General features: G+C 70.7%; 111 protein-coding genes, 1 other RNA gene and 1 pseudogene (1 of these 113 cut by a window edge). 54 read left to right on the top strand and 59 right to left on the bottom strand.

Features of this window, described 5'->3' with window-relative positions:
- The 14 genes from AB0J88_RS30720 to AB0J88_RS30785 all read right to left on the bottom strand — a co-directional run.
- On the bottom strand, nucleotides 1–661 hold the 5' portion of the coding sequence (locus AB0J88_RS30720; RefSeq protein WP_364347899.1) for a tyrosine-type recombinase/integrase. Its footprint begins 746 nt before the window's first position; the window shows 661 of its 1,407 coding nt (coding positions 1–661); it begins with the start codon at nucleotides 659–661; its stop codon lies beyond the left edge, outside the window.
- Between the two features lie 61 nt (nucleotides 662–722).
- Nucleotides 723–2,513: a replication initiator gene (locus tag AB0J88_RS30725; RefSeq protein WP_364347902.1), complete on the bottom strand. Its 1,791-nt coding sequence runs from the start codon at nucleotides 2,511–2,513 to the stop codon at nucleotides 723–725.
- Entirely contained in the window at nucleotides 2,510–2,800 is a 291-nt protein-coding gene (locus tag AB0J88_RS30730; RefSeq protein ID WP_364347905.1) for a hypothetical protein, read from the bottom strand. The genes AB0J88_RS30725 and AB0J88_RS30730 overlap by 4 nt, the downstream gene beginning before the upstream one ends.
- A gap of 97 nt (nucleotides 2,801–2,897) precedes the next feature.
- Nucleotides 2,898–3,155 (bottom strand): hypothetical protein, encoded by a 258-nt coding sequence (locus AB0J88_RS30735; protein ID WP_364347908.1) that lies wholly within the window; start codon nucleotides 3,153–3,155, stop codon nucleotides 2,898–2,900.
- Nucleotides 3,152–3,841 carry a hypothetical protein gene (locus AB0J88_RS30740; RefSeq protein WP_364347911.1) on the bottom strand — a complete coding sequence of 230 codons (690 nt, stop codon included), beginning with the start codon at nucleotides 3,839–3,841 and terminating at the stop codon, nucleotides 3,152–3,154. The genes AB0J88_RS30735 and AB0J88_RS30740 overlap by 4 nt, the downstream gene beginning before the upstream one ends.
- 2 nt (nucleotides 3,842–3,843) lie before the next feature.
- Nucleotides 3,844–4,161, bottom strand: a complete 318-nt coding sequence (locus tag AB0J88_RS30745) for a hypothetical protein (RefSeq protein WP_364347914.1) — start codon at nucleotides 4,159–4,161, stop codon at nucleotides 3,844–3,846.
- Nucleotides 4,162–4,236: 75 nt separating this feature from the next.
- Nucleotides 4,237–4,623, bottom strand: coding sequence for an RRQRL motif-containing zinc-binding protein (locus AB0J88_RS30750; RefSeq protein ID WP_364347917.1), 387 nt, complete (start codon nucleotides 4,621–4,623; stop codon nucleotides 4,237–4,239).
- Nucleotides 4,620–4,835 (bottom strand): hypothetical protein, encoded by a 216-nt coding sequence (locus tag AB0J88_RS30755; RefSeq protein WP_364347919.1) that lies wholly within the window; start codon nucleotides 4,833–4,835, stop codon nucleotides 4,620–4,622. Before AB0J88_RS30755 ends, AB0J88_RS30750 begins: the two co-directional genes overlap by 4 nt.
- The gene (locus AB0J88_RS30760) at nucleotides 4,832–5,131 is read right to left on the bottom strand and encodes a hypothetical protein (protein ID WP_364349328.1); all 300 of its coding nucleotides are present in this window, start codon (nucleotides 5,129–5,131) and stop codon (nucleotides 4,832–4,834) included. The genes AB0J88_RS30755 and AB0J88_RS30760 overlap by 4 nt, the downstream gene beginning before the upstream one ends.
- A 5-nt stretch (nucleotides 5,132–5,136) precedes the next feature.
- Nucleotides 5,137–5,574 (bottom strand): hypothetical protein, encoded by a 438-nt coding sequence (locus AB0J88_RS30765; RefSeq protein ID WP_364347920.1) that lies wholly within the window; start codon nucleotides 5,572–5,574, stop codon nucleotides 5,137–5,139.
- A 104-nt stretch (nucleotides 5,575–5,678) separates the two neighbouring features.
- The gene (locus AB0J88_RS30770) at nucleotides 5,679–6,095 is read right to left on the bottom strand and encodes a hypothetical protein (RefSeq protein ID WP_364347922.1); all 417 of its coding nucleotides are present in this window, start codon (nucleotides 6,093–6,095) and stop codon (nucleotides 5,679–5,681) included.
- Nucleotides 6,092–6,994, bottom strand: coding sequence for an FtsK/SpoIIIE domain-containing protein (locus AB0J88_RS30775; protein WP_364349331.1), 903 nt, complete (start codon nucleotides 6,992–6,994; stop codon nucleotides 6,092–6,094). Before AB0J88_RS30775 ends, AB0J88_RS30770 begins: the two co-directional genes overlap by 4 nt.
- Before the next feature lie 109 nt (nucleotides 6,995–7,103).
- Entirely contained in the window at nucleotides 7,104–8,000 is an 897-nt protein-coding gene (locus tag AB0J88_RS30780) for a hypothetical protein (RefSeq protein WP_364347924.1), read from the bottom strand.
- A 357-nt stretch (nucleotides 8,001–8,357) separates the two neighbouring features.
- A complete protein-coding gene (locus tag AB0J88_RS30785; RefSeq protein WP_364347926.1) occupies nucleotides 8,358–8,675 on the bottom strand; it encodes a hypothetical protein in 318 nt (105 codons plus the stop codon).
- A gap of 170 nt (nucleotides 8,676–8,845) precedes the next feature.
- On the opposite strand from AB0J88_RS30785, the gene AB0J88_RS30790 reads away from it, so the two are divergent.
- Together AB0J88_RS30790 and AB0J88_RS30795 are read left to right on the top strand one after the other, a co-directional pair.
- Nucleotides 8,846–9,604 carry a DUF5919 domain-containing protein gene (locus AB0J88_RS30790; RefSeq protein ID WP_364347929.1) on the top strand — a complete coding sequence of 253 codons (759 nt, stop codon included), beginning with the start codon at nucleotides 8,846–8,848 and terminating at the stop codon, nucleotides 9,602–9,604.
- Nucleotides 9,531–10,061: an NUDIX domain-containing protein gene (locus tag AB0J88_RS30795; protein ID WP_364347932.1), complete on the top strand. Its 531-nt coding sequence runs from the start codon at nucleotides 9,531–9,533 to the stop codon at nucleotides 10,059–10,061. Before AB0J88_RS30790 ends, AB0J88_RS30795 begins: the two co-directional genes overlap by 74 nt.
- Here the strand turns inward: AB0J88_RS30795 and AB0J88_RS30800 are convergent.
- A complete protein-coding gene (locus tag AB0J88_RS30800) occupies nucleotides 10,011–10,610 on the bottom strand; it encodes an HD domain-containing protein (protein WP_364347935.1) in 600 nt (199 codons plus the stop codon). The two genes, AB0J88_RS30795 and AB0J88_RS30800, sit on opposite strands and share 51 nt — an antisense overlap.
- Before the next feature lie 861 nt (nucleotides 10,611–11,471).
- Nucleotides 11,472–11,966, bottom strand: coding sequence for a hypothetical protein (locus AB0J88_RS30805; RefSeq protein WP_364347938.1), 495 nt, complete (start codon nucleotides 11,964–11,966; stop codon nucleotides 11,472–11,474).
- A gap of 489 nt (nucleotides 11,967–12,455) precedes the next feature.
- On the opposite strand from AB0J88_RS30805, the gene AB0J88_RS30810 reads away from it, so the two are divergent.
- Nucleotides 12,456–13,286 carry a restriction endonuclease gene (locus AB0J88_RS30810; protein WP_364347941.1) on the top strand — a complete coding sequence of 277 codons (831 nt, stop codon included), beginning with the start codon at nucleotides 12,456–12,458 and terminating at the stop codon, nucleotides 13,284–13,286.
- A gap of 523 nt (nucleotides 13,287–13,809) precedes the next feature.
- Here AB0J88_RS30810 and AB0J88_RS30815 read toward each other — a convergent pair.
- Nucleotides 13,810–14,904 carry a chloride channel protein gene (locus AB0J88_RS30815; protein ID WP_364347944.1) on the bottom strand — a complete coding sequence of 365 codons (1,095 nt, stop codon included), beginning with the start codon at nucleotides 14,902–14,904 and terminating at the stop codon, nucleotides 13,810–13,812.
- 550 nt (nucleotides 14,905–15,454) lie between these two features.
- Between AB0J88_RS30815 and AB0J88_RS30820 the strand changes: the two genes are divergently transcribed.
- The 3 genes from AB0J88_RS30820 (at nucleotide 15,455) to AB0J88_RS30830 (ending at nucleotide 19,027) form a co-directional block, all read left to right on the top strand.
- On the top strand, nucleotides 15,455–16,246 hold the full coding sequence (locus AB0J88_RS30820; RefSeq protein ID WP_364347947.1) for an isocitrate lyase/phosphoenolpyruvate mutase family protein: 792 nt from the start codon (nucleotides 15,455–15,457) through the stop codon (nucleotides 16,244–16,246).
- Nucleotides 16,247–16,308: 62 nt separating this feature from the next.
- On the top strand, nucleotides 16,309–16,848 hold the full coding sequence (locus tag AB0J88_RS30825) for a TetR/AcrR family transcriptional regulator (protein ID WP_364347950.1): 540 nt from the start codon (nucleotides 16,309–16,311) through the stop codon (nucleotides 16,846–16,848).
- Between the two features lies 1 nt (nucleotide 16,849).
- Nucleotides 16,850–19,027, top strand: a complete 2,178-nt coding sequence (locus tag AB0J88_RS30830; protein ID WP_364347953.1) for an MMPL family transporter — start codon at nucleotides 16,850–16,852, stop codon at nucleotides 19,025–19,027.
- Between the two features lie 24 nt (nucleotides 19,028–19,051).
- Here AB0J88_RS30830 and AB0J88_RS30835 read toward each other — a convergent pair whose 3' ends face one another.
- Together AB0J88_RS30835 and AB0J88_RS30840 are read right to left on the bottom strand one after the other, a co-directional pair.
- Nucleotides 19,052–19,321, bottom strand: a complete 270-nt coding sequence (locus AB0J88_RS30835) for a DUF1905 domain-containing protein (protein WP_364347956.1) — start codon at nucleotides 19,319–19,321, stop codon at nucleotides 19,052–19,054.
- Nucleotides 19,318–19,911: a TetR/AcrR family transcriptional regulator gene (locus AB0J88_RS30840; RefSeq protein ID WP_364347959.1), complete on the bottom strand. Its 594-nt coding sequence runs from the start codon at nucleotides 19,909–19,911 to the stop codon at nucleotides 19,318–19,320. The genes AB0J88_RS30835 and AB0J88_RS30840 overlap by 4 nt, the downstream gene beginning before the upstream one ends.
- A gap of 339 nt (nucleotides 19,912–20,250) precedes the next feature.
- Between AB0J88_RS30840 and AB0J88_RS30845 the strand changes: the two genes are divergently transcribed.
- Nucleotides 20,251–24,546 (top strand): discoidin domain-containing protein, encoded by a 4,296-nt coding sequence (locus tag AB0J88_RS30845; RefSeq protein WP_364347962.1) that lies wholly within the window; start codon nucleotides 20,251–20,253, stop codon nucleotides 24,544–24,546.
- Nucleotides 24,547–24,598: 52 nt separating this feature from the next.
- Here the strand turns inward: AB0J88_RS30845 and AB0J88_RS30850 are convergent, their stop codons facing one another.
- The 3 genes from AB0J88_RS30850 to AB0J88_RS30860 form a co-directional block, all read right to left on the bottom strand.
- On the bottom strand, nucleotides 24,599–25,354 hold the full coding sequence (locus tag AB0J88_RS30850) for a nuclease-related domain-containing protein (RefSeq protein WP_364347965.1): 756 nt from the start codon (nucleotides 25,352–25,354) through the stop codon (nucleotides 24,599–24,601).
- A gap of 102 nt (nucleotides 25,355–25,456) precedes the next feature.
- The gene (locus AB0J88_RS30855) at nucleotides 25,457–26,143 is read right to left on the bottom strand and encodes a DUF305 domain-containing protein (protein ID WP_364347968.1); all 687 of its coding nucleotides are present in this window, start codon (nucleotides 26,141–26,143) and stop codon (nucleotides 25,457–25,459) included.
- 441 nt (nucleotides 26,144–26,584) lie between these two features.
- Nucleotides 26,585–28,570, bottom strand: coding sequence for a hypothetical protein (locus tag AB0J88_RS30860; protein ID WP_364347970.1), 1,986 nt, complete (start codon nucleotides 28,568–28,570; stop codon nucleotides 26,585–26,587).
- 260 nt (nucleotides 28,571–28,830) lie between these two features.
- Here AB0J88_RS30860 and AB0J88_RS30865 point away from each other — a divergent pair, with 260 nt between their 5' ends.
- Nucleotides 28,831–29,379, top strand: a complete 549-nt coding sequence (locus tag AB0J88_RS30865) for an Lrp/AsnC family transcriptional regulator (protein WP_364347973.1) — start codon at nucleotides 28,831–28,833, stop codon at nucleotides 29,377–29,379.
- Here AB0J88_RS30865 and AB0J88_RS30870 read toward each other — a convergent pair.
- From AB0J88_RS30870 to AB0J88_RS30880, 3 genes are read right to left on the bottom strand one after another with little or no spacing between them, the layout of a single operon-like run.
- Entirely contained in the window at nucleotides 29,376–30,161 is a 786-nt protein-coding gene (locus tag AB0J88_RS30870) for an SDR family oxidoreductase (RefSeq protein ID WP_364347976.1), read from the bottom strand. The genes AB0J88_RS30865 and AB0J88_RS30870 overlap by 4 nt on opposite strands.
- Entirely contained in the window at nucleotides 30,158–30,571 is a 414-nt protein-coding gene (locus AB0J88_RS30875; RefSeq protein ID WP_364347979.1) for a cupin domain-containing protein, read from the bottom strand. The genes AB0J88_RS30870 and AB0J88_RS30875 overlap by 4 nt, the downstream gene beginning before the upstream one ends.
- Entirely contained in the window at nucleotides 30,568–31,749 is a 1,182-nt protein-coding gene (locus AB0J88_RS30880) for a PLP-dependent aminotransferase family protein (protein WP_364347982.1), read from the bottom strand. The genes AB0J88_RS30875 and AB0J88_RS30880 overlap by 4 nt, the downstream gene beginning before the upstream one ends.
- A gap of 126 nt (nucleotides 31,750–31,875) precedes the next feature.
- On the opposite strand from AB0J88_RS30880, the gene AB0J88_RS30885 reads away from it, so the two are divergent.
- On the top strand, nucleotides 31,876–32,973 hold the full coding sequence (locus AB0J88_RS30885; RefSeq protein WP_364347985.1) for an L-dopachrome tautomerase-related protein: 1,098 nt from the start codon (nucleotides 31,876–31,878) through the stop codon (nucleotides 32,971–32,973).
- Here the strand turns inward: AB0J88_RS30885 and AB0J88_RS30890 are convergent.
- Nucleotides 32,959–33,795: an alpha/beta fold hydrolase gene (locus AB0J88_RS30890; RefSeq protein WP_364347988.1), complete on the bottom strand. Its 837-nt coding sequence runs from the start codon at nucleotides 33,793–33,795 to the stop codon at nucleotides 32,959–32,961. The two genes, AB0J88_RS30885 and AB0J88_RS30890, sit on opposite strands and share 15 nt — an antisense overlap.
- 51 nt (nucleotides 33,796–33,846) lie before the next feature.
- The gene (locus tag AB0J88_RS30895; RefSeq protein WP_364349334.1) at nucleotides 33,847–34,176 is read right to left on the bottom strand and encodes a YciI family protein; all 330 of its coding nucleotides are present in this window, start codon (nucleotides 34,174–34,176) and stop codon (nucleotides 33,847–33,849) included.
- A 98-nt stretch (nucleotides 34,177–34,274) separates the two neighbouring features.
- Here AB0J88_RS30895 and AB0J88_RS30900 point away from each other — a divergent pair, with 98 nt between their 5' ends.
- Nucleotides 34,275–35,147: an LLM class F420-dependent oxidoreductase gene (locus AB0J88_RS30900; RefSeq protein ID WP_364347991.1), complete on the top strand. Its 873-nt coding sequence runs from the start codon at nucleotides 34,275–34,277 to the stop codon at nucleotides 35,145–35,147.
- On the opposite strand, the gene AB0J88_RS30905 is transcribed toward AB0J88_RS30900, so the two are convergent.
- Entirely contained in the window at nucleotides 35,144–36,181 is a 1,038-nt protein-coding gene (locus tag AB0J88_RS30905) for an SAM-dependent methyltransferase (RefSeq protein ID WP_364347994.1), read from the bottom strand. The genes AB0J88_RS30900 and AB0J88_RS30905 overlap by 4 nt on opposite strands.
- An 86-nt stretch (nucleotides 36,182–36,267) precedes the next feature.
- On the opposite strand from AB0J88_RS30905, the gene AB0J88_RS30910 reads away from it, so the two are divergent.
- The 3 genes from AB0J88_RS30910 to AB0J88_RS30920 are packed head-to-tail and all read left to right on the top strand — an operon-like array spanning nucleotide 36,268 to nucleotide 38,906.
- Entirely contained in the window at nucleotides 36,268–37,002 is a 735-nt protein-coding gene (locus AB0J88_RS30910) for a methyltransferase domain-containing protein (protein WP_364347996.1), read from the top strand.
- A 26-nt stretch (nucleotides 37,003–37,028) separates the two neighbouring features.
- On the top strand, nucleotides 37,029–37,730 hold the full coding sequence (locus AB0J88_RS30915) for a permease prefix domain 1-containing protein (protein WP_364347999.1): 702 nt from the start codon (nucleotides 37,029–37,031) through the stop codon (nucleotides 37,728–37,730).
- A 12-nt stretch (nucleotides 37,731–37,742) separates the two neighbouring features.
- Complete coding sequence (locus AB0J88_RS30920) at nucleotides 37,743–38,906, top strand: CaiB/BaiF CoA-transferase family protein (RefSeq protein ID WP_364348002.1); 1,164 nt, start codon at nucleotides 37,743–37,745, stop codon at nucleotides 38,904–38,906.
- Here the strand turns inward: AB0J88_RS30920 and aroQ are convergent.
- The 6 genes from aroQ to AB0J88_RS30950 all read right to left on the bottom strand — a co-directional run bounded on the left by aroQ (nucleotide 38,899) and on the right by AB0J88_RS30950 (nucleotide 43,957).
- A complete protein-coding gene (gene aroQ, locus AB0J88_RS30925) occupies nucleotides 38,899–39,348 on the bottom strand; it encodes a type II 3-dehydroquinate dehydratase (protein ID WP_364348005.1) in 450 nt (149 codons plus the stop codon). The genes AB0J88_RS30920 and aroQ overlap by 8 nt on opposite strands.
- Nucleotides 39,345–40,877, bottom strand: coding sequence for a glucose-6-phosphate dehydrogenase (zwf, locus tag AB0J88_RS30930; protein WP_364348007.1), 1,533 nt, complete (start codon nucleotides 40,875–40,877; stop codon nucleotides 39,345–39,347). Before zwf ends, aroQ begins: the two co-directional genes overlap by 4 nt.
- A gap of 172 nt (nucleotides 40,878–41,049) precedes the next feature.
- Entirely contained in the window at nucleotides 41,050–41,511 is a 462-nt protein-coding gene (locus tag AB0J88_RS30935) for a YbaK/EbsC family protein (RefSeq protein WP_089255646.1), read from the bottom strand.
- A gap of 10 nt (nucleotides 41,512–41,521) precedes the next feature.
- Nucleotides 41,522–42,274 carry a MerR family transcriptional regulator gene (locus AB0J88_RS30940; protein WP_364348011.1) on the bottom strand — a complete coding sequence of 251 codons (753 nt, stop codon included), beginning with the start codon at nucleotides 42,272–42,274 and terminating at the stop codon, nucleotides 41,522–41,524.
- Nucleotides 42,275–42,280: 6 nt separating this feature from the next.
- A complete protein-coding gene (locus AB0J88_RS30945) occupies nucleotides 42,281–43,174 on the bottom strand; it encodes a DMT family transporter (RefSeq protein ID WP_364348014.1) in 894 nt (297 codons plus the stop codon).
- Between the two features lie 9 nt (nucleotides 43,175–43,183).
- Nucleotides 43,184–43,957, bottom strand: coding sequence for a GNAT family N-acetyltransferase (locus AB0J88_RS30950; RefSeq protein WP_364348017.1), 774 nt, complete (start codon nucleotides 43,955–43,957; stop codon nucleotides 43,184–43,186).
- Between the two features lie 62 nt (nucleotides 43,958–44,019).
- On the opposite strand from AB0J88_RS30950, the gene AB0J88_RS30955 reads away from it, so the two are divergent.
- On the top strand, nucleotides 44,020–44,511 hold the full coding sequence (locus tag AB0J88_RS30955) for a septum formation family protein (protein ID WP_364349337.1): 492 nt from the start codon (nucleotides 44,020–44,022) through the stop codon (nucleotides 44,509–44,511).
- Here AB0J88_RS30955 and AB0J88_RS30960 read toward each other — a convergent pair.
- Both AB0J88_RS30960 and AB0J88_RS30965 read right to left on the bottom strand, forming a co-directional pair.
- Entirely contained in the window at nucleotides 44,501–45,145 is a 645-nt protein-coding gene (locus tag AB0J88_RS30960; RefSeq protein ID WP_364348019.1) for a hypothetical protein, read from the bottom strand. The genes AB0J88_RS30955 and AB0J88_RS30960 overlap by 11 nt on opposite strands.
- Complete coding sequence (locus tag AB0J88_RS30965; RefSeq protein ID WP_364348022.1) at nucleotides 45,142–46,548, bottom strand: selenium-binding protein SBP56-related protein; 1,407 nt, start codon at nucleotides 46,546–46,548, stop codon at nucleotides 45,142–45,144. Before AB0J88_RS30965 ends, AB0J88_RS30960 begins: the two co-directional genes overlap by 4 nt.
- Before the next feature lie 71 nt (nucleotides 46,549–46,619).
- Here AB0J88_RS30965 and AB0J88_RS30970 point away from each other — a divergent pair, with 71 nt between their 5' ends.
- Both AB0J88_RS30970 and AB0J88_RS30975 read left to right on the top strand, forming a co-directional pair.
- Nucleotides 46,620–47,888, top strand: a complete 1,269-nt coding sequence (locus AB0J88_RS30970; protein WP_364348025.1) for an FAD/NAD(P)-binding protein — start codon at nucleotides 46,620–46,622, stop codon at nucleotides 47,886–47,888.
- 143 nt (nucleotides 47,889–48,031) lie between these two features.
- Entirely contained in the window at nucleotides 48,032–49,162 is a 1,131-nt protein-coding gene (locus AB0J88_RS30975) for a putative sulfate exporter family transporter (RefSeq protein WP_364348028.1), read from the top strand.
- Here AB0J88_RS30975 and AB0J88_RS30980 read toward each other — a convergent pair.
- From AB0J88_RS30980 to AB0J88_RS31005, 6 genes are all read right to left on the bottom strand, one after another.
- On the bottom strand, nucleotides 49,152–50,111 hold the full coding sequence (locus AB0J88_RS30980) for a hypothetical protein (RefSeq protein ID WP_364348031.1): 960 nt from the start codon (nucleotides 50,109–50,111) through the stop codon (nucleotides 49,152–49,154). The two genes, AB0J88_RS30975 and AB0J88_RS30980, sit on opposite strands and share 11 nt — an antisense overlap.
- 11 nt (nucleotides 50,112–50,122) lie before the next feature.
- Nucleotides 50,123–50,623, bottom strand: coding sequence for a SigE family RNA polymerase sigma factor (locus tag AB0J88_RS30985; protein ID WP_364348034.1), 501 nt, complete (start codon nucleotides 50,621–50,623; stop codon nucleotides 50,123–50,125).
- A gap of 98 nt (nucleotides 50,624–50,721) precedes the next feature.
- Nucleotides 50,722–51,249, bottom strand: a complete 528-nt coding sequence (locus AB0J88_RS30990) for an Rrf2 family transcriptional regulator (protein ID WP_364348037.1) — start codon at nucleotides 51,247–51,249, stop codon at nucleotides 50,722–50,724.
- Between the two features lie 6 nt (nucleotides 51,250–51,255).
- Nucleotides 51,256–52,122 (bottom strand): ABC transporter permease, encoded by an 867-nt coding sequence (locus tag AB0J88_RS30995; RefSeq protein ID WP_364348040.1) that lies wholly within the window; start codon nucleotides 52,120–52,122, stop codon nucleotides 51,256–51,258.
- Complete coding sequence (locus AB0J88_RS31000; RefSeq protein ID WP_364348043.1) at nucleotides 52,112–52,906, bottom strand: ABC transporter ATP-binding protein; 795 nt, start codon at nucleotides 52,904–52,906, stop codon at nucleotides 52,112–52,114. The genes AB0J88_RS30995 and AB0J88_RS31000 overlap by 11 nt, the downstream gene beginning before the upstream one ends.
- Nucleotides 52,903–53,970, bottom strand: a complete 1,068-nt coding sequence (locus AB0J88_RS31005; protein ID WP_364348046.1) for an ABC transporter substrate-binding protein — start codon at nucleotides 53,968–53,970, stop codon at nucleotides 52,903–52,905. Before AB0J88_RS31005 ends, AB0J88_RS31000 begins: the two co-directional genes overlap by 4 nt.
- A 418-nt stretch (nucleotides 53,971–54,388) precedes the next feature.
- On the opposite strand from AB0J88_RS31005, the gene AB0J88_RS31010 reads away from it, so the two are divergent.
- The 5 genes from AB0J88_RS31010 (at nucleotide 54,389) to AB0J88_RS31030 (ending at nucleotide 60,473) form a co-directional block, all read left to right on the top strand.
- On the top strand, nucleotides 54,389–56,374 hold the full coding sequence (locus AB0J88_RS31010) for a DUF1800 domain-containing protein (protein ID WP_364348049.1): 1,986 nt from the start codon (nucleotides 54,389–54,391) through the stop codon (nucleotides 56,372–56,374).
- A 17-nt stretch (nucleotides 56,375–56,391) separates the two neighbouring features.
- Nucleotides 56,392–57,759 (top strand): DUF1501 domain-containing protein, encoded by a 1,368-nt coding sequence (locus AB0J88_RS31015; RefSeq protein ID WP_364348052.1) that lies wholly within the window; start codon nucleotides 56,392–56,394, stop codon nucleotides 57,757–57,759.
- A 79-nt stretch (nucleotides 57,760–57,838) separates the two neighbouring features.
- A complete protein-coding gene (locus AB0J88_RS31020) occupies nucleotides 57,839–59,179 on the top strand; it encodes a ferric reductase-like transmembrane domain-containing protein (RefSeq protein WP_364348055.1) in 1,341 nt (446 codons plus the stop codon).
- Nucleotides 59,180–59,188: 9 nt separating this feature from the next.
- Nucleotides 59,189–59,743: an FMN-binding protein gene (locus AB0J88_RS31025; protein ID WP_364348058.1), complete on the top strand. Its 555-nt coding sequence runs from the start codon at nucleotides 59,189–59,191 to the stop codon at nucleotides 59,741–59,743.
- A gap of 19 nt (nucleotides 59,744–59,762) precedes the next feature.
- Nucleotides 59,763–60,473 (top strand): FAD:protein FMN transferase, encoded by a 711-nt coding sequence (locus tag AB0J88_RS31030; protein WP_364349340.1) that lies wholly within the window; start codon nucleotides 59,763–59,765, stop codon nucleotides 60,471–60,473.
- A gap of 536 nt (nucleotides 60,474–61,009) precedes the next feature.
- Here the strand turns inward: AB0J88_RS31030 and AB0J88_RS31035 are convergent.
- Nucleotides 61,010–61,672, bottom strand: a complete 663-nt coding sequence (locus AB0J88_RS31035) for a bifunctional DNA primase/polymerase (RefSeq protein ID WP_364348061.1) — start codon at nucleotides 61,670–61,672, stop codon at nucleotides 61,010–61,012.
- Nucleotides 61,673–61,917: 245 nt separating this feature from the next.
- Here AB0J88_RS31035 and AB0J88_RS31040 point away from each other — a divergent pair, with 245 nt between their 5' ends.
- From AB0J88_RS31040 to AB0J88_RS31070, 7 genes are all read left to right on the top strand, one after another.
- A complete protein-coding gene (locus AB0J88_RS31040) occupies nucleotides 61,918–63,147 on the top strand; it encodes a helix-turn-helix domain-containing protein (protein ID WP_364348064.1) in 1,230 nt (409 codons plus the stop codon).
- 7 nt (nucleotides 63,148–63,154) lie between these two features.
- Complete coding sequence (locus tag AB0J88_RS31045) at nucleotides 63,155–63,724, top strand: flavoprotein (protein WP_364348067.1); 570 nt, start codon at nucleotides 63,155–63,157, stop codon at nucleotides 63,722–63,724.
- Between the two features lie 128 nt (nucleotides 63,725–63,852).
- Complete coding sequence (locus AB0J88_RS31050) at nucleotides 63,853–64,692, top strand: Nif3-like dinuclear metal center hexameric protein (RefSeq protein ID WP_364348070.1); 840 nt, start codon at nucleotides 63,853–63,855, stop codon at nucleotides 64,690–64,692.
- Nucleotides 64,689–65,429 (top strand): C4-type zinc ribbon domain-containing protein, encoded by a 741-nt coding sequence (locus tag AB0J88_RS31055; protein WP_364348072.1) that lies wholly within the window; start codon nucleotides 64,689–64,691, stop codon nucleotides 65,427–65,429. Before AB0J88_RS31050 ends, AB0J88_RS31055 begins: the two co-directional genes overlap by 4 nt.
- Nucleotides 65,426–66,532, top strand: a complete 1,107-nt coding sequence (locus AB0J88_RS31060; protein ID WP_364348075.1) for a bifunctional RNase H/acid phosphatase — start codon at nucleotides 65,426–65,428, stop codon at nucleotides 66,530–66,532. The genes AB0J88_RS31055 and AB0J88_RS31060 overlap by 4 nt, the downstream gene beginning before the upstream one ends.
- A 68-nt stretch (nucleotides 66,533–66,600) precedes the next feature.
- Entirely contained in the window at nucleotides 66,601–67,143 is a 543-nt protein-coding gene (locus AB0J88_RS31065) for a hypothetical protein (RefSeq protein WP_364348078.1), read from the top strand.
- A gap of 2 nt (nucleotides 67,144–67,145) precedes the next feature.
- Complete coding sequence (locus tag AB0J88_RS31070) at nucleotides 67,146–67,613, top strand: hypothetical protein (protein WP_364348081.1); 468 nt, start codon at nucleotides 67,146–67,148, stop codon at nucleotides 67,611–67,613.
- Here the strand turns inward: AB0J88_RS31070 and fxsT are convergent.
- Nucleotides 67,600–70,011, bottom strand: coding sequence for an FxSxx-COOH system tetratricopeptide repeat protein (fxsT, locus tag AB0J88_RS31075; RefSeq protein WP_364348084.1), 2,412 nt, complete (start codon nucleotides 70,009–70,011; stop codon nucleotides 67,600–67,602). The two genes, AB0J88_RS31070 and fxsT, sit on opposite strands and share 14 nt — an antisense overlap.
- 145 nt (nucleotides 70,012–70,156) lie before the next feature.
- On the opposite strand from fxsT, the gene AB0J88_RS31080 reads away from it, so the two are divergent.
- The 4 genes from AB0J88_RS31080 (at nucleotide 70,157) to AB0J88_RS31095 (ending at nucleotide 74,869) form a co-directional block, all read left to right on the top strand.
- Entirely contained in the window at nucleotides 70,157–71,482 is a 1,326-nt protein-coding gene (locus tag AB0J88_RS31080; protein WP_364348087.1) for a glycoside hydrolase family 18 protein, read from the top strand.
- Between the two features lie 117 nt (nucleotides 71,483–71,599).
- A complete protein-coding gene (locus AB0J88_RS31085) occupies nucleotides 71,600–71,836 on the top strand; it encodes a DUF3311 domain-containing protein (protein WP_364348090.1) in 237 nt (78 codons plus the stop codon).
- A gap of 5 nt (nucleotides 71,837–71,841) precedes the next feature.
- Entirely contained in the window at nucleotides 71,842–73,509 is a 1,668-nt protein-coding gene (gene mctP, locus AB0J88_RS31090) for a monocarboxylate uptake permease MctP (protein WP_364349343.1), read from the top strand.
- A 145-nt stretch (nucleotides 73,510–73,654) separates the two neighbouring features.
- Nucleotides 73,655–74,869, top strand: a complete 1,215-nt coding sequence (locus tag AB0J88_RS31095) for an MFS transporter (RefSeq protein ID WP_364348093.1) — start codon at nucleotides 73,655–73,657, stop codon at nucleotides 74,867–74,869.
- Nucleotides 74,870–75,006: 137 nt separating this feature from the next.
- Here the strand turns inward: AB0J88_RS31095 and AB0J88_RS31100 are convergent, their stop codons facing one another.
- Nucleotides 75,007–75,771 carry a sulfite exporter TauE/SafE family protein gene (locus AB0J88_RS31100; protein ID WP_364348096.1) on the bottom strand — a complete coding sequence of 255 codons (765 nt, stop codon included), beginning with the start codon at nucleotides 75,769–75,771 and terminating at the stop codon, nucleotides 75,007–75,009.
- 43 nt (nucleotides 75,772–75,814) lie between these two features.
- On the opposite strand from AB0J88_RS31100, the gene rnpB reads away from it, so the two are divergent.
- Nucleotides 75,815–76,212, top strand: an RNA gene (gene rnpB / locus AB0J88_RS31105) — RNase P RNA component class A.
- A 99-nt stretch (nucleotides 76,213–76,311) separates the two neighbouring features.
- Nucleotides 76,312–77,208, top strand: a complete 897-nt coding sequence (locus tag AB0J88_RS31110; RefSeq protein ID WP_364348099.1) for a DUF1963 domain-containing protein — start codon at nucleotides 76,312–76,314, stop codon at nucleotides 77,206–77,208.
- A 45-nt stretch (nucleotides 77,209–77,253) separates the two neighbouring features.
- Here AB0J88_RS31110 and AB0J88_RS31115 read toward each other — a convergent pair whose 3' ends face one another.
- From AB0J88_RS31115 to AB0J88_RS31135, 5 genes are read right to left on the bottom strand one after another with little or no spacing between them, the layout of a single operon-like run.
- The gene (locus AB0J88_RS31115) at nucleotides 77,254–78,036 is read right to left on the bottom strand and encodes a HEAT repeat domain-containing protein (protein WP_364348102.1); all 783 of its coding nucleotides are present in this window, start codon (nucleotides 78,034–78,036) and stop codon (nucleotides 77,254–77,256) included.
- Nucleotides 78,037–78,081: 45 nt separating this feature from the next.
- On the bottom strand, nucleotides 78,082–78,735 hold the full coding sequence (locus tag AB0J88_RS31120) for a DNA alkylation repair protein (protein ID WP_364348105.1): 654 nt from the start codon (nucleotides 78,733–78,735) through the stop codon (nucleotides 78,082–78,084).
- Nucleotides 78,728–79,477, bottom strand: a complete 750-nt coding sequence (locus AB0J88_RS31125) for a CPBP family intramembrane glutamic endopeptidase (protein WP_364348108.1) — start codon at nucleotides 79,475–79,477, stop codon at nucleotides 78,728–78,730. The genes AB0J88_RS31120 and AB0J88_RS31125 overlap by 8 nt, the downstream gene beginning before the upstream one ends.
- Nucleotides 79,477–79,791, bottom strand: coding sequence for a hypothetical protein (locus AB0J88_RS31130; protein ID WP_364348111.1), 315 nt, complete (start codon nucleotides 79,789–79,791; stop codon nucleotides 79,477–79,479). Before AB0J88_RS31130 ends, AB0J88_RS31125 begins: the two co-directional genes overlap by 1 nt.
- A gap of 31 nt (nucleotides 79,792–79,822) precedes the next feature.
- Nucleotides 79,823–80,287, bottom strand: a complete 465-nt coding sequence (locus tag AB0J88_RS31135) for a MarR family transcriptional regulator (RefSeq protein WP_364348114.1) — start codon at nucleotides 80,285–80,287, stop codon at nucleotides 79,823–79,825.
- A gap of 170 nt (nucleotides 80,288–80,457) precedes the next feature.
- On the opposite strand from AB0J88_RS31135, the gene AB0J88_RS31140 reads away from it, so the two are divergent.
- From AB0J88_RS31140 to AB0J88_RS31160, 5 genes are all read left to right on the top strand, one after another.
- A complete protein-coding gene (locus tag AB0J88_RS31140) occupies nucleotides 80,458–80,661 on the top strand; it encodes a hypothetical protein (RefSeq protein WP_364348117.1) in 204 nt (67 codons plus the stop codon).
- An 88-nt stretch (nucleotides 80,662–80,749) separates the two neighbouring features.
- The gene (locus AB0J88_RS31145) at nucleotides 80,750–81,484 is read left to right on the top strand and encodes a hypothetical protein (RefSeq protein WP_364348120.1); all 735 of its coding nucleotides are present in this window, start codon (nucleotides 80,750–80,752) and stop codon (nucleotides 81,482–81,484) included.
- A 53-nt stretch (nucleotides 81,485–81,537) separates the two neighbouring features.
- Nucleotides 81,538–82,980: an RNB domain-containing ribonuclease gene (locus AB0J88_RS31150; RefSeq protein WP_364348123.1), complete on the top strand. Its 1,443-nt coding sequence runs from the start codon at nucleotides 81,538–81,540 to the stop codon at nucleotides 82,978–82,980.
- A gap of 20 nt (nucleotides 82,981–83,000) precedes the next feature.
- Nucleotides 83,001–83,693, top strand: coding sequence for an NADPH-dependent F420 reductase (gene npdG, locus AB0J88_RS31155; RefSeq protein ID WP_364348126.1), 693 nt, complete (start codon nucleotides 83,001–83,003; stop codon nucleotides 83,691–83,693).
- 26 nt (nucleotides 83,694–83,719) lie between these two features.
- Entirely contained in the window at nucleotides 83,720–84,433 is a 714-nt protein-coding gene (locus AB0J88_RS31160; RefSeq protein WP_364349346.1) for a helical backbone metal receptor, read from the top strand.
- Here AB0J88_RS31160 and panB read toward each other — a convergent pair.
- Together panB and AB0J88_RS31170 are read right to left on the bottom strand one after the other, a co-directional pair.
- A complete protein-coding gene (gene panB / locus AB0J88_RS31165; RefSeq protein WP_364348129.1) occupies nucleotides 84,416–85,246 on the bottom strand; it encodes a 3-methyl-2-oxobutanoate hydroxymethyltransferase in 831 nt (276 codons plus the stop codon). The genes AB0J88_RS31160 and panB overlap by 18 nt on opposite strands.
- A 117-nt stretch (nucleotides 85,247–85,363) precedes the next feature.
- Nucleotides 85,364–86,704, bottom strand: a complete 1,341-nt coding sequence (locus AB0J88_RS31170; protein ID WP_364348132.1) for a helix-turn-helix transcriptional regulator — start codon at nucleotides 86,702–86,704, stop codon at nucleotides 85,364–85,366.
- 139 nt (nucleotides 86,705–86,843) lie between these two features.
- On the opposite strand from AB0J88_RS31170, the gene AB0J88_RS31175 reads away from it, so the two are divergent.
- Nucleotides 86,844–87,056 carry a hypothetical protein gene (locus tag AB0J88_RS31175; RefSeq protein ID WP_364348135.1) on the top strand — a complete coding sequence of 71 codons (213 nt, stop codon included), beginning with the start codon at nucleotides 86,844–86,846 and terminating at the stop codon, nucleotides 87,054–87,056.
- On the opposite strand, the gene AB0J88_RS31180 is transcribed toward AB0J88_RS31175, so the two are convergent.
- Complete coding sequence (locus AB0J88_RS31180; RefSeq protein WP_364348138.1) at nucleotides 87,053–88,855, bottom strand: NAD+ synthase; 1,803 nt, start codon at nucleotides 88,853–88,855, stop codon at nucleotides 87,053–87,055. The two genes, AB0J88_RS31175 and AB0J88_RS31180, sit on opposite strands and share 4 nt — an antisense overlap.
- 141 nt (nucleotides 88,856–88,996) lie before the next feature.
- Between AB0J88_RS31180 and glnA (AB0J88_RS31185) the strand changes: the two genes are divergently transcribed.
- The 6 genes from glnA (AB0J88_RS31185) to AB0J88_RS31210 all read left to right on the top strand — a co-directional run bounded on the left by glnA (AB0J88_RS31185) (nucleotide 88,997) and on the right by AB0J88_RS31210 (nucleotide 94,514).
- Complete coding sequence (gene glnA, locus AB0J88_RS31185) at nucleotides 88,997–90,349, top strand: type I glutamate--ammonia ligase (protein ID WP_364348141.1); 1,353 nt, start codon at nucleotides 88,997–88,999, stop codon at nucleotides 90,347–90,349.
- A 77-nt stretch (nucleotides 90,350–90,426) separates the two neighbouring features.
- Entirely contained in the window at nucleotides 90,427–91,377 is a 951-nt protein-coding gene (locus AB0J88_RS31190) for an ABC transporter ATP-binding protein (protein WP_364348144.1), read from the top strand.
- Entirely contained in the window at nucleotides 91,374–92,165 is a 792-nt protein-coding gene (locus tag AB0J88_RS31195; RefSeq protein WP_364348147.1) for an ABC transporter permease, read from the top strand. The genes AB0J88_RS31190 and AB0J88_RS31195 overlap by 4 nt, the downstream gene beginning before the upstream one ends.
- Before the next feature lie 20 nt (nucleotides 92,166–92,185).
- Complete coding sequence (locus AB0J88_RS31200) at nucleotides 92,186–93,385, top strand: histidine kinase (RefSeq protein WP_364348150.1); 1,200 nt, start codon at nucleotides 92,186–92,188, stop codon at nucleotides 93,383–93,385.
- Entirely contained in the window at nucleotides 93,382–93,990 is a 609-nt protein-coding gene (locus tag AB0J88_RS31205; protein WP_364348153.1) for a response regulator transcription factor, read from the top strand. Before AB0J88_RS31200 ends, AB0J88_RS31205 begins: the two co-directional genes overlap by 4 nt.
- Before the next feature lie 98 nt (nucleotides 93,991–94,088).
- Complete coding sequence (locus AB0J88_RS31210) at nucleotides 94,089–94,514, top strand: DUF350 domain-containing protein (RefSeq protein ID WP_364348156.1); 426 nt, start codon at nucleotides 94,089–94,091, stop codon at nucleotides 94,512–94,514.
- 510 nt (nucleotides 94,515–95,024) lie between these two features.
- Here the strand turns inward: AB0J88_RS31210 and AB0J88_RS31215 are convergent.
- Nucleotides 95,025–95,900, bottom strand: coding sequence for an LD-carboxypeptidase (locus AB0J88_RS31215; protein WP_364349349.1), 876 nt, complete (start codon nucleotides 95,898–95,900; stop codon nucleotides 95,025–95,027).
- A gap of 78 nt (nucleotides 95,901–95,978) precedes the next feature.
- Between AB0J88_RS31215 and AB0J88_RS31220 the strand changes: the two genes are divergently transcribed.
- Genes AB0J88_RS31220 through AB0J88_RS31230 form a run of 3 tightly spaced genes read left to right on the top strand, consistent with a single transcriptional unit; the run spans nucleotide 95,979 to nucleotide 101,089 of the window.
- Nucleotides 95,979–96,740: a type 1 glutamine amidotransferase gene (locus AB0J88_RS31220; RefSeq protein ID WP_364348159.1), complete on the top strand. Its 762-nt coding sequence runs from the start codon at nucleotides 95,979–95,981 to the stop codon at nucleotides 96,738–96,740.
- Nucleotides 96,741–96,743: 3 nt separating this feature from the next.
- Entirely contained in the window at nucleotides 96,744–99,686 is a 2,943-nt protein-coding gene (locus tag AB0J88_RS31225) for a bifunctional [glutamine synthetase] adenylyltransferase/[glutamine synthetase]-adenylyl-L-tyrosine phosphorylase (protein ID WP_364348162.1), read from the top strand.
- Nucleotides 99,686–101,089 (top strand): pyridoxal-dependent decarboxylase, encoded by a 1,404-nt coding sequence (locus AB0J88_RS31230; protein WP_364348165.1) that lies wholly within the window; start codon nucleotides 99,686–99,688, stop codon nucleotides 101,087–101,089. Before AB0J88_RS31225 ends, AB0J88_RS31230 begins: the two co-directional genes overlap by 1 nt.
- Here AB0J88_RS31230 and AB0J88_RS31235 read toward each other — a convergent pair.
- From AB0J88_RS31235 to AB0J88_RS31245, 3 genes are all read right to left on the bottom strand, one after another.
- A complete protein-coding gene (locus AB0J88_RS31235) occupies nucleotides 101,058–101,591 on the bottom strand; it encodes a hypothetical protein (RefSeq protein ID WP_364348168.1) in 534 nt (177 codons plus the stop codon). The genes AB0J88_RS31230 and AB0J88_RS31235 overlap by 32 nt on opposite strands.
- Nucleotides 101,592–101,735: 144 nt before the next feature.
- Nucleotides 101,736–102,989: an MFS transporter gene (locus tag AB0J88_RS31240; protein ID WP_364348171.1), complete on the bottom strand. Its 1,254-nt coding sequence runs from the start codon at nucleotides 102,987–102,989 to the stop codon at nucleotides 101,736–101,738.
- 89 nt (nucleotides 102,990–103,078) lie between these two features.
- A complete protein-coding gene (locus AB0J88_RS31245) occupies nucleotides 103,079–103,642 on the bottom strand; it encodes a hypothetical protein (protein WP_364348174.1) in 564 nt (187 codons plus the stop codon).
- Nucleotides 103,643–103,798: 156 nt separating this feature from the next.
- Here AB0J88_RS31245 and AB0J88_RS31250 point away from each other — a divergent pair, with 156 nt between their 5' ends.
- The 4 genes from AB0J88_RS31250 to glnA (AB0J88_RS31265) all read left to right on the top strand — a co-directional run bounded on the left by AB0J88_RS31250 (nucleotide 103,799) and on the right by glnA (AB0J88_RS31265) (nucleotide 109,511).
- Nucleotides 103,799–103,972, top strand: coding sequence for a hypothetical protein (locus AB0J88_RS31250; RefSeq protein ID WP_364348177.1), 174 nt, complete (start codon nucleotides 103,799–103,801; stop codon nucleotides 103,970–103,972).
- A gap of 53 nt (nucleotides 103,973–104,025) precedes the next feature.
- Nucleotides 104,026–107,088 (top strand): AAA family ATPase, encoded by a 3,063-nt coding sequence (locus AB0J88_RS31255; protein ID WP_364348180.1) that lies wholly within the window; start codon nucleotides 104,026–104,028, stop codon nucleotides 107,086–107,088.
- 10 nt (nucleotides 107,089–107,098) lie between these two features.
- A complete protein-coding gene (locus AB0J88_RS31260; protein ID WP_364348183.1) occupies nucleotides 107,099–107,794 on the top strand; it encodes a DUF4191 domain-containing protein in 696 nt (231 codons plus the stop codon).
- A gap of 292 nt (nucleotides 107,795–108,086) precedes the next feature.
- Complete coding sequence (glnA, locus tag AB0J88_RS31265; protein ID WP_364348186.1) at nucleotides 108,087–109,511, top strand: type I glutamate--ammonia ligase; 1,425 nt, start codon at nucleotides 108,087–108,089, stop codon at nucleotides 109,509–109,511.
- Nucleotides 109,512–109,534: 23 nt separating this feature from the next.
- On the opposite strand, the gene AB0J88_RS31270 is transcribed toward glnA (AB0J88_RS31265), so the two are convergent.
- Together AB0J88_RS31270 and AB0J88_RS31275 are read right to left on the bottom strand one after the other, a co-directional pair.
- Nucleotides 109,535–109,741 (bottom strand): hypothetical protein, encoded by a 207-nt coding sequence (locus AB0J88_RS31270; RefSeq protein WP_364348189.1) that lies wholly within the window; start codon nucleotides 109,739–109,741, stop codon nucleotides 109,535–109,537.
- A gap of 35 nt (nucleotides 109,742–109,776) precedes the next feature.
- Nucleotides 109,777–110,019 (bottom strand): annotated as a pseudogene (locus AB0J88_RS31275) (leucine zipper domain-containing protein); the annotation flags it as partial.
- Nucleotides 110,020–110,308: 289 nt separating this feature from the next.
- Between AB0J88_RS31275 and AB0J88_RS31280 the strand changes: the two are divergent.
- The gene (locus tag AB0J88_RS31280; protein ID WP_364348192.1) at nucleotides 110,309–110,608 is read left to right on the top strand and encodes a hypothetical protein; all 300 of its coding nucleotides are present in this window, start codon (nucleotides 110,309–110,311) and stop codon (nucleotides 110,606–110,608) included.
- Nucleotides 110,609–111,279: the final 671 nt, after the last annotated feature.

A 111,279-nucleotide genomic window follows, 5' to 3' on the forward strand; every position in this document is an offset into this window, starting at 1 on the left:
GCCGACAGCACTTGCGTGCCGAGCAGCATTGACGGCTAAGCGGCCGATCCTTGTCCAGCTCGGCGGCACAACAGAGGCATTTACGCCGGAACTCGTCGAGAAAGACCTTGACGTGTTGGACCTGGAGACGATCGACCCGCTTCGTTCCCAGAGCAGGGATGAGATGCAGCCGGACGGCGCTTTCGTAGCCACGTGCCGTGGTCGGCTTGAGATCGATGACGTAGGCGGCGAGCCAGTACGGCAGGTAGTCGGCCAACTTCCAAGCGCGGTCAGGGATGGGGATCCCACGTTGTGATTGGGACTTCAGCTCGACGAGCTTGGCGTGGGCCTCTTCCCACGTGGCGCCGTATACGGACCTGCGTTTGCGGGTGCCGTTGGTTGTCAGGACGTATGCCTGCCCAACCCAGCGACCGTCGCTGGAGCGTTGGTAGATGGAGCCCTCGCCGCTGGGATTCCGGACGGCGGTTGATTGGGATCGCTTCGGTTGCTTCGGCATCAGGCGGCTTCCTCTGTGAGAGTGGCGATGACTTCGTCGATCGCGGCGGCAGGGATGAGGCCGGCTGCCCACCTTGAAGGAACGGAGCTGGCCAGAGCGGATGAGGTCATAAACGAGCGACCGGCCGATGCCGAGCGCTTGGGCGGCTTCCTCGACGCGCAACACGCGAGGAGTGATCGGTGCGGGGGTGTGCAACGGTTGGCCTTCCTCGTGTGGCGAGAGGGGGTCACGCGGCGGCGGACGCCACGCCGACTGTGGTGGTGCCGAGTTCGTGTGCGAGTTCTTCGCGTCCGGCTTGCCGTCGGGACCGGGCGAGGTCTGCGGCGGTGTTAGCGAGGAGGGCGTCTCCGGTGGTGTGCCAGCCGGCGCCGGCGAAGGTGAGGGTGCCGACGATGAGGGTGGTTTCCTCGTCGATGTGGTCGGCAAGCCGGATGACGGTGGCGGCCTGGTCCTCGTGGTCGGTGGCGCGCCGATAGGTGATCCGGCTTTCCCGCAGCAGCCGGAAGGCGATGACGCGGCGGCGGGTTTTGGTGAGGAAGTGGCCGCCGAAGCCGAGCATGTGGGCGGCGCGGCGTAGCCGGGTGTAGTCGGTGGCCGCGACGCGTTTGGCCGGTTGGCTGTCAAGGATGGCTTGACACTCGGCGATGCAGACCGGGCAGGCGGGATAGCGGGTGTGGGTGCCGCAGTCGGGGCATTCCCAGCGGGCTATGAAGCCGGGTTCGGGTCGGTCGATTCGGGGCCGGTCGGCGAGTGGGGCCGGGGTGTGGGTTGGTCGGCCGATGCGCCAGCAGGCGTCGATGAGGCGGGCGATGTGGTCGCCGTCGGGGTCGGCGTGGTCGTCGACGTTGTCCGGCGTGATGCGGGTAGAGGTGTGCCCGGTGGCCTCGGTGCTTTTGGTGGCGTATTTGGCAAGGTACCCGGCGGCCATGCCGTCGGTGATGTCGCCGTCACCGGCGAGGGTGATGGGTCGGAAGTCCAAGCCTTTGTCGGGGTCTCCCCAGGTGATCGGCCAACCTTCGGGCCGGTCGGGGTGCGGCGGGGTGGTCAGGGCGGTGTGCCGGGCGGCGGTGTCGAGCGCGTCGACCAGGTCGCCGACATCGATACCGGCCGGTGGCGGAATCACGGCGTCCGGGTCGTAGGGGTCAACGCCGTCGATCCGCAGCAGAGCGTGGAAGTGGACGGCGCCACGGGCTTGTAGTTCGGCGGCTTTGCCGTGGGATAGCTTGACCGGGGGAACGCGGCGGGTGCGGCCGGTCTCGGTGAAGACGACGTGGAACGGGATACGGCGGCGGCGGCACAGTGCGACGAGGTAGCGTTCCGCGGCTTGCTTGGTGCGATGCCACAGAGCGCCGGTCGAGATGTTCCACACGACCTGGTGGTCGTGGTCGTAGCAGTCCAAACACAGCGGCCGGCCCAGGATGGCGTCAGTGCGTTCGTGGCGTGCCCAGCAGACCGCCGGTCGGCCGTGCTCGCACAGGCCCGTGTCGCGGCGGGCATGGCACGGTTCAGGCCGGCAGTCACACCGCTTCCGGTTGACGCAGGTGTGCTTGCCCACGACCCGGGTGTGGACGGTCCCGAAGCTTGGCGCGGTGAGGGTGGCGAACACGGCCGGGTGCCGGGCGACTGTGGCGGGGATGCCTTTGCCGCCGACGAGGAAGGTGTGCAGGATCTGGTACGCGTCGCCCTGGTAGACCCGCGAGCAGGCCGGGCACACCGAGCCGCGCCGGTTCCCGCAGCCCTTGTAGATCGCGCCGTCTGGCATGGCTGCGGTGGAGCGTTCGTCGAGGATGCGGCCGGTGCCTGGTTCGAGGGTGTAGAGGTTGCCGGTCAGGCGGATGGGTCGGGTGCAGCCGGCGGCGGCGCGGACGTGGTCGAGCCAGTCGCCGTAGTTGGGTTGGGTGGCGCGGTGGAAGGCTTGCCCGGCGGCGGTGTAGCCGAGTTGGGCGGGTGTCTCGGCGTTCGAGGCCACACCCCAGGCCGGGGCTTGGGGTGTGGTGTCCAGCGTCGAGAGGGTCACTTGGCCTCAACCGGGGTGGCTTCGGCCGTACCGATGAGCTGCTCGTGGGCCGCGAGAAGCGGCACGATGAAGCTCACGTTGACGCAGATGTGGCAGTCTTCGGCCAGGTCGCAGTCGGCTGGCTTGTGCTGGTGCCAGATCTCGTCGAATGCGCGGCGCAGCCTCTGGACCATCCAGGGCTGATAGCTGCCGCCATCGCGCTCGGCAATTTCGCTGAGAGCGTTTTTCCAGACGTCAACCTCGCGGTCGTCGACAGGGGCTTGGACGTTGACGGGGTCGAGGGACATGGTCGGTTCCTTTCGGTAGCGGTCGCCGCCGAGCAGTTCAGCGGCGTTCCCGTGCCCGCAACCGGGTTGGCTGCGGGCGCGAGAGCTTCGACGTGGGTCACGCGGCCACTTGGTGGGTGGCGATGGTGCGTTCGGTGACGATGACCCGGCAGGCGCCACACCGGGCGTCAGCAGGCCGAGCACGTCCACAAGGGACTGTGGCAATGGTGGTGCCGCAGCGGATGGTGACCGGTGCGCGGCAGGGTCCGCCGTCGATGACGGCGATCAGGGTCCGTTGGGTGTCGTAGACGTGCGCGTCCGGAGATGCCGGGCACTGGTGGGTGCGTTGGTGGACGTCAACGACGTGGATGGTCACCGGACACCGTCCAAGACCGGGGTGCCGTTGATGGTGCGTGCCGGCAGGGTGGTGGGCCGGATCTGGTCGAGGAGCTGCCCGGCGACGTCGGGTGTGACCGCGATGCGGGCGGCGAGCTCGTCGGCGGTGATGGGCCGGCCGGTGTGCTGTTCGTGATTGACGACCGCGAACCGAGCGGAGCCGACCAGGTGGGTCGGAACAGGCTCGACAACCTCGGACACGGCCGGTGTGGCCTCGGGAGCGGCTGTCGGTGCGGGTGCGGTGTCGTCGACCGGGTGGGCCTCTGTGGTCGCCTCAGTGGCCGTCTGGACGGGTGCGAGGACGAGTTTGACCAGGGCCATGAACGCGATAGCGGGGACGGCTGAGAGCAGCCAGCCGGACGGGCCAGCCTTGGCGACCGCGAGCTGTGCGGCCAGGGACAGACCGGCGGCGGCGATAAGCAGGAACATCGGATAGCCGATCGGGCCGCCGGTGCGGCGGCGTTGCCGGATGGTGAGTAGGGCGGCGATGGGGACGAGTTCGCTTATGACGGCGTTGGCCCACCCGAACCAGCCCGGCGTGTGTTCCGGTGAGTTGTCCATCGTCCAGTCGTGGACGTGGGTGAACGACGCGGCGCCGGCAGCGGCACCGACGGTGATGAGGATGAGGACCAGGACCAGGCCCTCAAGACCGCGAGAGCGTGACATGGTCAGACACCGCCTTTCCGGTGCGGAGCGCGGGTGTGGTTGGCGCGTCGGCGGCAGATGGGGCAGCGGCGTGAGGCCCCGCCCTGGTTCTTGAGGGCGCGTTCGCGGGTGCGGGTGCCGGTCCAGGTGCGGGCCAGGGTCCAGCCGATCCCTTCGGCTTGGATGACAGCGAGCAGCCGAGCACCGCGGCCGGAGGCGTGTTCGGACAGGCGTTGGGTCAGGTTGGAGGCCCAGCCGGTGTAGTGGGCCGCGTGCTGGTAGGGCCGGTCGAAGTGCAGCAGGTACACGGTGCCGTGGGTGCTGATCGCGCGGTGTGTCATCGCAGAGTCCCTGCCATCCACGCGAAGAGGATGCCGGCCAAGATGATGACGCCGATGGTGACGAGGGGAGCCATGTCAGTGACCTCCGTAGCAGTCAAGGCATTCGCCGTAGCGGCGTGGGATGTAGTAGGGCTTGACCTGGTGGCAGGTGCCGCAGGTGCGCCGGGCCAGGAGGGCCTTGGCAACGGCGGCGAGTTGGGCCGGTGTCGCGGGCCGTTTGGGTTTGGCCAGGTCGAGGCGGTAGAGGAACGCGACTCGTTTGCCGCGTCGCCACAGGATTTGCGCGGCGATGTCCTGCCCGCCGGGACGCAGGCCGAGGCTGCGGAGTTGGCGGCGGGTGACGTACTCCTGCGGAGCCCACCGGTACGGGTAGGTGGGGATCGGGAACCGTTGCGCGGTCGGGTCGTAGAACTCCACGAAGGTGCCCCGCGCGATGGCCTGGTTGAGGAACGGAACCGTCATCGCCTTTCCTCCTTTGTGGAGGACGCGTCGTTGGCGTCGTGGCGGTAGAGGAGAAGCCGGACCTGTTCCATGGCGTCGGCCGCAGTGAAGTACTGCGGGTATTCGTCGAGGGTTTCGACCCAGACCCGGATACCGGCGATGAGTTCGCCGAGTCGGCACGCGTCGGGGAAGTAGTCCGCATCGGTGCGGACGGGTGTGGGTGTGGTGGTCATGACTGGCCACCTCCGCCCCAGCGTTGGTGGGCGGCCTGGCGGGTGACGCCGAGCCGGTCGGCGATGTCCTGCCAGGAGTAGCCGTGACCGCGCAGGCCTTTGACGGCTGTGGTGATCGAGTCGTCGAGGATGGTGGATAGGGCGGTCAGGTCGCGGAGTGCTTCGACGTCGCCGGTGGCGACTCGTTTGCCGTGGGCGCGGATGATCCGGCGGGCGAAGGCGGCGAAGTCGTCGTTCTCGACGACATCTCGGCGGCGTGGCTTGGCCGGGCGGTTGGCCGGGTTCACGGGGTTCATGGGGTTCATGGGGTCACCGCCGGGTGGACGTGGTCCCATTGGGCGGCGGCGTCTTCGAGGGCCGCTTTGACTTCGGTGAAGGTGCGTTCGGCTTCGTCGTTCCAGTCGGCGACGATGTCGCTGGCCGCGTCTCGGACGTAGTCGAAGTCCCAGGCGTAGTCGACGATGTAGCCGGCGAAGGCGACCAGGGCGCGTAGCGCGTTGGTGCCGTCTGGTCCGGAAGGCAGGTCGCCGGGTGTGAACGGGTGGCCGATGGCGGCGGTGCAGATTGCGCTGCCAGTGCAGGCCGGCGGGAACGCCGGGCCGGGGTTCATGGACAGGTCGAAGAAGTAACCTTTGATCCAGCCGTTGAGCTGGAGGTAGGCGGCTGCGCCGCGCAGGATGTCTGCGGGTGTCACCTGGACGTCAGAGGCGGGTTGGGCCGGTTTTTGGGTAGCCTTCATGGCACCCACGTCCTTTCGTGAGAAGACGGGATTGGTGGTGTGTGTGGTCGGCAGGACCCGTCAATGCCGGGAAGCGAATGCCGGGTCCTGTCGGCCGTGCCGTGTCAGTGGCGGTGTTCGATGACGGTGATGCACTTGTGGCCACCGGCGACGATGCCGGAGAGGACAACTGCGCCGAGGGCGATGCCGAGCAGCCAGGAGCCGTCGAAGGTGGCGGCGGTGGTGATGGCCCGGTAGGTCAGCCAGCAGGCGGTGACGATGACGGCGATGACGGTGGTGCCGATGCCGGCGAATGCCCAGAGCAGGGCGCGGCGGGTGCGGCGGTCGCGTTCGGCGATGACGGCCTGGCGCTGGACCCAGCGGGCGTAGAGAACGTCGTCGCGCCGGCGGCGGGCTTGCAGCTCGGCAACGGTGTGGCGGACGAGTGCCGCGTGCGGGTCGGTGGTTGCTGTGGGGTCGGGGTAGTAGACGATGCGGGTCGCGGGAACGTCGGTTGTTCCGCGGCGGGTTCGGGTAGTCATGCTGCTTCCTCCGTACGGGTGTGGCCCGGTTGGGCCGTGGTCGGGGTGATGCCGGTAGGCCGGCGGATGCACGCGGCGTAGTCCGCGAGTTGGTAGATCTCTTTGTCGGACAGGTAGGCGACTTTGATCCGCCGGGGGATGCCGCCGTCGGCGAGGAGGAAGGCCTCGCCCGGGTTTTCGGGGCTGATGTCGAGGGCGTTGTAGCCCTGCTCGGCCCAGCCCTGGCCGAGGATGACGTTCGAGCTGCCCACGGTGGTGGAACGGAACGCGGCCCGGTAGCCGAAGACGTCCCGCAGGGTGGTCGGGATGATGTCAAAGGCGGGTCGCTGGGTTGCGGCGACGACAGGCATGCCGCACGCGCGGCCGAGTGCCACTACGGCCAACAGCAGTTCGTCGAACTGCTCCTGTTGCTGTTTGGTCCCCAGCACTTTGGAGAACATGAACAGCTCGTCGATGATGGTGAGGATCACCGACAGGCCGTCGTTGCGGCTGATCTTTCGGCGACGGTTGGCACGTAGCCAGGCGTAGCGGTTGAGGGCCACCGTGAGTAGGCGGCGCAGTACGGACAGGGCTTTGTCGATGTCCGCGTCGACGAACTCGTCGGCGATGTCTTCCCACGGGCCAAGCTCGACGACTTTGGCGTCGAACAGCACGAGGCGGGTGTTCTCGGCTAGTGCGCCGGTCGCGGTGACGTTGTTCAGTAGTACGGATTTGCCTCCGCCGGGCTCACCGGCAACGAGGAGGTTGTGGTAGACGACGTCGAGGTAGACGGGTTCACCGAACTCGTCGATGCCGATAAACATCGGGTCGAACATCGACAGCATCGGGCCGACCGGAACGGACCGAGGCGGCCCGATAGGAGCTTGTGGCCCGACCGGAACCCGATCACCCGACGTCATGTCGGCATGGGTGGACATGGGGTCCTCTCTTCGAGGTGATGTGAAGTGGTGCAGGGTCAGCACGCGCCGACCCTGCGATCGGGCCTCTAGCGCGAGACACGGACCGGCGTCAGATCCAGTCCTCGAGGTTCTCGACCGGGACGCCGTTGGCCGGAACACTCTGCGGTGCCGGCTTGCCGTTGCCGTTCTTCACCGATGTCAAGTTCGCCTTGACGGCAGGCGCTGGTTTGGGCGTGGCTGAGGGGTCCGCCACGTCAGGCAGATCCAGCGCCGTAGGGACGTCCACAGTGGCCCGCTCGGCGGGCTCGAAGTCGTCGGGGACGACCACGGTGAGGTTTGACTTCACCTTGGCGTTGAGAACCGTGCGACGTTTGATGTCCACGCGCAGCAGCGCAGCGGTGCGAGTCGAGGCACGCTCGACCACGACGGCGGAGGCGTGGCAGGCCACGGCCATCTTGTCCAGCCGCGATGTCAGATCGGCGTGGGACAGACCGGGACGTAGGTAGATCCAGACCCGTTCCCCGACCGGGGTCGGTCGGGCTGGGCCGATCAGCGGCAGAGAGCCGGCTTGGTTGGCGATGATGAACTGGGCGAAGCACACCCGCAGCCGGTGGCGGACGATGACGCACCACAGCCAGGCCATCACGTACCGGCGAGCCGGGCCGATGGCAATCGGTGCGGCGATCGTGGCGAGCACGACCAGGCGCACGAGGAGGTTGGTGTGTGTCGCCAGCTGCACCCAGCCGTAGGTCAGGCCGACGACGGCGACGATCTCGAAGGACCACCACCACAGCAGTCGAAGCACCGGCCAGATGCGGACCAGCGACCAGACGACGCCGGCGACCAGCAGGCCAGTCGGGACGCCGAGGAGCATCGCCAGGATCGGGTCCAGATACGAGGAGGCCACCGCGGCCGTCAACGCCCAGACGGTGACCAGAGCCAGCCAGAACGCCACCTTGGCGTTACGGGCCGACGCGCGGTGAACCTTGGCCTCAAGGACCGTCACCGTGCCGCCTCTACGCTTGAGAGGCCGAACAGAGCTAGACTTGGACATGACGAGTCCACCCCTTCCAGGGTTGGGATTTGTCGGCAGACGCGCGGGTCGGGTGATACGGAGTCAGACCGACCCCGCGTTTTTGCTTTGCGGATCAAGCGGCTTAGCCGCGATCGGCAGCGAGGCCGGCAGGCACTAGCACCAGTACCGGCCCCACGCCCTCAGGTGGAACTGCCACACAGGTGGCACAGGCCAGGAACGTACGGAGTCAGAACCGTTCCCGGACCGTCTACGGATCAGCGGGCCATTGGCCGCTGAGGCTCAGCCCAGACACCAGACGGGCTGACACAGCACGATGTGCGAGGAGAACTACTTGCTCGAAGCGCCAGCCAGCGGCTTCAGCGACACGGCACGGAACGCCACGCCGTTACGCCCGTTGGTCGCCCACGGGATGGCCTCCAACATCTCGACCGTGACCAGATCCCCCACCTTCACGTTCGGCACTTCACCAGCCGTCGTGATGGTGATGACCTCGCCACCGTTCTCGTCGAGAACGAAGACCTGGGTGGACCACATGAGCCGGCCCGTTCCCTTGTCCGAGCGCTGATTGCCGTTCTGGTCCTTCTTCGGCTCTGGCTCCTTCGACACCTGAACCTGCTTGGCCTTGGTGTCCACGTACAACTTCACAACAGACCTCCTGAGATCTTGAGCGCGTCCCCAGTGGACGACTGCTCGTTGCGCGACTTGGTCGCATCTCAAGAAGACCGCGCTCAGAGTGACGCTGGTAGGTCTTTCCGGTGACGCTTGGGACGTTTATAGTGGACTAAACGTCCCATCCGATCGATTGGACAGCGCCAATGGCGAACGAACGGCTCCGAGCCGCCATGAACCGTGCCGGCGTTACGATCCCTGAACTAGCGACGTTCACTGAGCACGATTCCAAGACGGTTAGTCGTTGGCTTGGGGGAAGAGTTCCTCACCCGCGAACGCGTTTTAAGATCGCAAAGCGGCTGAAGGAGGATGAGAGCTTTCTCTGGCCCGGCGCAGATCACGCTCGGGTCGAGACGGCAGATTCTGAGGGGCTCGTTCAGTTCTACCCACATCGGTCGAACGTGCCATCGAATCTCTGGGATCGACTTCTGTCCCAGGCAAGTCGCGAAGTATCTGTCTTGGTCTACGTCGGGATGTTCTTGACTGAGAGGCCGCACATGATCAGCGACCTCCGCACGAAGGCGAGAGCGGGAACGAAGATCAGGCTTGCCTTCGGTGACCGCGACAGCTCAGCGGTAATTCAGCGAAGCATCGACGAAGGAATCGGCAAAAACACGATATCAGCGAAAATCGACCAATCTCTCTCGTTCTTTCACATGCTCGCCGATGAGCCAGGGGTAAGTATCCGAATCCACGACACCACCCTATATAACTCGATCTACATCTTCGATAATGACATGATCGTTAATCCGCACGTGTACGGAAAAACCGCCCCTCATGCGCCAGCACTCCACCTCCGACGAGTCACTTCCGACGACGCCTTTACCAGCTATGCCGAGAGCTTCGAGACTGTCTGGACAAGCGCATCACCCGCATTCAAGAAGGACGACCGTGCCAAAGACTGACTACCTGGACGATCCCAGTGCGCCTCGCGCAAACAGCCTCGTCGTTGCCGTGACGGCAGCGGTGCGAGATGACCTCAACCGAATCTTGTTGCTCCGGCGCTCAGATAATGGACTGTGGGCTCTTCCTGGTGGAGCGCAAGAAATTGGAGAGTCGACGGCGGAGGCCGCCGTTCGGGAGGTCCAGGAGGAGACGGGGCTGACTGTAGAGATCCAGGGAATTTCCGGGATCTACTCCAACCCGAACCACGTCATTGCCTACGACAATGGTGAAGTCCGGCAAGAATTCTCTATCTGCTTCCATGCCGTGCCAGTTGGCGGTTCCCTAACGACCAGCCCGGAATCCACGGAATTTGCTTGGGTGTCTCTGGACTCCCTCGACGCATTACCAATGCAGGACTCCATGCGCCTACGAGCCGTCCATGGCATCCAACGGCGAACGGAGCCCTACATCGGGTAGGTGACGCGGAGCGGCAGAAACTCTGCGTTCCGTACGAGATATCGCACTGACCAACTGAGGTTCGGCTTCAACGATGAAGCGGCCGACGATGCTATCCAGGCCGTACCGTGCCTTGATCTCTTCGATCCGGTCCGTATGACGTGTCGGCTCCCCGGCGGGTGTCGTTGTGAGGTCGCAGGTCCATAATGCGTCACGTACCGGCGTCGCCTCATCCACGTAGGCGGACAGGTCGGTTTCCAGGTTCCTCAAGCGCGCCTCGATAACCGCGCACGAATGATGCGCGACCAGATGAACGAGACGCTCTGGAGCATCAATCGATTGCAGGAACCTTGCACCATCGAGTGGATGAAATCCGGTAGTCGCTAGGTCAGGTGCATAACCTACGTCGTGTAGAACCGCCGCAGCCTCAAGCAATCCAGCGTCAGACCCCACAATTGACGCGAAGGACTTCGCCTTTCGAGCTACCCCCTGAACATGCAACCACCGAACCGGCAGCGTATCTGCCAGCCTCTCCTCGGAGACGGCGTAAGCCCACTCAACAAGCGACACAGCTAAGACCCTAGCGGTCTGACGCGGAAACCCGCTATCGCGTACTGGACGCGCAATCCAAGGCAACGTCACCTGGGCGTGAGCTCTCGCCAGGGGTCGTCGACGGCGGCCATGAGCTGCTCGGCAAGTCGGACGGCGGATTCCTCGTCGTCGGCGGGGTAGAACCGACTGGTTCCCTCCGGGCCTCCAACTCGTGCCTCCACCTGGCAAGGCAAGGTGTGCACGAAGACGTCTCGACGGAGCCCCGTCGCGCTCCAAGTCCCGTTCCACCAGTGTCGCCCCATGGACCGATCGTAGAACGTATGTTCGACGGACGCAGGCGGATCGACCGACCGGCTGCCGACGTGTGCAAACTTTCTGTACATCTTCAAGGCGGCCCGAAACGGGCCGCTCGCGCCGCCGCCAGGGCGCGCACCCGCCGCTTAGCTGTCGCACGCGGCGGGCACGCCAACGCCCGCGGCTGGCGCGATGGTGCGGAGTCGGGACCGCCGAAAAGACAGTGCTGGTGTCGGCTTCGAGCTAGGGGCCGGCAGCCGTCCGTGGCGCGCGGCCTGGTCGCCGCGCGCCGTGCGTCGGCGAGCTGCGGGGCCGCGTGGGGTCGCGGTTACTGCGCCTCCGGCGGGGGCCTCGGGCTCCGGGGCGGGAGGTCCATTGGGGGCGATGGGCCGTGGGTGGTTGCTCAGCCGCCCGCCTGCCGTCGACCCGGGCAAACCGAGCAGACCCCCGCCCGGCGCGCCAGCCGCCGCCCGAATGTCAAGGTCCGCTTGACGTGGCCCGCCGGGCGGCGCCCCGCTCCACCAGAGGTGCGGGTCGACGGCAGACGGGAGGGCCAACGAAATGGGTACGTGATCCAGCAAAGCGCTACCTGGTCGCCAGAATGATTAGGACGACAGCCGCCAGGAAGACGAGCGCTAGGACCTGACAAACCCATCCTGCGCGCAAGTAACGTTCCTTGGCTTTGTTGCTTTTCCTGAGACTTTCAATCATTCGGATTCGGGCATCTGCTACTTCTTTTAAAGCTAATGCCTCGTCATCCGACCAGCGGTCATTCAGCATAAGTCTCAAGGGTGCGATATCCGGAACGCCATACAGCCTATTCCAACCCGCGTTTATGCCTGCAAGAGCCGCGAAGGAGAAAGCGCCCAACGCAAGAATCAGCAGCGGAAGCGCTTGCCGGGGAAGCGAAGAGTCAATTCCCTTCCCCACAAACGCCCCCACGGCCGCAAGAATCGTGACGAGGCTCCCCGAGGTGGTGACCAAAGACGCTGCACGTGTGTCGATGGCCGACTTGCGCTCTCGTTCAGCCTTTAGTTCGACTTCGATAAAATCCGCGTAAACGTCAGTCTGCGCCGCCACAGTCGGAATCCGTCAATCAGGCTTCGGGCCAGTTCGCCGGCGCGGCCCCTTGCTGTTTCTCACGTCGACCGTAGTTATGAAGCCAGTCGGCGTGGTCGAGACCGGAGGGGGCGCAGGAGGTGGCGGCGGCGGTGGCGGTGGCGGGGCCGAGCTCGCCGGCGGGGTGTCGGCCATAGGTTTTACCTCCTAATATGATCTTCACATTCCGGCGAGAACTCTAGCCTCAGTCGGGAGCGGTCGAAACCGCAGGGTGGGAACCGACGAGTACCACTCGATTGCAGCAACCACCGAGCGGCGTGATCTTTCACCGCCGGCCTCCGGGTCGAAGCCAACTAGCAAGATCCCGAGCCGTCGCCACAACGCCAGGAAGGCAAGCGGTGCGGGGGACTACCCGCAAACTGATCATTAGCCTCCGCAAAATTCGCAGGTCGGGCGCGTGACGGGCATGGATGAGTAGACCGAGGCGCTCGATTCAGTACCGTGACATCCATGTCAGAAGCGAGTGGGCGAGTCCCAGACGACGTCCCGATTGTGCGGCCGGTCCCTGACGAGGTCTCGATTGCGCGGCCGGCGCCCAAGAACATTTCGTTCGACAACCTTGATCCGACAGACTTCGAGGAGTTCTGCCACGACCTCTTGATCGATCTTGGTTTTGTGAACGTCGACTGGCGCAAAGGAACTCCTAAGCGGGCAAGCCCGTCAGACCGTGGTCGTGATCTCGTCGCCCAGCGCGAGTTGGCAGACGTTGACGGTCACAGTCGGCTCGAAACCTGGTTCGTTGACTGCAAGCACTACAAGACCGGAGTTTCCCTGGAGCCGCTTCAGAACCTGCTGGCCTGGGCCGAGGCGGAACGACCTGACGTCGCGCTCGTGATCGCCTCGGGCTATTTGTCCAACGGGGCCAAGGATGGACTCGGTGACTACGAGCGCAACCGCAGGCCACCGTTTCGTATCCGTCATTGGGAGCGCCCGACGCTGGCGAGGATGCTCAGCGACCACCCCGGGCTCATGGACAGCCATGAGATCTTCATCCAAGGAATGCGTACATCAGCGGAGATCCTCGAAGCAGAACAAGAATTCTTCGATAAAATTTGGTACGTCCGGAGCCTGATCCGTGATGAGAAGATCGAAGACAGTCGACGCGACGACGTGTCGCCCGAATTACGCGCGACGATCATGACCGCTCGCACGCGTATCGAGACGAAGTATGGCAAGGACAAGGTCGGCCCATGGGACGACTGGCATTGGGGCTACGTCCATGGTCACCTCTCGGCCCTTCGATGGGTCCTCGGTGAAGACTTCGACTTCCTCGATACATAGCCGTAGCTTTGGCAGCTAGCGTCGCCTTGGTTCTCTAGATCCTCCTACGTGGTGGGCGAGCTGCTGAGTGACTAACTGAGTGAGCATTGACCGCTGGCGCTGGTCGGTCGGTAGCTGCTGACAGCAACCGTGACAGCAACCGCCCCAGATGATCACGGCCGCAGCGCCACGCTGCCGGACGAGATCCCGAGGTCGCAACCACGTACAGACGCCGCCGGACTGACCGCCCAGAACTTACAAGCGAGGGGTCGCAGGTTCGAACCCTGCCGCGCCCACAAAAGGCCACCTAGATCCTGTCCGCTTCGCGGTCAGGATCTAGGTGGCCTTTTGTCATTCCGATACCGGGGGCGACCCCCGGACGCCCCACGGCTCGGCGTCGTAGTCGTGCAGAAACCACGATGCTGCCACGGCGGCCCGAGTCTGAGGGTTGGCGATCCGCCGCAACGGGTGCGCTGGTTGGAATCCTGCCCTCGGTTCGAGCCTGTCCGGAACTCGAGTGCTGGCGCAGCTGAGTGCGGACCGCTCAGGCGGCTGACCTCGTGCTGTCTGTACGCGCCCTCTTCCGGCTGGCCAGGAAGTATTTCGCACTCTCCATTGTGAGGTACGCGGTGATCACGGCGATGAGAACGGGCGCGGTTTGCAGCGCACCTACCTCGGTGAGGAACGCGGCGGTGAGGACCATCGCGAACGGGGCCGCCGCCAGCGCACCCGGAACGGCTGCGAGCAGGCAGGCGAACGCCAGCCCCAGCGGCACACCGGGGATGACCTGATGGACGATGACCCCCGCCGTCCCGCCGATGAACAGGGACGGAAAGATCGGACCGCCCACGAAACCGCTGCCTTGGCTGACGCCAAAGGTGAGCATCTTCGCGATGAGCGTGGCGCTGATGACGCCGATGCCGAGAGTCGCCTCGTGGCTCAGCACCGTCTTGAGTTGGTCGGCACCGCTGAACATGGACAGCGGTAGGGCCACGCCGACGACCCCGAAGATCACTCCGCCGATCACCGACTTGGCGATGTCCGGGACCTTCAGCCGGTCGAACACCCGTGCGGCCCCCAGCGTGAAAGCCACCAGCACGATCACTACCAGGGCCCCGAACAGGCCGAGCGGGATCCCGGCGAGCAGTTGCCAGCTCTTGAAGTCGAACTGCGGCACCTCGTAGTTGCCCAGGAAGACGGCACTGGCGATGGCGAAGTAGATTCCGAAAGAGACGCTCGCCGCCACGATCTGTGCGGCCAGGGCCGTGGTGAACCGCTTGCCTCCGGGGCGGGCGACCTCCATGATCAGCATGACGACGATCACTGGGCTCGAGAACAGTCCGCCGTACGCGCCCGCGAAGCCCGCCAGGGTGTTCACTTGCCCGTCCTCTGCCTTGAACTTTCTCCGAACAGCGACCCAGCTGCCCAAGCCGCCACCCATCGCACCCAGCGCCTTCTCCGGTCCGAGGCTGGCCCCGCCGACCAGCGACACCGCGGAGACGGCTGCGATCCCGGGCACCAGCCGCGCGTCCACGTGCTCGGTCTGCAGGTCCGCGAACAAACCGGGGGTCTTCCAGGGCAGGCCGGTCAGGCGGCGTGCCAAGCCGACCGCCGCACCCGCTGCCGCGCCGACCGCCACCCACCACCAACGTCCTCCGAGCCAGCCGGGGTCGGAGTCGCTGTACCACCTACCTCCGAGCGTGATGATCCCGACGAAGCCAAGGGCGGTGAACGCGCCGGACACCCCTAGGAGGATGGCCCAGGCCAGCAGAGCCCAGAACTCCCGTTTGCGGGTGACCGGCGGTGAATCGCTCTGCTCGGGGCTTCTCGTCACAATGGAGACCGCGCATGAGCGAAACCTGAGTCCAGGCATCCGCCGCCCGGTCGCGGCGACCGGCCCGGACAACACTCATTCACGGCCACCAGCTCCCACGCAAACAGGTAGAAATAGGCCTTTATCCTACCGATCATTCAGAAGCGACGCCGGTCTCCCGGCGACAGCGGATCCGCCGCCTGCGAGCGGTAGTTGGGCGCTCAGCCTGCGCGACTCACCACCCGAATCGACCGTCTCACCCACGGCATCCGGGCCCGATCCGTCCCGTGACCGCCGGTTCGAGAGCAGCCGGCTCGAGCGATTCGCGTCTGATTTCCGCCAGACCAGGGCCGCCCGTGGCGGGTTCGCTGGGCGCATGACGAACTCGCACGATGAACTGGTCCGCTTCTTCGACTCCCTGCACCGCGGCGCGAAGCCGTTGGTGTTGCCGAACGCCTGGGATGCCGGTAGCGCTCGGTTGATCGAGGACGCAGGTGCCGAGGCCATCGCCACCACCAGCGCCGGCGTTGCCTGGGCGGCCGTCGCGGCCGCTGACGACGGATCCATCGGTCGGCAGCGGGTCGTCGAGCTTGTCGCTCGCGTGGTCGCTGCCGTTCGTGTCCCGGTGACTGCTGACATCGAGGACGGCTACGACGATCTCGCGAGCACGATCCGGGGCGTGATGGACGCCGGCGCCGTCGGGGTCAACCTGGAGGACGGCGAGCTGTCGCACCCCGAGCGGATCGAGACAGCGCGCCGCGCGGCCGGGCGCGGGCTGTTCCTCAACGCGCGCATCGACACCTATCTCCGCCAGCTCGGCGATCCCGCCACCCGACTTCAGGAGACGCTCGACCGCGCCGCCGCCTACGTCGCCGCCGGGGCGGACGGCGTCTTCGTGCCCGGTGTGACCGACCCCGAGACCATCGCCGCCCTGGCGAAGGAGCTCGACGCACCGCTCAACGTCATGGCCGGGCCCGGCGCGCCCTCCGTCGACGAGCTCCGAGGCCTGGGCGTCGCTCGGGTCAGTGTCGGTCCCGCGATCACCCTCGCCGCGTACGCCGCGGTGCAGAAGGCCGCCCGCGAGCTGCTCACCGACGGCACCTACCACTCCCTCGGCACCGGCTTCGCGGAGATCGACCAGCTGATGGGCCGTCACTCACACGTGTGACCTGAGCCACCAACCTGACCGCTCGGTCAGAACCTGACCGAGCGGTCAGGGAGAATGCGTCTGTGGTTCGCATCCGGACGCGTGACGAGATCCTGCGGGTCGCCGCGGAGCTGTTTACCCGGTACGGCTTCAAGGGCACTTCGCTGCACGACATCGCCGCTGAGGTGGGGTGTTCCAAGGCGACCCTGCTCTACCACTTCGCGCACAAGGACGCGATTCTGCTCGCTCTTGTCGAGCCTGCGCGGCAGTCCCTGATCGATCTTGTCGCCCGCCTGGCCGGCATCGACGACAAGGGAGTGAGAGACGCCGCCATCGGGGGGTTCATCGACCTCGTGCTGCGCTACCGCCGCGAGGTCGCGCTCATCTACGACGTCACTCCGCAATTTCTCCAGGAGCCGGCGTTCGTACGCGTGCGCGAGCTGACCGACGCCCTCGTGGCCGGGTTCGCCGGTCGCTCGGCCGACCCCGACGACCAGACCGCGGCCAAGGTCCTGCTGGCCGGCATCGCCGCCGTGGTCATCGACGACAAGCGCGACGAGGTGGAGCTCCGGCCGGCGTTGGTCGCGGTCGCCCGTCGTGCGCTCATCCCCGGGAAGGACTGACATGGCTACCTTGCTCTACCGGCTGGGTCGCGCCTCGTACCGCCGCCGCAGGCTGGTCGTCGTGCTCTGGCTTGTGCTGCTGGCGGCACTCGGCGGTGCCGCGCTCGCCTTCAAGGGGCCGACGTCGAGCAACTTCACCATGCCGGGCACCGAGTCGCAGCGCGCGATCGACTCGCTGCGGCAGGAGTTCCCGGAGGGGGCCGGGGCGGTCGGGTTGATCGTCGTCGCCGCGCCGGAGGGGCGCACGCTGACCGACGGGCCGCTCACCCAGGCCGTCCACGAGGTGGTGGAGGAAGCCGAAGCGCTGCCCGGCGTGGTCGGGGCGGTCGACCCCTTCCAGAGCAAGGCCATTTCCGAGGACACGCGGTACGCGCTCATCCAGGTCCAGTTCGCGGGCCGCGCCGACGAGCTCACCGAGGCACAGCGCAGCGCGTACGAGGAGACCGGCGCGGCCGCCGAGCAGGCCGGGCTGCGGGTCGGGCACGGCGGCGAGGTGATGAACTCTCCGCCTGAGGTCGGTGGCACCGAGGCGATCGGTGTGGCCATCGCCCTGGTCGTACTCCTGGTGACCTTCGGCTCGCTCGTCGCCGCCGGCATGACGATGCTCAACGCGCTCATCGGGGTCGGTGCCGGCATGGCCGGGCTCTTCGCCCTGAGCAGCGTGGTCGAGCTGACCAGTGTCACCCCCGTGCTGGCGCTGATGCTCGGGCTCGCGGTCGGCATCGACTACTCGTTGTTCATCACCTCCCGGCACCGCCAGCACCTCAGTGAGGGGGTCGATCCTGAGGAGGCGGCGGCCCGCGCGGTCGGCACCGCCGGGTCGGCGGTCGTCTTCGCCGGCATCACCGTGGTCATCGCGCTGGCCGGCCTGGCCATCGTCGGCATTCCGTTCCTGAGCGCGATGGGTCTGGCCGCGGCCGGCACCGTCGCGGTGGCCGTGCTGGTCGCGATCACCCTGCTGCCCGCGCTGCTCGGGTTCGCCGGCCTGAAGGTCCTGCCGCGCAAGCAGCGGGGCGCGGCGCCGCAGCAGCACAAGGAGGGCTTCGGCTTCCGGTGGGCGCGGCTGGTGCGGCGTGGCCGCATTCCGGTGATCCTGGTCGGCATCCTCGGCCTCGGGGCGCTGACCCTGCCCGCCGCCGACATGCGGCTCGCCCTGCCGGACGCCGGCGCCGGACCGGAGGGCACCCCGGCCCGCGTCGCGGCCGACCTGGTCTCCGAGGGCTTCGGGCCGGGCTTCAACGGCCGGATCACGCTCGTCGTCTCCAGCGACTCGCCGGAGCAGACCGCCGCGGCGGTGCAGCAGGTCGGTCCGGCGCTGGAGGGTACGCCCAACCTGGTCGCCGTCACCCCGCCCACGACGAGCGGTGACCAGCGGACGGCGCTGCTCGGCATCATCCCGAAGGAAGGGCCGACCGCGGCGAGCACCGAGACGCTGGTGCACGACGTGCGGGCCAAGACCCACGGCCTCGGCGGCGCCGACGTCGCGGTGACCGGGCAGACGGCGGTGGGCGTCGACGTGTCGGAGAAGCTGGCCGACGCGCTGCCGATCTACCTGCTGATCGTCGTCGGCCTGTCGGTGCTGCTGCTGATGCTGGTCTTCCGGTCGATCCTGGTGCCGGTCAAGGCCGCGCTCGGCTTCCTGCTCACGGTCGGCGCCACGTTCGGCATCACGGTCTGGACCTTCCAGGAGGGGCACCTGGCCGACCTGCTCGGCATCGGTACGCCAGGCCCGCTGATCAGCTTCCTGCCGATCCTGCTGGTGGGCATTCTCTTCGGACTCGCGATGGACTACGAGGTCTTCCTGGTGTCCCGGATGCGCGAGGACCACGTGCACGGCGCCGACGCGCAGCACGCGACGATCTCGGGCATGGGCCACGGCGCCCGGGTCGTGACGGCGGCCGCCCTGATCATGATCAGTGTGTTCGCCGGCTTCGTGCTGATCGACGACCCGATCATCAAGTCGATCGGGTTCGCGCTGGCGCTCGGTGTCGCCATCGACGCGTTCGTCGTCCGGATGACCATCGTCCCGGCCGTGATGTCACTGCTGGGCCGGGCGGCGTGGTGGCTGCCGCGCTGGCTCGACCGGGCGCTACCGAACGTCGACATCGAGGGCGAGAAGCTCCGCGCGGAGCTTGCCCCGTCCGAGGAGCGCGAGCCGGTGGGCGCCGGCCACCGCTGACCGATCGGACAGCTCGGGCGGGGGTCAGCGGCGCGCCGTCAGGTGCACCGTGACCTCCGCTCCGGCGTCCTTGCCGACCGTCTTCTTCAGGGCCGCCCGCACCGGCAGCCAGTGCGGGCCCTGGCCCGACGGCATCAGGGTCGCGTCGAACGGGTGGCCGTCGATCGTGCCGCTGACCTTCACGGCCTTGCGGGTGCCGAGGAGCTCGTGCGAGCCCGGCAGCTCGATGTAGGTCGGGAAGGCGCCGTCGACCCGGATCGGGGCCGTGAACGTCGCGTCGAGCCGATCGGTCATGTGGTTCCTCCAGAGGTCAGGCCTTCGATGACGGTGTCGACCACATAGGACGCCAGGGCGTCCACCGTGGCCGCGTCGTGGTGGCGCATCGGGCCGCGGGTGGTCAGGTCCGCGAAGCCGTGCACGGTCGACCAGCACGCCCACTCGGCGTGGGTGCGGCGCGACGCCGGCAGCCCGCCCGAGGCCACCAGCGCGTCGAGGGCGTCGAGCAACAGCTGGAACGGCGCGGGGAACGAGCCGTTCGCCACGGGTGGGCCGTCGTCGCGCGTCAGGATGGCCAGCTCGAACCAGCCGCGTTCCGTGCGCGCGAAACGGATGTAGCCGAGGCCGACCGCGCGCAGCCGGTCCAGAGCCGACGCGGACGGCGCGATCCGCGCCCGCATCGCGTCGGCCAGCAGGTCCTGTGCCTCCAGCGCCACGGCGAGCACCAACGCCCGGCGGTCGGCGAAGTGCCGGTACGCGGCGTTGGGCGAGACGCCGACGGCCCGGGTCAGGTCCCGCATCGCCAACGCGGCAGCCCCTCCGGTCCGTGCCACCCGCAGGCCCTCCGCGATCAGCGCGGCCCGGAGGTCACCGTGGTGGTAAGACACCCTGGAAGGGTCCACGACTGTGGTGTACGGTGTCAACATTGCTCGTGTGGACATCGTCCACACCGGAGCGGCGGAGCGGCCGCGCGGATCGGGGCGACCGGGGAGACCGGCCAGGCCGGTTAGGAACGCCCGCACGGGGGCGGTCCGCGCGACTCCGCCCACCGTCTTTTGCCTCAGGCCAAGCATCGATTGCCATCCACGTGTTGACGGTTTCCGTAGCACGTCGGTAACCTGACGCCCAACTTGCCGCAAGATTGCGACAGAGTCATGAAAACTCCGTCGTGCACCTCTGGAATTTTCGCGCAGCGCACCCCCGTCCCCACTGCGAAAAGGACAGCGATGAGACGCACCCGAATCCTGGCCGCCGCGCTCGCGGCGGCCCTCGTCACCGTGGGTTGGCAGGTGCCGGCCGCCGCGGTCGGCGGCCCCAACCTCGCGCTCGGCAAGACCGCCTCGGCCAGCTCGACCAACGGCGGCTTCGGCGCCGGCAACCTCAACGACGGCAACGCCGGCAGCTACTGGGAGAGCTCCGGCGCCCTGCCGCAGTGGGCCCAGATCGACCTCGGCGCCAGCACCAGCATCGACCAGGTCGTGCTCAAGCTGCCCAGCGGCTGGGGCGCGCGCAACCAGACGGTGACCCTGCAGGGCAGCACCAACGGCACCTCGTTCAGCACCCTCGCCGGCGCGCAGAGCTACGCGTTCAACGGCAACCCCGTGACGATCACCTTCGCCGCGACCAGCACGCGGTACGTGCGCGCGAGCATCTCCGCCAACACCGGCTGGGGCGCGGCGCAACTGTCCGAGCTGGAGGTGTACGGAGCCGGCGGCACCGGCACGGGCAACCTCGCGCAGGGCAGGGCGACTGCCGAGAGCGGGCACGCCGACGTCTACGGCTCCGGCAACGTCGTCGACGGCAACCAGGGCACCTACTGGGAGAGCACCAACAACTCCTTCCCCGAGTGGGTGCAGGTCGACCTCGGCTCGGCCCAGACCGTCAACCGGGTCGTGCTCAAGCTCCCGACGAGCGGCTGGGGCACCCGCACCCAGACGCTGAGCGTGCAGGGCAGCACCAACGGCACGTCGTTCAGCGACCTGGCCGGCTCGCAGACCTACACGTTCAACCCGGCGGTGGCCGGCAACTCGGTCACCGTCACCTTCAACCAAGCCACCACGCGGTACGTGCGGATCAACGTCACCGCGAACAGCGCGTGGCCGGCCGGCCAGCTCTCCGAGGTCGAGGTCTACGGCCCGGGCGGCACCACGCCGGACACGACCGCGCCGAGCGTGCCGGGCACGCTCTCGTACACCGTGTCGGGCACGACCATCACCCTGAACTGGGGCGCCTCCACCGACACCGGCGGCAGCGGACTGGCGGGCTACAACGTCTACCGCGACGGCACCCAGATCGCGACGACCGGCACAGGCACGTCGTACCAGGACAGCCAGCCGGCGACGGCCACGGTGTCCTACTACGTGCGGGCGCGGGACAACGCCGGCAACCTGTCCGGCAACAGCAACACGGTCACCCGCACGGGCACGCAGCCCGGCGACACGACCCCGCCGAGTGTGCCGGGCACGCTCTCCCACAGCACGAACGGGACCACGATCACCCTGAGCTGGGGCGCCTCCACCGACACCGGCGGCAGCGGCCTGGCCGGCTACAACGTCTACCGCAACGGCACCCAGATCGCGACGGCCGGCACCGCGACGTCCTACCAGGACAGCCAGCCGGCCACCGCGACGGTGTCCTACTACGTGCGGGCGCGGGACAACGCCGGCAACCTGTCGGGCAACAGCAACACCGTGACACGCACCGGCACCCAGCCGCCCGGCTGCACCAACGTGGCCGCCGGAAAGTCGATGACCGCGACCGGCTCGACCTTCACGTTCACCCCGGAGAAGGCCAACGACGGTCAGCTCGGCACCTACTGGGAGGGTGGCGGCGGCTACCCGCAGGACCTGACCGTGGCCCTCGGCGCCAACCACGGCATCACCGGCGTCAACGTCAAGCTCAACCCGGACGCAGCCTGGGGCACCCGTACCCAGACGATCCAGGTCCTCGGTCGTGACCAGGGCGGCTCGACGTTCACCAGCCTGGTGCCGGCGACCGCGTACCAGTTCGTCCAGGGCAACAACGTCGTCGCGATCCCCGTCTCGGCGACCGCCGCGGACGTGCGGCTGCGGTTCACCTCCAACACCGGCGCCCCGTCGGGCCAGGTGGCGGAGCTCGAGGTCTGCGGCACCCCGGCACCCAACCCGGACCTGGTGGTCGACTCGGTGAGCTGGAGTCCGGCGTCGCCGAACGAGAGCAGCGCGATCACCCTGTCGGCGACGGTGCGCAACGCGGGCACCGCGGCGGCCGGCGCGACCACCCTCAACTTCAGCCTCGGCGGCCTGGTCGTCGGCTCGGCCACCGTCGGCGGGCTCGCTGCCGGCGCGTCCCAGACCGTCACCTTCAACGCGGGCACCCGCTCACAGGGCAGCTACGCGGTGACAGCGGTGGTCGACCCGAGCAACACGATCATCGAGCAGAACGACGCCAACAACAGCGCCACGGCGTCGTCGCAGCTCGTCGTCGCCCAGGCGCCGGGGCCGGACCTCCAGGTCACCGGCATCACCACCAACCCGTCGAACCCGGCGGTCGGCGCGGCCGTGTCGTTCACCGTCAGCGTCAACAACCGCGGCACGACCACCGCGGCCGCGTCGGTGACCCGGCTGACCGTGGGGTCGACGACGCTCAACACCAACACCGGCACGATCGCCTCCGGCGCGACCGCGACCGTGGCCGTCAGCGGCACCTGGACCGCGACCAGCGGCGGAGCGACCATCACGGCCACCGCCGACGCGACCAACGTCGTGGCGGAGACCAACGAGAGCAACAACACCCGCACGCAGGCCATCGTGGTCGGTCGCGGCGCCGCGGTGCCGTTCACCTCGTACGAGGCCGAGAGCGGGCAGTACACCGGCACGCTGGTCGAGGCCGACGCGCTGCGGACGTTCGGGCACACCAACTTCGGCACCGAGTCGTCGGGGCGCAAGTCGGTGCGGCTGTCCGGCCAGGGCCAGTACGTGCAGTTCACCTCGACCGTGCCGACCAACTCGATCGTGGTGCGCAACTCGATCCCGGACTCCGCGAGCGGCGGCGGGACAACCGCGACGATCAGCCTCTACGCCAACGACCAGTTCGTGCAGAAGCTGACGCTCTCGTCGCGCAACAGCTGGCTCTACGGGCTGACCGACGACACCGAGGGCCTGTCGAACACGCCGCAGTCCAATGCTCGCCGGCTCTTCGACGAGTCGCAGGCGCTGCTGGCGTCCTCGTACCCGGCGGGCACGCGTTTCAAGTTGCAGCGGGACTCCGGTGACGACGCGGCCTTCTACTACATCGACCTGATCGACCTCGAACAGGTCGCGCCGCCGCTCAGCCAGCCGGCCGGGTGCACGTCGATCACCTCCTACGGCGCGGTGCCGAACGACAACGTCGACGACTCGGCCGCGATCCAGCGGGCGGTCACCGACGACGAGAACGGCGTCATCTCCTGCGTCTGGATCCCGGCCGGCCAGTGGCGGCAGGAGCAGAAGATCCTGTCGCCGGATCCGACCCGCAACGGCTACAACCAGAAGGGCATCCGCAACGCCGTCATCCGCGGCGCCGGCATGTGGCACACGAAGCTCTACACGAACACCGAGCCGCAGAACGTGCAGGGCAACATCAACCACCCGCACGAGGGCAACGTCGGCTTCGACATCGACGACAACACGCAGATCTCCGACCTGGCCATCTTCGGGATGACCACCAACCGGAACACCCGCGGGCACGGCATCAACGGCCGGCTGGGCAAGAACACGAAGATCAGCAACGTGTGGATCGAGCACGTCAACGTCGGTGCCTGGGTCGGCCGCGACTACTCGGACACGCCGGCGTACTGGAACCCGGGCGACGGTCTGCAGTTCTCCGGGATGCGCATTCGCGACACCTACGCCGACGGCATCAACTTCGCCAACAGCACCCGCAACTCGACGGTGTTCAACTCCTCGTTCCGCACCACGGGAGACGACTCGCTGGCCGTCTGGTCGAGCACCTACGTCAAGGACCAGTCGGTCGACGTCGGACACGACAACCACTTCACGAACAACACGATCGCCCTGCCGTGGCGCGCGAACGGCATCGCGGTCTACGGAGGCTACGGCAACACCATCGAGAACAACCTGGTGTACGACACGATGAACTATCCCGGCATCATGCTGGCGACCGACCACTCGCCGATCCCGTTCAGCGGCACGACGACGATCGCCAACAACGGCCTCTACCGCACGGGCGGGGCGTTCTGGGGCGAGGCGCAGGAGTTCGGCGCGATCACGCTCTTCGCACCGAGCACCGGCATACCGGGGGTGGTCATCCGGGACACGGAGATCGTGGACTCGACGTACGACGGCATCCAGTTCAAGACGGGCGGTGGTCGGATCACGGCCACGATCACCAACGTACGCATCGACAAGTCCAACAACGGCGCGGGCATCCTCGCGATGAGCGGCGCCCAGGGCAGCGCGACGCTGTCCAACGTGACGATCACCAACTCGGCGGACGGCGACATCGTCCGGCAACCGGGCACCCAGTTCGTCATCACGCAGTAGCAAGGGGCACGGTGCTCCCCGGTGGTTCCACTACCGGGGAGCACCGCCGTGTTCAGGCTCGGCGGTGGCGGCGGCGCTGATGGAAGTGGTGGTCCCGGCGGACGAGGTCGGCGACCTCGCAGGCGGCCAGTGGCGCCGCGTAGCGCGCGAGTGCGTCGAGCAGGTGGTGCGGGTGGGTGCCGACGAGGCTGACCGTCGGGTCCTGGCAGTGGCCGAGCCGGGCCTGCTCGTGGGTGAGCACGACGGCCGTGCGCACCGGCACGTCGTGGCGATTGCGGCGCAGCCAGGCCGCGAGGTCGTCGGCGATGTCGTTGACGCGGCGCGGCATCGCGCGCCCGGCGCGGTCGACCGCCCGCCCGGTCTCGACGCTGTGCCCGCGGGCGTCGAGCTTCTCCCACCACCACTGGTCGCCGACGGCGTGCAGGCGGATCCGGCGCCGCTCGACCTCCACCGTCCAGATGCCCTGCGGCCCGACCAGCACGTGGTCGGTCCCGCCGCGGCGGTTGCGGTAGCCGCGCAGCATCACCCAGTCGTCGGGCAGCACGCCGAGGGCGGCGGTCAGCGGGTCTTCGCCCAGCACGCCGGTCGCGCGGGCCGGGGGGCGATCGCCGGTCAGCAGCACCTCCTGCCAGTCGGCGCGGGCCTCGGCGGGGGGAGCCGGGTCGCGGGCCGGCGGTGCGTCGAGCAGCCGGCGCCACAGCGACCGCGCGGTCCGGACCCGTGCCCACAACTGCCGCGCGGCCATCGAGGTGCTGGGCAGCCAGGGCTCGCACGGCGCGGTGTGGTCGGAGAGCATCTCGACCCGCATGGCCCCCGCGCCCCTTCCGCATCGACGAATCGACCTACTCCTATCACGTTGGGTACTCAGATCGCTACCCAAAGCGACGAAGTGATGAGGAAGTGGGACGTTTCAGCCCGCGCGGGCGGCCAGCATGTCGCGCATCCGGCGTACCTCGATGGACTGGTCGGCGTTGACCTCGCGGGCGACCCGGTCGGCTGCGGACTCGACACCGCCACCGTCGCGGTAGAGCTGACCGACCATCGTGATCGCACCCTCGTGGTGGCGGATCATCAGCTCGAGGAACCGCTTGTCGAAGGCCGGGCCGTTGGTCGCGGCGAGCGCGGTCAGGTCCGTGGCGTCGAGCATGCCGGGCATCAGGCCGCCGTGGCCGACGTGGTTCGCGTGCGGCTCGGGCAGCGGCTCGCCGCGATCGACCAGCCACTGCTGGAGCTGGGCGATCTCGTCCTTCTGCGACACCTCGATCCGCTTGGCGAGCTGCGGGACGTCGGTGCTCGGGCTACGTCCGGCGACCAACGCGGTCAGCTCCAGCGCCTGCAGGTGGTGCGTGACCATCTTGCGCATGAATTCGGCGTCGGCCGGCGAGTGCGGCGGCGCGGACAGGCGCGTGAGCTCGTCGGGGGAGAGGGTGCGGGAGTCCTGACCGGGCGCGCCTGGCTGGACCACCCGACCGGGCGACGGCGGGGTGTGCGCGGCGGGCGACCCGTCGCGGTTGGCCGCCACCGAGATCCCGACAGCGCCCGCGATCAGCGCGGCGGCGACCAGCGACACGATTACAGCACGGCGGTTGACCTGCATGGACCTTCGTCATCTCCGATTCGCGCGAGCGGTCGCGGCTGCGCCGGACCGCCCGCGACGTGTGTTTCCGCTGCGCCTACCGAAAGCGAGCGTTCGTTCTTTGACGTTCGTGACCGGCGGGGCGGGCCGGAAAGCGAGCGTTCGTTCTTTGACGTTCGTGACCGGCGGGGGCGCGCCGGAAAGCGAGCGTTCGTTCTCTGGCGCCCGCGTCCGGCACGCCGCGCAGAAAAGCGAGCGTTCGTTCATTCCAGACAGGGAACCAGATGCACGGTGTGGCGTCGACAGTGTGGTGTCGACAGGGCGCTCACCCCTGCGGGGGGAGCAGGGATGAGCGCCCTGATTCGGCACGCGTTGCCGGGCCGGTGGACCGGCGCCGGCGGCGTGCCACCGGCGTGGCGCCCGGTCAGCGGGGGGAGCTGAGGCGGGCGCCACGCGCGGCGTTCAGTCCAGCGCGGCGCACTGGCCGACGGCCAGTCCGCGCACCTTGTTCTTCGAGCCGACGTTGATCGGCGCCGGGGTGTTGTCGGTGCAGGACAGCACACCGGCCACATCGTTGCCGGCGATGACCGACGCGATGTCCGACGTGCGGGCACCGCTGAGCGAGACCGCGCCCCGGATCGTCGAGTCGACGACCGCGAGGCTGCCGGTCGTGCCGCTGACCGCCATCGCGCCGTTGACCGTGGTGTCGTACAGGTGCACCGCGGACGCCGAGGACGACGACAGCGCGCCGTTGATCGTCGAGTTGATCGCCAGCAGCGAGGCACCCGGCCGGACCGTGATCGCGCCCCGGACGGTGGCGCCGTCGAGGCAGGTCACGCCGTCGGCCACCACGACGCCGTTGCGGTTGCCCGTGATCGTCGTGGTGCAGGTGCGGACGAGCTGGTCGAACCGCGCCCGCGTGTTCTCCAGGCTCGGCGTCCACGTGAACTTCTGCTGGTGCTGCGGGTTGGTCTGCGGCACCTGGACCTCGCGGGCCGCCTCGATCTCGGCGGCGGAGAGGAACTCGCTCGGCTTGAGCCCGAAGGTGTCGAAGCCGCGCGCGATCTCACTGCCGTAGACCTGGCCGTTGTGCCAGTAGGCCGACCAGAAGCCACCGAGGGACAGGGCGTTCGGGTTGACCGGGCCGCGGTCGAAGAAGGCGATCTCCTTCGGGTTGGCCGAGTCGGTGAAGTCCAGCACCGACAGGCCGCCCTGGTACCAGGCCTGGACCATGATGTCGCGGCCGGGCACGGGGAGCAACGAGCCGTTGTGGGCCACGCAGTTCTCGACGACCGTCTGCGGCACCGGCAGCTTGTAGTAGCTGCGGAACTCCATCTTGCCGTCGACGATGTCGAAGATCGCGTTCGCACCCCACGACGGCAGGTCGGTGTCGCGGCACCGGGCACCGGTGCCACCGCCCCACTCGTCAGTGAAGATGACCTTGGTGCCGTCGTTGTTGATCGTCGCCGAGTGCCAGTACGCGAAGTTCGGGTCGGAGACCTCGTCGAGCCGCTTCGGGTTGGCCGGGTCGGAGATGTCGATCAGGATGCCGTTGCCCTCGCAGGCACCGGCGGCCAGGCCGATCGCCGGGTACGACGTGATGTCGTGGCAGGCGTCGGTGACCGGCGACGGGCTCCAGTTGCTGCCCGACGGGTGACGCGGAGTCTGCGGCGCGTTCTGCAGACCGTCGACGGCGCCCGTCTCCTCGTTCGCGAACAGCCGGGGGTTGTTGACGACAGCAGCCGTCGACGGCGCCGCGAGCGGAACCTTGATGACGTCGATCCGCCAGCGCGACGGGTCGACACCGGAGGCCGGGTTGTTGTTGCAGCCGGCCAGGCCGTCGCCGCGGACGCCGGCGGTGCCCGACACGTAGACGTACACGTTGTCGGTGTCGCCGGGCTTCGTGACCAGCGAGTGCGTGTGCGAGCCACGGCAGAGCTGGACCGCGGCCACCTGCTGCGGGTTGGTCACGTCGCTGATGTCGAAGACGCGGACGCCCTGGAACCGGGTGCCGACGGCGGGGTTGGTGCCGCAGTCGACCCGGCCGCGGGTCTCCTCGACGGACATGAAGAGCAGGTTGCCGAAGACGGAGACGTCGCCCTGGCCGCCCGGGCAGACCACAGTGGTCAGGATGGACGGTGCCGACGGGTTCGCCACGTCGTAGACGGTGAAGCCGTTGTAGCCGCCCATGAACGCGACGTTGCCCTTGAAGGCGAGGTCGGAGGCGACGTAGGAGAAGTTCGACGGGTTGGCCGGGTCGAACGAGCCGGCGGGCTTGTCGACGTGCGCCAGCCGCTCGATGTTGCTGGCGGCCTCTTGCGCGTCGAGCCAGCCACCGGTGAGCCCGATCCGGGGATCCGGATCGGCGGCGGCGGCACCGGGGGTGAATGCCAGGACGAGGAGCGCCGCCGCGGTGGCGGCGAAGCCCTTTCTGATGGTGATGGCCATGCGGTGCCTCTCGGGGCAGGGGGACCAAAAAGCGGCCGGGTAACGACCGCCTCGCACCGCACACGTTATATCGAACAGTGGACATCAGATAATGCCTTACGGCCAACTTTTCGCTGGCCGCTTGTCGCGATCACTTGCCAAGTCGACAGGGCGTTCTGGCGCACGTGGGGAGATGCAACGGATAAGTCGGGCTCGGCCGGTTATAGCCGGGCCCCTTACGGGATGTTTGGCCGGATCGCCCGCACCGTTATAGTTCCCGCGTGACGGAAGATCTGCCGAAGAAGCGCAGCCCACTGGCGGCGATCGCTGATGTGGTGAGCACTCCGGCGGCGCCGGCCGCGCTCGACGCGATCGACCTCCGCCTACTCGAGTTGCTCGTCCAGGATGCCCGGACGAGCCAACGCGGGCTCGCGCGTGAGCTACAGATGTCGCCGCCCGCGGTCGGCGACCGGATCGCACGGTTGGAACGGCTCGGCGTCATTCGCGGTTATCGCGCGGACATCGACTGGGCCGCGTTGGGCTTTCCGATGCAGGTATTCCTGTCGGTCATCGCCGCGACCGACCAGGCGTCGATTATCCGTGCGCTGCACGCGATCCCCGAGGTCGAGGAAGTCAGCGTCGTCACCGGGTCGATCGACCTGCTGGCCCGGCTGCGCGTGCGCGATCAGGCGCACCTGCGCGCCATCCTGCTCGAGGGCATCTGGCAGATCCCGGGTGTCTCCCGCACCGAGACGTTGCTGAGCCTCGCGGAGACCCCGCGCAAGGACTTCGTGCACGGCCTGATCGCGGAGCTCCGCGAGGAGCGCTAAGAGAACTTGCCCATCCCGCCCGCCACGTCGATCGAGGCGCCGGTGATGTAGCTCGCCCGGTCGCCGGCCAGGAACGCCACCAGGCCGGACACCTCGTCGACCGTGCCGAATCGGCCGAGCGGCACCTCCTGCGCGGCGAGCTTGGCGAAGAACTCCTCCTCGCTGAGCTCCGGCGCCCGGCGAGCGCGGATGTTCGCCCACTGCGGCGTCACCACGAAGCCGATGTTCACGCTGTTGACCAGGATCCCCTCCGGCCCGTACTGCTGGGCCAGCACCTTGGTCAGGTTGTGGCACGCGGCCCGGTTGACGGACGTGGCGAAGAACGTGGGGTCGGGATAGCGGGCGTAGACCGCGTTGACGTTGACGACCCGAGGTGCGGCGCTGCGGCGCAGCTGCGGCAGGGCCGCCCGGGTGCAGCGGATCTGCGAGAACAGCTTGACGTCGAGGTCGGCCTTCCAGTCCTCGTCGGTGAGGTCCTCGAAGCCACCCGGGTGGGCACCACCGGCGTTGTTGACCAGCACGTCGATGCCACCGTGCTCGGCCGCGACGGCGTCGACCAGGGCCTGCACCGCATCCGCGTCGGTCACGTCGCAGACGTGCCCCGAGACGACCGCGCCGTCCACTTCGGACAAGGACTTCGCGGCCGCGGCCACCTCGTCCGGGGTACGCGCGCAGATCGCCACCGTGGCGCCCTCGGCCAGCAGTTCGGCGGCGATGGCGTACCCGATGCCCTTGCTGCCCCCGGTGACCAGGGCGTGCCGGCCGGTCAGCCCGAGCTTCACGCGTCACCCTTTTCCAGGGCGGCGCGCGCCTGGTCGAGCAGCGTGGCCCGCGGCGGCGTGAAGAAGTCGACCTCGAGGCAGGGCGTGCCGGTGGTACGCGCACCGTGCGGCACCCACGGCGGGATCACCGCGACGTCGCCGGGCTTGAGCATCCGCACGTCGCCGTCGACCTCGAACTCGATCTCGCCCTCGAGGACCAGCACGACCTGCTCCTCCTCGTGCGTGTGCAGCGGCGCCTCGGCGTGCGCGTCGAACCGCACGAAGTTGAGCAGGCTCTTCTCGCCCAGCACGGGCTGGAAGTGCAGCCCCGGCAGGATCTCGTGCGGGTCGATCTTCGCGCGGTCGACGAACCGGCCGGGCGTGGTGGGCGTGCCGCCGCTGCTGCCGAAGTGCGAGTCCGCGTTGGTCATGCGCCTGCTCCTAACAGAAGGCCGAGCCGCCGGGTTCCTTCGGCGATCTCGTCGGGGGTGGTCGCGCTGAACGCCAGCCGCAACGTGTTGTGCGTGTCGCGGCGGGGGTGGAACGGTGCGCCCGGCACGTAGGCGATGCCAGCCGCGCGGGCCTTCGGCAGCAGGGCGGCGGTGTCCAGAGTGGGCGGGCCGGTGACCCACGTGAAGAAGCCGCCGCCCGGCTCGCTCCACGAGTACTCCGGACCGAGGTGCTTGGCCAGACCGGCCGACATCGCCGCCCAGCGCTCGGCGTAGGCCGCCCGCGCCCGGGCGAGTTGCGCGTCGAGCCGGCCGTCGCGGAGGAACGACTCGGCCAGCCACTGGCCGAAGCCGCCGGCGCACTGGTCGGAGTTCTGCTTGGCGCGCACCAGGTGCGGGACGAGCGCCGGCGGGCCGGCCGCCCAGCCGAGCCGGATGCCCGGGAACAGGATCTTCGAGAAGGTGCCGACCTGGACCACCACGTCGGGGGCGAGCGACCAGAGCGACGGCCGCTGCTCGCCCGTGAAGCCGAGCTCCCGGTACGCGACGTCCTCGACCACCAGCAGCCCGTGGCGCCGGGCCAGCGCGACGAGCTCGTGCCGGCGCGGCGTCGACAGCCAGGCGCCGGTCGGGTTCTGGAAGTCGGGGATGACGTAGAGCAGCTTCGGCGCCGGTCCCGTCGCCAGCGCCTCCTCGAGCGACGCGGGGTCGAGCCCGTCGCCGTCTGCCACCACCGGGTCGATGCGCGCTTCGAAGCCGCTGAACGCCGTGATCGCGCCGAGGTAGGTGGGTGACTCGACCAGCACCCGGTCGCCCGGGTCGAGCAAGGTGCGGCAGATCAGCTGGAGCGCCTCGATGCCTCCGCTGGTCACCATGAGCCCGTCCGGCGTGACGCCCTGGGACGAGGTCAGCCACGACGCCAGCGCGTCGCGGAACGAGGCGAGCCCTTCGGTCGGCGTGTACTGGAGGGCCACCGGCGCGGCGGCGCCGAGTCCAGCGGACGCGGCGTCGCGGACGAAGTCGACGGGAAAGATCTCGTGCGCCGGGAAGCCGCCGGAGAAGGTGATCAACCCAGGCGTGTTGACGAGCGAGAGGATCGCGCTCAGCTCGTCGCCGCTGCCGGCCGCCCGGCGGGCGAGGCGTAGGTCAAAATCGCTCACGGCGGCCTCCGATGAAACCAAGCGTTCGGTCGGTGACCCTAACATCGGGTCATACGGAAGACCAAGGACCGTTGCGGCCTTACATCTACCGCGATAAAACGGGCGGATCGCGGGTACCTGATCCCAATGACGAGTACTGACCAACCGACCGGCAACCTGGAGCTGGTGGCGACCGTCGACCCGCCGATGCCGACGGGTGTCGCAGTCTCCCACTCTGGCCGGATCTTCCTCAACCATCCGAAGTGGGGCGACGACGTCGCCGCCTCCGTCGTCGAGCTCCGCGACGGCAGACGGATCCCGTTTCCCGACGAGCCCTGGAACCAGCCCGACTCCGACGACGACGCGCACGCGTTCGTCTCTGTGCAGTGCGTGGTGGTCGACCCCCTCGACCGGCTGTGGGCGGTCGACACCGGCTCGCCGATGCTGAGACCGACCCGGCACGGCGGGCCCAAGCTCGTCCGCGTCGACCTCGACAGCGGCGCGGTCTGCCAGGTCATCACGTTCCCGGCGGACGTCGCCCTGCCGTCGACGTATCTCAACGACGTGCGCTTCGACCTGCGCCGCGGCGACCAGGGGACCGCCTTCGTCACCGACTCGGCCTACCAGGGTCCCAACGGGATCATCGTCGTCGACCTGGCCACCGGCCGTTCGTGGCGGCGGCTGCACGACCACCCGTCCACGAAGGCGCCGGCGGTACGCGCCACCCGGCCGGTGGTCGAGGGTCGCTACTTCCTCAACCGGCCGGGTGACACGGAGCCGTCCCAGCTCACCTTCGGCAGCGACGGGATCGCCATCTCCGCCGACGGCAGCCGGCTCTACTACTGCCCGCTGATGTCCCGCCGGCTCTACAGCGTCTCGGTCGACGCGCTCTGCGACCGGTCGCTGGACGACGACGCCGTCGCCGCCACGGTGGTCGACGAGGGTGACAAGGGCAGTTGCTCCGACGGACTGGAGAGCGACGACGCGGGCCGGATCTACCTCACCGCGTACGAGCAGAACGCGATCTTCCGGATCGACCCCGACGGCGGGTTCGACACGCTGGTGCACGACCCGCGGCTGCTCTGGCCGGACACCATGGCGGTGGCGACCGACGGCCACCTCTACGTGACCGCCAACCAGCTGCACCGGCAGGCGGCGTACAACGACGGCAAGGACCTGCGCCAGCCGCCGTACGCCGTCTTCCGGGTGCCGATCGACGCCGGACCGGTGCTACTGCGGCCCTAGCAGCCCTTCGAGCCGGGCCGCGAACTCCGGCACCCGCTGGCCGAAGCCGCCGTGGTCGCCGGGCATCGGCGCCGTGGGTGCGTCCAGCCGCTCGCCCAGCGCCTGCGCGGCCCGGTGCGGCGGCTGGCCCACGGACGCCTCGCCGGCCGCCGGCACGATCCGCACCGGTCCTGAGCGCAGGGTCGCGTAGTCCGGGACGTACCGGGCGAACGGCGGGACCTCGTACCCGATGAAGAAGGCGAAGTTCTTCTCCAGGCGGCCGAACATGGCGAGGGTTTCGGCGTCGGGTGTCTCGGCGGGGCCGCCACCCGGTGCCCGGTTCTCCTCCTCGACCGGCCCCATGTCGAGACCGCGGCCCAGCACGGCGTTGGCGGCCTCGGGACCGTCGGCGGCGAACGTCTGCTCCACCTCGTCGATCACGGCCCGGAAGTGGTCGCGCTCGGGCAGCAGGTCGAACAGCGGCGGCTCGTGCGCGACCAGCGTGCGCACCCTGTCCGGGTAGCGGGCGGCCAGGTCGAGCCCGATGATCGCGCCGGAGCTGTTGCCGAACACGTGGGCCGGGCCGCCGCCGACCGCGTCGAGCAGCGCGGCCGCGTCGTCGGCGTGCTCCGGCAGCGACTGCGGCCCGTCGAGGCCGTCCAACGGACTGCGCGAGTTGCCGCGCCGGTCGTAGGTGACCACCGTGAACCGGTCGGCCAGCGCCCGGGCCAGCCCGGCGTAGCCGGCGGCGTCGTAGACACCGCCGCAGACCAGCAGGAGAGTGGGTCCGGTGCCGCGCACCTCGTGGTGGAGCGTGGCACCGGGAACCTTCAGCGTCGTCATGTCGAACCTCCTCACCGACACGTCGGAGCCGGCGCGACCGGTTCGACAGCGTCAGCCCAGGATCTGCCGGACCTCCATCGCGCCCCATTCGGAGTCCGGCCAGCGGGCGGCGATCTCGATGGCCCGCTCCTCGCTGGCGACGTCGACCGCGATGTAGCCCGCGAACTGCTCCTTGGCCTCGATGAACGGGCCGTCGGTGGTGACGGGTGCACCGCCGCGCAGGCGCACGGTCTTGGCCGCCCCGGCCAGGGCCTCGCCGCGGATCAGCTCACCGGACGCGGTGAGCTCCGCCATGATCGTGTCGACCTCGCTGAACAGCCGGTTGCGCTCCTGCTCGGGCAGTGCGTCGATGGCGGCCGGGTTGTTGTAGATCAGCAGCATGTACTTCACGGGCGCCAACGATAGACGCCAGCGCTCGCCGAGTGGTCCATACGGGGGATAGCGTCGGTTTACCGACCCCCCAGGAGGATGATCCCCCAATGCTCGCTGGAGTCCATTTCATCAACTTCACCCTGCCCGGCGGAGCCGCCGCGATCGCCCCGACACTCGCCGCCACGGCCCGGGCCGCAGAGGACGGCAGCTGCGCGACGTTCACGCTGATGGACCACTGGTTCCAGATGGAGCACGTCGCCGACGCGCGTGACCCCATGCTCGAGGGCTACACCGCGCTCGGCTTCCTCGCCGGCCGGACCAGCCGGATCAACCTCGGGCTGATGGTGACCGGGGTGACCTATCGCCACCCGGGCCTGCTGGCCAAGACCGTCAGCACGCTCGACGTGCTGTCCGGCGGCCGCGCGACGCTCGGTCTCGGCGCCGCCTGGTACGAGCGCGAGCACCACGCGATGGGCGTGCCGTTCCCGCCGATCGCGGAGCGCTTCGAACGTCTCGAGGAGACGCTGCGGATCTGCCAGCAGATGTGGTCGCCGGAGGACGGGCCGTTCGAGGGCCGGCACTACCGGCTCGCCGAGACGATCTGCGAGCCGCAGCCGCTCTCCGAGCCCCGGCCCCGGGTGCTGATCGGCGGCATGGGTGAGAAGAAGACGCTCCGGCTGGTCGCCCAGTACGCGGACGCGTGCAACCTGTTCGCCGAGAACCACGACCAGGTCGCGCACAAGCTGCGCGTGCTGGCCGACCACTGCGCGGCGGTCGGCCGCGACCCGCTCGAGATCCAGAAGACGATCCTCGGCCACGGCGACCCGATCAACGCGCCGGACCAGTTCCTGTTCGACATGGAGGGGTACGCCAAGCTCGGCGTCGAGCTCGTCGAGATGGTGCCGCGGGGCAACGACCCGGTGGGTTGGACGACGACGTTCTGCGAGAAGGTCGTGCCGCGTCTGGCCGAGATCGGCTAGCCCGGCTTCCTTGCCACCAGAATGTCGCGGCGGATGGCCTGGTCGACGCGGTGCACCAGCCGGCGGTGAGCGTCCGAGTCCACCACGTGCAGGCCCGCGTCCTCCAGGACCGCCGCGGCGTCGGCGCGGTCGGCCACGTTCGTGTTCCACGACAGGCCGAGCGCGCCGCCGGGGCGCAGCACGCCGGCCCAGACGGGAGCCGCGGCCCGCAGCAGGTCCAGCGGGTCGCGGGTCAGGCCGCGGTCGGCGGTGCGGCTGCCGTGCTGCACGCCGTAGGGCGCGTCGGCCACCACCAGGTCGACCGACCGGGGCTTCCAGAACTCCAGCGTCCGCGTGGTGTCCGCGTTGACCATGTCGATCCGCTGGGTGTCGTTGGCCCGGTACTCCTCCTTGGTGGGGGCCAGCGTGATCGACAGCCGCCGGCCGACCACCTTCCCGTTGCGCCGCACCGGCCCGCTCTCGGTGCGGTGCTTGATCCGCTTCTCCTTGAGCCAGCGCTGGATGAACGCGCCGTACGCCTCGTAGTCCTTCTGGTCGCGGTCCACGCCGTACGCGTCGAAGCCGTACATCATCGCCTGGTGCAGGGTGGTGCCGCGGCCGGCGAGCGGGTCGAGCACGGTCAACCGCTTCTCGAGCATCGTGCCGGCGAACGCCGAGCCCATCACGGTGGCGTTGAGCAGCAGCTTGGTGAACTGCTCGTTGGTCTTGCCGGCGTACTTCGGAATGGTGATGAGGTCGTCGTCGAAGCGGTCGAGCCGGACCAGCGGCACGGGCCGCAGCAGCCCGCCACCCTCGACGGCGAACAGCGCGTAGACCGAGGAGAGGTTGGCCAGGTAGCGGGTCGCCCGCTCGTCGAGCTCCGGTGACTCGAACGTCACGTACGGCACACCGGCGATCTCGTCGGAGGTGATGTCGCCGAGGTCACCGCCGAGCACCGCGTCGGCGAAGATCTCCAGCTCGGCGCCGGTCAGTCCGACGGAGGACTCGGCGTAGACCCGGTTGGCGGACGGCAGGATCAGCATCGCGTATCGCATGGTGCGCTGATTTTAGGCAGCACCGGATGGCCCAGCTGTCGGATGCCGGGGTGCGCGGCATGCGGTCGGGATGATAGGTACGACGGGTGACAGAAGTGCCAGAGCGGCTCCGCCGCACCGGCCAGCGCGACCGGCTACGGCTCGGCTACCCGGACGAGCTCGTCGCCGACGTCTTGGCGTACGCGCGGCTGGGCGGTCTGCCGGCACTGGAGGTCGGTGCCGGCAGCGGCCGGGCGACGATGAAGTTCGTGGCCCGCGGCATCCCGATCACCGCCGTCGAGCCGAACGCGCGACTGGCGGCGGTGCTCACCCGCCGGGTCGCGGGCGCGCCGGTCACGGTGGCCGTCAGCACCTTCGAGGACTACGTGCCCGACCGCCGCTACGGCCTGCTGTTCAGCGCCCAGGCCTGGCACCGCGTCGACCCCGCGGTGCGGTGGCGCAAGGCGGCCGAGGCGGTCGTCCAGGGCGGCGTGGTCGCGCTCTTCTGGAACCGCGAGCGCCCCGCCGACCGCGCGGTCAACGACGAGATCAGGGCCGCCCACCAGGTGCACGCGCCGCGGATCCCGTTCGACCGCGAGATGCTGCCGGACCCGCCGCCGTGGCCCGGCATCCACGGGCTGGCCCACCGTGACTCCCACGTCTACCGCTGGCAGGTCACGATGCCCACGGTGGACTTCGTCGCCACCCTCGCCACCCGTTCGGCCTACGGGGCGCTCGAGCCCGAGGCCCGTTCGACGCTGTTCGCCGACGTCCTCGGGCGCCTCGACAACGAGGTCCGGGTCGCCGTCGACACGGAGCTCTACCAAGCACGTATGCGCTGAGAGGCCGGACCGGCACAATGGACCACGTGACCGCGATCGACAGCTACGTCCGCGAGCTCGACCGCCGGCTGCACGGTCCGCGCCGGCGCAAGGCCGACATGATCGTCGAGGTACGCGACGGGCTGCGCGACGCGGCCGAGGCGGTGCGGGCGGACGCGCCCGGGGTCAGCCCGGCCGAGGCCGAGCGGCAGGCCGTCGAGGAGTTCGGCCCGGTGCCCGACATCGCGCCGGAGTTCCAGGCCGAGCTGGCCGTCACGCAGGCCTGGCGCACCGCGTGGGTGTTCGCGATCGCCCTGCCGCTGGTGATGGCGCTGACCACGCTGATGTGGCGGGGCGGCAGCGGCGGCGTCACGCCCGGCCCCGCCTACCTCGACCTCGCGCGCGCCACCGACCTGTTCCTGATCGTCGCGAGCGTCAGCTTCGCGGTCGCGCTGCTGGCGCTGCACGTGCTGGCGCGGCGCGCCGCCCCGCCGGTCGGCCTGGTGCGGACCGTCGGCGTCGCCGCGCTCTGCACCGTGCTGGCGATGATGGTCAGCGGCCTCTTCCTCACGATGGGCGCACCGGGCGCGAACATCTCGCTGTGGGGCGCGCTCGTCGGTGGCCTGCCCACCCTGCCGGGCTATGGCCTGCTGTTCTATCTCGGCGTCCGCTGCCTGCGGTTGACCCGGCCGCGCGGGCCTGGGGCCGGACGCCCGTCCCGACGCCCGGCCCCAGTCCCTTCAGCTTAAGGCCAACCGCACATGTCCAGTGGCCCGCTATCCGGCCTGACTGTCGTGGAACTCGCGGGCATCGGTCCCGCCCCCTACGCCGCGATGCTCCTCGCCGACATGGGCGCCGACGTCATCCGGGTCGACCGGCCCGACGGCCCGGCGCCGGAGTACCCGCCCAACCCGGTGCTCGACCGGGGCCGCCGGTCGATCGCCCTCGACCTGAAGGCGCCCGAGGGGGTCGACCTGTTCATGCGCCTGGTCGCCCGGGCCGACGTGCTGGTGGAGAGCTACCGGCCGGGTGTCGCCGAGCGGCTCGGCATCGGTCCGGTGCCCTGCCTCGCGGTGCGTCCCGAGCTGGTCTACGCGCGGATGAGCGGGTGGGGGCAGACCGGTCCGCTGGCGGGGGACGCGGGCCACGACATCAACTACATCAGCCTGACCGGCGCGCTGGCCGCGCTCGGCCGGGCGGACGGCCCGCCGCAGCCGCCGATGAACCTCGTCGGCGACTTCGGCGGCGGTGCGCTGTTCCTCGTCTACGGGATCATGTGCGCGCTCTGGGCCGGCGGCGGCCGGGTCGTCGACGCCAACGTGCACGACGGCACCACGTCGTTGCTCGCGATGGTGCAGGGCTTCCGCGCGGCCGGGCTCTGGTCCGACCGGCGGGGCACCAACCTGATCGACACGGGCTGCCCGTACTACGACGTCTACCGGTGCGCGGACGGCGGCTACGTGGCTGTCGGCGCGATCGAGCGGCGGTTCTTCGTCAACCTGCTGACCGGGCTCGGGCTGGCCGACGACGCCGACCTGGTGGCCGCGCACCGCGACCCGTCGTCCTGGCCGGCGTTGCGCGCGGCGCTGACGGCCGCGTTCGCCGGCGCGACCCGCGACGAGTGGGCCGAGCGGTTCGCCGGCCGCGACGCGTGCGTGACGCCGGTGCTCGAGCTGGCCGAGGCGGCCGGCGCACCCCAGGCGGTGGCTCGTGACCTCTACGCGCCGGTGCCCGGGCACGACGGCGCGGTGCAGGTCACGCCGACGCCGCGGTTCACCACCGATCCGGGAGGCGACCCGGTCGCACCCCCGCTGCCGGTCCCGGCGCCGCAGCCGGGCGAGCACACCGCGGCCATCCTGGCCGAGCTCGGCGTGTCCGACGACGAGAGCGTCGAGCTGTTCGGCGCCGGCGTGGTGGCTAGCTAGCGAGCTGGTGCAGGCCCTGGAGGGCCAGCACGTAGCCGTGCACGCCGAAGCCCACCACGATGCCGCGGGCCACCGGCGAGATGAAGGAGCGGTGCCGGAACTCCTCGCGCGCGTGCACGTTGGAGATGTGCACCTCGATCACCGGCAGGCTGGCGCCCTCGATCGCGTCGTGCAGGGCGACCGAGGTGTGCGTGTACGCGCCCGCGTTGAGCACCGCGCCGATGGACTCGCCGGCCGCCACCCGGGCGCCCGCCTCCTGCACCCAGTCGACCAGCTGGCCCTCGTGGTTGGACTGGAGGAACTCGAGCTCCAGCCCGAGCTTGCCGGCCTCCTGGCGGCACAGGTCCTCGACGTCGGCGAGCGTGGTGCTGCCGTAGACCTCGGGACGCCGCGTGCCCAGCAGGTTGAGGTTGGGCCCGTTGAGCACGTAGACCGAGGTCATCGACGGCCGCCGGGGTTGTGCCAAGAACGGCCGTCCCGGGCCAGGAGCTGGTCGGCCTCGTCCGGACCCCAGGACGCCGCCTCGTACAGCGGGATCCGGCCCTTGCTGTTGGCCCAGTGCTCGATGATCGGGTCGACGATCCGCCAGCTCTGGAGCACCTCGTCGGAGCGGATGAACAGCGTCGGGTCGCCGATCAGCGCGTCGAGCAGCAGCCGCTCGTAGGCCTCGGGCGACTCCTCGCGGAACGTCGACTCGTAGGAGAACTCCATGGTCGCCGTGCGGACGCGGAACGAGTGGCCCGGCACCTTGGCGCCGAACCGCAGCGTGATGCCCTCGTCGGGCTGGATGCGCAGGATCAGCGCGTCGGGCTGGAGCCCGGTCACCTGGGCGGCGCTGATCGGCAGGTGCGGCGGCCGGGTGAACTGGAGCACCACCTCGGTGACCCGGCGCGGCAGCCGCTTGCCGGTCCGCACGTAGAACGGCACGCCGGCCCAGCGCCAGTTGTCGACGTCGAGCCGCATCGCCGCGTATGTCTCGGTGCGGGACAGCGGGTCGACGCCCTGCTCGTCGCGGTAGCCGGCCATCAGGTCGCCGCTCGTGCCGCCGCGCGTGTACTGCCCGCGGACCGCGATCCGGTCGATGTCGCCGTCGGCCGGGTGCCGGATCGACTGGAGCAGCTTGACCTTCTCGTTGCGCAGCGCCTCGGGCGCGAACGAGGCCGGCGGCTCCATCAGCGCGAGCGCGAGCACCTGGAGCACGTGGTTCTGCACGATGTCGCGCATCGCGCCGGCGTGCTCGTAGAACCCGCCGCGGGTGCCGACGCCGAGCGTCTCGGCCACCGTGATCTGCACCTGGTCGATCCACGTGCGGTTCCAGATCGGCTGGAAGATCGTGTTGGCGAACCGCAGCGCCATCACGTTCTGCACGGTGTCCTTGCCGAGGTAGTGGTCGATCCGGAAGACCTGGTCCTCCTCGAACCCCGCGTGGATGCGGCGGTCGAGGTCGCGGGCGCTGGCCTCGTCGTGGCCGTACGGCTTCTCGATCACCAGGCGGGACGAGCCGCCCGGCGCGCCGGGCTGGTTGAGGCCCGCGGCGGCCAGGTTCTCGATGATCGGCACGAACGCCTGCGGCGGTGTGGCGAGGTAGAACAGCCGGTTGCCGGCGGTGCCCGCGTCGCGGTCGAAGCTGTCGAGCAGCTCGCGCAGGTGGGCGTAGGTCTGCGGGTCGTCGTAGGCGCCGCTGACGTAGCGCATCGTCTCCACGAGGCCCGGGGCCTCGGCGGCCGGACCGGCGGGGAAGCGCTGGCGGAACTCGTCGTCGCTCAGGTGGCTGCGGGCCACGCCGACCAGCCGGAACTCGTCGGGGAGGCGCTTGTATTGCGCGAGTCGGGCCAGCGCCGGCATCAGCTTGCGCTCGGTCAGGTCGCCGGACGCGCCGAAGATCACCACGACACCGGGCGGCGCCTTGCGGTCGTCGCCGCCGTCGCCGTTGATCCGGATCTCGTTGGCCGGGCCAAGGTCGCCGTTCATGCGTACCCCTCGTGTCGCGCGGTCGTCGGGTCTCGCCGCCGTTGGCGCCCCGCAGAACGCTACCGGCCCTCGCGCCCCAATCGGAGCGGCGCGCGCCGATGTGGGACGGACGCCTCTTCCGACCGTATCGCTTCCGCCGGAACTTGCCGGAAACGGTGGGTTATCGGCCGGTTTACTCCGGATCCGAGACATCGGCGACCGTCGCGCCGAGCGCGCGCACGGCCGTGTCGGCGTCGACGGCCACCGCGACGCCGTGCTCGCCGGCTCCGAGCGTGATCTCCCGCCCGGCCATCCGCTCGTCGGCGACCACCGGCCACGGCACCAGCGATCCGAACGGGGTGATGGTGCCGCGCTCGTAGCCGGTGGCGTCGAACGCGGTCGCGGCGTCGGGCATCGACAGTCGACTGACCCCGAGCAGCGTGCGCAGCTTGGGCCAGGAGATCACCCGGTCGCCGGGCACGAGGACGAACAGGTAGTCACCCTCGCCCCGCCGGACCACGATCGTCTTCACCACGTCCGGGATCTCCACGCCGCGGGCCGCGGCGGCCTCGGCGAGGCTGCGCACCGGGCCGTGGTTGACGACCCGGTGCGCCACTCCGGCGTTTTCGAGCGCTTCGACCGCGCGACCACTCATGTGGCCAAGGTTATGACCTTGCCACCGCGTTGGCGTGGATCGCCTCGTTGAGGAACCGTGCCATTCCCGGCTTGAGCTTCTCGAAGTACGCCGTGAACCGGGGATCCCCGACGTACATGTCGGCCAGGCCGGTGTGGATCTCATACGTGCACTCGTAGAACCATTGGCTGATCTGCTGCCGGTGCTCCTCGGCAAGGTCCATCGCCGCCTGGCTCTCGGCCGGCTGCCCGCTGTCCATCACCGCGGCGAACCGGCGGCCCCAGTCCTCGCTCTCGGTGCGGAACCGCAGCCAGTCGTCCTTGCCGTAGCGGCTGGTCCGCCGCTGCGACTGCGCGTACGCTTCCGTGCCACCCCACCGTTCCTCGGCCTCGTCGGCGTAACGCTCGGGCTCGAAGTCGCCGAACACCTCGAAGCGCTCCTCCGGGGTCAGGTTCACACCCACCTTCTGTGCCTCCATCGCGAACTCGATGGCGGTAGCCATCTCCGTCAGTTTCTTGATCCGCTCCAGCAGCAGCCGGTGCTGGCGGCGGAAGTGCTCCCGCGGGTCGGCCGTGTCCAGCAGCACCGCGATCTCGTCGAGGCCGAAGCCCAGCTCGCGGTAGAACCGGATCTGCTGCAGCCGCTCCAGGTCGGCGTCGGTGTAGACGCGGTAGCCGGCCGAGGTCCGCTCGCCGGGCACCAGCAGCCCGATGTCGTCGTAGTGGTGCAGCGTGCGCACCGTGACACCGGCCAACGCCGCGACCCGGCTCACCGGGTAACCCATCCGGGCTCACCCCCTTTCGACCTCCCACGAAACACCCTGCCGTCGCGTGAGGGTCAAGCTTTTAGCCCGGGTCGCGGCGACACCGGCCAGGCAGAGCAGCCCGCCGCCGAGCGCGAGCGCCGCCGGCACCTCGCCCAGCAGGGCCCAGGCCAGGATCACCACCAGCGGGGGTACGAGGTACGTGGTGGCACCGAGCTTGCCGGCGCCGGTGTGGGCCAGCGCGTACGCCCAGGTGGTGAACGCGAGCGCGGTCGGCCCGGCGCCGAGGTAGACGAGCCAGCCGACAGTCGCCGGCTCGGTGGCGTCGGCGACGAGCTGGCCGGCGAACGGCAGGCAGGCGGCGGCTCCGACGACGGTGGCCAGGAACGTGACGGCGAGCGGGTCGGAGCCGGCCAGCAGCGGCTTCTGCGCGACCACCCCGACCGCGTAGCCGACGGCGGCGACCAGGCAGAGCACGACGCCCCACGGGTCGGCGCGCGCGTCGCCGGCGGCCGCGACGCCGATCAGGACTGTGCCGGCGAACGCCGTGCCCAGGCCGAGCAACAAGGTGCGCGGGAAGCCCTCGCCGAGGAACAGCCCGGCCAGGACGGCGATCAGCACCGGTCCCAGGTTCACCACCATCGCGGCGGTGCCGGCGTCGACCCGGCGCTCCGCGGCGTTCAGGGCCACGTTGTAGACGCCGAGCCAGGCGACGCCGCACAGTACGAGGCGCGGCCAGGCGGCGCGGTCCGGCCAGCGCGGCCGGCGGACCGCGACGAGGGCGCCGAGCACGACCGCGGCGACCAGCAGGCGGCCGAGGGCGAGCGCGCCGGGGCGCACGTCGGCGCCGAGGTGCCGGATGGCGACGAACGCGGAGGCCCAGAGGAGGACGGTGGTGGCGACGGCGGCAGCGATTCTCACGCCGTCACGCTATGTGCGGGACCCTTCGGCTCCGGCCGAAACGTAGGTGGCCTCCTCGTACCCGCCGATGATCTGGAAACCGATCCGGCGGTACGCCGCGACGGCGGGTGCGTTGTCGGCATGGACGTTGAGGGTGACCACGTCCGTGGTCTCGCGCAGCAGGTGGCAGAGCGCGGCGGTGACCCGCTGGGCGAGCCCCTGGCCGCGATGGGCCGGGTCCGTGGTGACGTTGCCGATCGCGCTGACCCGGTAGACGGGCGACCAGACGTGCACGCCGGCCACCGCGACGAGCCTTCCCGCGCGACGGAGGCCGACGTACTGGCCGGTCTCCAGCATGCGGCTGTCGAACCAGTTGCCCGGGTACGCGTCCGCGTAGAGCTCCTCGAGCTCGTCCAGGTCGGCGGGCCCGAGCGGCTCTCCCTCCGCGGGACCTTCGGGTGCGCCGCGCAGCGCCATCTTGTGGTGGGGGCCGCCGTCGTGCGTCCGGGTGTACGCCGGTGCCAGTGCGGTGCCGGCGCCGGGGGAGAGGTGCGCGTAGACCCTGCGCGGCAACAGCGGCACGAGCCGGCTGAGCAGGTCGCGCAGTGGATCGTCCGGGCCGAACGCGAGCAGCGTCGGAGTCGGCTGGCCGTGGTAGATCAGGGCCACCGTCTCGCCGTGCGCGTACCAGGTCGTGAACGGCCAGAAGAAGTCGTCGAGATCGCCGAGCTGGTACGCGTGCAGAGCAGGGTCCTTGCGGAGCAACGCGGCAAGCTCGGCGCGGTCGTGGACGCTGCGCAACATGGCCGCGATCGTGTCACAAGGTTCGCCCGCGGCCCGCTCACGGTGCTAGTTTCCCGCGCGTGATGTCGGCAGAGGCACCCACGAAAGCGCCGGCGCGCGGCCTGCTCGTGTTCGGCGTGCTGTTCGCGGTGGTCATCGTCGTGGCGGCGGTGGTCGGCGCCGCGGTCGCGCTCGCCGGTGCCGGCGCGTCCTCGTCCGGCGGCGAGGTCTCGGCGGGCAAGCTGGCGGTGGGCCACTGCGTCGACGGGCTGCGCGAGAGCGACGACGTCGCCGCGCTGCCGGTGCTGCCGTGCGAGCAACCGCACGAGGGCGAGGTCTTCGCGATCGTCGAGCTGCCGGCCGGACCGTATCCGGGTGACGAGTCGCTGGGTCTGCGCGCTCGGCAGGAGTGCCTCGACCGGTTCGAGAGCTACGCGCCGTCGTCGGTCGCCGACGACAAGGTCGAGCTGTTCTACCTGCACCCGACCGAGCTCTCGTGGACGGCCGGCGACCGCGGGGTCACCTGCGTCGCCACCGATCCGACGACCAGGCGCACGGGCTCGCTCAAAGGGTGAGCGCGACGGCCGCCGCTCCTGAGCCGATGAGGGCGACCGCCCACACCAGGTCCAGGTTGACCCACGCCTTGCGCAGCACCTCGAGCCCGAGCACCCGGTAGACCAGCAGGCCGATCACCCCGGCCACGGTCACCATCGCGACGGTGTGGACGGTGGTCGCCGCGAGGCCCTGCCACAGCAGGGCGCTCGGGTCCGACGGCGCGTGCAGGGCGTGGTCCTGGTGCACGCCGGGCGGCGGGTTGGCCACGAGCACCGGGACCAGCATCAGCCCGGCGCCGTGCACCGACGACATCAGGAACGACCAGCCGGTGAGCTGCCACGGTGTGAGCCGCATGCCGGCCCAGGTGAAGTGGCGGCGGGACAGCGCGCGCCACAGCCCGAAGCCGACCATGACGAGGCCGCCGGCGATGGCGACCACCCGGGTCGCCAGCACCGACCGCAGACCCTCGACCAGCCCGGCCACGGCGAACACCGACAGCGCGTGCCCGGCCGCGATCGGCACCAGCGACCGGAGCACCGCCAGGGCCGACCGTTCCTGCAGGCCGATGGCGACGGCGAAGAGCCAACCCATGCCGGGGTTGAGGCCGTGGAACGCGCCGAGCCCGGCGAGGGTCAGGATCTCCAGCCAACTCACGGAAAGCAGTATGAGTCCGAGGAGGCGTCGCCGCCCTGCAGTCTTGTCTGGTGAACTCGGCGGCCGCGGAACTCGTCGCCGTGCGGGAAGAAGCGCGGATCGGGGGAGAGGCCGCCGTTGTCGAGGTCGACGTCGAGCCGGGCCGCCCAGGCGCCGACACCGTCCGGATAGAACTGGTCGTCCCAGGCGCCGTAGAGCGAGTTGGTCACGTAGACCCGGCGCCCGTCGCGGGACACCTCGACCATCTGCGGGCCGCCGGCCAGCGCGAGGTCCGGCGCGGCCGGGTGGGCGGCCCGCGTGACGATGCCGCCGAGCCGCACCTCGCCGGTCAGCCGGGGTGCGAACGGGTCGGACACGTCGTACTGCAGGAGCTTGCCGATGCCCCACGCGGACACGTAGAGGTAGCGGTCGTCGACCGACAGGTCGATGTCGGTGACCAGCGGCGGCACGGCCCCGAACGGCGCCAGGATCGGCGGCAGGTCGGCCGCGTCGGCCGGCTCCGCGGGAATCTCGATCACCTTGCGGACGGCGAACTCCCCGGACTCGTCGCGGTGCCAGAGCCAGACCGAGGCCGACAGGTCCTCGACGCTGACGACCACGCCGACGAAGCCGTATTCCTTCGTGGGGTCGTGCGCGGGCCGCAGTTCCAGCGCCATCTGGTGCTGGTCGCCCAGATCCAGCGTCTGCAGGTGGCGGCGCTTGCGCAGGTCGAAGAAGTGGATCGAGTGGCCGTACTTCCGGCCCAGCAGCAGCTCGCCGACCAGGCCGTCCTCGATCATCGAGGGCGTGCCCCACTCGCTGGTGACCACCACGTCGCGGGTCAGGTGCCACCAGAAGTCGTAGCCGAAGTACTGCGGGCCGCGGTCGATCTCCCAGGCGCCGAGCACGTCGAACGAGTCGTGGTCGAGCAGCGCGATGCCGCCCGGCCCGTCGGCCCCGTCCGCACCGCCCAGGTTGGAGACGTAGATCCCCTCGGGACCGCAGTGCACGGTGTGCGGCCGGGAATAGCCCGCCTTGGCCAGCTCCGCGGGCTCGATGGTGCGCACGATCGTCGGGGCCGTCGGGTTGTCCCTGGTGTCCAGCACGTAGATCCGCGACGACCGCAGCCCCGGCACGATCAGGTAGCGGCGCTCGACGTGCGGGTGCGGCGACGACGGGCAGAGCGCGCTGCTGCACGCGTTCCAGCCGAAGTGGTGCAGCTCGTCGCCGCGGTGGGGGAGGTCGGTCCAGCCGACCACGCGGCCGTAGCTGTCGGAGGTCTCGTCGACGTCGAGCACCGCGATCGCGTCGGGCTGCTCGGCCGAGCGGTCGAACGCGGCGACGTAGGCCAGCTTCTCGGCCGGGGCGGACACCGCCTGTCGGGGGGAGGGGTAGAAGGTCGGGTCGGGCTTCCACAACGGCATCGCGGGACTCCTTTGCCTGGTTCCGACGTTAACCTACAATACCTATAGGATTTGAGGGGCGGCGATGGCGCATGGATACCCTGATCATCGGTGGTGGCCCCGCCGGGGCACTGGCCGCGCTGGCCATCACCCGACACAGTGGACGCGCGGTGACCGTCGTCGAACCGGCTCCCGAACTGGGACCGGGCTCAGCGTATGCCACCCGCGAACCTAAGCATCTGCTCAACTCACGGGCCGGGACGATGTCGGTCGATCCGGACGACCCGGGCGACTTCGCCGCGTGGGCCCGATGTCGCCCGGACGCGTTCCTGCCGCGAGAGGTCTACGGCCGGTATCTCGCGGACCGGCTCGGCGCGGTGCCGCACGTCGCGCGTCGCGCTCTGCGGATCCGGGCCGCCGCGGACGGCTGGGCGGTCGACCTCAGCGACGGCACGACCCGTGTGGCGTCCGACGTCGTCGTGGCGGTCGGTCCGCCGCCGCCGGTCTTCCCGGCGGGAGCGTCGGTCGCGGTGCGCCGGGCGCCCGGCTACGTCGCGGTGCCCTGGTCGCCGGGCGCGCTGGACGCCGTCACCCCCACCGACCGGGTGCTGCTGCTGGGCACGGGGCTGACCGCCGTCGACGCGGTGCTCACCCTGCTGGCCCGAGGTCACCGGGGCCGGATCGTCGCCGTCTCCCGGCACGGGCTGCTGCCCCAGGCGCACGCCGACCTGCCGGCCGCGCCCACGGGCTCCGGCGTCGACGCGACCGGGTTGCGCGAGCTTCTGCGGGTGCTGCGCGGCAGCCCCGACTGGCGGGCCAGTGTGGACGCGTTGCGCCCGCGGGTCGACCGGGTCTGGTCCGGGTTGAGCCTCGACGAGCAGCAGCGGTTCCTGCGCCACCTGGCGCGGTACTGGGAGGTGCATCGGCACCGCTGCGCGCCGGAGGTGGCGGCCGCGGTCGCGGGTGCCCGCGCGGCCGGCGCCCTGGACGTGATCGCGACGAGGGTGACGACGATCCGCACCGCCCCGCGGGGCTTCGAGGTGACCCTGGCGGGCTCGGGCACGCGAACCTTCGACGCGGTGGTCAACTGCACCGGCCCCGGCCACCCGGCGGGCATCCCGCTGGTGCGCTCGCTGGTCGCCGACGGCCTGGCCCGGGCGGACCCGCTGGCGCTGGGCATCGACGTGGACGACACTGGCCGCCCGGTCGGCCGCGACGGCCGACCGACCGAGCGCCTGCACGTCCTCGGCAGCCTGCGCCGCGGCCGCTGGTGGGAGACCACGGCGATCCCCGAGATCCGCGCCCAGGCGTACGCCGTCGCATCGCGGAATCTGAGGATTGCCCAGGGGCATCGATCCTAGTTAACCTATCAATCCGATAGGATAAGAAGGAGAGATGCGATGAGTGGACCCACGCGGATCAGTGAGGACTGGGCGGCCACCGTGGTCGGGCTGGTGCTGCTGGTCCTGATCCTGACCGGTGCGATCAGCCAGGGAATCCTGCAATGACCACGGTCAACGAGACCGAGGCCCTGGTCCCGGCCGAGCAGGCCGAGCGCAAGGTCGACTGGGCGTGGGTGGGTGCCGGTGTCGTGCTGGTGCTCGCCCTTGCCTGGCTGACGAGATACCTCGACAAGAACGTGCCCGGCTGGCTCGCCGACACCAGCCTCAACCGGGTCGCGAAGTCGGTCGAGTACCCGGTCTACGCGATCGTCGTCGGCCTGGCCGGCAACGCCGTGCTGACCGCGACCGGAGTCCGCGACCGGCTCGCGCCGGCCTTCCGCACCGAGTTCTTCATCAAGACCGGCCTGGTCCTGCTCGGCGTCTCCATCAACCTGTCGCTGCTGGTCACGGCGGCCGGCCCCGCGATCGTCCAGGCGCTGCTGCTGATCTCCGGTGTCTTCCTGTTCACCTGGTGGCTCGGCGGCAAGCTCGGCCTCGACGACAAGCTCCGCGCGCTGCTCGCCTCGGCGGTCTCGATCTGCGGTGTCAGCGCGGCGATCGCCGCTGCGGGCGCCGTGCGGGCCAAGCGTGAGCAACTGGCGTACGCGGCCAGCCTGGTCATCCTGTTCGCGCTCCCGTCGATCTTCCTGTTGCCCTGGCTGGCGGGCGTGTTCGGGCTCTCCGACGCGGTGGCCGGCGCCTGGATCGGCGGCAACATCGACACCACCGCGGCCGTCACCGCCGCCGGCACGCTGGCCGGTGAGGACGCGCTGAAGATCGCGACGATCGTGAAGGTCACCCAGAACGCGCTGATCGGCATCGTGGCCGTCGCGCTGACCGCCTGGTTCGCCTTCAAGGTCGAGCGCACGGCCGACTCCGCGCGGCCCGGCGCGGGTGAGCTCTGGCGGCGGTTCCCGAAGTTCGTGCTCGGCTTCGTGGCCGCGTCGGTGATCGGCACCTGGTTCGCCAACACGGTCAGCGCCGCCGACAACAGCGCGGCGCAGGCCGTCGCGACCAACTTCCGCACCTGGTTTCTGATCCTGGCGTTCGTCAGCATCGGCCTGGAGTTCCGGTTGACCGCGCTGCGCGAGGCGGGTTGGCGGCCGATCGCGGTGTTCGCCAGCGCGACGGTCGTCAACATCGGCCTGGCCCTCGCCCTGGCCGCGTTGCTGTTCGCCGACTTCACCGTGTGATGCTTGTCGGCCAGGTCGCGATGCGCTCCACCTGGCCGGTCACCGTGAGGTCGGCGAGCACCGCGTCGGCGTCGGGGACGGCGTAGCCCGCGTACGCCTTCCCGATCCGCACGCTGACCTCCAGGTGCGGCACCCCGCGCAGGGCCACCTCGTCCTGCCCGGGGTAGAGGAACGCGGGTCGCCCGCCGACCGTGTGGTTGCCGTCGCGGTCGGTGCGGCCCCGCGAATATTGCGCCTGCACCTCCATCCGGGCGTCGTCGACGCCCCGCAGGATGACGCCGCCTTGGGCGTAGCGGCCGTCTACGAAGCCCACGTAGGCCGTCACCGGCCTGCTGCCGGCCGGCCGGCTCCCGAGCTGGAACGGCAGGATGAGCCGCTGCGCGTGGTGCAGGTCGACGGCGGCCGCGGCCCGCGCCGCGCGGCCGGCGTCGGAGCCCTCGACGCGTAGCCACAGCCCGGGCACCGGCTCGGACCCCAGGACAGCGCCGCTGTCGATCCGGCGGTCCGCACCCTCGACCGCGGCCCGCCCGGGCCCGAGGGTGACGATGACGAGACCGTCGTCGACCTCGGCCTCCAGCTGCTCGTAGCCCTCGGTGCTGGTCCAGGTGTGGAACCGGGCGGCGGCCTCGATCGCGGGCGCGCCGAAGTGGACCAACCGGGGGTCCGTGCCGACCGCGGTCGGATCGGCGGCGGCGCCCGGCACGCTCGCGGTCGGCAGCGCGACCGCGCCGGACTGCCCGCCGCCGTCCCGGGGCGTGGTGCCGAGCGCGACCGTGCCGCCGACCGCGACCACCAGCGTGACCGCCGCCGCGCCCCACAGCCTGGCCCGGCGCCGGCGCCGATATGCCCGCCCCCGCCCCACGGCCTGCGCGATCAGCCGGTCGCGGTCGACCTCGCCGGCCGCGTGCCGGTCGAGGGTGGTTCGGATGAGCTCGTCCAGGTCCGGCATCGGCTCGCCTCTCATTCCGTCGCCGTGTTCTGCAGCGCGTGGCGGAGGGTCTGCGTCGCCCGCAGGGCATGGGTCCGCACGGTCGACGCCGAGCAGCCCAGGATCGACGCGATGGTCGCGTCGTCGAGGTCCTCGTAGTAGCGCAGCGCGAGGACCGCGCGCTGCTGCCGGGGCAGGTCGAGCAGCAGCCGCCACAGCGCGTCCCATTCGGCGAGCGCGGTGCCGGCGTCGTGCGCCGGCCCGTGCAGGTCGAGGGCGTCGACGATCGCCTCGTGCGGAGTCGGCCGCTCGTGGTTGGCGCTCCGGCGCCACCACGAGGCGTTCGCGTTGACCAGCATGCGCCGCAGGTAGACCTCGGGCCGCTCCATCCGGCTGATCGACCGCCACCGCGCGAACGCCTGGCCCAGCACCTCCTGCACCAGGTCGTCGGCCCGGTCGCGGTCGCCAGTCAGCAGCCGGGCCAGCCGCACGAGCGCGGGACCGCGCGTGCCGACGTACTCCTCGAACGTCATCCACAACCTCCTGAAGGACCAGACGCTGTCAGCGGCGTCCGGCGTCCACAAGGCGGTCGGGGATTTACCAAATCGCTACTTAGCCGACAGGATTCCGGTCATGCGTGCCCAGCGCCGAACCTGTGGGCCGGCGTCGGCCTGGTCCGCGAGGGCGCCGGCACCGCGCTCGTCGACGAGCGATGCTGCGGCCGTGGGTGAGTTCCTGCTGCCCCGGCTGGCCTCCGTGACGGTGGCGGCCTGAGCAGGTCGGCCAGCGTGGTCCGGTCGACGATGTCCGCGATCCGCTCGTGCACGGCCAGCCAGACCTCGCGCAGCCCGGCCGCGGCCGGGGGATAGGCCGCGCTCTCGGTCGGCAGGCCGCGCACGGTGGTCAGCGCGCCGTTCACCGCGCGCACCACGTCGCCGACGGTGATCTCGGCGGCGGGACGGGTCAGCGTGTACCCGCCCTCGCCGCCGCGCTGGCCGTGCAAGAGCCCGGCCCGGCGCAGGTCACCGAGGATCCCCTGGAGGAACGCCGGCGGCATCTGCTGCGACCGGGCCAACGCCGCCGCCGTGACCCGGCCGGGTGCGTCCGCCACCGCGAGCATCGCGCGCAGCGCGTAGTCGGTGCGTGCCGAGACCTGCATCCCGGCTCAGCTCCGGTCCAGCAGACCCCACCGGCGGCGGATCGCCCGGTCGGCCTTGGTGAACAGCAGGTCGACGGCGAGACCGAGCACGAGGATCACGATCATCACGCTGATCACCCGAGGGGCGTCGGACAGCTCGCGCGCGTACGTGAGCTGCACGCCGATCGAGGTCGACTTGGCGATGACCACGAGCAGCTCGCCGGCCATCAGGCTGCGCCAGGCGAACGCCCAGCCCTGCTTGAGCCCGGCCACGATGGCCGGCAGCGCGGCCGGCGCGATGACGTAGCGGTAGAGGTTGAGCCCCCGCGCACCGAGGTTGCGGCCGGCGCGCAACAGCAGCGGCGGCACGTAGTCCACACCGTGGATCACCCCGTTGGCGATCGACGGCGCGGCGCCGAGCACCACGACGAAGAAGATCGCCTGCTCGCTGAGCTGGAAGAGCAGGATGGCCAGCGGGAACCACGCGATCGACGGCATCGTCTGCAGGGCGGTGATCATCGAGCCGAGCGCGGCCCGCAGCACCTTGACCCGGGCGACCGCGAGGCCGAGCAGCAGCCCGACCGCGACCGCGGCGCCGAAGCCGATGGCCGCGCGCTGTGCCGTGATGAGCAGGCCGTCCCACAGGGCGCCGCTGGTCGCGTACGCACCCAGGTCCTTCCCGACGGTGACCGGGCCGGGCAGGGCGTACTCGGGCTTCCAACCGGTCCAGACCACGACCTGCCAGACGGCCAGGGCCAGCGCCAACGCGGTCAGCTTGGGCCAGGTCGCCGCCCAGAGCCGGTACGCCCGGCCGGGAACCTTCTGCTGGCTGGCGATCTCGAGCGCGTCGAGGCCCGACAGGGTCTCGTGATCAGATACCACGTCAGTGGCCATGGCGTCCCACCTCCGCGCGGAGTCGGTCGGTGACGTCGGCGGCCACCGCGGCCACCTCGGGGGAGTCGATCCGGCGCGGGCGGGTCACGTCGACCCAGGTCTCGTAGATGACCCGGCCGGGCCGGCTGGAGAGCAGGACGATGCGGTCGGCGAGCCGGGCCGCCTCGCGCACGTTGTGCGTCACGAACAGCACGGTCAACGGCGTGCCGGCGGCGTTGCGCCCGGTCCACAGCCGCTCGAGCTCGTCGTGCAGGCTGTCGCGGGTCATCGCGTCGAGCGCGCCGAACGGCTCGTCCATCAGCAGCACCGGGGTGTCCAGCGCGAGCGTGCGGGCCAGCGCCACCCGCTGCCGCATGCCACCCGAGAGCTCGTGCGGCCGGCGCCGGGCGAAGTCGCCCAGGTGCACGGTGTCGAGCAGCTCGGCAACCCGGCGCTTGCGATCGGCCGCGGGCAGGCCGCGCAGCTTGAGCGGCACCTCGACGTTGGCGCCGACCGTCAGCCACGGGAACAGCGCCGGCTCCTGGAACATCAGGCCGGGCCGCGCGTCGTCGCCGACGTGGATCCCGCCGCCGCTGACGGTGTCGAGCCCGGCGACCAGGTTGAGCAGCGTGCTCTTGCCGCAGCCGGAGGCCCCGACGAGACAGACGAACTCGCCGGGTGCCACGTCGAGCGAGACCCGGTCGAGGGCGACGACCGCGTCCGCGCCCCGTCCGTACACCTTGGTCACGCCGGAGAGCGCGACCGCGGCGGTCGCGCTCCCCGGGGTGGTGGTCGTCGTGCTCACGGGAGCGGGACCTCGGTCTCGCCCTGCTCCTTGAGCGCCTTGTTGAGGTAGCTCAGGTCGTACAGCCCGTTCAGGTCGACCGGCTGCGTGAGACCCACGGCCACCGCGTGGTCGAGGCCGGTCTTGAGCGACGACGCGATCGGGTCGTCGAGGAACTGGAGCGTCGGCCAGGCCTGCTTGATCAGCTTGAGGTCCAGCGGCTTGCCGGTGATCTTGCCGATGTGGTCGGAGATCGCCTGCTGCGCCTGGTCGGGCTGCTCGTTGACGAGGTCGTTGGCGGCCACCTGGCCGTTGACCAGGCTCTGCACCACGTCGGGGTGGGCCTTGAGGAACTTGGTGCTGACGATCAGGTTCGTGATCACGAACTTGCCGTCCGGCCACAGGTCGCGCTCGTCGACCAGCACCTTGCCGCCGGCGTTGACGAGCTGCGAGACGAACGGCTCCGGCACCCAGGCGCCGTCGATCGCGCCGCTGCGGAACGTCTCGATCGTCTGGGAGTTGGCCTGCGGGACGATGCTGACGTCGCCCCCGCCCTCCTTGGTCGTCGTGAGGCCCTTCTCCTTGAGCCAGTAGCGGATCGCCACGTCCTGCGTGTTGCCGAGCTGCGGCGTCGCGATCTTCTTGCCGCGCAGGCCCTCGACCGAGGTGATCTCGGGCTTGACCACCAGCGCGACGCCGCCGGACGCGGCACCGGAGACCACCCGGACCGCCTCGCCCTTCGACTTCGAGTGCGCGTTGACGGTCGGGTTCGGGCCGATGTACGTGGCGTCGAGCGCGCCGGAGAAGACGGCCTCGATCGCCTCGGGGCCGGCGTTGAAGGTCTTGGGCTCCAGCGTCACGTTGCTGCCGAGCTTCTCGGCGAAGATGCCCTTCTCCACGCCGACGATCGCCGGCGCGTGGGTGATGTTGGGGAAGTAGCCGAGCCGCAGCGTCACCGGCTTGCCGGCCTCACCGCCGCCGCTCTCGTCGTCGCCACCGCACGCGGCGGCGGCCCCGAGCGTCGCGGCGGCCACGATCGCGACGGTGGCCAGGTTGCCGAGCCTGCGCAAGGGGAGACGTCTCATCGCCCATCCAATCCATTGTTTTCCTACTTGATTGATAGGAAGAGTGGGTTGGGAGCGACGGCGGCGTCAAGGTGATGTCCACCATCTGGGAGTCGGGGATCGACACCGGACAGTTGCTTGCCGACGGGCATTGGTCGGGCTTAGCCGGTCCTTAAGTTTTCCTGTGCCGATTGATTAGGCCCACTGCCAGGCATGTTGTGCGGCCGGGCACGGTGGGTGACGCCGGCAGACATCGAAGCAGCGTGTTGCGCTGACCACGGCGCCGGACGCGCTCCCAAGCGCCTTAAGTCGCCGGTTCGTGGGTCGCGAAACAGCCCTTGAGCAGGCCATCCGGGTGGCTTAGCTTCCGTGACGACCCTTCGACACCCCATCGCGCCGTGGACGACCGCGGCGCACTCGCGAGAAGCGGGAACCGCACATGGCCAACCGGAACACGCCGCCCGACTGGCCGGGCGACGACGGCCGTTGGGACAGCCGGCCGCACCCCACGACCGACAGGTACCGGTCGCGGCCCGCGACGACGCAGCAGCGAGGGCCGCGCTGGGTGGGGCCGGACGGCGGTGTCGACATCGACTCGGTCGCCGGGCTGCCGGAGATCTACGACGAGGACGAGGACGACGCCGGCCCCGACAAGGGGCGGCGGCGTGCGCTGCTGGCCCTCGGCGGCGCGCTCGCGGTGGCCGGCGGCGGCGCCGCGCTGAGCTTCACCTCGCAGGGCCGGGACCTGATCGACAAGCTGCTCGGCGACGGCGGGGTGGACACCACGGCCGAGCAGCTCAACAACGCGATCTCGAACTCGCCGGCCCAGCAGCAGCCGAGCCAGGTGCGCACCTACACCGAGCAGAACGAGTCCTACATGGGCTCGCGGGCCGGCAACGAGCTCCGCAGGAACGCACCGGCCACCGGGCGCGCGTACTCGTCGCCGAGCGAGGCCGCGGCCAACACGAAGGTGACCGTCAAGACGGTCCTGGCCAAGGACCCGATCCGGCACCTGGCCAGCCGGGCCACGTTCGGGCCGACGCCCAAGGTGCTCAGCGACATCCGGCGGCTCGGCATCGACGCCTGGCTCCGCGCCCAGCTCGCACCTGAGAAGATCGCGCCGACCCCGGGCGAGCTCAAGCTCGCGGAGCTGCGCACGTTGACCATGTCGATCCCGCAGCTGCGGGCCGACCGCGAGGCGCTCAACCAGAAGGGCACCCAGGCCGACCAGGAGGTCGTCGACGCCGCGGTCGGTCGGATGATCTTCTCGGAGCGGCAGCTCTTCGAGGTCATGGTCGACTTCTGGAACGACTTCCTCCACGTCGGGCCGTTCTTCGACGGTTCCGACATGGTGCGGTCGAGCTTCGACCGGGACGTGATCCGCAAGCACGCGCTCGGCAACTACTCGGACATGCTGGTCGCGGCCAACCGCCACCCGGCGCTGCTGATCTACCTCAACCAGAACCAGTCCTCGAAGGACAACGTCAACGAGAACCTGGCCCGGGAGAACCTGGAGCTCTACTCGGTCGGCGTCGACGGCGGCTACACGGAGAAGGACGTCAAGCAGGCCGCGCTTCTGCAGACCGGCCGCGGCGTCCGCGACGACCAGTACGTCTACCAGCCCGAGCGGCACCACGTCGGGCCGGTCAAGATCATGGGCTTCAGTCACCCGAACTCCACCGCGGAGGGCGGCGAGGCGGCCAGCGACCAGTACTTCCGCTTCCTCAGCCTCCACCCTTCGACGGCGCGCTACGTCGCCATGAACCTGGCCACCCGGTTCGTCTCCGACGCTCCGCCGAAGTCGCTGGTCGACCGGCTGGCCAAGACCTACCTGGCACACAGCGGCGCGATCAAGCCCGTGCTGATGACCATGTTCAGCTCGTCGGAGTTCTGGGCCGCGGTCGGCCAGAAGGTGCGCCGGCCGATGGAGTACCTGGTCGCCACGTACCGCACGCTAGGTGTCTCGCCCGTGCCCAGTCCCGGCTTCCAGCAGGGCAACAGCAACCGCACCCCGTTCGCGGACGGGCTGCGGCAGATCCGCAACAAGATGGACGAGCTCGGACAGTTCCCGACGGGCCAGGCGACGCCCAACGGCTATCCCGACGTCTTCGTCGCCTGGACCTCGGCCGGCACGATGATCAACGGCTGGAACGAGGCGCACGACATCGTCAACGGCAACCGCCGGATGTTCTCGTACCTGAAGCCGGAGCGCTTCGCCGGCGCGACACCGCCGGACACCGCCGGCGCCTACGTCGACGCGCTGGCCAAGCGGCTGGTGCACCAGAAGCTCAGCGCCAAGGAGCGGGCGGCGATCCTCGGCATCGCCGGTGTCACCGCGAGCACCAAGGTCGACGCGTCGTTCAACGGCGCGCTGACGTCCGTCGTGCGGGCGCTGCTCGCATCCCCGCAGCACCACCTCCGGTGATTCCCTTGGAGAGCAGCGTGTCCAGATTCCCCATCCACCCGGACTGCCCCGACCTGGCGCGGCTGGCGGACAACCGGTTCGACGCCGTGCTGCGCGCGGAGGCGGCGGCCGTCACGGCCGAGGACAGCGCCGAGCGCGACCGGCTCAGGGACCTCAACGAGATCGAGGAGGCGCAGCAGGACGGCCGTGGCGTGACCCGGCGGACGTTCGTCACGGGCGCGGCGGCGACCGCGACGGCGCTGGCCACGACGCAGTTCGTCTCGACCCGGGCCTCGTTCGCGGCGACCAAGACCGGCACGCTGATCCACGTCTTCCTCTACGGCGGGCTCGACGGCCTGGCCATGATCGCGCCGGCCGACGACCCGGTGCTGGCCAAGGTCCGCCCCGATCAGCTGATCCCCGAGAACGGCGGCATCGCCCTCCAGCGCGGGTTCCGGCTCAGTGGCTCGTTCGCACCGCTCAAGAAATACCTCGACGCCGGCCAGCTCGGCTTCGTGCCCGCTGTGACCGACCCACGGCTGTCGCTGAGCCACTTCCAGGCCGCCGACGCCTGCAACCTCGGTGGCCTGCCGGGGGAGACCGGCGGTCGCGGCTGGCTGGACAGCCTGGTCGACGCGCTCGGGCCGGGCACCGCGTTCCGCAGCGTCGGCATCGGCAGCACGCTGCCGCGCTCGCTGGTCGGCAACAACGGCGCGATCGCGATGAACAGCGTCGGATCGTTCAACCTCAACGGCGACCAGCGGTTCAAGGACGCCACCGCCAAGGCGATCAAGACGCTGTTCACCGGCATCAACCACCCGGTGCAGGACTCGGTGCAGGAGGGCCTCGCGGCGCTGCGCCTGGCGCAGCAGCTCGCCGCGGACGGCTACGAGCCGCGCGACGGCGTGGAGTACCAGGGCATCGGCAACGCCTTCCGGCAGCTCGCCCAGCTCATCAAGGGCGGCGCCAACGTCCGGGTGGCCACCATCGGGATGGGCGGCTGGGACACCCACGAGAACCAGGGCACCCAGGGCGGTTACGTCTTCAACCACATGGGCGAGCTCGCGAGCGCCCTGGCCGCGTTCTTCGACGACCTGGGTCCGGCGGCGGCCGACGTGACCGTGATGGTGTCGAGCGAGTTCGGCCGCCGGGTCAGCCAGAACGGCACCGGCACCGACCACGGGCACGGCGGCGTGATCGCGGTGCTGTCGGGCAAGAAGCTGGCCGGCAACCTGCTGGGCCGGTGGGACGGTCTGGAGAAGCTGGACGGAGGCAACGTCCCGGAATACAACAACATGTTCAACGTCTACGGTGCCGTCGCGCAGGGCCGGTTCGGTCTGACCAACGCCGAGGTGGACAAGATCTTCCCCCGACAGAAGTACGCCCCGGTGAAGCTCTTTGCGTGACCTCCCTTCGGGCACCGTAGTAGCGGGCCGCCGTCGGACCGGGGACCCCCCGCCCCGGTCCGACGGTCGCCCCGCCCCCATGCCCGCAAACGTCCCGGCGCGGCGCGGCGGCACCGGCCGCCGCGTGCTCGTGCTGTTCTTCTGGGTGGGCCTGGTGCTCGCCGTGCTGCCCTGGTGGCTGGACACCCCGGCCGGCTCGCTCTCCGACACCGGCGCGGTGACGCTGGCCGCCGGGCGGATCGTCGGCCTGGTCGCCGGCTACGTGATGCTCGTCCAGGTGCTGCTCATGAGCCGGCTGCGGCTGCTCGACCGGCTCGCCGGCGAGGAGCTGATGACCCGCTGGCACCGGGACATCGGCGGCGCGCTGATCGTCGCGGTGCTCGGCCACATGGCGTTGATCCTGGTCGGCTACGGCGCGCTCGACGGGTTCAACCCGCTGGTCGAGGCCAGGGTCCTCGCCACCGGCGTCCCCGACATGCTGACCGCGTTCCTGGCCGCCGGAATCCTCACCGCGGTCGGGCTCTTCTCGATCCGGGCCGTCCGCAACGCCATGCCGTACGAGCTGTGGCGCTGGCTGCACATGTCCACCTACCTGGTGCTCTACCTGTCCTTCGGGCACCAGTTCTCGCTGGGCAACCAGCTGTTCAAGCCCGGTGTCGTACGCACGGGCTGGCTGGCCGCGTACGTCGGCGTCGTGGTCGTCCTCGCGTACGGCCGGGTGATCGCGCCGTTGTTCTTCAACCTGCGGTACGCCCTGCGGGTGGCCGACGTGGTCCCAGAGGGTCCCGACACCATCTCCATCTACCTGACCGGCCGCCGGCTCGACCGGCTCAAGCTCCTGGGTGGACAGTGGTTCCGCTTCCGGTTCATGGGCCGCGGGCTCTGGTGGCAGTCGCACCCGTTCTCCGTGTCGGCGGCCAAGAACGGCCGGTGGCTGCGGCTGACCGTCAAGGTGGTCGGCGCCTACACGCGCGAGCTGCGTGAGCTCGGATCCGGCGCCCGCGTCTGGGCGATCGGACCGCGCGGCTCGTTCACGGCCGCGCAGCGCACCGCCCAGCGCTCGCTGCTGATCGCCGGCGGCATCGGCATCACCCCGATCCGGGCGATGATGGAGGAGCTGCCGCCCGGCGCGACGCTGATCTACCGGGCCAGCACCCCGGCCGACGTGGTGCTGCAGAGGGAGATCGACTGGCTGGCCCGGGCGCGCGACCTCGACGTCTGGTACGTGATCGGCGCTCGCACCGACCCCGGTCCGCGCCAGGTGATGAGCCCCAACGGCCTGCGCCGGCTGGTGCCCGACCTGGCCGCCCGGGACGTCTGGCTGTGTGGCCCGCCGGGCTTCGTTGAGTCGGCTCACAAGATCGTGCGGCGGTCCGGCGTGCCACGCAAGAAGATCCATCTCGCCGCCTTCGAACTCTAGGAGCTTCTCGTGCGCCGTGCTGTGCTGGCGGTCGCCGGTCTTGCCGCCGGCACCTCGCTGCTGGTCGTGGTCAAGGGGGGTGCGGGCGCCGCGCCGGACACGGTGGCGGCGGCCAACGCCGGCCCGACGCCGTCGCCGTCCGCGGCCGGTGCTCCCGACGCGGCCGACCCTTCCGCGCCGGCCAGCAAGGCGCCCGACGCCAAGAAGACCACGACCGCGAAGCCGAAGTCCGGCAGGAAGAACACGGCCGCCGCGCCGCCCCCGGCCGCGCCGAAGTCCAACAAGGTGGTCGGGCCGCGGGTGGAGAACCCGTACGGTGCCGTCCAGGTCGTCCTCGAGCTCGACGGCAACCGGATCGTCAACGTGCGCACGCTGGAGATGCCCGACCAGGAGGCGCGCTCGGACCAGCTCAGCGCGCAGGTCGAGAGCCAGCTCGGTGACGAGGCGGTGCGGGAGCAGGGCGCCGACCTCGACACCGTCTCCGGCGCGACGGAGACCAGCGAGTCCTACAAGGAGTCGCTGCGGGTCGCCATCGACCGGATGAAGAAGGGCGAGCGTGACTGAGTTCCGCGTCCGGGAGTGCATGGGCACGGTGATCAGCGTCGAGCTCGCGTCCGGGGGCTCGGCCGCGCTGCTCGACGAGGTCTTCGCCTGGTTCGACGAGGTCGACGCGCGGTTCAGCACGTTCAAGGCCGACAGCGAGGTCTGCCGGCTCGACCGGGGTGAGCTCGCGCTGGCGGACGCGTCCGCCGACCTGCGCCTGGTGCTCGACCGCTGCGCCGACCTGTGGCGGGAGACCGACGGCTTCTTCGACGGGTACGCCACCGGCCGGCTCGACCCCTCGGGCTTCGTGAAGGGCTGGTCGGTGCAGGTCGCCTCGGACCGCCTGCTCGCGGCGGGCGCGGCCGACCACTGTGTCAACGCCGGTGGGGACGTGCGGGTGCGTGGGCAGTCGCCCGCCGGGCGTCCGTGGCGGGTCGGCATCCGGCATCCGTGGAACGCCTCGGCGTCCTGCCACGTGGTCTCCGGGACGGACCTGGCGATCGCCACGTCCGGCGTCTACGAGCGCGGCCACCATGTCGTCGACCCGCACACCGGGCGCCCGGCGACGGGGCTGCGGTCGGTCACGGTGGTCGGCCCGGACCTCGGCACGGCCGACGCGTACGCGACCGCCGCGCTCGCGATGGGCTCGGCCGGTGTGCGGTGGCTGAGCGGGATCGCCGGTTATGCCTGTGTTGTCGTCACCGACGAAGGACGCAAGCTCAGTTCTTCCGCCCTGTCGTCGGTACCTTAGGACGACTACCATGGTAACTCGTGTATGGTCAGCGCCTGATCGGACGGTGGGTGCCGGCGGGTCGTGACCCGTTCGGGCGGGAACCGCTGGGCCGCGACCCGGAGGGTCGCGTGCCGGCCCATCGTTGGCATCGATGTCCGCCGTTCAGGGGGTCGACCTCGGCGGACACCACCGTTACCTTGTCACCTAGCATGAGCGCCCCTCCCCGCCGCGCCTCGATGTGCGCCGCCACCTGCATCAACGACCGGTCGTCAGACCGGACGTGCGAGTTAGCGCGTCCTGTTGACGGGATCTTCGCCGGTCTCGCCGACGGGATCCGAGATTCGCGGATCCCGGGATGGCGGTCACGCGGTCGACAGCAGGCGGGGCAGATGCGGCATCGAGCCGACCCGAGTGGGCTGCGGGTGTCCGGTCATCCGCTCCTGGGATGGCGGTCAGGCGGCGCGGCGTGCGGTCGAGAGTTGGCGCGCCACATGGTGCGTCGAGCGGAGCCGGTTGGGCTGCGGGTCGCCGGTGATCTGCTCCTGGGGTGGCGGTCAGGCGGCGCGGCGCGCGGTCGACAGTTGGCGGGGCAGGGGCGGCATGGAGCCCAGCCGGGTGAACAGCGAGTCCACGATCATCCGCTGGACCGCGTAGGAATCCGGCAGGGTCCAGGCGACCTCTTCCGGAGCGACCACCCAGCGCACGGCACCCTCGGGCAGTCGCGTCGGCGGGGCCGGCACCCACGAGCCGTGGCCGTGCCGCACCACGTCGAGCGACGTCTCGAGCTCGGGCCGCAGCGGGTCACCCGGGCGGACGAGGAACATCCACCGGCCGAGTGGCGTCGCGGCCACGGGTCCGCGCACCTGGAGGCGTCCGGGGCCGAGCACGCCGGCGTGCAGGCGCGCCGCGGCCAGCACCCGGCCGCCCAGCGTGTTGGGCACTTCGAGCACGTCGAAGGCCCGTCCGGTGGCCAGCAGCACCGCGTGCGCCCGCTGGCTCCACCACTGCTCCACCCTGGACGGATCCGCGCTGGCACTGCGCTCCCAGCCGTCGACCGCAGGGTGGCAGCTCGACGTCGGGCAGCCCGGCCGCTCGCACGCGAACCGGCCGCCGTCGAGCCACGCGCCGGGCACCACATCCCAGTGATGATCGGCGTATCGCACGGCCGATCGGCGCAGCGCGACTCGGGCGAATGGTGGTCGGATATTCCACCGCATGGTCAGAAACTCCCTACGTGTGGGGTCGACTCGCCTTAGCAGGCGATCGGCGCCGTTACTCGGATCAACACGCGGTCGTTGCGTTTGACAGATAGCTGAATGCAACTTGCAATCGAAAACTACGAGTGCAGCTGTGACGGGGAACGCACTCGATGTGCGATCGGCACAAACGGGTGATATCCGCAGCACCGCCCAGCAAGCCCCTAATCAGACAGCCCCTGAACGAGCGAGGGGGGAGGACGGACATGGATGAGCTTCCCATCGGCCGCCGCGTCGCTTACTGGCGCGCGCGTCGCCGCATGTCACAGCAGGTTTTCGCCGACCGGCTGGGCAAGTCGAAGAGCTGGGTCGACAAGGTCGAGCGAGGTGTCCGCCGGCTAGACAAGTTCTCGGTGGTCTACGAGATCGCCGACGTGCTCCAGTTGGACGTGCAGCTCCTGCTGGGCAAGGATCCGGAACGCCGGCCCGACGCGATCAACTGCATCGACCAGGTCGAGGTCGAGGAGATCCGCGCGGCGCTCGAGCGCTACGACTCGATCAGCGCGTTCTTCGACACCACACCCAACCCGCAGCCGCTGACCGAGATGAAGAAGGCGGTCAGCCACGCGTGGCTGACGTTCCAGCACGCGAAGTACGGCGTGCTCGCCCGGGCGCTGCCCAAGCTGTTGCGGGACGCACAGGCGGCCGACACGGCGTACGCCGGAAGCGACGGCGCGCAGGAGGCCGCGAACCTGCTCGGGCAGATCTACCAGATCGCCTCCTCGTCCCTGCGCAAGCTGGGCGAGCACGAGCTGGCCTGGCTCGCCGCGGACCGCTCGATCGCCGTCTCGCAACGGGCCGGTGACCCGCTCCTGGCGGGGATCGCCACCGTCCGGGTGGGCAACGCGCTGCTCGCCCTCGGCCGCGCCCGGCCGGCCCTCGAGGTCAACGTCAACATCGCGAACCGGCTCGCGCCCGGCGGTGGCAACGAGAGCACGCCGGCCCGGCTGTCGGTCTACGGCATGCTGCTGCTCCAGGGCGCCATGGCCTCCGCCCGGATCGGCGACGGCGCCACCGTGCGGGACCTGCTCAACGGTGCCGAGGAGGCCGCCGCGGAGATGGGCGGCGACCACAACCACTACTGGACCTGCTTCGGGCCGACCAACGTCAAGCTCCACCGGGCGGCCGCCGCCGTCGAGCTCGGCGAGGGCCGCGCCGCGGTCGAGGTGCACGAGGGCATCGACCCGACGGGGTTCAACAGCCTGCTCCCCGAACGCCGGGCGCACCACATGCTCGACATCGCCCGGGGCTTCGCCCAGATGGGTGACGTCGAGAAGGCCAGCGAGATGCTGCTCGAGGGCGACCGGCTCGCCCCGTCGGAGATCCGCTGCCGTCCGATCGCCCACGAGGTCATGTCCGACGTCCTGCGCCGCACCCGAGGCACGCCACCACCGGCGGTCGCCGAACTGGCGGAGCATATGGGCGTCGGAGTTTAGTGGTGGTATGAGAGGGGTCCTCTACGCGATCTGCTGCGGCTCGCCCGTTTCCCGCGGCGTCGGCCGACTCGTCGACCTGGCGAAACAGCGCGGTTGGGACGTCTGCGTCGTCACCACGCCCGACGGCCGCAAGTTCGTCGACGTGGCGGCCCTGGCCGGGCTGACCGGCCACCCGGTGCGGTCGTTCTACAAGAACCCCGGCGACCCCGACGTGCTGCCGGCGGCGGACGCCATCGTGGTGGCGCCCGCCACGGTCAACACGATCAACAAGTGGGCGGTCGGCATCGCCGACACGCTCGCGCTCGGTCTGGTGGTCGAGGGCCAGGGCAAGGACCTGCCGATCGTGGCGATGCCGTTCACGAACGTGGCGATGGGCGCGCACCCGGCGTTCCGCGAGTCGATGGACCGGCTCCGCTCGTGGGGCATCACGGTGCTCTTCGGCGACGAGGTCCTACCCCTGCACCCGCCGGGCACCGGAGGCGACCTGGTCGACGTGTTCCCCTGGCACCTGGCCCTGGACGCGCTCGACGCCCGGCTCGGCGGCGACCACCGCGCGGGGTCGTTACGGTTCTCCTGAGCGACCGGGCGCGGACGCCGAAGCGGAGCGCAGCGGAGCGGACCCTGGCGGGAGCGACGGTCGTGCCCACGACGGACCCGAGTCATCCTGTCCTTGACCTTCGATCGCCCCCGGTAAGCTCTGCGCCGATGAGCACGACACTGGCGACGGCGGTCGCGGCCCTTGACGACCGTTATCCGCCCGCATGGGCGGAAGAGTGGGACCGGGTCGGTCTGGTCGTCGGTGATCCCTCCGCCTCGGTGACCCGCGTGCTGTGCGTGGTCGACGCCGTTCCGGAGACCGTCGCCGAGGCCATCTCCGCCGGCGCCGACCTGATCGTCGCCCACCATCCGCTGCTGATGCGCGGGGTCTCGTCGGTCGCCACGACCACCTACAAAGGACGGATCGTCAGCGATCTCGTCAAGAACGACGTGGCGCTGTTCACCGCGCACACCAACGCCGACGTGGCCTCGCCCGGCGTCTCGGACGCCCTCGCCGGCCGCCTCGGGCTGGTCGACCTTCGCCCGCTGGTGCCGTCGGCCGCCGATCCGGGCCGGGGCACCGGTCGGATCGGGCGCCTGCCGGTGCCGCGCCCGCTGTCGGCGCTCACCGAGCAGGCTGCCGCCGTCCTCCCACCGACGGCCTGGGGTGTGCGGGCCGCCGGCGACCCCGACCGGGTGATCGAGACGGTGGCCGTCTGCGGCGGCGCCGGTGACTCGTTCCTTGCCGCGGCCGCCGCGGCGGGCGTCGACGCCTACCTCACCGCCGACCTCCGCCACCACCCGGCCAGCGAGGCGGTCGCCGGAGGTGGCCCCGCGCTGCTGGACGCGGCACACTGGGCGACCGAGCGCCCGTGGCTCGACGACCTGGCCGCGTTCCTGCGTGCCACGCTTGAGGTCGACGTGCTGGTCTCGGACCTCGACACCGATCCGTGGACGCTGCACGCGACGTCCGCCCGTTTCTCCCCGCCGAAGGAGCCGCTTCCGTGAAGGCCGAACCAAAGGCGCAGCGCCGGCTGCTCGACCTCCAGGCGATCGACACCGCGCTGGCCCAGATCGCACACCGGCGCCGGACGCTGCCGGAGAACGGGGAGCTGGAGGCCCTGGCCCGGGAGCTGTCGGCGCTCGAGGACGAGCGGGTCCGCGCCCAGGTGGGTGTCGACGACCTCGACCGGGACATCGCCCGGATGGAGAAGGACGTCGAGCAGGTCCGCGCCCGCAAGGACCGCGACCAGGCCCGGCTGACGATGGGCAGCGGCCCGGCCCGGGAGCTGGAGGCGATCCAGCACGAGCTGGTCTCGCTGACCCGCCGTCAGTCGGAGCTCGAGGACAGTGAGCTCGAGCTGATGGAGCAGCGGGAGACCGCGCAAGGCAGGCTCGACGAGGTCCTCGGCCGGCTGGAGGCCACCCGCGGCAAGCGCGGCGACACCGAGGTCCGGCGCGACCAGTTGCTGGCCGAGATCGACGCGGACGAGCAGTCCCGGATCGCCGCCCGCGGCCCGGTCGCGGCGGAGATCCCGGAGGACCTGCTCGGCCTGTACGACAAGATCCGCGAGTCCTCGGGCGGCCTCGGCGCCGCCCTGCTGACCCACGGCCGCTGCGGAGGCTGCCGGATCGAGCTGTTCGGTGCCGACCTCGCCCGGATCAAGGCCGCCCCGGCGGACGACGTGGTCCGTTGCGAGGAATGCCGCCGGATCATGGTCCGCACCCAGGAGTCCGGCCTGTGAGTGCCCCGACCCGCGTCATCATCGAGGCCGACGGCGGCGCGCGGGGCAACCCCGGCCCTGCCGGCTATGGTGCGGTTGTCCGCACGCCGTCCGGTTCGGTGCTGGTCGAACGGGCCGAGGCGCTGGGCATCGCGACCAACAACGTCGCGGAATATCGCGGCCTGATCGCCGGCCTGCGGGCCGCCGCCGACCTCGGCGCGGTCGAGGCCGACATCCGGATGGACTCGAAGCTCGTGGTCGAGCAGATGTCCGGCCGCTGGCAGATCAAGAACGCCGGCCTGCGCCCCCTCGCGGCGGAGGCGGCCTCCCTGGTCAGCCGCTTCGACAAGGTCACCTTCACGTGGGTGCCGCGCGACCGCAACACCCACGCGGACGCCCTGGCCAACGCGGCCATGGACGCGGCGGCGGGCATCGCGCCGGTGTCGTCGGCCGAGCCGGCGGCGGCCTCGGCCCCACGGTCGTGGGAGCCCCGCCCGCTGGAGGGCGCGACCCGGATGCTGCTGGTCCGGCACGGCGAGACGGCGTTCACGTCGCAGGGCCGCTACTCGGGCCGAGGAGACATCCCGCTGTCGACGGTCGGCGAGGCCCAGGCCACGGCGGCGGGCGTCCTGGTCGCGGCCCGCGCCCCGGACGCGGTCGCGGTGGTCAGCTCGCCGCTGTCCCGCTGCCGCTCGACCGCGGAGGCGATCGCCGCGGAGCTCGGCGGCGGCGTCCCGATCCGGATCGACGACGACCTGATCGAGTGCGACTTCGGCGAGTGGGAAGGCCTGACGTTCGCGGAGGTCCGCGCCGGCTGGGCGGCGGAACTCGACGCGTGGCTGGCCGACCCGTCGGTCGCACCACCGGGAGGCGAGTCGTTCGCCGCGGTCGCGACGAGAGCCCGCCGAGCGGTGTCGGCGCTGCAGAAGACGTACCCGTCGAGCGCGGTGGTCGTGGTCTCCCACGTCTCCCCGATCAAGCTGATCCTCCAGGACGCGCTGGTGGGCGGGCCGGGCTTCCTGCACCGGCTCTATCTCGACCCGGCCGGCGTGTCCACGGTGGACACCTGGCCGGACGGCGGCGTTGCCGTCCGCACGGTCAACGACACGTCACACCTGCGCTGACCCGGGACGGCCGGGGTGATTGACACGCCCCTCGCGCACCCGGACCTTTCGCCTGGCATCATCTGCGAATGACCATGGGGCCGGAATCATTCACTGCCGGGTGGACCAGGCTGTGGCGGTTGGCCGAACGGCTCGGGGGAGACCCGGAGACCGTCTTCGCGCCGGTCGGCTTGTTCCTGGGTGACCCGACCCTGGCGCGCGCGTGGGGCTACGACTGCACGCCCGCGCACGCCACGACGTTCGCCGCGACCGGGGTCAACGGCGTGCACTTCTCGCTGGTGGACTGCGACGGCGTGGCCCCGGTGGTGATGACGGTGCCGATGGCCTTCGACAAGCCCAACCACATCCTGGCGGGCGACATCCGGGAGTTCCTCGCGCTGGGCACGCACGCGGGCTACTTCGGCCTGGAGAGCCTCGCGTACGCCTGGGACCGCCAGGACATGATCAACCGTTTGGAGCGGGGCGGGCCGCCCGACGACCCGACCGAGGCGGCGTTGCTCGGGCACCTGACGGCGGAGTTCGCCCTCGAACCGGGTCAACACATCGCGCGGCGCATGGAGCAGCTGGAGACCATGTACGGCGCACGCGTCAGCCCGACGCAGGACGCCTAGCCATGCCGGACGCCCTGGGGGTGGACGTCGGCGGCGTCCTCATCACGCCGACGGACGGTTCCGAGGATCTCGCCCGCCCCGAGGTGTCCGGCGCGATCGACGCGCTGGCCCGCCTGGCGCGCGAACGCTTCGGCGAGCGGATGTTCGTCGTCTCCAAGTGCGCCGCGGCCACGGAACCGCGTACCCGGGAATGGCTGGCCCACCACCAGTTCTTCCGCCGCACGGGCATCACCGCGGACCGGATCCATTTCTGCCGTACGCGAGAGGGCAAGGCCCCGATCGCGGCACGGCTCGGCCTGACCCACTTCGTCGACGACCGCCTCGAAGTGCTCTCGCACCTGACGACGGTGCCGCATCGCTTCCTCTTCCGGCCCTCGGAGACGGAGATCGAGCAGTTCGGCCAGCACCTGGCCGCGGTGCACCGGGTGGAGTCGTGGCCGGACGTGGTCGACGCCCTTATTCCTTCATAGGGCGGGACCCGGAGAGGCGCAGGTTGTGGGCCAGGTTCCGCGTGTGCGGGTGGTCCTCGCCCAGCGTCCGGCGGTAACGCTCGAAGGTGTCTTCGTCCAGGGCACGCGCCCGGTCGTGGTCGCCCAGGCGGAAATAGGCGGCGGCCAGCCCGGCGGCCGAGTTCAGCGTGTCGGGATGGTCCTCGCCCAGGGTCCGGCGTCGCCGGTCCAGGATGTCCTCGAACACGGCTCGGGCCTGCTCGTACTCGTGCAGCGCCAACAGCGAGTTGGCCAGGCCGTTGGCGGAGTTCAGCGTGTGCGGATGGTCCTCGCCCAGGACCTGGCGGTAGCGCTCCAGGGTGTCTTCGTCCAGAGCCCGCGCCCGCTCGTGCTCGCCCAGCCGGCGCAGGGTGATGGCCAGGCCGGTGGCCGAGTTCAGCGTGTCCGGGTGGTCGTCGCCCAGGATCCGGCGGCGGCGGTCCAGGGTGTCCTCGAACAGGGCACGGGCCCCCTCGTAGTCGCCCGGCTCGTAGTGGCCGGTGGCCAGGTTGTGGGCCGAGTTCAGCGCGGCCGGGTGGTCGTTGCCGTACAGCCGGCGGCGGCGCTCCAGGGTGTCCTCGTCGAGCAGGCGGGCCTCGTCGTAGCGGCCCAGCAGGCGCAGACTGTGCGCCAGGTTCTCCGCGGCCGACAGGGTGGTCGGGTCGTCCGGGCCGTGCTGGCGTCGCCATTCGGCGAACAGGTGTTCGGCGAGGGGCAGCGCGGCGCGCGCGTCACCGCGAGCGTGCAGGTGCCAGACGACCGAGCAGGCCAGGTAGCGCAGGTCGCGGTCGGCCGTGTTGGCCGGGTCGACGGCCAGGATGTGGGGCAGCAGCGCGGCCCAGCGTGGCCAGTGGACGGGGTTCGTGCCGTCGTCCGGCCGGGCGGCCACCAGCAACCGCTCGACGCGCAGGCGGGCCGTGGTCTGCTGTCCGTCCGTGAGGTCGTCGCGGAGGATGGCCTGCACCAGGCGGTGCAGCAGGATCCCGACCGGGCCGACCCGGGCCAGACCGTAGCGACCGAGCCGGCCGACCGTGGTGGCCAGCGCGAGGGCGCCGCCGGCGACGGCGGCGACCGGTTCGGGGAGCACGCCGTCCGGCGCGGTGCTGAACAGGTCGGTGGGGATCGGCTCCGGGGCCAGGAAAGCGCACAACCGCAGCACGTGGGCGGCGGCCGGGTCCTCGTCGTCGAGGCGGGCGGCGGCCAGCCGGACCGCCGCGGCGAGCGACGTGGGATAGCCGACGGGTGTGCCGGCCGCGGTGATCGCCGCCGCGTGCGTACGCAACTCGCGCAGGTACTGGGCGGCGGTCAGACCGGTCTCGGCCATCAGCCGGCCGGCCTGGGCGACGGCGAGCGGGAGGTCGCCCAACGCGTCCGCGAGGGTGTCGGCGTCCGAGTCGGCCAGGCTCGGCAGATGCTGCCGCAGCAGGGCCACCGACTCGGCGTGGGCGAACACGTCGACAGGCAGCGGTTGGGCGACGCCGGTCCAGTTGGGGTCGCGCGAGGTGACCAGCACGTGGCCCGGACCCTGCGGCAGCCACTCGTGCACCTCGGCCGGCCCGGGGGCGTTGTCGAACACGATCAGCCACCGCCCGCGGCCGCCCAACTCGGGCCGCAGCGCCTGCACGGCCGCGGCCACCCCGCCCTCGGCGGAAGCGAGCCCCAGCGCCACCGCCAGGCCGGCCAGGCGTTCGCCGATCAGCTCCGGCTTCTCGCTGTCCACCCACCAGACCACGTCGTAGTCGGCGGCGAACCGGTGGGCGTACTCGATGGCCAACTGCGTCTTGCCGACACCTCCCCAGCCGTGCAACGCCTGCACCACGACCGGGTGCTGTGCCCTCAGCCGCTCGCGCATCCCGAGCAGCATCCCGTCGCGGCCGGTGAAAGCCGTGTTCCGGCCGGGCAGGTTCCACACGGGCGGCAGCTCGCCCGGCAACCGCGGTCCCTGGTCGGGCGGGGTGCGGGGAGGCGGTGGGAACCCCGGCGGTCGACCCGGTCGGCCGCCACCCGTCACCGCCGACAGCAGCGCCGTCCGCGCCGCTTCCTGGCCCAGCCCGAACAGGTCCCGCCAGACGATCGACCGTAACACCGCCGGCGGCGTGACCTCCTCGAGGCGCAGCGGCACCAGGCGGTCCTTCCCGGCCAGCACCGCCGTCCACTCGTCCGTCGTGAAACGGTGCCGGTCGAAATAGGCCTGCGAGTAGAGGGCCACGACGCGGTCGGCCCGCTCCAGGGCGTCGCTGATGCGCAGCACCGCGTTGTCGCCGGTCGACCAGTCCCAGACGTCCAACTCGACCGTGTGGCCCGCCGCCTCGAGATGCCAGGCCACCCACTCGGCCCAGGCGCGGTCCCGTCCGGCGTACGAGACGAAGAGTCGCGTCACCGGATCAGGATGCCGCAGCCACCCAGCGTCGCGCACCCTCCGACCCGATCGAAGGAGCCGGCCGCTTGACGGGCATCGATTCGACAGCCTACGTTCTGCCCGTACAGGAAAGAAGCCTTACTGTTTCCTTCCGACAGGAGTCCAGATGCGCAGAATCGCCGCCGTGGCGGCCGTAGCAACGCTCCTCGTATCCGCTCTTGGCACCGCGCCGGCATCGGCGACCGAGCGCAAGGGTCAGAGCTTCCGCCAGGTCGGCTACTTCACCCAGTGGGGCATCTACGGCCGGGCGTTCCCGGTCAAGAAGCTCGACACCTCCGGCGCCGCCGCGCGGTTGACGCACCTGAACTACGCGTTCGGCAACGTCAGTCCGGACGGCAAGTGCTACGTGGACGGTGCCGCGCCCGAGGGCGACTCGTGGGCCGACTACCAGCGGACCGTGCCGGCCGAGGAGAGCGTCGACGGGGTCGGCGACAACTGGGGCGAGCCGCTGAACGGCAACTTCGGCCAGCTGCAGAAGCTCAAGGCCAAGTACCCGAAGCTCAAGGTCCTGATCTCGCTCGGCGGGTGGTCCTGGTCGACGCACTTCTCCGACGCCTCGCTCACCGATGCGTCGCGCAAGGCGTTCGTGAGCTCCTGCATCGACCTCTACCTGAAGGGCAACCTGCCCAACCCCGACGGCAGCGCGGGCGGGCCGGGCACGCTGAAGGGCGTCTTCGACGGCATCGACCTCGACTGGGAGTGGCCGGGCTCGCCCGGTGACGTCGACACGGTCTACCGCCCCGAGGACAAGCAGAACTTCACGAAGCTCGTCGCCGAGTTCCGCAAGCAGCTCGACGCGTACGGCAAGAGCCAGCAGAAGCACTTCGAGCTCACCGCGTTCGTGCCGGCCAACCCGACCGCCATCGACGCCGGGTTCGAGGTCTCCAAGGTCATGAAGAGCCTGGACTTCGCGACCGTCCAGGGGTACGACTTCCACGGCACGTGGGAGACCGTCGCCAACCAGCAGTCGGCGCTGCGCATCCCGGCCGGGGCACCCGGGCCGTCGTTCTCGATCGAGAACACCATCAAGGCCTGGCGTGACCGCGGTGCTCCGCGCGACAAGCTCGTGGTCGGCATCCCGTACTACGGCCACGGCTGGACCGGGGTGACCGGCGGGCGCAACGGCCTGTTCGGCACCGCGACCGGCGGAGCCGCGCCGGCGACGTTCGAGCCGGGCTCGGAGGACTACAAGGTCCTCAAGACGAAGGTCGGCACCGACGGCTACCAGGTCTACCGTGACCTGCGCGCCGGCACGGCCTGGCTCTACAACGGCACCACGTTCTGGAACTACGACGACCCGGCGGTCGTGCTCCAGAAGGCACTGTGGATCCGCTCGGAGCGGCTCGGCGGTGCGATGGTCTGGTCGCTCGACGGTGACGACGACAATGCCACCCTCACGAAGACCCTTCACCTGGGCCTATGGACGCCGTAGCCATTCGGCGCAGCTGAGAAGCCGTTCAGCGCGTCGGCTCCGCTTAACGGCGATTAACGTCACACCGTCCAGATAACCTCCGGCCGTCCAACGATCCATGACGGCCGGAGGTTTGTCATGAGTGATCCTGAAGTACCCGCGCCTGCGCCCGCGGTGGCCCGGGCCAAGGACAAGAGTCCGTGGAACTGGCTGCTGTTCGTGCCGATCCTCGTCCCGCTGATCACGCCGCTGTTCAACCATGACTCGCCTCGGCTGTTCGGCTTCCCGACGTTCTACTGGCTGCAGCTGTTGTTCATCGTCCTGGGCGTGTCGACGACCACCGTCGTCTACCAGATGACCAAGAAGCGGCGGTGAGCACGATGGGCGACCACGTAACCGAAATCGTCATCTTCTCCGTGCTGTTCCTGCTGGTCAGCGGCATGGGCTTCGTCGCGGCCCGGTGGCGTGCGCCGAACGACATGGCCCACCTCGACGAGTGGGGCCTGGGCGGGCGCAGCTTCGGCGGCTGGATCACCTGGTTCCTGGTCGGCGGCGACCTCTACACCGCGTACACCTTCGTCGCGGTGCCGGCCCTGCTCTTCGGCGCCGGCGCGGCCGGGTTCTTCGCGGTGCCGTACACGATCATCATCTATCCGCTGGTCTTCCTGGTCCTGGTGCGGCTCTGGTCCGTGTCGCACCGGCACGGCTTCGTGACGCCGGCCGACTTCGTGCGGTCGCGCTTCCAGTCGCCGACGCTGGCGCTGCTGATCGCGATCACCGGCATCGTGGCCACGATGCCCTACATCGCGCTCCAGCTCGTCGGCATCGAGGCCGTGCTCAAGACCATGGGCGTGACCGGTGACAGCGCGATCGCCCGGCACCTGCCGATCATCATCGCGTTCGCGATCCTGGCCGCCTACACCTACCAGTCCGGGCTGCGGGCGCCGGCGCTGATCGCGTTCGTCAAGGACACGCTGATCTACGTCGTGATCCTGGTGGCGGTCGTCTACCTGCCCTACAAGCTCGGCGGTTGGGGCTCGATCTTCGACGCGGCCGAGGCGAAGTTCGCCGCCTCACCGAATCCCAACGACGGCATCACGCTCAATGCCAGCAACCAGTGGCAGTACATCACCTTGGCGTTGGGCTCGGCGCTCGCGCTGTTCCTCTACCCGCACAGCCTCACCGGCGTGCTGGCCAGCAGGAACCGCGACGTGATCAAACGCAACATGTCGGCGCTGCCGGCCTACAGCCTGCTGCTCGGCCTGATCGCGCTGCTGGGCTTCATGGCGATCGCGGCCGGCGTCAAGCCGCTGCCGGGCGCCAAGGAGGGCTCGGTCGACAGCAACACGGTGGTGCCGCTGCTGTTCGACCAGCAGTTCCCGTCGTGGTTCACCGGCATCGCGTTCGCCGCGATCGGCATCGGCGCCCTGGTGCCGGCCGCGATCATGTCGATCGCCGCGGCCAACCTGTTCACCCGCAACATCTACAAGGAATACCTGAAGCGCGACGCGTCGCCGGCGCAGGAGGCCAACGTCTCCAAGATCACCTCGCTGGTGGTCAAGGTCGGCGCGGTCGCCTGCATCGTCTTCCTCGACCCGCAGTTCTCGATCGACCTCCAGCTCATCGGCGGCGTGATCATCCTGCAGACCCTGCCGGCGGTGGCGCTGGGCATCTACACCCGGTGGTTCCACCGCGGCGGCCTGATCGCCGGCTGGGTGGCGGGCATGGGCCTCGGCACCTGGATGCTCTACCAGATCGGGAACCCCACCACCGGCCGCGCGCACTTCGGCGGCTCGGCGTTCTCACTCGACAAGTTCGGCTTCGACACCAAGACCACGGTGTACGTCGGTCTGGTCGCCGTGGCCGTCAACCTGGCCGTCGCCGCCCTGGCCACGCTCGCGCTGCGGGCCGGCAAGGTGCCGGACGGCGGCGACGACACGGCGCAGGACGACTACTTCGCCGACGAGGGCGACCCGCGGGTCTCCGTGCCGGCGCAGCCGAGCAGCACCGACCCCGATCTCGACCCGGCTCCGTCCCCGAAGGTCTGAGCTCCCGGTGGGCGCCCCCTGGTCGACAGGGGGCGCCCATGATCGTAGGATCGCCGGCATGTTCCTCCCTCGTGCGTAGGACGACGCCGCCGCCTCTCCGCGGCCCCTTGGCGTCCCTGCTCACTCTCTTCAGAGGAACAACCCCATGTCCTACCGTGCCGTGCTGCGTACTCCGCATGCCCTCCGAACGTTCGTCGCGGCCCTGGTCGGCCGCCTCTCCTACGGCGTCGTCTTCGTCTCCCTCACGGTCGCGGTCACCGGCGCGACCGGCTCCTACTCCCTGGCCGGCGGCACCATCGCGCTCTTCGGCCTCGGCGTCGTCCTCGTGGCGCCGCTGCGCGCCTCGTTGATCGACCGGCACGGGCCACGCCGGATCCTGCCGCCCCTCGCCGGTGCTTATGCGGTATTCCTGGCCGCCCTGGCCGCCGCCACCTGGCGACCCGGCGCGCCGGCCGGGCTCCTGCTGGCACTGACCGCCGCGGCCGGCGTGTGCTCACCACCACTCGGCCCGGTCATGCGGGCGATGTGGAGCAACCTGCTGCCCGACGACCCGTCGGGGCGGCAGCGGGCGTTCGCCCTCGACACGGTGGTCGAGGAACTGCTGTTCGTGACCGGTCCGCTGCTCGCGAGCGTGTTCATCGCGCTCGGAAGGCCGGCCCTCGGCGTGGCGGTCAGCGCCGGGCTGGTGATCACCGGAACGCTGGCGATGGTCTCGTCCCCGGCCGCCGCGGCGTGGCCACGACCCGTGGCCGGCGGAGTCGCTGGCCGCGCCCGCATCGGCCGGACGCTGTTCGACCCGGTCTTCGTAGCGTGGGGCATCGGCCTCGGCTTGGGCGCGGCCAATCTCCTGGTCGTCGCCTTCGCCACGAGCCACAACCAGATCGTGGCGGTGGCCGGGTTCGAGGCGGCCATGGCGGCGGGCAGCGCGATCGGCGGCATCGCTTATGGCGCGCGCGACTGGGCGCAGCCGCAGCGCACCCAGCTCGCCTCGCTGACGCTGGCACTGGCGGCGGTGCTGGCCGGCTTCGGCCTGGCACCCGGCGTCGCGGTGCTGGCCGCGGCCGGGGCGCTGGCGGGGTTGTTCGTGGCACCGGCGCTGACGACGGCCTACCTGCTCGCGGACCGGGAGGCACCACCCTCGGCCCGCACCCGAGCCGGCACGTGGGTGAACACGGCTTTCAACGCCGGCTCATCAGGCGGCACAGCGGCGGTCGGGTTGCTGATCGGACGGTTGCCGCTGGCGTTGTGCTTCGCGGTGGCCGCGCTGCCGATGCTGCTCTCGGCCGTTACGGCGCTCGCTCCACGGGCACCGCAGCGGAGTTGGGCCGCGACGCCCGTCGAGGAGTACGCCCAGCAGTAGGCGCGGGGTCTCTGGATCCGTCGCAGGCATGAACGCCCGCTCCGGCTCCGCCGCTGACGGTGATCGGTGGCGGAGCCGGGCTCGGGACGTGAGGCCTGCTGTCGGCGCTTAGGTCGCGTCGTCGACCGCGGCTTTCGTCACACGAAGGCGTGGACGAGCAGGTAGAGGCCGATACCCGTGCCGAACACCACGATGATCGCCTTCAGGACGCCGCTGCGGAGGCGGCGGGCGAGGCGGGCGCCGAAGTAGCCGCCGACGATCGTGGCCGGGGCCAGGACCGCGACGGTGGCCCAGTTGACCGGGCCGAAGAGCGCGAACACGACCACGGTGGTCAGCCCGACGGTGGCCGACAGCAGGTTCTTCACGGCGGTGACCCGCGCCAGCGTCTCGTCGAGCACCAACGCCAGCCCGGCCACGAACATCACGCCCAACGCCGCGCCGAAGTATCCACCGTAGACACTGCCGACCGCGACCATGCCGTGCAGCATCGCCTGCTGGCGGGACGGGCTGATCCGGGCCGGATGACCGACCACCCGGCGCAGCTGGTCCTGGAACGCCAGGACGGCCGTCGCCCCGAGCACCAGGAACGGCACCACCTTGTCGAACGCCGAGTCCGGCGTGAGCAGCAGGAGCACGCACCCGGCGATCGCCCCACCGACGGCGGTGGGCAGCAGGAGGAGGGTCCGCCGGACCTGGCCGCGAAGCTCGTGCCGACTCCCGTACACGCTGGCGAAGTAGCCCGGACAGACCGCGACGCTGTTGCTGACGTTGGCGGGCACGGACGCGAGCCCGACCCCGAGCAGGGCGGGGAAGGTGATCAGCGATCCCCCGCCGGCGATCGCGTTCATCAGGCCGGCCGCGAGCCCGGCGGCGACCAGCAACACGGCTTGGGAGAGATCCATCGGAGGGCAGCCTAGCCGCACCGGTAGGATGGGGCATGACGGGCGAGTCGGCTGGGCGGCCGCGTCGGCGACCTTCGGGCCGCCGCCGAGGAACGTCCGGACTCCGCAGGGCAGGGTGGTTGTTAACGGCAACCCGGGGTGACCCGCGGGAAAGTGCCACAGAAAACAAACCGCCGGGCGCACGCGCCCGGTAAGGGTGAAACGGTGGGGTAAGAGCCCACCAGCGCACCGGGTGACCGGAGCGGCTTGGTAAACCCCACCCGGAGCAAGGCCAAAAGGGCCGTCCAATTGGACGACCTGCGCAGGTGTTCGAGGGCTGCCCGCCCGAGCCTGCGGGTAGGCCGCTCGAGCCTGCCGGCAACGGCAGGCCTAGATGGATGGCCGCCACCGACCGCCGCGAGGCGGCCGGAACAGAATCCGGCGTACAGGCCGACTCGCCCGTCGCACTCCTGGTAGCCGCCCCTCAGATCAGGAGCCGTGTCGAAGTGGCTGACCGGCCTGTCGCGGACCCGGAACACCCATCTGCGAGGATGCTCCGCCATGGAACTGTACGGGCCGTTTCGTCGCGAGGCGATTGAGCGGGGCATTCCCGCGGATCAGGTTGACAGGTTCGCCGAGCAACTGCGATTCGCGATCTGGGTAGGTGGCGGTGACCGCGGCGGGGATGTTGTCGGGCAGAGCGGCGGGCTGCCGCGGCTACCTGCCGGCACACAGTGGCCGTCCGAGCGCGGGATTCCGTTGCCGTTCGTCGCGTCTCTCGACTGCGCGGCCCTTCCGAAGGTCGAGAAGCTTCCCCTGCCGGTCGATGGCTCGCTGCTCTTCTTCCTGGATCCTGAGAAGGCCTTCGACGCTTGTAGTCGCGGCTACGACGCCTACGCGCGGGTCCTGTACGTCCCCGCGGCCGCCGAGACAGCGGTCCGGCCGCTGCCGTCCGGCGGTGAGATCCTGCGCCCTTACCCCGAGTACAGGCTTTATGCCGAGGTCGTGCCGGAGCTGCCGCCCGGGCTCGAGCCCGACGAAGAGGACCTGGACGACCGCCTCATGTTCGCGTCGGACACCGTGAAGGAGCTGGTCGGTGAGCTGACGCACATCGATGAGCTCATCGCACTGGTCCAGGATCTCTGGCCGGCGGAGATGGGCCTGTCATCCCTGCGCATCGGTGGATACACGAGAAGAATCGGAGGCGCGGACTCTCCGGAGGAGCAGATGGCGCGTGCCGGCCTCCGCGCTCGACTGGAGACCGAACCTGGCCTTCCGCGGCCCGAGAGGATCCGCTGGCGCCGCGAAGAGGAGTCCCGACTGATTCGGGAATGGGTGCCGCTCGCCCAGTTCCCCACCGAATACGAGGTCCACTTCGGACGCTTTTTGATCAGATTCGACGACCTGGCCGCCGGCCGCTTCGACAAGATGCGCTCATTCCCCGCCTTCACCGAGTAGGCCGAGAGGGATCGGGCCTTACCCAATTTTCTTGCCACCGCCAGATTAGAAACCAGTTGCGGGCTGCATGCGGCGCAACGTCTTGAAGGCTCGCTTCGCCGCCGTGCTGACATGGGCGCCGGTCCGGGTCGTGGCATGATCGTCGGCCGCCAGGCGGCTGAGAACAGGGGCGGCTCGTTGATCGCCTGTCGCTCCCAGCGCGCGGGCGGCCCAGAACCGCATCTCGGCGTCGTCGTCAGCGGCGGCCCGAACAAGCCGGTCGAACACCGCCGGCCCGAAGCGTGCCACCGCGACCGCAAGGTAGCCCAGGCGGACGTACTGCCGCGACTCGAAGGCGGCCCACAGGTATGCGAGGGCGTCATCGCCGCCGATATCGGCCAACGCATCGCTGGCGGCAGCCCGGACGAACTCCATCTCGTCCGTGAGGAGCGACGCCACCGCCGCAGTGCTCGACAGCTTCCCCAGCGCACGGCAGACGCTCTCGCGGGTCAGCGGATCCGGATGCTTCGACAGAGCGATCAGCTGTGGCTCCGCGGCCCTGAGCCCGAGCCGCCCTAACGCCGTGGCCGTCCACGCCTGACAGCCGTAGTCGCTGTCGGCCAGCGCATCGAGAAGCGGCTGTTCCAACGACTGGTCGCCGAACAGCCAAAGCCGATTCAGGGTCCGTGTGTAGATCTCCACGTCGTACCGCCGATAGCCGGTCACGACCATGCGAAGAGTCGACACGGCCGCTTGGTCGCCCTTGGCCGCCCGGTCGACCAGCCGGTCCAACGCGGCGACGCGAACTACCCGGTCGGGACTCGTCAGCTCCTGTACGTCCTCCGCCACCGGCACAACCTAATGGACCAGGGCGAGCCGTGCGGTAGCTCCGGATCATGTTTGCCGCCGGACCATTTCGGTGATCCAGATCGGCGCGAACGGGGATGTGCAGCCCGGGGAGGTCGGGTAGTCCTCGAGGACCCGCAGGCGCTCGCCGATGTCGATCGCCCGGGCTCGGTGCGCGGGGTGCTCGATGCCGATCTGGGCCAGGCAGTGGTTCATCGCCCACTGCAATCGTGACGGTGCGTCTTTCATCTCCGCCTCGATGACGTCCAGCAGCGCCGGGAGATCCAGGCCCGCGGGCTTCTTCGCCACCCGGTCCGTGGTCAAGGCCCACCCGGCACTGGCCACGACCGGGTCCGGATCGGCGGACCAGGCCAGCCGCAGCTCTTCGGCGTGCGGACTCTTCTTGACCACATAGCTCACGAGCCAGTCGTGCACCTTCGGCGCCCGCGCCGCGCGCAGCATGGCGTCCAGGTCGGTGCGCGAGAACGCCTTCGGGCGGCAGATCAGCAGCGCCAACAGCCGTGCGGCGGTGTCGTCCGTCTCCCACAGCTCGACCGCGAGCTCCTGCTGCGTCTTCAGCCGTTTCGCGACCTCGCGCAGCTTGCCGAGGTTGACCCCGTGGTCGTCGCCGTGCTTCTCGTTCACCGCGCGGGCCTTCGGGTCCTCCAGCTCCGCCAGCTCGGCCAGCACCGCGTCAATCATGGCCAGCACCATAGAGCGCCGCGATCACGAAGGGCGTCAACAGCAGCCAGTCGTGGGCGATATGCGCCCCCGTGGCCACCCACAGGTTCTTTGTCCGGATGTACGACCATGTCAGCACCATCCGCGCCGCACCGACGACGAGGACGCACATCACCACGTTCCAGCCGTACGCCGGCAGGTGGACCAGCCCGAACCACACCGACGACACGATCCAGGCCAGGACGATCGCGCGGGTACGCCCACGGCGCGCGGCGAACCAGTGCAGCAGCGCGAGGAACGGCAGGACGGTGAGCAGCTCCTCGCCGAGCAGCTGCAACGCCGTCCGTGGATAGAACGTCGCCAGCCACAGCGGGGAGGCGTCGGCGATCTGCGCGAAGACCGGGTTCGGCGGCACCGTGCCCACCAGCGGCCCGACGACGTAGCCCGCCAGGATCGTGGCCAGGATCGACAGCACCCCGTACCCGACCATCGCCCGCACGTCGCGCCACCGGATTCGGGCGAACAGGCAGGAAATCCGACCACCCGTGGCGTACGCCAACGCGGCCAACGGGATTGCCACGAAGAGCGCGGTCGGCACGAAGACACTGAACGGACCGTGGAGGTAATAGCCCACCACGAAGAACGTCGCCAGTGCGGCCACGACGGACAGCACGACCAGGAGCCAGCGGCGGCCGGTGACCGAGCCGTAGTACGGGAAATCGTGACCGCCCGTGCGCTCCAGCGAGAGCGTCAGCTCGCGCACTACAGCTTGACCGGTGCCCATGTGTGGCGCGCGATCCAGGACGGATCCTGGCGGGCGTACGCCTGGAATGCCTCGACCACCTCGTCGAGCGTGCGGACCTCGGCGCCAACGTGGGTCTCGTCGCCGCCCGCGCGGCGCTCCAGCACGTAGAAATCGGCCTTCACCGCCACCTGCAGAAAGGTGTCGTCGCCGAACTCGAGGATGGCGAACCAGTCGTCGATCGTCAGCGCCCGCACGGCGGCCGTGATCTGGGCCGGATCGGGGTCGGGGTGCTGCGTGCCGTCCGCGGTGACGAGGGTGGGGGAGGCAGTCATGCGTGGCAGTATGCCCGGCCCCACGACCCGGTTACGACCGCCGGCGGGCCTGGGAGCGCGCGGACAGCGCCTCGTTGAGCCGCGTGAGCAGCGTGGCCAGGTCGGACCGGTCGGTCTCCGTCCACGAGGCGAGCATCTCGTCGTAGAGCTCGGCCCGGGCGTTCCGGACGACGGACATCCGGCGCAGGCCGGCCGCGGTGGCCGAGACCAGCGTGCCGCGGCCGTCGCTGGGGTCGGCCTCGCGGGAGATCAGGCCTTCGCGCTCCATGGCGCCGACCTGCCGCGTGACCGTCGAGCCGTCGAGGTTGAGGCGGGCGGCGAGCGCGGAGACGTTCTGCGGGCCGGCTTCGTCGAGGTGGCGCAGGATCACGTAGGCCGCGCGGTCCAGGGACCGGTGCGCCTCCACGGGGGTGGCCCGCCTGGTCGCCTCGGCGAAGCGCATCAGGAGCGCGACCTCGGTCTCGATTCGGCCGATGACGGAGTCGTCCGCGTTCATGACTGTATGTTACAGACGGAAAACGGCGCGAATCCGCGGCCCTTCACTCGGTAGGGACACGCCAGGCGCGATTCAGTCCCTTCCCGTCGCAGCCGGTCTACAGTGGATGGGACCCCCTCTTTTTGTGTGAAACGGTGGCGCTTGGCCGTTTTGCGGTGCACAGTGGTCCCATGAGCGACAGCGGACGTGGGACGGAGTACTACTGGTGCACCCGTCACCACAGGGTCGAGACGCAGGCTGACGTTTGCCCTGCGATGTACGTGCTCGGTCCCTACAGGTCCAAGGCCGACGCCGAGAACGCGCTGCAATCCGTGCAGGAGCGCAACGAGGCGTGGGACGAGGAGGACCGCCGCTGGGCAGGGGAGGAGAGGTAAGCGCCGCGGCACTCGTACACGGCGAGCAACTCCGCGGTCTCCGCGACGGAGCCGGACCCGACGCACGTCTCGCAAGGAGGAACCCACCATGGCCGAAGCGTTGAAGGCCAAGACACCGAGGGCCGCGAAACGCGCGGCTCCGAAGAAGCCCGCGGCCAAGCGTACGAGCGCGGCGACCCGCGCCTCGGGCACCGCCCGGAAGACCGTCTCGGCGCAGACGCCCGCGCGTAAGACGGTCACCAGCAAGGCCACCGCCAAGAAGGCGCCCGCGAAACGGGCGGCCGCCAAGCGGACAACGGCCAAGAAGACCACCGCGCGCAAGGCGACCACGACCCGCACGCCCGCCAAGCGCACCACCACCGCGAAGCGGACCACCGCGGCCAAGCGCACCACCGCGGCCAAGCGCACCACCGCGGCGAAGCGGACCACCACCGCCAAGAAGACCACCGCGCGCAAGGCCACGACGGCGCGCAAGACCGCCGCCAAGAAGACCACGACGCGCCCCACGGCGCGTAAGGCGGCCACCAAGGCCCCCGCGAAGCGGGCCACCGCCAAGAAGACCGCGGCCAAGAAGACGACGGCGAAGAAGACCACCGCCGCGCGCAAGACGGCCACCAAGCGGGCCACCACCGCCAAGACGGCCGCGAAGCGCGCGCCGGCGAAGCGGGCGACAGCCAAGAAGGCACCCGCCAAGCGGACGGCGGCCAAGAAGACCACCACCGCCCGTAAGACGGCTACCAAGCGGACCACCACCGCGCGCAAGAGCACGGTGCGCAAGGCGGCCAGCCCGCGCAAGACGACCGCCCGCAAGTCCGCTCGATAACCGCACGGAGCACGACCCGAGCGGGGCGCTCGGCACGCTGGTAAGAAGTACGCGTGCTGACCAGACGTGTCCGAGCGCCCCACTTCGACTTCGCCGCGCTGCGTCGCGAGCTGGAGCTGCCCGACAGCTTCCCGCCCGCGGCGCAGCGCGAGGCCGAACAGGCGGCGTCCGCGCCGCTGCCGGAGCGGCCGGACCGCACCGACATCCCGTTCGTCACGATCGACCCGATCGGGTCCCGCGACCTCGACCAGGCGATGTGCCTGACGCGCCGCCCGGGCGGCTATCGCGTGCACTACGCGATCGCCGACGTGGCGGCGTTCGTGCGTCCGGGCGGCGCGCTGGAGGACGAGACCTGGCGCCGGGGCCAGACCGTCTACCTGCCCGACGGCAACGTCCCGCTGCACCCGGTCGCGCTCAGCGAGGGCGCGGCCAGCCTGCTGCCGGACGTCACCCGGGCCGCCGTGCTCTGGACCATCGACCTCGACGCGCACGGGGACACCACCGCCGTCACGCTGGAGCGCGCCCTGGTGCGCAGCCGGGCGCAGCTCGACTACGGCACCGTGCAGGGCCAGTTCGCCGCCGGCACGGCCGCGGAGCCGATCGCCCTGCTGCCGGAGATCGGTGCCCGACTGACCGAGCGCGGCCTCGACCGGGGCGCGATCAACCTGCCGCTGCCCGAACAGGAGATCGAACGCGACGGCGCCGGTTACCGGCTGATGCTGCGGGCGCCGCTGCCGGCCGAGGAGCACAACGCGCAGATCTCGCTGCTGACCGGCGTGGCCGCCGCCGGCATCATGCTGGCGGGCGGCGTCGGCCTGCTGCGGACCATGCCGGCCCCGGACCCGGCGGCCGTCGACCGGCTGCGCGCCGCCGCACAGGCGCTCGGCATCGCCTGGCCGGACGGCGCGGCCGTGGGCCGGGTCATCGCCGCCGTCGACGCCGCCGACCCGCGTGGCGCCGCGTTCCTCGACCAGGCGGCCGAGCTCATGCGCGGCGCCGGCTACACCGCCTTCGACGGCACCGCTCCGGAGCAGTCCGGGCACGGGGGCGTGGCGGCCCCCTACGCGCACGTGACGGCCCCGTTGCGCCGGCTGGCCGACCGGTATGCCACCGAGGCCGCTCTGGCCCTCTCAGCCGGTTTGGCGGTGCCCGACTGGGCGCGCGAGGCGTTGCCGAAGCTGCCCAAGGTGATGAGCGGGACCGACCGGGTGTCCGGCGCGGCGGCCCGGGGCGCCGTCGACCTGACCGAGGCGATGCTGCTGCAGCACCGGATCGGCGAGACGTTCGACGCGGCGGTGGTCGACGTCGACGGCCCGCGCCGCACCGCGCCGGCGCCGGCCAACCCGGACGGCCGCCAGCCCGGCGGCACGGTCGCCCTCGACGAGCCGGCTGTCCGCGCGCGCTGCACGGGCGACCTCCCGCTCGGCGAGCGGGTCCGGGTGACCCTGGTCACCGCCGACCCGGTCAAACGGACGGTGCTGTTCAGCCGGAAGTAAAGGTTTGCGACGATGCGTGCATGGCCTACGACGCGAGCGCGCTCCCCGATGTTTCCGGCTTGACCGTCGCCATCATCGGCGGCACCGGCGACCAGGGCCGGGGTCTGGCGTACCGGCTGGCCCGCGCGGGTCAGCCGGTGCTGATCGGCTCCCGCCAGGCCGCCCGCGCGACCGCCTCCGCGACCGAGATCTCCGCGCTGCCGGGCGTCACCCGGGCCGTCGAGGGCGGCGCCAACGCCGACGTGGCCGCGGCCGCCGACCTGACCGTCATCGCCGTGCCGTGGGCCGGCCACCGGGACACCGTCACCGCACTGCGCCACCCGCTGGCCGGCAAGCTGGTCGTCGACTGCGTCAACCCGCTGGGCTTCGACAGCCACGGGCCGTACCCGCTGCACGTCGACGAGGGCAGTGCCGCGCAGCAGGCGGCGGCGCTGTTGCCCGAGTCGACCGTGGCCGCGGCCTTCAACCACGTGAGCGCGCCGCTGCTGGCCGACCCCGCGGTCGAGTCGATGGACCTCGACGTGCTGATCTGCGCCGAGGACCGGCAGCTGGCCGGCGTGGTCGCGGGGCTGTGCGCCCGGATCCCGGGCATGCGCGGCATCTACGCGGGCCGGCTCCGCAACGCGCACCAGGTCGAGGCGCTCACCGCCAACCTGATCGCGATCAACCGCCGTTACAAGGCGCACGCCGGGTTCCGGGTGACGGACGTCTGAACGACGACCTCGGCACGCCCGTCCCGCTGGCCGGCCCGCCGCGCCGGGTCGTCTCGCTGGTGCCGTCGCTGACGGAGGCGGTGGCCCGCACCGTGCCGGCGGTGCTCGTCGGTGCGACCGACTTCTGCGTGGAGCCCGCCGGGCTCGACGTGGCGCGGGTGGGCGGCACGAAGTACCCCGATCTCGACCGCGTCCGGGCCGCCGCGCCCGACCTCGTGCTGGCCAACGCGGAGGAGAACCGCCGCGCGGACGTCGAGGCGCTGCGGGCGGCGGACGTGCCGGTCTGGGTGACCTTTCCCCGCACGGTGCCATCCGCTCTGACCTCGCTCGAACGGCTGCTGGCCGCGCTGGGCGCGGCGCCGCCGGACTGGTTGCGGTCCGCGCGGGAGGCCTGGTCGACACCGTTCACAGGGGTACGCCGCCGCGCGCTGATCCCGGTCTGGCGGCGGCCGTGGGTGGTGCTGGGCTCGGACACCTTCGCCGGTGACCTGCTCGCCCGGCTCGGCGTCGACAACGTCTACGCCACGGCCGCCGAGCGCTATCCGCGCCCACCGCTGGCAGAGTTGCGAGGGGCGGGCGCGGACCTGCTGGTGTTGCCGGACGAGCCGTACGCGTTCACGGCGGACGACGGCCCCGAGGCGTTTCCGGACCTGCCGTACGCGCTGGTCAGCGGCCGTTACCTGACCTGGTACGGCCCGTCCCTGGCCGTGGCGCGAGCGGAGCTAGAAGCTGTGCTCTGAGCTGGGGAACTGGCCGCCGCGCACCTCTTCGCCGAACTGCGCGGCGGCGTCGCGGAGGGTGCCGTGCAGGTCGGCGTACCGCTTGACGAACCGCGGCAGCTTGCCGGTGCGCAGCCCGGCCATGTCCTGCCAGACCAGCACCTGGGCGTCGGTCTCCGGTCCGGCGCCGATGCCCACGGTCGGCACCGCGATCTCGTTGGTGATCCGCTTGGCGACGTGGGCTGGCACCATCTCCAGCACCACGGCGAAGGCGCCGGCGTCGGCCACCGCGTGCGCGTCGGCGATCACCTCTTCGGCCGCGTCGCCGCGCCCCTGCACCCGGTAGCCGCCGAGCGTGTGCTCGCTCTGCGGGGTGAACCCGACGTGCGCCATGACGGGGATGCCGGCCGCGGTGATCGCCTCGATCTGCGGCGCGGTCCGCCGCCCACCCTCGAGCTTGACGGCGTGGCAGCCGCCCTCCTTCATGAACCGCACGGCGGTGCGGAGGGCCTGGGTCGGCCCCTCCTCGTAGGAGCCGAACGGCAGGTCACCGACGACCAGCGAGCGTTTGGTGGCGCGGACCACGGCCCGCACGAGCGGCAGCAACTCGTCGGCGGTGACGGCCAGGGTGGTCTCGTACCCGAACACGTTGTTGGCGGCCGAGTCCCCGACGAGCAGCACGGGAATCCCGGCCTCGTCGAAGATCGCGGCGGTGTACTGGTCGTACGCGGTCAACATGGGCCACCGCTCACCGCGCTCCTTGGCGGCGATCAGCTCCCGGGTGCGGACGCGGCGGTTGGGGGGTCCGCCGTAGAGGGACGGTTGCTCGCTCATCGCAGCTCTCCTCTCGCCTCAAGGCCGCTCCGGTGCGGTCCCTGGGCACCCTCCGATGGTCCCACCGGAGACCCCCGGGGGAGAGACGAGCGTGGAATCTTTCACACGTCGGACGCGCTATGCGCCGACGCGGGCGGCGAATTCGCGGATCCCTGGCAACGCGCCCCGCGTGTCACCGGAGAGCAAATCGCCGACCAGATCTTGCGCCCAGGGACGAAACCTGACCTCCTGGGGTGTGTCTCGCTCCGCGATCTGCAGGGCTTGGAAAGCGGCCGCGGGTCGACCACGGCCATGGCAGGCCAGGGCCGTGTCCTCCCAGTAGCGGGCGCGACGCTCGGGGATCTTGATCTGCGTGGGATCGATCCGCTTCGCGAAGTCGACGGCCGTGCCGAAGTCGCCTAGGACGCGGGCCACGCTGACGCGGTAGACCGCCAGGTCCAGAGCGATCGCCTGGCTCTTGCCGGTCCGGGCGGTCGCCTCGTCCGCCTCACGCAACAACGCCCATGCCCGGTCGCGCTGGTCCTGGAGAGCGGCGGTGTAGGCGGCTGCGGACAGCAGACGGACGTACATCGCCGATTGTCGCTGGTCCCTCAAACCGGTGTCGCGCTCCAGACGTTCGGCTGCGGTCTGGACGAACCGCTGTGCGCCGTCCCGGTGTGGGGTCCGGCGCATCACCGTTGCCGTGAGGCGGCTCGCCTCGGCGAGCGTCACCGGATCACCGGAGGCATGCGCGGCCTGGAGGCCACGGTCGGCGGCTGACCAGGCCAGCACGTCGTCGTGCAGCTTGAGCAGCAAAGCGGTGGCTATGCCGTACGCCTGGGCCAGGTGAGTCGACGCCAGCGCCACGCCTTCCGAGTCGGCGCGGTCGCGGTTGGCTCTCGCCTGGGCGATCAACCGTGGCAGCCGGGCGGAGAGCTGCTGAAATCGACAGGCGACGAAGTCTGAGCGAGCTGCCGTCAGAGCTGCACGCAATTCGGCGGGGCCAACAGGGGCGCCGTCGAGCGTGGAACCGAGCAGGATGTCGTCCGGCCGAAGGGCCCGTGGACGGGGCGACGCCGCAGCGCCGTCGGACAACGCGAATCCGGCAACGCCGACGACTCCACCCAGGAGATCTCGTCGTCGCACTGCTCCCTCTCCATCCGCTTGCGCGGGCCTTCCGCGCACCCTATCGACAGGGGCGGGTGACGCAACAGATTCGGCCCGCGTGGCGAGCCCGAAATGCTCCGGAGGGATGTCGAACACGCCGCACAGCCGACGGAGGAGCGCGACGTCCAGCAAAGGCTGGCGACCACGCTCGATCCGGCTGAGGGTGGCCGCGGAGTACCCGCAACGCCTACCAGCCTCCGCGAGCGTCCAGCGTTTCGCTGTGCGTGCCACACGAAGCAGCGTCCCGTTGTCGCCGTTGGCGATGGCCCGGCGCGCCTCGGGAAGATCCAGCCAGTTCTTTTCCTCGGTCATCGGCACTCCCGGGACAGCTACGGGAGGACAGGTTCACTGTCGGCGATGAATTGCGAGTCACGCAAAATTCTTTCATCTACGGGCCTTGTCGTGGTCCCCTGCGGAACGCCCTGCTTCCCTGACCACGAGGGAGGCGGACGTGTGGAATCGAGAGATCGACTGGAGTATCGGGGTGGTCGTCGCCGTACTGTCGGCGGTGATCGCGATCATTGTCTTTTTGTTGATCGTTGCCGTTGGTGACGGCATGCAGAGTGTCGCCGCTATCGGCGCGATCGGCGCGATTGTGAGCGCCACCCTCCAGTTCCTCGATCGCCGGGTTGGACGGGACGCTATGGACCGGGAGCCCGACTAACGGTCAGAAGGCCCGACTTCGCGCCAGCGGCTGGTGATCGGGAGGCGGCGGTCGCGGCCGAAGGCCTTGATGGAGATCTTGGTGCCCGGGGCCGACTGGCGGCGCTTGTATTCCGCCAGGTCGACCAGGCGCAGCACCCGGTCGACCAGGGCCGGCTCGTGGCCCGCGGCGATCAGGTCCGCGCGGCCCTGGTCGCCGTCGACGTAGGACAGCAGGATCGCGTCCAGCTGGTCGTAGTCGGGCAGCGAGTCCGTGTCCAGCTGGTCCGGCCGCAGCTCCGCGCTCGGCGGCTTGGAGATCGAGCTCTCCGGGATCGGCGGCTCCTCGCCGACCCGCAGCGCCTCGTCGTTGCGCCAGCGGGCCAGCTTCCAGACCAGCGTCTTCGGCACGTCCTTGAGCGGGTTGAAGCCGCCCACCGAGTCGCCGTACAAGGTCGAGTAGCCGACCGCGAGCTCGCTCTTGTTGCCCGTGGTCAGGACCAGCGGGCCTTCCTGGTTGGAGATCGACATCAGCACCACGCCGCGGACGCGGGCCTGGAGGTTCTCCAGGGCGAGGCCCGAGAGCGACATCTTCGTCTGGAAGCTGTCGACCATCGCCTGGATCTCGTGGACTCGCAGTTCCAGGCCGGTGCGCTTGGCCATGTCGGCGGCGTCCTCGCGCGAGTGCGACGACGAGTGCTGGCTCGGCATCGACACGCCGATCACGTCGCCGGCGCCGATGGCGTCGACCGCGATCGCGGCGACCGTCGCCGAGTCGATGCCGCCCGAGAGGCCGAGGACGACCTTGTGGAAGCCGTTCTTGCGGACGTAGTCACGCAGACCCAGGACGAGGGCCTGCCAGACCTCGGCCTCGTCGTCCAGCCGGGTGGCATGGCCACCGAGAACCGGGGGCTCGCCCAACGCCGGATGCGGGTCCGAGACGTGCACCCGCTCGATGCCCATCTGGTCGCCGCCCACCTCGGCCCTGGTCGGCGGCGCGAACGGCGGGCTCGACGGCGGCGGCGGCAGGAGGCCCATGGGCAGGTCGAGGTCGTGGATCAGCAGGTGCTCGGCCATCTGCGGCGCGCGGGCCAGCACCTCGCCGTCGGCCGTGACGATCATGGAGTCGCCGTCGAAGACGAGCTCGTCCTGGCCGCCCACCATGTTGAGGTAGGCCACCGTGGCGTTCGCCTCGGCCGCCCGCCGGCGGACGAGCGCCAGTCGGGTGTCGTCCTTGTTGAGCTCGTACGGCGAACCATTGATCGTGAGCACCAGGCCGACGTCGGCCAGGCGGGCTGCCGTGAACGGCCCGCCGGGCTGCCACATGTCCTCACAGATGGTCAGCGCCACGTCGATGCCCTCGATCCGGACCACGACGAGCGTGTTGCCGGGTACGAAATAGCGGTCCTCGTCGAAAACGCCGTAGTTGGGCAGGTGGTGCTTGAAGTAGCGGGCCACCACCCGGCCCTGGTGCAGCACCGCCGCCGCGTTGCGGGGGCCGGCGCTCGGGTCGGTCGCGACGTTGACGGCCGGTGGGCCGTCGGCGTCGAGGTAGCCGACCACCACCGGGGTGTCGCCGAGCCCGTCCGCGTCGAGGTCCGCGGCCAGCCGCGACAGCGCCGAGCACGTGGCGGCCAGGAAGGACTGCCGGAAGACCAGGTCCTCTATCGGATATCCGGTCAACATCATCTCGGGGAAAACGACGAGACGGGAGCCCGCGTCGACGGCGGCGCGCGTGCTGGAGCGGACGATCTCGGCGTTGCCGGCGAGGTCGCCGACCGTCGGGTTCACCTGCGCGAGCGCGATACGCAACGTGGGCATACTCCGATCCTCCCACCGCGAGCGGGTGCGTGATCACCACGAACCCGCCGCATCGGCGGGCATCGTCCTACCGTAACGTTGGCGTAACGACACCGAGCAACACTGGTCGGCTAGCACACATGCAGCTCAGAGGGGTTGGCCGTGGATCGTCAGCAGGAGTTCGTGCTCCGTACGCTGGAAGAGCGTGACATCCGGTTTGTCCGGTTGTGGTTCACCGACGTCCTGGGCACGCTCAAGAGCGTCTCGGTCGCCCCGGCCGAGCTCGAGTCCGCCTTCGACGAGGGCATCGGGTTCGACGGCTCGGCCATCGAGGGCTTCGCCCGGGTCTTCGAGTCCGACATGATCGCCATGCCCGACCCGACCACCTTCCAGGTCTTCCCGTTCGAGGGTGGCGTCAGCGGCGAGAGCGCCCGGATGTTCTGCGACGTGCTGCTGCCCGACCGCACCCCGTCCTGGGCCGACCCCCGGCACGTGCTGCGCCGCATGCTCTCCCGGGCCGCCGAGAAGGGCTTCACCTTCTACACCCACCCCGAGATCGAGTTCTTCCTCCTCGAGGACGGTCCCAACGACGGCTCGGTGCCGGTGCCGGTCGACGCCGGTGGTTACTTCGATCACACCACGCACGCCGTGGCCCGCGACTTCCGCCGCCAGGCGGTGCTCGCGCTGGAGCGGATCGGCATCTCGGTCGAGTTCAGCCACCACGAGGTCGCGCCGGGCCAGCAGGAGATCGACCTGCGCTACGCCGACGCGCTGACCACCGCCGACAACATCATGACCTTCCGGCACGTGGTCAAGGAGGTGGCGCTCAGCCACGGCGTCAAGGCCACCTTCATGCCGAAGCCGTTCACCGACCAGCCGGGCAGCGGGATGCACACGCACCTGTCGCTGTTCGAGGGCGAGCGCAACGCCTTCCACGACGCCGGCGACCCGATGAAGCTGTCGAAGGTCGCGCGCGCGTTCATCGCCGGCCTGCTGGTGCACGCCCGCGAATACACCGCGGTCACCAACCAGTGGGTCAACTCCTACAAGCGGCTGTTCCCCCAGGCGCTGCCGGACCGGATCACCGAGTCTCCGGCGTACGTCTGCTGGGGTCACCTCAACCGCTCGGCGCTGGTCCGGGTGCCCGCCTACGGCAAGCCCAACTCGGCGCGGGTCGAGGTCCGCTCGATCGACTCGGCCGCGAACCCCTATCTGGCCTTCGCGATCATGCTCGGTGCGGGTCTGAAGGGCATCGAGGAGGGCTACGAGCTGCCCCCGGGCGCCGAGGACGACGTCTGGGCACTGTCCAACGCGGAGCGCAAGGCCGCGGGCTACGAGACGCTGCCGGAGAACCTGGCCGAGGCGATCGACGTGATGGCCGGCTCGGAGCTCGTGGCCGAGGTGCTGGGCGAGCACGTCTTCGACTACTTCCTGCGCAACAAGCGCGCCGAGTGGGAGCAGTACCGCCGCGAGGTCACGCCCTACGAGCGCGAGCGCTACCTCGGGGCGCTCTAGATCACCTGACATTTGTCACGGTCGCCTCGTGACGCGCGGCCCCAGGCGCAGGGCCGCGCGGCCACGACAGTGTTCTCATGCGAACGGACACTCTCGCTGCTGGCGAGATCACGGGGACCCGCACGCCGGCCGTGCTCCTGCGGGGTCTGACCAAGAAGTTCGGCTCGGTGACCGCGGTCGACCGGCTCGACCTGCGGATCGAACCGGGCGAGGTGGTCGCGTTCCTCGGCCCCAACGGCGCCGGGAAGACCACCACCATCGACATGATGCTCGGCCTGGGCCGCCCCACCGCGGGCTCGGTCGAGGTCTACGGGCTGACGCCGACCGAGGCCATCAACCAGGGCCGGATCGCGGCCGTCATGCAGACCGGCGGCCTGCTCAAGGACGTCTCGGTCGAGGAGATCGTGCGGATGACCGCGTCGTTCTTCGCACACACGCGGCCGGTGGCGGAGGTGCTGGAGCGTGCCGGCATCGCCGACATCGCCGACCGCCGGGTGGCCAAGTGCTCCGGCGGCCAGCAGCAGCGGCTGCGGTTCGCCCTCGCGCTGCTTCCCGATCCGGACCTGATGGTCCTGGACGAGCCGACCACGGGGATGGACGTCGAGGGACGGCGCGACTTCTGGAACGCCATCCGCGCCGACGCCCAGGCCGGCCGCACGGTGCTGTTCGCGACCCACTACCTGGAGGAGGCGGACGCGTACGCCGACCGCATCGTCCTGATCCGCAAGGGGCAGGTGGTCGCGGACGGCACCGCCAGCGAGGTCAAGGCGCTGGCCGCCGGTCGCCAGGTCCGGGCGACGCTGCCCGGTGCCGACGAGGTGCGGCTGGCCGCGCTGCCCGGCGTCGACCGGGCCGAGGTGCGCGGCGAGACCGTGCTGCTGCACACCAACGACTCGGACGGGGTCGCCCGCTACCTGCTCACCCAGACGGACGCCCGCGACCTGGAGATCACCTCGCGCAACCTCGAGGACGCCTTCCTGGCCCTGACCAGCGGCGAGGACACCGACCTGGAAGGGATGAACAAATGACCGCCGCCGCGCTGCCCCGCACCGAGGTCGACCGGCGTCCGCCGATGGGCGGGTTCTCGCTGACCTACCTGAGCCTGGAGATCCGCCGGGTGCTGCGCAACCGCCGCAGCCTCTTCTTCATCCTGGTCATGCCGGCGGTGTTCTTCCTGCTCTTCGGCCTGCCTCAGAAGGGCCAGAACATCGACCAGGCCAACAGCGCCGCAGCCATCGCGTACATCATGATCAGCCTGGCCGTGTACGGCGCGATGACCGCCTCGACGGCGACCGGTGGCGCGGTGGCGGTGGAGCGCGCACAGGGCTGGAGCCGCCAGCTCCGGCTGACCCCGCTGCGGCCACCGGCGTACGTGGCGACCAAGGTGCTCTCCGCCCTCTCGCTGAGCCTGCTCTCGGTGCTCGTCGAGTTCGTGGTCGGCTCGATCGGCGGCGTGCGGATGCCGGCCCACGTCTGGCTGCTGGCCGGCCTCGGCGCGTGGCTCGGGTCACTGGTCTTCGCCGCGCTCGGCCTGTTCGTCGGCTACCTGGCGCCGGCCGAGAACGTGATGCAGTTCATGGGCCCGATCCTGGCCCTGCTCGCGCTGTTCGGCGGCCTGTTCGTGCCGCTGGAGGTGCTGCCGCACGTGATGCAGACGATCGCCAAGTTCACTCCCGTGTACGGGGTCGGCTCGATCGCCCGCAGCCCGCTCACGCACGACTTCAGCTGGGTGGCGGTGCTCAACGTGGTGGGCTGGACGGCCGTCTTCGGCCTGGGCGCCGCGCTGCTGTTCCGCCGCGATACCGCCCGCGTCTGAACGCGGATAGCGTGTCTGGCATGACGGCCACGACCCCGACGACCGGCCCGGCATCCGCCGGGCCGGCGTCGGGCATCGGGATCCACCCGACCCACGTGCCGGGGATGCACACCTTCGGCCTGCCGATCCCGAGGCCGAGCCGGTTCTTCCAGCAGGGCTTCGGCTGGGTGCTGGGCGCGGTCTGGCTCTTCTACCTCGGGCAGCCGCTGCACACGATCCTCAACCACCCGGGTGGCTTCCCGAAGTGGTTCAGCCTGACGGCGCTCGTCGCGTTCGGGCTCTCGTACGTCCTCGTGTTCCTGTGGACCCGCCGGGTGCACCTGCAGCAGCGCCAGCCCCGCCTGCGCGACGGACTGGCCTGGCTCGCCGTCACCCTGGCCCTCGGGCTCGCGATGATCCCGGGTGCGGGCGGCGACTGGATGGTCGGCCTGGTCTACATCGCGGCTTCGGCGATCATGGTGTTGCCGCCGCGGGTCGCCGTCCCGGTCGTGGTGGTCGTCGCCGCGCAGCCCCTGCTGCTTCCGGTGTTCGTGCCGGCGTGGAAGCACGAGAACGGGCTGTTCTTCTCGATCGTGCTCGCCGCGTTCGCGATGTTCGGCGTGACCCGGATGATCGACCACAACATGCGGCTGACCGCGGCCAACCGGGAGATCGCCCGGCTCGCGGTCGCCGAGGAGCGCGCCCGCGCGGCCCGCGACCTGCACGACATCCTCGGCCACTCGCTGACCGTGATCACCATCAAGGCCGAGCTCGCCGGACGGCTGCTGCCGGACGCGCCGGACCGCGCCAGGACCGAGGTCAACGACATGGAGCGGCTGGCCCGGGAGGCGCTGGCGGACATCCGCCGCACCGTCGGGGCGTACCGCGAGGTGTGCCTGGAGGAGGAGCTGGCCAGCGCCCGGTCCGCGCTCTCGGCGGCCGGCATCGAGGCGCGCGTGCCGGCCGAGGTCGACGTGCCGGAGCCGCGCGGCACGCTGTTCAGCTGGGCCGTCCGCGAGGGCGTGACCAACGTGGTGCGGCACAGCGGCGCGACCCGCTGCGTGATCACGGTGCGCCCCGACGCGGTGGAGATCGCCGACAACGGCCGCGGCCCCGGCGACGGCACCGGCGGTTCCGGGCTGCGCGGCCTGCGCGAGCGCGCCGAGGCGTGCGGGGCACAGCTCTCCGTCGGCCGGGCTCCGGGCTCCGGGTTCGTGCTGCGGGTGAGCGTGCCGGCGTGACGATCCGGGTGCTGCTCGCCGACGACCAGGCGCTGGTCCGTGGTGCTCTCGCGGCGTTGCTGTCGCTCGAGCCCGACCTGGAGGTCGTCGCCGAGGTCGGCCGGGGCGACGAGGTGGTCGACGCGGCCAGGCTCAGCGACCCCGACGTGGCGCTGCTCGACGTCGAGATGCCCGGCGCCGACGGGATCGCCGCGACCGCGGCCCTGGCCGAGGCGGTGCCCGGCTGCCGGGTGCTGGTGGTCACCACGTTCGGGCGACCCGGCTACCTGCGCCGGGCGATGGAGGCCGGTGCCAGCGGCTTCGTCGTCAAGGACACCCCGGCCCGGCAGCTCGCCGAGGCCGTCCGCCGGGTGCACGCGGGCCTGCGGGTGGTCGACCCGTCGCTGGCCGCCGAGACGCTGGTCGCCGGCCGCAGCCCGCTCACCGCGCGGGAGACCGACGTGCTGCGCGCCGCCCGTGACGGTGGGACCGTCGCCGACCTGGCGGCCGTCGTGCACCTCTCGGAGGGCACCGTGCGCAACCACCTGTCCGCGGCCATCGGCAAGACCGGCGCCCGCACCCGCGCCGAGGCGGTCCGCATCGCGGAGCAGAACGGCTGGCTGTGACACCCGAACGGGCATAGCCCGGTTTGCATGATCGCGCTATCGTCCCCTGAACGCCACATGGGTGGCATCGACGGGCCTGGCTTTGGAGGGCGTGCACCATGTGGGAGGACCTGTTCACCGGAGCCTGGCACAGCATCGTGTACGGCGTCGTCGGGATCGCGCTGATGGCGGGCGGCTTCGTGCTGGTCGACATGCTCACCCCGGGCAAGCTGCGCGAGCTGATCTGGGTCCAGCGCAACAGCAACGCCTCGCTGCTGCTCGCCGCCAACCAGCTCGGCATCGCGGTGATCGTGTTCACCGCGATCATCACGAGCTACACCGACTTCGGCTACGGCCTGGCCTCGACCGTCCTCTTCGGACTGCTCGGCATCGTGCTGATGGGCCTGGCGTTCCTGGTGCTCGACATGCTGACCCCGGGCAAGCTTGGCGAGATCATCTGTGACGACCAGCCCCACCCGGCGGCCCGCGTCAGCGCCGCCAGCCACTTCGGCGTGGCCCTGATCGTCGCCGCCTGCATCGCCTAGACGAGTAGGTCCTAACGACCGACGACAGCGATCAACATCCGTTTGGGCTGGCTGTGCGTAGAGGTCGGTGGCTGGCTCGGACCGTGCTGGCGGGGTGTCGCGACTCGGGTGGTCGTTGGCGGCGCGGGCAATGATCGGGTGTGGCTGGTCTGGTCCCGAAAGGGTGTGGGCCTTGATCGGGTGTGGCCGGTCTGGTTATGGGACGGCGTGTCGACCAGATCTGGCGCACCCGATCAACGTTTCGGCCCTGGATCTTCCAGATAGCTCACACCCGATCACAGCCCGGCGCTTACGGGCCACGGCCCACGAGCCGTTGCCAACGGCCGGGCCACTGCCAACGGACACTGACGGGCCACGGGCGTATGGGCCACGTCCCGCTGCCCCCGGGCCACGGGCAACGGCCACGACTGACGGGCACTATGGGCTACGGCCACGGCCCACGGCCCACGCAGCCCACGGGCCGAGGCAGGCCTTCAACGCGGGGCCGTTAGGACTTACTCGCCAAGCTCCTCAGCCGACCGCGGGCTCCACGGTCAGCACGCCGGCGGTGGCGTCCACGGTGGCCAGTGCGCCCACCGGGACGCTGAGCTGTCCCGGGCCGTGGCCGATCGGCAGCCCGCCGAGCACCGGCACGCCGAGGTCGCCGAGCCGGTCCAGGAGCAGCGGCGCCAGGCCGGTGCCCCAGTCGTCCGAGCAGTCCGTGAACTGGCCGAGCGCGACACCGGCGAGGCCGTCGAGCGCTCCCGCCCGGCGCAGGTGGGTGAGCATCCGGTCGATCTTGTAGAGCGGCTCCTGCACCTCCTCGACCAGCAGGATGGCGCCGGTCAGGTCCGGCATGTCCGGCGTGCCGACGGAAGCGGTGATCAGGCACAGGTTGCCGCCGAGCAGGGGACCGGCGGCCAGGCCGGGCACGCGTACCCCCGCGGTGTCCTCGGTCGGCACGCTCGCGATCGTCACCGGGTCCGTGCTCATCAGCGCCGACCGCAGCGACTCGGCCGACCCGGCCGGCGTTCGCTCGTCATTCCAGGCCACCCCGGGCCCGTGCACGGAGGCCAGGCGCGCACCGCGCCACAGCGCGAACTGGAGCGCCGTGATGTCGGAGAAGCCGGCCACCACCTTGGGGTCGCGGCGGACGGCGGCCATGTCGAGCGCGTCGACCATCCGCTGCGCGCCGTAGCCGCCGCGGGTGCACAACACCCCCCGGATCGACGGGTCGGCGAACGCCTGGTTGACGTCGGCCGCCCGGGCCGCGTCGTCGCCGGCCAGATAACCCGTCCTGGCGTACGCGTGGGGTCCGAGCACCGCCCGCAGCCCCCACGACTCGAGCAGCGCCAGCCCGCGCTCCATCCGCTCGGGCCGGGTCGGGCCGGACGGTGAGACCAGCATCACGGCGTCGCCGGGACGCAGAGCGGGCGCCTTGATCGCGTGCACGACCCGACCCTAGCTCCCGATAAGGTCGACATCGTGGCTACCGCACTCGTGATCGAGAACGACCCGACCGACGACCTGCGCCGGCTCGGCGAGTGGTTCACGGAGGGCGGCCTGGAACAGCACGTGCTCCGCCCGTACGACGACGACCAGCTGCCCGACGACCTGAGCGGCTACGACGCGTTCGTGGTGATGGGCGGCGAGCAGAACGCGTACCCCGACGCCGACGGGGTCTGGGACGGCTGGTGGCTGCCCAAGGTCGAGGGCCTGCTGCGCAAGGCGGTCCGCACCAACCTGCCGACGCTGGGCATCTGCCTCGGCGCGCAGCTGCTGGCCACCGCGCACGCCGGCGCCGTCGAGCGCAGCGCCTCCGGCCCGGAGATCGGCCCGGCGCTGGTCGCCAAGCGCGACGCCGCCGAGAACGACCCGCTGTTCCGCTGGGTGCCGATCGCGCCCGACGTGCTCCAGTGGCACCAGGACGAGATCACCGAGCTGCCCCGGGGCGCGGTGCTGCTGGCCGCCTCGACGTACTACCCGAACCAGGCGTTCCGAATGGGGGAGCGGGCCTGGGGCCTCCAGTTCCACATCGAGTGCGACGCCGAGATGATCGCCTCCTGGGCGGCCGGCTCGACGGAGCTGAGAGAGCTCGGGCTGTCCGAGGAAGCGGTGGTCGGCGCCTGCGCGTCGGTGCTGCCCGACCTCGAGGACGTCTGGCAACCGTTCGCCATCCGGTTCGCGGCGCTCGCGGAGGGCGAGCTGGACCTGCCCCGGACGACGCTTCCGCTGCTCGGGCGGTGAGCCGTGGCCCGGCCGGCGAGTGAGCGGACCAACCGGCTGGCCCGGTTCGGCTTCGGCGATCGGGCGGGCGAGGTGCTCGGCCCGGGCGGGCTGGGGCTCTGGGACCCGACGGTCCAGGAGCCGGTGGGCGAGCCCGCGGCCGGCCTGATCGCGGCGTTGTCCCGGGCCGCCGACCCCGACCTGGCCCTGCGCCAGCTGCACCGGCTGACCGAGGCGCTGGACCGCGACGGCGGGCACCAGGAGCTGCTCGACGCGCTGCTCGTCGACAACGGCGTGCGGCGCCGGCTGGTCGCGGTGCTGGGCGCGTCGTCGGCGCTCGGCGACCACCTGGTGGCCAACCCCGGGCAGTGGACGGCGTTGCGGGACCAGAACGGCCGGGCGCCGCTTGCCTCCGGCGAGCTCGAGCCGGTCGAGGGGCCGAACCCGGTGGCCGCGTTGCGGCTCGCGTACCGCCTGGCGCTGTTGAAGATCGCCGCGGCGGACCTGACCGGTGGGCGCGGCCTGGAGCAGACGATGGCGGCGCTGTCGGCGCTGGCCGACGGGACACTGCGGGCGGCGTACGCGATAGCGGCGGCCGAGGTCGGCAGTGACCCCCGGCTGGGGGTGGTCGCGCTCGGCAAGTGCGGCGGCAACGAGCTCAACTACGTGTCCGACGTGGACGTCATCTTCGTCGCGGCGACCGACGACGACCTGCCCGCGGCCACCGGGATCGCGACCCGGCTGATCGAGGTCTGCGGTCTGGTCGCGTGGCCGGTCGACGCCGCGCTGCGTCCCGAGGGCAGCCGTGGCCCGCTGGTCCGCACGCTGGCCAGCCACCAGGCCTACTACCAGCGCTGGGCGCGCACCTGGGAGTTCCAGGCGCTGCTCAAGGCCCGCCCGGCGGCCGGCGACACCGCGCTGGCCCAGGAGTGGATCGACACGCTGGCACCGCTGGTGTGGCACGCGGCCGAGCGGCCGGAGGCGGTCGACGACGTGCGGGCGATGCGGCGGAAGATCGTCGAGAACGTGCCGGCCCGCGAGATGGAGCGCGAGATCAAGCGCGGGCCGGGCGGGCTGCGCGACATCGAGTTCGCCGTCCAGCTGCTCCAGCTCGTGCACGGCCGGGCCGACGAGACGTTGCGGGTCACCGGCACGATGCCGGCGCTGCGGGCGCTGGTCAGCGGCGGCTACGTGGGGCGGGCCGACGGCGAGACGCTGCTGCGCGGCTACCGGTTCCTGCGCACCGTCGAGCACCGCCTGCAGCTCCAGGCGTTGCGTCGCACGCACACCGTGCCGGCCGACCCCGCCGCGCTGCGGTGGCTGGCCGCCGCGCTGGGCTACACCGCCGAGCCGGGGCGCGACGCGGTCGAGACGTTCCGGGCCGCCTGGGTGGCGCACGCCAGCGAGGTGCGCCGGCTGCACGTGAAGCTGCTCTACCGCCCGCTGCTGGAGGCGGTCGCCCGGGTGCCGGCCGAGTCGCTGCGGCTGACCCCGGAGGCCGCCCGGCGCCAGCTCGAGGTGCTCGGCTTCGCCGACCCGACCGGCGCGCTGCGCCACCTGGAGGCGCTCACCGGCGGGGTCAGCCGCACAGCGGCGATCCAGCGCACCCTGCTGCCGGTGCTGCTCCAGGAGTTCGCCGACGCCGCCGAGCCGGACCGCGGCCTGCTGAGCTACCGGCAGGTCTCCGACGCGCTCGGCTCGACGCCCTGGTACCTGCGGTTGCTGCGGGACGAGGGTCCGGTCGCCACGCGGCTGGCCCGGGTGCTCGGGCTGTCCCGGTACGCCGCCGACCTGCTCGCCCGTGACCCGGAGGCGCTGCGGCTGCTGGCCGAGGACGCGGAGCTCACGCCCCGCCCCGCGGACGTCCTCCGCGACGGGTTCGGCGCCGCCGCGGACCGCCACGACGACCCGGTCGGGGCGATCCGCGCGGTGCGCGGGCTGCGCCGCCGCGAGCTGTTCCGGATCGCCTGCGCCGACGCGCTGAGCCACGGCTCGCTGGCGCCGTCTCCGGTGCTCGACATCCGCGGCGTCGGCACCGCACTGTCCGATGTGGCCGAAGCGACGCTGGGCGCGGCGCTGCGGGCGGCCGCTCGGGTCTATCCGTTGCCGCCTGGGCTGACCTTCGCCGTCATCGGGATGGGTCGGCTCGGCGGCCTGGAGCTCAACTTCTCGTCGGACGCCGACGTGCTGTTCGTGTACGACCAGCCAGCCGGCCTGCCGGACGACGCCGCCTCGGCCGCCGCGCACGCGGTCGCCGAGGAGCTGCGCCGGCTGCTCGGCATGCCGGCGCCCGACCCGCCGCTGGGCGTCGACGCCGACCTGCGCCCCGAGGGCCGACAGGGTCCGCTGGTGCGCAGCCTGGCCGCGTACGCGCAGTACTACTCGCGCTGGTCGAAGGTGTGGGAGGCGCAGGCGCTGCTGCGGGCGCGGCCGGTGGCCGGCGACGTCTCGCTCGGGGAGCGTTTCGTCGCGATGGCCGACCGGGTGCGTTACCCGGCCGCGGGGCTCACCCGCGAACAGCATGTCGAGATCCGGCGCATCAAGGCCCGGGTGGAGAACGAGCGGCTGCCGCGCGGCGCCGACCCGGCCACGCACGTCAAGCTCGGCCGGGGTGGGCTCGCCGACGTCGAGTGGGCGGCGCAGGTGCTCCAGCTCCGGCACGCGGGCGCGCACCCGTCGTTGCGGACCACCCGGACCGTCGACGCGATCGCCGCGGCCGAGGCGGCCGGGCTGCTCTCCGACGTGGACGCCGCCGCCCTGGCCGCGGGTTGGCAGCAGGCGGCCCGGGTACGCGACGCGCTGACGCTGGTCCGTGGCAAGCCGGGCGACCAGCTGCCCCGGCACGGCGTGGAGCTGGCCGGCGTGGTCCGGCTGCTCGGGCGCGACGACGCGGGCGAGTTCCTCGACGACTACCTACGCACCGCCCGGCGCGCGCGGACCGCATTGGAGCACGTTCTGGAGGGTTGATGGACCCCTTGCACGACGACGGCACCGAGGCGGCGTTGGGCGCCGTCTTCGACGCGGCCGGGCCGTACCTCTCCTCGTTGGTGGATCGGCCCGTGTACGCGGGTTCCGCGCGGGTGGAGGAGCTGGGCGGCGCCCTGCCCTCTGACGGCGCCGGAGCGGCCTCGGTCCTGGCTCAGCTGCTGTCCGTGGGCCTGGAGTCGGCCACCCACTCGGCCGGGCCGCGGTTCTTCCACTTCGTCACCGGCGGCGTGACGCCGGCCGCGCTGGCCGCCGACTGGACGGTGTCGCTGCTCGACCAGAACGCGTTCTCCCGGGCCGCGTCGGAGTTCGCGACATCGGTGGAGACCACGTCGCTGGACTGGTTGCGGTCGCTGTTCGGGCTGCCGCCGTCGTTCGGCGGTGCGCTCGTGGCCAGCGCGACGTTCGCGAACTTCACGGCGTTGGGCGCGGCGACCCACTGGTGGGCCTCCCGGCACGGGGTCGACGTGGCCGCGTCGGGTCTGCACGGGCTGCCGCGGATGCCGGTGTTCTCCGGCGGCTACGTCCATGCCAGCGCGCGCAAGGCGCTCCAGATGCTCGGCCACGGGCGGGAATCGGTCTCGGTGCACGGCGCGGGACGGGTCGATCCGTCCTCGTTGGACCGTGCGCTGGCCTCGTCCGGGCCGGCGGTGGTCATCGCCAACGCGGGCGAGGTGAACGCGGGCGACTTCGACCCGCTGGCCGAGGTGGCGGACGTGGTCGCGCGGCACGACGCCTGGCTCCACGTCGACGGGGCGTTCGGGCTGTTCGCCGCGTTGTCGCCGCGCACCGCGCACCTGGTCTCCGGCGTGGACCGGGCCGACTCGATCGCGTGCGACGGGCACAAGTGGCTCAACGTGCCGTACGAGAGCGGGTTCGCCTTCCTGCGCGAACCGGCCCGGCTGGGTGCGGCGTTCGGGATGCCGGGAGCCCCGTACCTGCCGGGCGCGGACTCACCGCGCGGCGGCTACGGCCTGCTGGGGCCGGAGTCGTCGCGACGGGCGCGGTCGGTGCCGATCTGGGCGACCCTGGCCGCGTACGGGCGGTCCGGCTACCGGGCGATGGTCGAGCGGCATCTGGATCTGGCGCAGGAGCTGGCCGGGCTGGTCGACGCGGCGCCCGAGCTGGAGCGGCTGGCCGACGTGCCGCTGTGCATCGTCTGCTTCCGGGTGCGTCCGCCCGGGGTGCCGCCGGCCGAGCTCGACGACCTGAACCGGCGGGTGGGCGAGGCGCTGCTGGAAGACGGGCGGGTGTTCGCGGGCACGACCGTCTACGAGGGCAAGGTGGCCCTCCGGCCGGCGATCGTCAACTGGCGCACGACCTCGCGGGACATCGAGCTGTTCGTCTCGGTGGTCAGGGAACTGGCGTCAGGTCTTTCCCGGTGACGGTAAGCGTGTTCTCACCGACCGACCGGTAGCCGCCGGCCGGGTCGACCTCGTACTGGGCCTGGTCGGGGTTCAACAACGACGCGGGCGAGTCCGGGTAGGTCTCCAGGAACAGCAGGTACGCGGTGCCTTCGTGGAAGGGAACCTGGCCGGGCTGCTCGTAGACCACGCCGTCGCTCTCGCCGCCGGTCTGCTGGACCTCGATGACGTCGCCGGTCTTCGCTGGTCCCTTGTGGACTCTCGTCACCGTGGCGTCGTAGACGGTGATGACGACGGCGGTGTCGTCCGTCTTCGGGCCGTCGATGGGATAGAGCTTGTCGAACCTCGGGTTGGCCGTGGTCACCTCGACGACGAGGGTGGCCTTCTCCAGCAGCGCGGCCACACTCTCGTAGTGGGGGTAGTCGCCTTGATAGGCGACCCGCTCGCCCGACGCGCGGCCACAACCGCCGACAGCGAGCAGCACCACGAGGGCGGCGGCGGCGGCGATCCTGCGCGAGGCCATGACAACTAGACGCGCTGGGGTGCGTCGTCGTTCCGTCCTTCGGCTTGTAGCGCGACCCACCGCGGACCTGGCAGCGCAGCGCAGCGGAGCGGTCCCCGGCGGGAGCGACGGTCGCGCCCCCCGGCGGACCCGGGACATCGGTCTTCATGCCTTTGTCAGCTCGGGTTCTGCCGTCACCGTGATCTCCTGTCGAAACCGACGGATGGCCGGCAGCATCAACAATGCCATTGCTGAGATCACCTGCCAGATGACGCCCACGGAGAGGACCGTGGTGATGCTGGTGGCCGTCGCGGCGGGTCCGGCGAGTGCGAGGCCGATCGGTCCCACCGAGAACGAGCCGAAGACCACATACGAGTTGACTCGGGACATGGCTTCCGGGGGTACGCGTTGGTGGATCGCGGTCATCCAGAGGGTGCCGAAGATGGCGCTGACGATGCCCGCGACCAGGGCACCGCCGCAGACGATCAGCAGTGGGGCTCGCGTCGCCAGGGTCGCGGAAGGGGCCGCCCAGAGGATGGTGGCCGCGGTGGCGACCAGCAGCGGGCGCTCGGGCTTCCAGCCCAGAACGACGACGCCGCCGAGGATGGCGCCGGCGCCGTAGGTGGCGGTGATCGCTGCCCAGGCACCGGCGCCGCCGTACCAGCGGTCGGTGGAAACCGGCCCGAGCACGAGGTAGGGCGCCCAGAGCAGGAGGTTGAACAACGTGAACTGGAGCGTGATGGTCCACAGCCAGGGCAGCGACGCGAACACCCGCCAGCCCTCACGCATCTCCCGCACCATCGAGGTGCGGCTGGCCGGGTCCGGGTCGGGGACACGGAGCCACAGCAGGGCCACGATGCTGGGCACGTAGGTGATCGCGTCGATCAGCAGCACGGTCGCCGGCGAGGTCAGCACCACCAGCACGCCGGCCAGCGCCGGGCCGGCCACGGTGGCCGTCGACCTGATCAAGCCGAGGAGGGTGTTGGCCTCGTGACGGCGGTCGGCGGGCACCAGCTGCGGGACGAGGCCGTCGAAGGACGGGCGGAAGATGGCTTCGCCCAGGCCGCCGAGCGCCGCCAGCGCCAGGAGCGGGCCGAGGCCGGGGCTGCCGACGAAGAACAGCACGGCGATCGCCGCCTGAGTCGCCGCGCACAGCGCGTCGGCGCAGACCATCACCAGGCGGCGTGGCAGGCGGTCGCCCAGCACGCCCGCGAGCGGCAGGACGGCGACCATCGGCACGATGCGCGCCGCCAGCACGTAGCTGAGGGTCGTGGGGGAACCACCGCTCCCGAGCACGGCGAACGCGAGCGCGACGCTGGACATCAGCGTCCCCAGCGTGGACGTGGCGTAGCCGGCGACGAAGATGCGGAAGTCGCGCAGTCGCAGCACCGCGAAGCGCGCACCGAGAGTCGGTGGCACGTGTCCTCCCCAGGACCCTTGAGTCGTTGCGACTCAGATCCTGAGGGAGGTGGTGATGGCGTGTCAACCGTTGGTTGAGTCTGGTCGGCTCAGGTCAGGGCCTTCCTCAGGTCCTCGGCGGCCTTGGCGATCGGTGGCGGGAGCTCGGTGTCGGTGGCCTGCGGCAGGTCGTCCATCACGCTCGTGGCCAGGGCGAACAGGGCTCCCGGGGGTGCGTCGGCGGCCATCGCGAGGGTGTCCCTGGTCAAGGCGGCTCGGGTGAATCGGGCGGGCCAGGCGTCGTCGGCCTCGACCCTGCGGAGCAAGGCCTTGGTGGCGGCGCGGAGAGTGGCGATGGCTGGGCCGTGGCTTACGTCAACGGATCGCTGACGCTGTCTGGTGATCCGAATGGGCGCGACCTCGCGGGTCTGGTCGCAGGTGAGCCGCAGGTGGCGCTGCTCGGCCGCCTGGCGGCTGGCCAGGCCCAGCGCCGCGGCGACCGTCGCCCAGCTCGCCCCGCCGGCCCGGGCCGACTCGATCAGTGCGCGTTCGGTGCTGTCGAGTCGTTCCCGGACGGCGCGCAGGAGGGGGAGCGCGTCGAGGGCGCGTCGCGGGTCGTCGTCCCGGGCCGCGGCGAGCAGCGCGCGCAGGTCGGCCTCGGCATCGGATTCCACGGTCGTGATGATGCGGGGCTCAGGTGCCTTTGTCAACGATGCGTTGACGCGCTGAGTACCTTACCCACCTCAGGCGGGGTCCCGGCGCGAGGTAAGGCAGGTAAGGAGGGCGGGATTAGGGCGGGCGCCGGGTGTGGCGGGGCTACCTGCGCGCGGATGGTCAACGTCAACACCACTGACGCCGAGGAGCTGGCAATGATCAACGACCCGTACCTGACACTGGAACTGCACCGCGCCCGCGTCGAGACGTTGACCGAGGACGCCCGCACGGGCCGCCTGGCCCGCGCCCTGCGCAGGCGGGCGTCCACGCGGCGGAGCCGGCCGTCCTGAGCGCACGAAATCTCGGCGGCGACATGTCGTACCCGCATGGCATTCTCGATGCCGTGACCACTCGCACGCGCAGCACCGCGTTCGTCGGCCGTGACGCCGAGATCGCGGCGCTGCGCGAGGCGCTCAAGCGGGTCCGCACCGACGAGCCGGCTATGGTGCTCGTCGGCGGCGAGGCCGGGGTGGGCAAGACCCGCCTGCTCGAAGAGTTCGCCAAGCACGCGGGCAGTGCGCGGTTCCTCACCGGCCAGTGCCTCGAGCTCGGCGAGGAGGGCCTGCCCTACGCGCCGTTCGCCGGCATCGTGCGCGAGCTCGTCCGCTCCGAGGGCGTCGCTGTCCTCGACGGTCACGAGGCCGAGTTCGCCCGCCTCCTGCCGGAGCTGGGCGCGGTCTCGCCCGAGCCCGACCGGGGCGTGCTGTTCGACCGGGTCTCGGCGCTGCTCGCCCGGCTGGCCGCCGACCGACCCCTGGTGGTGGTCCTCGAAGACCTGCACTGGGCCGACCGCTCGACCCGCGACCTGATCGACTTCCTGGTGCGCGCCGCCCGCACGGCCCGGGTCCTGCTGGTCTGCACCTACCGCACCGACGAGCTGCACCGCGGCCATCCGCTGCGTGGCTTCGTCGCCGAGCTCGACCGTGCCCGCGGCGTCGAGCGGCTCGACGTCGGCCGCCTCGACCGGGAGGGCACGGCCGAGATCCTGGCCAGCGTCTACGGTGCCGAGCCGGGGCAGCGCGCGATCGACAAGGTGCATCAGCGCGCCCAGGGCAACCCGTTCTTCGTCGAGGAGCTGGCGGCCTCGGGCGACCCGGCCGCCTGCGCCGACATCCCCGAGAGCCTGCGCGACCTGCTGCTGGCCCGGGTCGACCGGCTGCCCGAGTCGGCCCAGCCGGTGCTGCGCATCGCCGCCGCCGGCGGCAACCGGATCGGCCACGAGCTGCTCGCCACGGTCGCCGGCCTGCCGGAGGCCGCGCTCGACGCCGCCCTGCGCACGGCGGTCACGGCCCAGCTGCTGGTCGCCGACGCCGAGGGCGGCTACGAGTTCCGGCACGCGCTGGTCCGCGAGGCCGTCCACGACGACTTGCTGCCGGGCGAGCACGCGCGCCTGCACGCGCGCTACGCCGCCGCCATCGAGGCCGATCCGGCGTTGGTCGGCGCGGGGCGGGCACCGGCGGAGATCGCGCACCACTGGTACGCCGCCCACGACACTCCGCGCGCCCTGGTCACCTCGCACGCGGCAGCGGTCGCGGCGGGGGAGCGCTACGCGCACGCCGAGCAGGCCCGGCTGCTGGAGCGGGTGCTCGAGCTGTGGGAGCAGGTCCCCGACGCGGCCGAGCGGCTCGGCCTCGACCACCTGACGCTGCTCGAGGAGACGATGGTCGCCACCTACACGGCGGGCGACTTCAAGCGGGCGCTGAGCCTCAACCGGGCCGCGCTGCACACCATCGACCGCGGGTCCGAGCCGCTGCGGGCGGCCAGGCTGCTCACGCGGCGCGGCAAGCTGCTGGCCTCGTTGGGCAAGAGCGACGGCGTGGCCCAGATCCAGGAGGCGGTCGCCCTCGCGGAGACCGCACCCGACGACGCGGCGCGGGCGATGCTGCTGGCCGACAGCGCCTACCAGATCAGCCGGGTCGACCCTGACAAAGGTGCGCGGATCGCCATGCTGGCCCGGTCGACGGCCGAGTCCCTGGGCCACGAGGGCGCGGCGATCCACGCGACGCTGACGCTGGCCCGCGTGTGCGGCCGCACGGTGACCTCCGACGACAGCGTGGCCCTGCTGCGCGAGGCGGAGGCCAGAGCGCAGGCCCTGGGCGACCTGGAGGGCCTCGTCCACGCCCGCGTCAGCATCTCCGACGCGCTGTTCGAGATCGCCGACTACGCGGGCTCGGCCAAGGCGGCGGCGCTGGGCACGAAAGACGCGGGCAAGGTCGGCGTCGACCGCTCCAGCGGCGCGTTCCTGCGCTCCAACCACGCGGAGGCCCTGGTCGCGCTGGGCCGCTGGGACGAGGCCGACGCGATCTGCGCGGAGTCGGCGCGCTTCGACCCGCCAGGCCACCTGGGCCTGCACTGGCTCCAGCTACGCGCCGGCCTACGCCTGGCCCGAGGCGACGCCTCGGCACCGGAACTGGTCGGTCGCGCCCTCGCCTTCCTGGGGCGGCCCTACGTGAGCGCGCAGCACCGACTGCCGTTGGTGACCCTGAGAATCGAGGCGGCCCTGGCCGCGGGAGACCTGGCCGGAGCCGTCGACGCGGCACGGGGCGCGCTCGGCGTCTCCGGCGAAGGGCCACCTGCCGGCCTCGCGATGCCGGCCCCCAGACCCGGCGGTGGCGGTGGCGTCGCCGGGGCAGGCATGGCTTCGGGCAGTGCCTCGGGTGGCGAGGCTCCGGCCGGGATTGGCGACCTGCTCGCCAATCCCCGCTATGCCTGGCCGTTGCTGGCGGCCTCGGCGCGGGCGGCGGTCGCGGCCGGCGACGGCGTGCTCGGCGCCGGCATCCAAGGTCTGGCCGCGCGGGTCGACCGCCAGCACCCGGCCGAACGTGCCTACGCGGCGCAGATCGCCGCCTGCTTGGCCGACGCCGCTTCACCGCCGGGCGCACCCGCGGTGACAGGAGGCGGTGCGGCAGGGGTCCAGGCAGGCGATGTGCTGGAGCTGTGGGCTGCGGCCGTGGATGCGTGGCGGACCGATGGCCAGCCCTACGCGCTGGCTCGCACCTTGGTCAGCCAGGCCGAGGCGGCAGCCGCGGCCGGAGACCGCACCGCGGCCCGGGAGGCCCTCGAAGAGGCCGGTGCGATCGCCGCCGACCTCGACGCCCGTCCGTTGCGCGACGAGGTGGCCCGGCTGGCGCGGCGGGTCGGCCTGCGCGGCGCGGTCCGGGCCGGGCCGGACGTGCTGACCGCGCGCGAGCGCGACGTGCTCCGCCTGGTCGCAGCCGGGCACAGCAACAGCCGAATCGGCGCGGAGCTCTATCTGTCGCCGAAAACGGTCAGCGTGCACGTTTCACGCATCATCGCCAAGTTGGAGGTCACGAATCGGATCGAAGCGGCAGCAGTCGCCCACCGGCTGGGGCTGCTCGGGCCGGACCTGATTGCCGGCGGACAGACCACGGCATCCGGACACTAGACTGCGTCGCATGGCCAGGGCAGAAGAGAAGGTGTCGTTCGGCGGACGCCTTAAGCAGATCGGGATGGTTTTCTCGTTCACCGCTAAACAGGACAAGATGTTTGTCCCGTTGGCGGCCGGAGCGGTGCTCATCCCATTGCTGCTCGCCGCCCTCGCGGTGGTGCTCGGCTGGGGCATCATCTTCATCCCGCTGGGCATCCTGGTCGCCCTGCTCGCTCTGCTCATCGTCCTCAACCTGCGCTCCAACCGCGCCATGATGAACGCGGCCGAGGGGCAGCCCGGCGCCGCCGCTTCGATCATCGAGAACATGCGCGGTGACTGGCGGGTCCGCCCTGCGGTGAGCTCCACGACCGCGATGGACATGATCCACCTGGTGGTGGGCAAGCCCGGCGTCATCCTCCTCGCGGAGGGCAACCCGCAGCGCGTACGCAGCATGCTCGGTCAGGAGAAGCGCCGCCTCGCCAAGGTCATCGGCAACGCGCCGCTGCACGACTACGTGATCGGCAACGGCGAGGACGAGGTCCCGATCCGCAAGCTCCGGATGACCCTGACCCGGCTTCCGCGCGCGCTGAGCGGCAAGGACGTCAACTCCCTCGACAAGCGCCTCACGGCCCTGTCCGCCGCCCGGCCGCAGATGCCGAAGGGCGCGATCCCCAAGAACATGCGCCCGTCCAAGGGCGCCTTCCGCCAGACCCGCGGCCGCTGACCGACACCGGACCCCGCGCCCCCGCCGACACGACGGCGGAGCGCGGGGTTCCGCGTATCCGCGACCGGCGTCACATGGTCGGCGAGTCCACAGGTCGTACGCACTCGCGGGTATATGTTCAGGTTTGGCCGGTTCTATCACCGGTCAAACGGGCATTCCTGGCGGCTCGCGGGTGACGTAACACGGCAGAAACTTTTGCGACACGCTCGGGCAACGGCCTCGCCATACCGTCGCTGCCAGCCTTGCTGAAGAGACCGAACGAGCCAAGTAAGCGACGTGCCAGGAGGACGTGTTGTTCGCCAATCCCGAGGAACTCCTGCGATACCTCAAAGACGAGGACGTGAAGTTCGTCGACGTCCGGTTCTGCGACCTGCCCGGCGTGATGCAGCACTTCAACGCCCCGGTCGAGAGCATCGACGACGACATCTTCACCACCGGCCTCGCGTTCGACGGTTCGTCGATCCGTGGTTTCCAGCAGATCCACGAGTCCGACATGCTGCTGCTGCCGGACGTGGCTTCCGCGTTCATCGACCCGTTCCGGGCGCAGAAGACGCTCGCCCTCAACTTCTTCATCCACGACCCGTTCACCCGCGAGGCGTACTCGCGTGACCCGCGCAACGTGGCGAAGAAGGCCGAGGCCTACCTGGCGGCCAGCGGCATCGCCGACACCGCCTACTTCGGGCCCGAGGCCGAGTTCTACATCTTCGACTCGATCCGCCACGACACCAGCGCGAACCAGGCCTTCTACTACATCGACTCGGTCGAGGGCGCCTGGAACACGGGCCGCGAGGAAGAAGGCGGCAACCGCGGTTACAAGACCCCGTACAAGGGCGGCTACTTCCCGGTCCCGCCGGTCGACCACTACGCCGACCTGCGCGACTCGATCGTGCGCAACCTGGTCGACAGCGGGTTCACCGTCGAGCGCTCGCACCACGAGGTCGGCACCGCCGGCCAGGCCGAGATCAACTACAAGTTCTCGACCCTGCTGCACGCGGGCGACCAGCTCCAGCTGTTCAAGTACATCGTCAAGAACACCGCCTGGGCCGCCGGCAAGACCGCGACGTTCATGCCCAAGCCGCTGTTCGGTGACAACGGCTCCGGCATGCACACCCACCAGAGCCTCTGGCTCAACGGCGAGCCGCTGTTCTACGACGAGACCGGCTACGCCGGCCTGTCCGACACGGCCCGCTGGTACATCGGCGGTCTGCTGCACCACGCCCCGTCGCTGCTGGCGTTCACGAACCCGACGGTCAACTCGTACCGCCGTCTCGTGCCCGGCTTCGAGGCCCCGGTCAACCTGGTCTACTCGCAGCGCAACCGCTCGGCCTGCACCCGCATCCCGGTGACGGGCAGCAACGCCAAGGCCAAGCGCGTCGAGTTCCGCGTGCCGGACCCGTCGGCCAACGTCTACCTGGCCTTCTCGGCGATGCTGATGGCCGGCCTCGACGGCATCAAGAGCAAGATCGAGCCACCGGAGCCGATCGACAAGGACCTCTACGACCTGCCGCCGGAGGAGTACAACTCCGTCAAGCAGGTCCCGGGCTCCCTGCCGGAGGTCCTGGACTCGCTCGAGGCGGACCACGACTACCTGCTCGAAGGCGGCGTCTTCACGCCGGACCTGATCTCGACGTGGGTCGACTACAAGCGCGCGAACGAGGTGGACCCGGTCCGCCTGCGCCCGACCCCGCACGAGTTCGCCATGTACTACGACGTCTGATCAAACAAAGCGCTGACCTGGGGCTACGCATCGTCGAGACCCTCCGGGTACAGCATCGGTACAACTGGCGAGCCGTCGGCCAGCCCGCTTAGGGCACGGTCGACGGCTCGCCGCGCTTTGTCTGGCGCCGACGGCATCAGGTGCGTGTACGTGCGCAAGGTGAACCCGGGGTCACCGTGTCCGAGGTACTCAGCGAGCGTGCGGATGTCGACGCCGTCAGCGAGCAACACGCTCGCGTAGGTGTGGCGGAGAGCGTGGAATCCGTGCGCCCTCGCAGTTCGCAGATCAGCGCTTCCACCTCGGGCGAGGTCTGCCCCGGGAACGAGTTGGGGCGGCTGGACCGATCCGCCAAGCCGTCCAAGCCATCATCGGCATACCAGCGCAGCCATCGATGCACCGCCTGACGAGACACACCGAACCGCTCGGCTACCTCGATCACCGGCACCCCGGCTTCGACTTCCAACACGGCCCGGTACCGCTGTTCTGTCACGGTCAACTCCACCAACACTCGGCGGAGTGTCACGCACGTCCTGAGACCGATCTGTCACGGAGGTCCTGAGACCGGACAGCACCGGTAGCCGTAGCCGGTGAGAACTTTCTATACGTCTTCAAGGCGGCCCTCCGGGCCGCGCGTCGCTGTCCTGCCCGGCCGACTCCCGCCTTACGCCTCCGGCGACGGCGGGGCCGGCAGCAGACGCGTCGGCTCGTCGGACATGACAAAGCCCGACGCCGCCTAACTTGGCGACGCCGGGCAGCCCGGTTCGGACCACAGTCGTTTATGGCGGCATACTTCGCGCGTGGGTGACAACACATTGGCCGTACCGGCGTACGACGCCAATCGCGGCGTCGTCGCGCCCGCCGAGGGCGGGAACATCACCGTCGAACTTCGTGATGGCACGGTCGAGATCTTCGGCGACCCCGCCGGTCTTCGCGACCTTGCACGATGGTGCCTCGCGCTGTCTGACGGCAGCGCCCCGCCGGGCGCGCACATCCACCTGGACCCGGGCACTGTCCCGCTGACACTCGAATCCACGTCTCTGATGCTGGCTCGGGATCCGCGGACGAGCGCGCCGTCGACCCGGGCCTCCGGCGGGTAGGGCCTCCGGCCCTACGACCCGGAGATGGCCTCCGGCGGCCGGGGCTACTCGCCCCTGGACCCTCGGCGGCTCTGGGATGGCCGGCAGATCTGGTGCGCCCGCCGCACACCACAGGCAGCCAGATCGCGCCTCGGTGGCGAAGGTCGTTCGTCCAGTGGGGCCCTCCACCTTCACCACCGAGGCGCGATCCGGCCGGGCGAAGCCTGCGCGACGGGATGGCCCACCGACCCCCACAACCGCCACCAGCACGAAGGTCAAAAACCAGCAGACAGGCCGCTGTAAACGATCTCCGCCGGGCCGTCTGTGGGCCGTCCGGGCCGTCACCGGGCCGTCAAACGCCACCCGACATCGACCAACGTCGACCGGTACCGACGTTCGAACCAGCAGGTCAGGCAGGGTGAACAGGCCAGCTACCGGGAGTGCGACGGGCGAGTCAGCCTGTACGCCGGATACAGAAACGTCGACGTCGTCGGTTACCGTGCGGACGTGGACAGCCGGCTCACGGTTTGGGTAGTGGTCGCCGTCGCGTTGCTGACCCTCGCGGCACTGGCGCTGTGGGTCATGCACCGCCGAGCCTCCCGAGCCTCCCGAGCCCTCAGCCGAGATGAACTGCTGCGGCGAGCCAGACGTGCCACACGGCAGGTCGCGAGAGAGAACCGAAGCACGCGGCG

Origin of the sequence: Asanoa sp. NPDC049475 (genome assembly GCF_040676915.1) — a bacterium.
Classification (GTDB): domain Bacteria; phylum Actinomycetota; class Actinomycetes; order Mycobacteriales; family Micromonosporaceae; genus Asanoa.

Coding starts and splice junctions, on each gene's coding strand:
- AB0J88_RS30730 (WP_364347905.1), bottom strand. CDS start 2,800: ATGTCCCTCGACCCCGTCAACGTCCAAGCCCCTGTCGACGACCGCGAG.
- AB0J88_RS30740 (WP_364347911.1), bottom strand. CDS start 3,841: ATGTCACGCTCTCGCGGTCTTGAGGGCCTGGTCCTGGTCCTCATCCTC.
- AB0J88_RS30745 (WP_364347914.1), bottom strand. CDS start 4,161: ATGACACACCGCGCGATCAGCACCCACGGCACCGTGTACCTGCTGCAC.
- AB0J88_RS30750 (WP_364347917.1), bottom strand. CDS start 4,623: ATGACGGTTCCGTTCCTCAACCAGGCCATCGCGCGGGGCACCTTCGTG.
- AB0J88_RS30755 (WP_364347919.1), bottom strand. CDS start 4,835: ATGACCACCACACCCACACCCGTCCGCACCGATGCGGACTACTTCCCC.
- AB0J88_RS30760 (WP_364349328.1), bottom strand. CDS start 5,131: ATGAACCCCGTGAACCCGGCCAACCGCCCGGCCAAGCCACGCCGCCGA.
- AB0J88_RS30765 (WP_364347920.1), bottom strand. CDS start 5,574: ATGAAGGCTACCCAAAAACCGGCCCAACCCGCCTCTGACGTCCAGGTG.
- AB0J88_RS30770 (WP_364347922.1), bottom strand. CDS start 6,095: ATGACTACCCGAACCCGCCGCGGAACAACCGACGTTCCCGCGACCCGC.
- AB0J88_RS30775 (WP_364349331.1), bottom strand. CDS start 6,994: ATGACGTCGGGTGATCGGGTTCCGGTCGGGCCACAAGCTCCTATCGGG.
- AB0J88_RS30790 (WP_364347929.1), top strand. CDS start 8,846: ATGGCGAACGAACGGCTCCGAGCCGCCATGAACCGTGCCGGCGTTACG.
- AB0J88_RS30795 (WP_364347932.1), top strand. CDS start 9,531: ATGCCGAGAGCTTCGAGACTGTCTGGACAAGCGCATCACCCGCATTCA.
- AB0J88_RS30810 (WP_364347941.1), top strand. CDS start 12,456: ATGTCAGAAGCGAGTGGGCGAGTCCCAGACGACGTCCCGATTGTGCGG.
- AB0J88_RS30820 (WP_364347947.1), top strand. CDS start 15,455: ATGACGAACTCGCACGATGAACTGGTCCGCTTCTTCGACTCCCTGCAC.
- AB0J88_RS30830 (WP_364347953.1), top strand. CDS start 16,850: ATGGCTACCTTGCTCTACCGGCTGGGTCGCGCCTCGTACCGCCGCCGC.
- AB0J88_RS30835 (WP_364347956.1), bottom strand. CDS start 19,321: ATGACCGATCGGCTCGACGCGACGTTCACGGCCCCGATCCGGGTCGAC.
- AB0J88_RS30845 (WP_364347962.1), top strand. CDS start 20,251: ATGAGACGCACCCGAATCCTGGCCGCCGCGCTCGCGGCGGCCCTCGTC.
- AB0J88_RS30850 (WP_364347965.1), bottom strand. CDS start 25,354: ATGCGGGTCGAGATGCTCTCCGACCACACCGCGCCGTGCGAGCCCTGG.
- AB0J88_RS30855 (WP_364347968.1), bottom strand. CDS start 26,143: ATGCAGGTCAACCGCCGTGCTGTAATCGTGTCGCTGGTCGCCGCCGCG.
- AB0J88_RS30860 (WP_364347970.1), bottom strand. CDS start 28,570: ATGGCCATCACCATCAGAAAGGGCTTCGCCGCCACCGCGGCGGCGCTC.
- AB0J88_RS30875 (WP_364347979.1), bottom strand. CDS start 30,571: ATGACCAACGCGGACTCGCACTTCGGCAGCAGCGGCGGCACGCCCACC.
- AB0J88_RS30885 (WP_364347985.1), top strand. CDS start 31,876: ATGACGAGTACTGACCAACCGACCGGCAACCTGGAGCTGGTGGCGACC.
- AB0J88_RS30890 (WP_364347988.1), bottom strand. CDS start 33,795: ATGACGACGCTGAAGGTTCCCGGTGCCACGCTCCACCACGAGGTGCGC.
- AB0J88_RS30895 (WP_364349334.1), bottom strand. CDS start 34,176: ATGCTGCTGATCTACAACAACCCGGCCGCCATCGACGCACTGCCCGAG.
- AB0J88_RS30900 (WP_364347991.1), top strand. CDS start 34,275: ATGCTCGCTGGAGTCCATTTCATCAACTTCACCCTGCCCGGCGGAGCC.
- AB0J88_RS30905 (WP_364347994.1), bottom strand. CDS start 36,181: ATGCGATACGCGATGCTGATCCTGCCGTCCGCCAACCGGGTCTACGCC.
- AB0J88_RS30920 (WP_364348002.1), top strand. CDS start 37,743: ATGTCCAGTGGCCCGCTATCCGGCCTGACTGTCGTGGAACTCGCGGGC.
- aroQ (WP_364348005.1), bottom strand. CDS start 39,348: ATGACCTCGGTCTACGTGCTCAACGGGCCCAACCTCAACCTGCTGGGC.
- zwf (WP_364348007.1), bottom strand. CDS start 40,877: ATGAACGGCGACCTTGGCCCGGCCAACGAGATCCGGATCAACGGCGAC.
- AB0J88_RS30935 (WP_089255646.1), bottom strand. CDS start 41,511: ATGAGTGGTCGCGCGGTCGAAGCGCTCGAAAACGCCGGAGTGGCGCAC.
- AB0J88_RS30940 (WP_364348011.1), bottom strand. CDS start 42,274: ATGGGTTACCCGGTGAGCCGGGTCGCGGCGTTGGCCGGTGTCACGGTG.
- AB0J88_RS30950 (WP_364348017.1), bottom strand. CDS start 43,957: ATGTTGCGCAGCGTCCACGACCGCGCCGAGCTTGCCGCGTTGCTCCGC.
- AB0J88_RS30955 (WP_364349337.1), top strand. CDS start 44,020: ATGTCGGCAGAGGCACCCACGAAAGCGCCGGCGCGCGGCCTGCTCGTG.
- AB0J88_RS30965 (WP_364348022.1), bottom strand. CDS start 46,548: ATGCCGTTGTGGAAGCCCGACCCGACCTTCTACCCCTCCCCCCGACAG.
- AB0J88_RS30970 (WP_364348025.1), top strand. CDS start 46,620: ATGGATACCCTGATCATCGGTGGTGGCCCCGCCGGGGCACTGGCCGCG.
- AB0J88_RS30975 (WP_364348028.1), top strand. CDS start 48,032: ATGACCACGGTCAACGAGACCGAGGCCCTGGTCCCGGCCGAGCAGGCC.
- AB0J88_RS30980 (WP_364348031.1), bottom strand. CDS start 50,111: ATGCCGGACCTGGACGAGCTCATCCGAACCACCCTCGACCGGCACGCG.
- AB0J88_RS30985 (WP_364348034.1), bottom strand. CDS start 50,623: ATGACGTTCGAGGAGTACGTCGGCACGCGCGGTCCCGCGCTCGTGCGG.
- AB0J88_RS30990 (WP_364348037.1), bottom strand. CDS start 51,249: ATGCAGGTCTCGGCACGCACCGACTACGCGCTGCGCGCGATGCTCGCG.
- AB0J88_RS30995 (WP_364348040.1), bottom strand. CDS start 52,122: ATGGCCACTGACGTGGTATCTGATCACGAGACCCTGTCGGGCCTCGAC.
- AB0J88_RS31005 (WP_364348046.1), bottom strand. CDS start 53,970: ATGAGACGTCTCCCCTTGCGCAGGCTCGGCAACCTGGCCACCGTCGCG.
- AB0J88_RS31010 (WP_364348049.1), top strand. CDS start 54,389: ATGGCCAACCGGAACACGCCGCCCGACTGGCCGGGCGACGACGGCCGT.
- AB0J88_RS31020 (WP_364348055.1), top strand. CDS start 57,839: ATGCCCGCAAACGTCCCGGCGCGGCGCGGCGGCACCGGCCGCCGCGTG.
- AB0J88_RS31030 (WP_364349340.1), top strand. CDS start 59,763: ATGGGCACGGTGATCAGCGTCGAGCTCGCGTCCGGGGGCTCGGCCGCG.
- AB0J88_RS31035 (WP_364348061.1), bottom strand. CDS start 61,672: ATGCGGTGGAATATCCGACCACCATTCGCCCGAGTCGCGCTGCGCCGA.
- AB0J88_RS31040 (WP_364348064.1), top strand. CDS start 61,918: ATGGATGAGCTTCCCATCGGCCGCCGCGTCGCTTACTGGCGCGCGCGT.
- AB0J88_RS31045 (WP_364348067.1), top strand. CDS start 63,155: ATGAGAGGGGTCCTCTACGCGATCTGCTGCGGCTCGCCCGTTTCCCGC.
- AB0J88_RS31050 (WP_364348070.1), top strand. CDS start 63,853: ATGAGCACGACACTGGCGACGGCGGTCGCGGCCCTTGACGACCGTTAT.
- AB0J88_RS31065 (WP_364348078.1), top strand. CDS start 66,601: ATGACCATGGGGCCGGAATCATTCACTGCCGGGTGGACCAGGCTGTGG.
- AB0J88_RS31070 (WP_364348081.1), top strand. CDS start 67,146: ATGCCGGACGCCCTGGGGGTGGACGTCGGCGGCGTCCTCATCACGCCG.
- AB0J88_RS31080 (WP_364348087.1), top strand. CDS start 70,157: ATGCGCAGAATCGCCGCCGTGGCGGCCGTAGCAACGCTCCTCGTATCC.
- AB0J88_RS31085 (WP_364348090.1), top strand. CDS start 71,600: ATGAGTGATCCTGAAGTACCCGCGCCTGCGCCCGCGGTGGCCCGGGCC.
- mctP (WP_364349343.1), top strand. CDS start 71,842: ATGGGCGACCACGTAACCGAAATCGTCATCTTCTCCGTGCTGTTCCTG.
- AB0J88_RS31095 (WP_364348093.1), top strand. CDS start 73,655: ATGTCCTACCGTGCCGTGCTGCGTACTCCGCATGCCCTCCGAACGTTC.
- AB0J88_RS31100 (WP_364348096.1), bottom strand. CDS start 75,771: ATGGATCTCTCCCAAGCCGTGTTGCTGGTCGCCGCCGGGCTCGCGGCC.
- AB0J88_RS31110 (WP_364348099.1), top strand. CDS start 76,312: ATGGAACTGTACGGGCCGTTTCGTCGCGAGGCGATTGAGCGGGGCATT.
- AB0J88_RS31120 (WP_364348105.1), bottom strand. CDS start 78,735: ATGATTGACGCGGTGCTGGCCGAGCTGGCGGAGCTGGAGGACCCGAAG.
- AB0J88_RS31130 (WP_364348111.1), bottom strand. CDS start 79,791: ATGACTGCCTCCCCCACCCTCGTCACCGCGGACGGCACGCAGCACCCC.
- AB0J88_RS31135 (WP_364348114.1), bottom strand. CDS start 80,287: ATGAACGCGGACGACTCCGTCATCGGCCGAATCGAGACCGAGGTCGCG.
- AB0J88_RS31140 (WP_364348117.1), top strand. CDS start 80,458: ATGAGCGACAGCGGACGTGGGACGGAGTACTACTGGTGCACCCGTCAC.
- AB0J88_RS31145 (WP_364348120.1), top strand. CDS start 80,750: ATGGCCGAAGCGTTGAAGGCCAAGACACCGAGGGCCGCGAAACGCGCG.
- npdG (WP_364348126.1), top strand. CDS start 83,001: ATGGCCTACGACGCGAGCGCGCTCCCCGATGTTTCCGGCTTGACCGTC.
- panB (WP_364348129.1), bottom strand. CDS start 85,246: ATGAGCGAGCAACCGTCCCTCTACGGCGGACCCCCCAACCGCCGCGTC.
- AB0J88_RS31170 (WP_364348132.1), bottom strand. CDS start 86,704: ATGACCGAGGAAAAGAACTGGCTGGATCTTCCCGAGGCGCGCCGGGCC.
- AB0J88_RS31180 (WP_364348138.1), bottom strand. CDS start 88,855: ATGCCCACGTTGCGTATCGCGCTCGCGCAGGTGAACCCGACGGTCGGC.
- AB0J88_RS31190 (WP_364348144.1), top strand. CDS start 90,427: ATGCGAACGGACACTCTCGCTGCTGGCGAGATCACGGGGACCCGCACG.
- AB0J88_RS31195 (WP_364348147.1), top strand. CDS start 91,374: ATGACCGCCGCCGCGCTGCCCCGCACCGAGGTCGACCGGCGTCCGCCG.
- AB0J88_RS31200 (WP_364348150.1), top strand. CDS start 92,186: ATGACGGCCACGACCCCGACGACCGGCCCGGCATCCGCCGGGCCGGCG.
- AB0J88_RS31210 (WP_364348156.1), top strand. CDS start 94,089: ATGTGGGAGGACCTGTTCACCGGAGCCTGGCACAGCATCGTGTACGGC.
- AB0J88_RS31215 (WP_364349349.1), bottom strand. CDS start 95,900: ATGCTGGTCTCACCGTCCGGCCCGACCCGGCCCGAGCGGATGGAGCGC.
- AB0J88_RS31230 (WP_364348165.1), top strand. CDS start 99,686: ATGGACCCCTTGCACGACGACGGCACCGAGGCGGCGTTGGGCGCCGTC.
- AB0J88_RS31235 (WP_364348168.1), bottom strand. CDS start 101,591: ATGGCCTCGCGCAGGATCGCCGCCGCCGCCGCCCTCGTGGTGCTGCTC.
- AB0J88_RS31250 (WP_364348177.1), top strand. CDS start 103,799: ATGGTCAACGTCAACACCACTGACGCCGAGGAGCTGGCAATGATCAAC.
- AB0J88_RS31260 (WP_364348183.1), top strand. CDS start 107,099: ATGGCCAGGGCAGAAGAGAAGGTGTCGTTCGGCGGACGCCTTAAGCAG.